Origin of the sequence: Blautia sp. MB18-30 (assembly GCF_023669475.1) — a bacterium.
GTDB lineage: Bacteria > Bacillota > Clostridia > Lachnospirales > Lachnospiraceae > Blautia_A > Blautia_A fusiformis.
The window spans coordinates 1-115,343 of record NZ_JAMOYY010000002.1 but is presented as its reverse complement, the minus strand read 5'-3'; the positions used below and the strand labels follow the sequence as shown (position 1 = coordinate 115,343).

Annotated in this window: 95 protein-coding genes, 1 other RNA gene, 6 pseudogenes and 1 riboswitch (1 of these 103 running past the window's edge); of the genes and pseudogenes, 24 read left to right on the top strand and 78 right to left on the bottom strand. The window is 42.9% G+C overall.

Annotated elements, in window-relative coordinates; translation table 11 throughout:
* The 10 genes from NCY57_RS01400 to NCY57_RS01355 all read right to left on the bottom strand — a co-directional run.
* Window positions 1–311, bottom strand: the 5' portion of a protein-coding gene (locus tag NCY57_RS01400; protein ID WP_330409222.1) for an ATP-dependent helicase. 1,552 nt of this gene lie to the left of the window's left edge; 311 of the gene's 1,863 nt are visible here — the first part of the coding sequence; its start codon is at window positions 309–311; its stop codon lies off the left edge, out of view.
* Window positions 298–1,752 (bottom strand): glutamate--tRNA ligase, encoded by a 1,455-nt coding sequence (gltX, locus tag NCY57_RS01395; RefSeq protein ID WP_015524432.1) that lies wholly within the window; start codon window positions 1,750–1,752, stop codon window positions 298–300. The genes NCY57_RS01400 and gltX overlap by 14 nt, the downstream gene beginning before the upstream one ends.
* A 174-nt stretch (window positions 1,753–1,926) precedes the next feature.
* Entirely contained in the window at window positions 1,927–2,160 is a 234-nt protein-coding gene (gene acpP, locus NCY57_RS01390) for an acyl carrier protein (protein WP_015524431.1), read from the bottom strand.
* Window positions 2,161–2,301: 141 nt separating this feature from the next.
* The gene (locus tag NCY57_RS01385; RefSeq protein WP_092070471.1) at window positions 2,302–3,462 is read right to left on the bottom strand and encodes an FtsW/RodA/SpoVE family cell cycle protein; all 1,161 of its coding nucleotides are present in this window, start codon (window positions 3,460–3,462) and stop codon (window positions 2,302–2,304) included.
* A 116-nt stretch (window positions 3,463–3,578) separates the two neighbouring features.
* Window positions 3,579–3,924, bottom strand: a transfer-messenger RNA (tmRNA) gene (gene ssrA, locus NCY57_RS01380).
* Between the two features lie 260 nt (window positions 3,925–4,184).
* Window positions 4,185–4,742: an elongation factor P gene (efp, locus tag NCY57_RS01375; RefSeq protein WP_015524430.1), complete on the bottom strand. Its 558-nt coding sequence runs from the start codon at window positions 4,740–4,742 to the stop codon at window positions 4,185–4,187.
* Between the two features lie 86 nt (window positions 4,743–4,828).
* Window positions 4,829–5,338 (bottom strand): shikimate kinase, encoded by a 510-nt coding sequence (locus NCY57_RS01370; RefSeq protein ID WP_015524429.1) that lies wholly within the window; start codon window positions 5,336–5,338, stop codon window positions 4,829–4,831.
* Window positions 5,335–5,841: a YqeG family HAD IIIA-type phosphatase gene (locus NCY57_RS01365; RefSeq protein WP_173739531.1), complete on the bottom strand. Its 507-nt coding sequence runs from the start codon at window positions 5,839–5,841 to the stop codon at window positions 5,335–5,337. The genes NCY57_RS01370 and NCY57_RS01365 overlap by 4 nt, the downstream gene beginning before the upstream one ends.
* A 21-nt stretch (window positions 5,842–5,862) precedes the next feature.
* Window positions 5,863–7,224 carry a citrate/2-methylcitrate synthase gene (locus NCY57_RS01360; protein ID WP_173739532.1) on the bottom strand — a complete coding sequence of 454 codons (1,362 nt, stop codon included), beginning with the start codon at window positions 7,222–7,224 and terminating at the stop codon, window positions 5,863–5,865.
* A 247-nt stretch (window positions 7,225–7,471) separates the two neighbouring features.
* The gene (locus tag NCY57_RS01355) at window positions 7,472–8,689 is read right to left on the bottom strand and encodes an aminotransferase class I/II-fold pyridoxal phosphate-dependent enzyme (RefSeq protein ID WP_173739533.1); all 1,218 of its coding nucleotides are present in this window, start codon (window positions 8,687–8,689) and stop codon (window positions 7,472–7,474) included.
* A gap of 220 nt (window positions 8,690–8,909) precedes the next feature.
* Here NCY57_RS01355 and gdhA point away from each other — a divergent pair, with 220 nt between their 5' ends.
* Entirely contained in the window at window positions 8,910–10,244 is a 1,335-nt protein-coding gene (gene gdhA, locus NCY57_RS01350; RefSeq protein ID WP_021650707.1) for an NADP-specific glutamate dehydrogenase, read from the top strand.
* A 191-nt stretch (window positions 10,245–10,435) separates the two neighbouring features.
* Here the strand turns inward: gdhA and nrdR are convergent, their stop codons facing one another.
* Window positions 10,436–10,885, bottom strand: coding sequence for a transcriptional regulator NrdR (gene nrdR, locus NCY57_RS01345; RefSeq protein ID WP_021976805.1), 450 nt, complete (start codon window positions 10,883–10,885; stop codon window positions 10,436–10,438).
* A gap of 138 nt (window positions 10,886–11,023) precedes the next feature.
* On the opposite strand from nrdR, the gene NCY57_RS01340 reads away from it, so the two are divergent.
* Together NCY57_RS01340 and sigG are read left to right on the top strand one after the other, a co-directional pair.
* On the top strand, window positions 11,024–11,278 hold the full coding sequence (locus NCY57_RS01340) for a YlmC/YmxH family sporulation protein (protein ID WP_015524424.1): 255 nt from the start codon (window positions 11,024–11,026) through the stop codon (window positions 11,276–11,278).
* Window positions 11,279–11,391: 113 nt separating this feature from the next.
* Window positions 11,392–12,171, top strand: coding sequence for an RNA polymerase sporulation sigma factor SigG (gene sigG / locus NCY57_RS01335; RefSeq protein ID WP_015524423.1), 780 nt, complete (start codon window positions 11,392–11,394; stop codon window positions 12,169–12,171).
* 64 nt (window positions 12,172–12,235) lie between these two features.
* On the opposite strand, the gene pap is transcribed toward sigG, so the two are convergent.
* Window positions 12,236–13,708: a polyphosphate:AMP phosphotransferase gene (gene pap, locus NCY57_RS01330; protein WP_092070474.1), complete on the bottom strand. Its 1,473-nt coding sequence runs from the start codon at window positions 13,706–13,708 to the stop codon at window positions 12,236–12,238.
* Between the two features lie 318 nt (window positions 13,709–14,026).
* Between pap and NCY57_RS01325 the strand changes: the two genes are divergently transcribed.
* Window positions 14,027–14,404: a hypothetical protein gene (locus NCY57_RS01325; protein ID WP_021650710.1), complete on the top strand. Its 378-nt coding sequence runs from the start codon at window positions 14,027–14,029 to the stop codon at window positions 14,402–14,404.
* A gap of 128 nt (window positions 14,405–14,532) precedes the next feature.
* Here the strand turns inward: NCY57_RS01325 and NCY57_RS01320 are convergent, their stop codons facing one another.
* From NCY57_RS01320 to NCY57_RS01310, 3 genes are all read right to left on the bottom strand, one after another.
* Window positions 14,533–15,714 carry an ATP-binding protein gene (locus NCY57_RS01320; protein WP_021650711.1) on the bottom strand — a complete coding sequence of 394 codons (1,182 nt, stop codon included), beginning with the start codon at window positions 15,712–15,714 and terminating at the stop codon, window positions 14,533–14,535.
* A 19-nt stretch (window positions 15,715–15,733) separates the two neighbouring features.
* A complete protein-coding gene (locus tag NCY57_RS01315) occupies window positions 15,734–16,477 on the bottom strand; it encodes an ATP-binding protein (RefSeq protein ID WP_173739535.1) in 744 nt (247 codons plus the stop codon).
* A 100-nt stretch (window positions 16,478–16,577) separates the two neighbouring features.
* Entirely contained in the window at window positions 16,578–17,267 is a 690-nt protein-coding gene (locus tag NCY57_RS01310; protein ID WP_147419612.1) for a Crp/Fnr family transcriptional regulator, read from the bottom strand.
* A gap of 153 nt (window positions 17,268–17,420) precedes the next feature.
* Between NCY57_RS01310 and NCY57_RS01305 the strand changes: the two genes are divergently transcribed.
* Together NCY57_RS01305 and eutJ are read left to right on the top strand one after the other, a co-directional pair.
* Window positions 17,421–19,553, top strand: a complete 2,133-nt coding sequence (locus NCY57_RS01305) for a glycogen debranching protein (RefSeq protein WP_173739536.1) — start codon at window positions 17,421–17,423, stop codon at window positions 19,551–19,553.
* A gap of 59 nt (window positions 19,554–19,612) precedes the next feature.
* Window positions 19,613–20,437, top strand: coding sequence for an ethanolamine utilization protein EutJ (gene eutJ / locus NCY57_RS01300; protein WP_015524418.1), 825 nt, complete (start codon window positions 19,613–19,615; stop codon window positions 20,435–20,437).
* Here eutJ and rlmD read toward each other — a convergent pair.
* The 19 genes from rlmD to eno all read right to left on the bottom strand — a co-directional run bounded on the left by rlmD (window position 20,434) and on the right by eno (window position 44,481).
* Window positions 20,434–21,606 carry a 23S rRNA (uracil(1939)-C(5))-methyltransferase RlmD gene (gene rlmD, locus NCY57_RS01295; RefSeq protein ID WP_059085471.1) on the bottom strand — a complete coding sequence of 391 codons (1,173 nt, stop codon included), beginning with the start codon at window positions 21,604–21,606 and terminating at the stop codon, window positions 20,434–20,436. The genes eutJ and rlmD overlap by 4 nt on opposite strands.
* A gap of 102 nt (window positions 21,607–21,708) precedes the next feature.
* Window positions 21,709–22,554 carry a class II fructose-bisphosphate aldolase gene (locus NCY57_RS01290; RefSeq protein ID WP_173739537.1) on the bottom strand — a complete coding sequence of 282 codons (846 nt, stop codon included), beginning with the start codon at window positions 22,552–22,554 and terminating at the stop codon, window positions 21,709–21,711.
* 160 nt (window positions 22,555–22,714) lie between these two features.
* Window positions 22,715–23,614, bottom strand: a complete 900-nt coding sequence (iolE, locus tag NCY57_RS01285) for a myo-inosose-2 dehydratase (RefSeq protein WP_015524415.1) — start codon at window positions 23,612–23,614, stop codon at window positions 22,715–22,717.
* 25 nt (window positions 23,615–23,639) lie between these two features.
* Entirely contained in the window at window positions 23,640–24,653 is a 1,014-nt protein-coding gene (gene iolG / locus NCY57_RS01280) for an inositol 2-dehydrogenase (RefSeq protein WP_015524414.1), read from the bottom strand.
* 674 nt (window positions 24,654–25,327) lie between these two features.
* Window positions 25,328–26,371: a LacI family DNA-binding transcriptional regulator gene (locus NCY57_RS01275; RefSeq protein WP_173739538.1), complete on the bottom strand. Its 1,044-nt coding sequence runs from the start codon at window positions 26,369–26,371 to the stop codon at window positions 25,328–25,330.
* 15 nt (window positions 26,372–26,386) lie between these two features.
* Window positions 26,387–27,973: a response regulator transcription factor gene (locus NCY57_RS01270; RefSeq protein WP_173739539.1), complete on the bottom strand. Its 1,587-nt coding sequence runs from the start codon at window positions 27,971–27,973 to the stop codon at window positions 26,387–26,389.
* The gene (locus NCY57_RS01265) at window positions 27,973–29,712 is read right to left on the bottom strand and encodes a cache domain-containing sensor histidine kinase (protein ID WP_250789390.1); all 1,740 of its coding nucleotides are present in this window, start codon (window positions 29,710–29,712) and stop codon (window positions 27,973–27,975) included. The genes NCY57_RS01270 and NCY57_RS01265 overlap by 1 nt, the downstream gene beginning before the upstream one ends.
* A gap of 134 nt (window positions 29,713–29,846) precedes the next feature.
* The gene (locus tag NCY57_RS01260) at window positions 29,847–31,214 is read right to left on the bottom strand and encodes an MFS transporter (protein WP_227752198.1); all 1,368 of its coding nucleotides are present in this window, start codon (window positions 31,212–31,214) and stop codon (window positions 29,847–29,849) included.
* 305 nt (window positions 31,215–31,519) lie between these two features.
* Window positions 31,520–32,467 (bottom strand): substrate-binding domain-containing protein, encoded by a 948-nt coding sequence (locus NCY57_RS01255; RefSeq protein ID WP_173739541.1) that lies wholly within the window; start codon window positions 32,465–32,467, stop codon window positions 31,520–31,522.
* Window positions 32,468–32,586: 119 nt separating this feature from the next.
* Window positions 32,587–33,738: an iron-containing alcohol dehydrogenase gene (locus tag NCY57_RS01250; RefSeq protein WP_015524408.1), complete on the bottom strand. Its 1,152-nt coding sequence runs from the start codon at window positions 33,736–33,738 to the stop codon at window positions 32,587–32,589.
* 138 nt (window positions 33,739–33,876) lie between these two features.
* A complete protein-coding gene (locus NCY57_RS01245; RefSeq protein WP_015524407.1) occupies window positions 33,877–34,662 on the bottom strand; it encodes a 5-deoxy-glucuronate isomerase in 786 nt (261 codons plus the stop codon).
* A gap of 16 nt (window positions 34,663–34,678) precedes the next feature.
* The gene (gene iolD / locus NCY57_RS01240) at window positions 34,679–36,610 is read right to left on the bottom strand and encodes a 3D-(3,5/4)-trihydroxycyclohexane-1,2-dione acylhydrolase (decyclizing) (protein WP_015524406.1); all 1,932 of its coding nucleotides are present in this window, start codon (window positions 36,608–36,610) and stop codon (window positions 34,679–34,681) included.
* A gap of 18 nt (window positions 36,611–36,628) precedes the next feature.
* Complete coding sequence (gene iolC, locus NCY57_RS01235) at window positions 36,629–37,663, bottom strand: 5-dehydro-2-deoxygluconokinase (protein WP_015524405.1); 1,035 nt, start codon at window positions 37,661–37,663, stop codon at window positions 36,629–36,631.
* Window positions 37,664–38,067: 404 nt separating this feature from the next.
* Window positions 38,068–39,096: a LacI family DNA-binding transcriptional regulator gene (locus NCY57_RS01230; RefSeq protein ID WP_022426319.1), complete on the bottom strand. Its 1,029-nt coding sequence runs from the start codon at window positions 39,094–39,096 to the stop codon at window positions 38,068–38,070.
* 138 nt (window positions 39,097–39,234) lie between these two features.
* On the bottom strand, window positions 39,235–40,626 hold the full coding sequence (gene larC, locus NCY57_RS01225; protein ID WP_250789388.1) for a nickel pincer cofactor biosynthesis protein LarC: 1,392 nt from the start codon (window positions 40,624–40,626) through the stop codon (window positions 39,235–39,237).
* The gene (gene larB / locus NCY57_RS01220) at window positions 40,627–41,370 is read right to left on the bottom strand and encodes a nickel pincer cofactor biosynthesis protein LarB (protein WP_144092740.1); all 744 of its coding nucleotides are present in this window, start codon (window positions 41,368–41,370) and stop codon (window positions 40,627–40,629) included.
* A gap of 149 nt (window positions 41,371–41,519) precedes the next feature.
* The gene (locus tag NCY57_RS01215; RefSeq protein ID WP_092072899.1) at window positions 41,520–42,257 is read right to left on the bottom strand and encodes an ABC transporter ATP-binding protein; all 738 of its coding nucleotides are present in this window, start codon (window positions 42,255–42,257) and stop codon (window positions 41,520–41,522) included.
* A 12-nt stretch (window positions 42,258–42,269) separates the two neighbouring features.
* A complete protein-coding gene (locus NCY57_RS01210; RefSeq protein WP_059086856.1) occupies window positions 42,270–43,046 on the bottom strand; it encodes an ABC transporter permease in 777 nt (258 codons plus the stop codon).
* 139 nt (window positions 43,047–43,185) lie between these two features.
* The gene (eno, locus tag NCY57_RS01205; RefSeq protein ID WP_044961624.1) at window positions 43,186–44,481 is read right to left on the bottom strand and encodes a phosphopyruvate hydratase; all 1,296 of its coding nucleotides are present in this window, start codon (window positions 44,479–44,481) and stop codon (window positions 43,186–43,188) included.
* A 488-nt stretch (window positions 44,482–44,969) separates the two neighbouring features.
* Here eno and NCY57_RS01200 point away from each other — a divergent pair, with 488 nt between their 5' ends.
* Window positions 44,970–45,461 (top strand): DUF2798 domain-containing protein, encoded by a 492-nt coding sequence (locus NCY57_RS01200; RefSeq protein WP_059085462.1) that lies wholly within the window; start codon window positions 44,970–44,972, stop codon window positions 45,459–45,461.
* 125 nt (window positions 45,462–45,586) lie between these two features.
* Here the strand turns inward: NCY57_RS01200 and NCY57_RS01195 are convergent, their stop codons facing one another.
* From NCY57_RS01195 to NCY57_RS01095, 21 genes and pseudogenes are all read right to left on the bottom strand, one after another.
* Window positions 45,587–46,918 carry an MATE family efflux transporter gene (locus NCY57_RS01195; protein WP_022426323.1) on the bottom strand — a complete coding sequence of 444 codons (1,332 nt, stop codon included), beginning with the start codon at window positions 46,916–46,918 and terminating at the stop codon, window positions 45,587–45,589.
* A gap of 11 nt (window positions 46,919–46,929) precedes the next feature.
* A complete protein-coding gene (locus tag NCY57_RS01190) occupies window positions 46,930–47,919 on the bottom strand; it encodes a guanosine polyphosphate pyrophosphohydrolase (protein ID WP_250789386.1) in 990 nt (329 codons plus the stop codon).
* Between the two features lie 83 nt (window positions 47,920–48,002).
* Window positions 48,003–48,863, bottom strand: a complete 861-nt coding sequence (locus NCY57_RS01185; protein WP_015524395.1) for an alpha/beta hydrolase — start codon at window positions 48,861–48,863, stop codon at window positions 48,003–48,005.
* 342 nt (window positions 48,864–49,205) lie between these two features.
* A complete protein-coding gene (gene gnpA / locus NCY57_RS01180) occupies window positions 49,206–51,368 on the bottom strand; it encodes a 1,3-beta-galactosyl-N-acetylhexosamine phosphorylase (RefSeq protein WP_250789384.1) in 2,163 nt (720 codons plus the stop codon).
* A gap of 33 nt (window positions 51,369–51,401) precedes the next feature.
* Window positions 51,402–52,517, bottom strand: coding sequence for a phosphotransferase enzyme family protein (locus NCY57_RS01175; protein ID WP_250789382.1), 1,116 nt, complete (start codon window positions 52,515–52,517; stop codon window positions 51,402–51,404).
* 88 nt (window positions 52,518–52,605) lie between these two features.
* A complete protein-coding gene (locus NCY57_RS01170) occupies window positions 52,606–54,630 on the bottom strand; it encodes a beta-galactosidase (RefSeq protein WP_195274754.1) in 2,025 nt (674 codons plus the stop codon).
* Window positions 54,631–54,811: 181 nt separating this feature from the next.
* Window positions 54,812–55,642, bottom strand: a complete 831-nt coding sequence (locus NCY57_RS01165) for a carbohydrate ABC transporter permease (protein ID WP_021651760.1) — start codon at window positions 55,640–55,642, stop codon at window positions 54,812–54,814.
* Window positions 55,635–56,534, bottom strand: coding sequence for a carbohydrate ABC transporter permease (locus NCY57_RS01160; protein ID WP_173739121.1), 900 nt, complete (start codon window positions 56,532–56,534; stop codon window positions 55,635–55,637). The genes NCY57_RS01165 and NCY57_RS01160 overlap by 8 nt, the downstream gene beginning before the upstream one ends.
* A 90-nt stretch (window positions 56,535–56,624) precedes the next feature.
* Window positions 56,625–57,914, bottom strand: a complete 1,290-nt coding sequence (locus NCY57_RS01155) for an ABC transporter substrate-binding protein (protein WP_015524390.1) — start codon at window positions 57,912–57,914, stop codon at window positions 56,625–56,627.
* 319 nt (window positions 57,915–58,233) lie between these two features.
* On the bottom strand, window positions 58,234–58,746 hold the full coding sequence (locus tag NCY57_RS01150; protein ID WP_021651763.1) for a hypothetical protein: 513 nt from the start codon (window positions 58,744–58,746) through the stop codon (window positions 58,234–58,236).
* Window positions 58,747–58,833: 87 nt separating this feature from the next.
* Window positions 58,834–59,769 (bottom strand): helix-turn-helix domain-containing protein, encoded by a 936-nt coding sequence (locus NCY57_RS01145; protein ID WP_250789380.1) that lies wholly within the window; start codon window positions 59,767–59,769, stop codon window positions 58,834–58,836.
* Window positions 59,770–59,926: 157 nt separating this feature from the next.
* Window positions 59,927–61,027, bottom strand: a complete 1,101-nt coding sequence (locus tag NCY57_RS01140; protein ID WP_044961632.1) for a glycerol dehydrogenase — start codon at window positions 61,025–61,027, stop codon at window positions 59,927–59,929.
* A 180-nt stretch (window positions 61,028–61,207) separates the two neighbouring features.
* The gene (locus tag NCY57_RS01135; protein ID WP_250789378.1) at window positions 61,208–64,414 is read right to left on the bottom strand and encodes a hybrid sensor histidine kinase/response regulator; all 3,207 of its coding nucleotides are present in this window, start codon (window positions 64,412–64,414) and stop codon (window positions 61,208–61,210) included.
* A gap of 232 nt (window positions 64,415–64,646) precedes the next feature.
* Window positions 64,647–64,737: riboswitch (cyclic di-GMP riboswitch) on the bottom strand.
* A gap of 289 nt (window positions 64,738–65,026) precedes the next feature.
* Window positions 65,027–65,518: an IS110 family transposase gene (locus NCY57_RS01130; protein ID WP_110925741.1), complete on the bottom strand. Its 492-nt coding sequence runs from the start codon at window positions 65,516–65,518 to the stop codon at window positions 65,027–65,029.
* 200 nt (window positions 65,519–65,718) lie between these two features.
* Window positions 65,719–66,075, bottom strand: a pseudogene (locus tag NCY57_RS01125) (23S rRNA (uracil-5-)-methyltransferase RumA); the annotation flags it as partial.
* A gap of 272 nt (window positions 66,076–66,347) precedes the next feature.
* Window positions 66,348–66,671 (bottom strand): hypothetical protein, encoded by a 324-nt coding sequence (locus NCY57_RS01120; protein WP_015524383.1) that lies wholly within the window; start codon window positions 66,669–66,671, stop codon window positions 66,348–66,350.
* 292 nt (window positions 66,672–66,963) lie between these two features.
* Window positions 66,964–67,323 (bottom strand): IS66 family insertion sequence element accessory protein TnpB, encoded by a 360-nt coding sequence (gene tnpB / locus NCY57_RS01115; RefSeq protein ID WP_015524382.1) that lies wholly within the window; start codon window positions 67,321–67,323, stop codon window positions 66,964–66,966.
* A complete protein-coding gene (tnpA, locus tag NCY57_RS01110; protein WP_015524381.1) occupies window positions 67,313–67,699 on the bottom strand; it encodes an IS66 family insertion sequence element accessory protein TnpA in 387 nt (128 codons plus the stop codon). The genes tnpB and tnpA overlap by 11 nt, the downstream gene beginning before the upstream one ends.
* 161 nt (window positions 67,700–67,860) lie before the next feature.
* Window positions 67,861–69,900 carry a hypothetical protein gene (locus NCY57_RS01105; protein WP_173740042.1) on the bottom strand — a complete coding sequence of 680 codons (2,040 nt, stop codon included), beginning with the start codon at window positions 69,898–69,900 and terminating at the stop codon, window positions 67,861–67,863.
* Window positions 69,897–73,403, bottom strand: coding sequence for a hypothetical protein (locus NCY57_RS01100; protein ID WP_173740043.1), 3,507 nt, complete (start codon window positions 73,401–73,403; stop codon window positions 69,897–69,899). Before NCY57_RS01100 ends, NCY57_RS01105 begins: the two co-directional genes overlap by 4 nt.
* A 315-nt stretch (window positions 73,404–73,718) precedes the next feature.
* Window positions 73,719–74,177 (bottom strand): annotated as a pseudogene (locus tag NCY57_RS01095) (CatB-related O-acetyltransferase); the annotation flags it as partial.
* Between the two features lie 312 nt (window positions 74,178–74,489).
* Between NCY57_RS01095 and NCY57_RS01090 the strand changes: the two are divergent.
* Complete coding sequence (locus NCY57_RS01090; RefSeq protein ID WP_237971461.1) at window positions 74,490–74,807, top strand: DUF6061 family protein; 318 nt, start codon at window positions 74,490–74,492, stop codon at window positions 74,805–74,807.
* Here NCY57_RS01090 and NCY57_RS01085 read toward each other — a convergent pair.
* The 16 genes and pseudogenes from NCY57_RS01085 to NCY57_RS01010 form a co-directional block, all read right to left on the bottom strand.
* Window positions 74,704–77,148, bottom strand: a complete 2,445-nt coding sequence (locus NCY57_RS01085; RefSeq protein WP_173740045.1) for an ABC transporter permease — start codon at window positions 77,146–77,148, stop codon at window positions 74,704–74,706. The two genes, NCY57_RS01090 and NCY57_RS01085, sit on opposite strands and share 104 nt — an antisense overlap.
* On the bottom strand, window positions 77,145–77,819 hold the full coding sequence (locus tag NCY57_RS01080) for an ABC transporter ATP-binding protein (RefSeq protein WP_006426335.1): 675 nt from the start codon (window positions 77,817–77,819) through the stop codon (window positions 77,145–77,147). Before NCY57_RS01080 ends, NCY57_RS01085 begins: the two co-directional genes overlap by 4 nt.
* A 177-nt stretch (window positions 77,820–77,996) precedes the next feature.
* A complete protein-coding gene (locus tag NCY57_RS01075; RefSeq protein WP_118752508.1) occupies window positions 77,997–79,262 on the bottom strand; it encodes a sensor histidine kinase in 1,266 nt (421 codons plus the stop codon).
* The gene (locus NCY57_RS01070) at window positions 79,238–79,927 is read right to left on the bottom strand and encodes a response regulator transcription factor (protein ID WP_118752507.1); all 690 of its coding nucleotides are present in this window, start codon (window positions 79,925–79,927) and stop codon (window positions 79,238–79,240) included. Before NCY57_RS01070 ends, NCY57_RS01075 begins: the two co-directional genes overlap by 25 nt.
* A gap of 19 nt (window positions 79,928–79,946) precedes the next feature.
* Window positions 79,947–80,117: pseudogene (locus NCY57_RS16995) on the bottom strand (tRNA (uracil-5-)-methyltransferase); the annotation flags it as partial.
* Between the two features lie 425 nt (window positions 80,118–80,542).
* Window positions 80,543–81,580 carry a virulence RhuM family protein gene (locus NCY57_RS01060; protein WP_110103429.1) on the bottom strand — a complete coding sequence of 346 codons (1,038 nt, stop codon included), beginning with the start codon at window positions 81,578–81,580 and terminating at the stop codon, window positions 80,543–80,545.
* Window positions 81,581–81,645: 65 nt separating this feature from the next.
* A complete protein-coding gene (gene mcrC / locus NCY57_RS01055) occupies window positions 81,646–82,716 on the bottom strand; it encodes a 5-methylcytosine-specific restriction endonuclease system specificity protein McrC (RefSeq protein WP_110103430.1) in 1,071 nt (356 codons plus the stop codon).
* The gene (locus NCY57_RS01050; protein ID WP_110103431.1) at window positions 82,713–85,109 is read right to left on the bottom strand and encodes an AAA family ATPase; all 2,397 of its coding nucleotides are present in this window, start codon (window positions 85,107–85,109) and stop codon (window positions 82,713–82,715) included. Before NCY57_RS01050 ends, mcrC begins: the two co-directional genes overlap by 4 nt.
* 15 nt (window positions 85,110–85,124) lie before the next feature.
* Entirely contained in the window at window positions 85,125–88,196 is a 3,072-nt protein-coding gene (locus NCY57_RS01045) for a type I restriction endonuclease subunit R (RefSeq protein ID WP_180215018.1), read from the bottom strand.
* Between the two features lie 13 nt (window positions 88,197–88,209).
* The gene (locus tag NCY57_RS01040; RefSeq protein WP_110103432.1) at window positions 88,210–88,968 is read right to left on the bottom strand and encodes a toll/interleukin-1 receptor domain-containing protein; all 759 of its coding nucleotides are present in this window, start codon (window positions 88,966–88,968) and stop codon (window positions 88,210–88,212) included.
* Entirely contained in the window at window positions 88,968–90,254 is a 1,287-nt protein-coding gene (locus NCY57_RS01035) for a restriction endonuclease subunit S (protein ID WP_250789377.1), read from the bottom strand. Before NCY57_RS01035 ends, NCY57_RS01040 begins: the two co-directional genes overlap by 1 nt.
* 12 nt (window positions 90,255–90,266) lie before the next feature.
* On the bottom strand, window positions 90,267–92,369 hold the full coding sequence (locus tag NCY57_RS01030) for a type I restriction-modification system subunit M (RefSeq protein ID WP_110103434.1): 2,103 nt from the start codon (window positions 92,367–92,369) through the stop codon (window positions 90,267–90,269).
* 83 nt (window positions 92,370–92,452) lie between these two features.
* On the bottom strand, window positions 92,453–94,729 hold the full coding sequence (locus tag NCY57_RS01025) for an AAA family ATPase (protein ID WP_110103435.1): 2,277 nt from the start codon (window positions 94,727–94,729) through the stop codon (window positions 92,453–92,455).
* Window positions 94,730–94,750: 21 nt separating this feature from the next.
* Window positions 94,751–94,951, bottom strand: a complete 201-nt coding sequence (locus NCY57_RS01020; protein ID WP_008976224.1) for a helix-turn-helix domain-containing protein — start codon at window positions 94,949–94,951, stop codon at window positions 94,751–94,753.
* A 41-nt stretch (window positions 94,952–94,992) separates the two neighbouring features.
* Entirely contained in the window at window positions 94,993–95,640 is a 648-nt protein-coding gene (locus NCY57_RS01015; RefSeq protein ID WP_110103436.1) for a hypothetical protein, read from the bottom strand.
* Window positions 95,630–96,532: a hypothetical protein gene (locus tag NCY57_RS01010; protein WP_110103437.1), complete on the bottom strand. Its 903-nt coding sequence runs from the start codon at window positions 96,530–96,532 to the stop codon at window positions 95,630–95,632. Before NCY57_RS01010 ends, NCY57_RS01015 begins: the two co-directional genes overlap by 11 nt.
* 311 nt (window positions 96,533–96,843) lie before the next feature.
* On the opposite strand from NCY57_RS01010, the gene NCY57_RS01005 reads away from it, so the two are divergent.
* From NCY57_RS01005 to NCY57_RS00960, 10 genes and pseudogenes are all read left to right on the top strand, one after another.
* A complete protein-coding gene (locus tag NCY57_RS01005; RefSeq protein WP_110103438.1) occupies window positions 96,844–97,362 on the top strand; it encodes a helix-turn-helix transcriptional regulator in 519 nt (172 codons plus the stop codon).
* 144 nt (window positions 97,363–97,506) lie between these two features.
* Entirely contained in the window at window positions 97,507–97,716 is a 210-nt protein-coding gene (locus NCY57_RS01000; RefSeq protein ID WP_146207156.1) for a hypothetical protein, read from the top strand.
* On the top strand, window positions 97,652–97,966 hold the full coding sequence (locus NCY57_RS00995) for a DNA ligase (protein ID WP_110103439.1): 315 nt from the start codon (window positions 97,652–97,654) through the stop codon (window positions 97,964–97,966). The genes NCY57_RS01000 and NCY57_RS00995 overlap by 65 nt, the downstream gene beginning before the upstream one ends.
* Window position 97,967: 1 nt before the next feature.
* Window positions 97,968–99,080 (top strand): annotated as a pseudogene (locus NCY57_RS00990) (DUF2800 domain-containing protein); the annotation flags it as partial.
* Window positions 99,081–99,098: 18 nt separating this feature from the next.
* Window positions 99,099–99,671: a DUF2815 family protein gene (locus NCY57_RS00985; protein ID WP_173740051.1), complete on the top strand. Its 573-nt coding sequence runs from the start codon at window positions 99,099–99,101 to the stop codon at window positions 99,669–99,671.
* 27 nt (window positions 99,672–99,698) lie between these two features.
* Window positions 99,699–99,875, top strand: coding sequence for a hypothetical protein (locus NCY57_RS00980; RefSeq protein ID WP_330383008.1), 177 nt, complete (start codon window positions 99,699–99,701; stop codon window positions 99,873–99,875).
* A 66-nt stretch (window positions 99,876–99,941) separates the two neighbouring features.
* Complete coding sequence (locus NCY57_RS00975) at window positions 99,942–100,127, top strand: hypothetical protein (RefSeq protein ID WP_110103440.1); 186 nt, start codon at window positions 99,942–99,944, stop codon at window positions 100,125–100,127.
* Between the two features lie 54 nt (window positions 100,128–100,181).
* A pseudogene (locus NCY57_RS00970) lies at window positions 100,182–100,535 on the top strand (hypothetical protein); the annotation flags it as partial.
* Window positions 100,531–100,884 (top strand): annotated as a pseudogene (locus NCY57_RS16990) (ATP-dependent helicase); the annotation flags it as partial. The pseudogenes NCY57_RS00970 and NCY57_RS16990, both read left to right, overlap by 5 nt.
* Window positions 100,797–101,834 (top strand): recombinase family protein, encoded by a 1,038-nt coding sequence (locus NCY57_RS00960; protein WP_227588950.1) that lies wholly within the window; start codon window positions 100,797–100,799, stop codon window positions 101,832–101,834. The pseudogene NCY57_RS16990 and the gene NCY57_RS00960, both read left to right, overlap by 88 nt.
* A gap of 64 nt (window positions 101,835–101,898) precedes the next feature.
* Here the strand turns inward: NCY57_RS00960 and NCY57_RS00955 are convergent, their stop codons facing one another.
* The 7 genes from NCY57_RS00955 to NCY57_RS00925 form a co-directional block, all read right to left on the bottom strand.
* Complete coding sequence (locus NCY57_RS00955) at window positions 101,899–103,524, bottom strand: hypothetical protein (protein WP_110103442.1); 1,626 nt, start codon at window positions 103,522–103,524, stop codon at window positions 101,899–101,901.
* Window positions 103,525–103,804: 280 nt separating this feature from the next.
* Window positions 103,805–105,475, bottom strand: coding sequence for a recombinase family protein (locus NCY57_RS00950; RefSeq protein ID WP_284709581.1), 1,671 nt, complete (start codon window positions 105,473–105,475; stop codon window positions 103,805–103,807).
* Window positions 105,456–105,686 carry a helix-turn-helix domain-containing protein gene (locus tag NCY57_RS00945; RefSeq protein ID WP_015540908.1) on the bottom strand — a complete coding sequence of 77 codons (231 nt, stop codon included), beginning with the start codon at window positions 105,684–105,686 and terminating at the stop codon, window positions 105,456–105,458. The genes NCY57_RS00950 and NCY57_RS00945 overlap by 20 nt, the downstream gene beginning before the upstream one ends.
* Window positions 105,687–105,775: 89 nt before the next feature.
* A complete protein-coding gene (locus tag NCY57_RS00940; protein ID WP_208893051.1) occupies window positions 105,776–105,961 on the bottom strand; it encodes a hypothetical protein in 186 nt (61 codons plus the stop codon).
* A 15-nt stretch (window positions 105,962–105,976) separates the two neighbouring features.
* Window positions 105,977–107,266 carry a plasmid recombination protein gene (locus NCY57_RS00935; protein WP_173793899.1) on the bottom strand — a complete coding sequence of 430 codons (1,290 nt, stop codon included), beginning with the start codon at window positions 107,264–107,266 and terminating at the stop codon, window positions 105,977–105,979.
* A 381-nt stretch (window positions 107,267–107,647) separates the two neighbouring features.
* Entirely contained in the window at window positions 107,648–109,039 is a 1,392-nt protein-coding gene (locus NCY57_RS00930; protein WP_250789375.1) for a DNA primase family protein, read from the bottom strand.
* Window positions 109,014–109,634 (bottom strand): CHC2 zinc finger domain-containing protein, encoded by a 621-nt coding sequence (locus NCY57_RS00925; protein ID WP_250789373.1) that lies wholly within the window; start codon window positions 109,632–109,634, stop codon window positions 109,014–109,016. The genes NCY57_RS00930 and NCY57_RS00925 overlap by 26 nt, the downstream gene beginning before the upstream one ends.
* Before the next feature lie 221 nt (window positions 109,635–109,855).
* Between NCY57_RS00925 and NCY57_RS00920 the strand changes: the two genes are divergently transcribed.
* From NCY57_RS00920 to NCY57_RS00895, 6 genes are all read left to right on the top strand, one after another.
* Complete coding sequence (locus NCY57_RS00920; RefSeq protein WP_250789371.1) at window positions 109,856–110,962, top strand: DUF6076 domain-containing protein; 1,107 nt, start codon at window positions 109,856–109,858, stop codon at window positions 110,960–110,962.
* Between the two features lie 10 nt (window positions 110,963–110,972).
* Window positions 110,973–111,680: a hypothetical protein gene (locus tag NCY57_RS00915; protein ID WP_055199524.1), complete on the top strand. Its 708-nt coding sequence runs from the start codon at window positions 110,973–110,975 to the stop codon at window positions 111,678–111,680.
* Between the two features lie 35 nt (window positions 111,681–111,715).
* Window positions 111,716–112,888, top strand: a complete 1,173-nt coding sequence (locus tag NCY57_RS00910; RefSeq protein WP_250789370.1) for a hypothetical protein — start codon at window positions 111,716–111,718, stop codon at window positions 112,886–112,888.
* 16 nt (window positions 112,889–112,904) lie between these two features.
* Window positions 112,905–113,582 (top strand): response regulator transcription factor, encoded by a 678-nt coding sequence (locus tag NCY57_RS00905; protein WP_250789368.1) that lies wholly within the window; start codon window positions 112,905–112,907, stop codon window positions 113,580–113,582.
* Window positions 113,575–114,474: a sensor histidine kinase gene (locus NCY57_RS00900; RefSeq protein WP_250789365.1), complete on the top strand. Its 900-nt coding sequence runs from the start codon at window positions 113,575–113,577 to the stop codon at window positions 114,472–114,474. The genes NCY57_RS00905 and NCY57_RS00900 overlap by 8 nt, the downstream gene beginning before the upstream one ends.
* Before the next feature lie 135 nt (window positions 114,475–114,609).
* Window positions 114,610–115,281, top strand: coding sequence for an ABC transporter ATP-binding protein (locus NCY57_RS00895; protein ID WP_006858253.1), 672 nt, complete (start codon window positions 114,610–114,612; stop codon window positions 115,279–115,281).
* Window positions 115,282–115,343: the final 62 nt, after the last annotated feature.

Below are 115,343 nucleotides of genomic sequence, written 5' to 3'. Positions count from 1 at the left end.
TTGAGGATCCCGTAAAACACTCCGTGAAAAGTCCCGAAAGTAACGCCGGTTCGCTGAACACCGGTAAATTTCAGAAACCGTTCTTTCATTTCCACTGCTGCTGCCCTGGAAAAAGTCACAACAAGAACAGAGGAAGCCGGTATCTTCCCTTCCTGGATCATATGTGCTGTTCTTTCTACTATGACGGAAGTTTTCCCCGAACCGGGGCCTGCCAGAACCATCATAGGTCCTGACAGGTGGGCGATCGCCCTTTTCTGAGATGGATTTCGTTTCATAACTGGATTATCGATCACACTCTTATTTATTTTCAAGCTTTTCGATTGCTGCATGTACACGTTTCAGTGTCTCTTCCTTGCCAATGATCTCCATGATCTCTGTTGCACCGGCCGGTGTCATCTGCTTGCCGGATACTGCTGTACGAAGCGGCCACATAACATAACCATTCTTATATCCGTGCTCCTTTACAAAAGCGCTTAAAGATGCATACAGCGGATCATTGGTATAATCCTCCTGCGCTTCCAGTACCGGAAGCACTTCCTTGAGAACTGCAAGAGAAGTCTCCTCTGTTGTTTTCATCTTTTTGTGACGGTACATCGCACTGTCATACTCCGGAACTGCCTCAAAGAAATCTACAAGCTCCGGAATATCCGGGAATACTTCAATTCTGGTCTGAACCATTCCTGCGATCTTCTTAAGATCAAAGTCTTTTTTCAGAACTTCTTTCAGATACGGAAGTGCTCTCTCATAGAATGCCTCCGGATCCATCTTCTTGATATACTCACCATTCATCCATTTCAGCTTGGCAATGTCAAAAACTGCCGGTGATTTGTTGATATGATGATAATCAAATGCCTCCACAAGCTCCGGAAGAGAAAAGATCTCACGGTTGTCTGCCGGGCTCCATCCAAGGAGTGCAACATAGTTAATCACTGCCTCTGTCACAAATCCCTGATCGATCAGATCTTCATAGGAAGAATGTCCACATCTCTTGGAAAGCTTCTGATGTGTCTCGTCTGTGATCAGCGGACAGTGAACATAGGTCGGGATTTCCCATCCGAATGCCTCATAAATACGATTATACTTCGGTGAAGAGGAAAGGTATTCGTTACCTCTTACAACATGTGTGATTCCCATAAGGTGATCATCAATTACATTTGCGAAGTTGTAGGTCGGATAACCGTCAGATTTGATCAGGATCAAATCCTCCATCTCCTCATTGTTAACGGTGATATCTCCGTAAATAACATCATGGAATGTAGTGGTTCCCTCTGTTGGCATATTAAAGCGGATAACATGCGGCTCACCTGCATCCAGACGGCGCTGAACCTCTTCCTTGGAAAGATGGAGACATCTCTTGTCATAAATAGAGATCTCCTTACCTGCAACAGTACGTTTCATGCTTTCCAGTTCTTCCTTGCCGCAGAAGCAGTAATATGCATCTCCCTGCTCAATAAGCTGTTTGGCATATTTCAGATACATGCCTGTTGCCTGACGCTCGCTCTGTACATACGGGCCAAATCCGCCATCCTTGTCCGGTCCCTCATCATGGAGAAGTCCTGTTTTCTCAAGAGTACGGTAGATGATATCTACAGCTCCCTCCACATAACGTTCCTGGTCTGTATCTTCAATACGGAGGATAAAATCTCCGCCTTCATGTTTTGTGATCAAATAAGCATAAAGAGCTGTTCTTAAATTACCCACATGCATTCTTCCTGTAGGGCTCGGTGCAAATCTTGTTCTGATCTTTGTCATTTCTTTTCTCCTCGTTTTTGTTGTTTCTCTTTATAGGTGCTATTATATACCCAAATCCTTCAAAATGTCCATAGGTTTTCCGGCGGAATACCCTGCCATCCCTCTCATGTATCTTCGCATATACAAAAAAAATCCTCTGAGACACTGTCGTCCCAGAGGATCCTAGATTTCTGCTTATGCTTCTACGCCTTTGTTCTTAAGATAATCGATCACATCTCCAACTGTGTTCAGATCTGTAAGCTCCTCTGCCGGGATCTCAACATTGTACTCATCCTCAAGAGCCATGACCAGTTCAAACAGGTCAAGAGAATCTGCACCAAGATCATCCTTGAAAGATGTCTCCGGTGTGATTGTAGATGCCTCACAATTTAACTGCTCTGCAAGCATTTCTTTCATTTTTTCTAACATGTCTTATTCTCTCCTTTAATCGTTACAGATCGAATCTGTTTCCTCTTTTTGAGCAAAGTATATAGTCTGCAAAAACAGTTGTCAAGAGGATTTTCCCAAAAAATGGCTCCAGAGCAAAAATATTTTGATTTTAAAACTATTTTACTCTTGAAATTTTATCTGACGGGCCACGCTGAGAGCTATTGCCATCTCCAGCATCAGGAACACAATGGACGTTCCTCCGTAACTGATAAAGGGCAAGGTGACACCTGTATTGGGCATCAGATTCAGTACAACGGCAATGTTAAGGATCACCTGCAGCGCAATATGTATAAAAATCCCGGTAACGATCAGTGAGCCAAACAGATCCGGTGCATTCTGCGCAATAAAAAACAACCTGTACAAAAGATATCCGAACAGGATCAGTACAAAAATCCCTCCGAAAATTCCAAGCTCCTCACAGATAATGGAAAAGATCATATCATTTTGTGCTTCCGGAACACTTCCAAGCTTCTGGATACTATTTCCAAGCCCGCGGCCAAAAAGCCCTCCGGAGCCAATGGCATACAATGCCTGCAGCGTCTGATAACCGCCTTCATCGGAATATTTCTCAGGCTGAAGCCATACAAGTACTCGCATAACACGGAAGCTGTCACTATTCTTGGTCGTCGCAACCAGAAAAAGTACTCCGATCACAATAAGGATCACTCCTGCCGCTGCCACAGCAATAAACGGACGCATATCCGGATGTGCCACAAACACCATTCCAACTGTTATTCCCAAAATGATCATGGCTGTACTCAGGTTATCTGTAAGTATATAAGCCGCAAGCGCAAGTCCTGCCCCCGGAAGTCCCAGGATCATACAGCTCTTTAAAGTTTTCACCTTTCGTCCCATTTTTCCGATCATGTAAGCCATCATGATAATAACCGCGATCTTTGCCAGCTCGGCAGGCTGAAAGTTGATCGGTCCGATATACAGCCATCTGGTAGCACCATGAGAGGAATGTCCCAGCGGAGTCCGCACAAGTCCCATAAGGATCAGCGAAGCCACATACAACGCAGTTGTAAAAGGAAGAAGGATATGATAATCCAGTATTTTTGAAATAAATAACGCTCCGATCAGACATGCTGCACTGATCAGTGCCTGTTTCTTAAAATAAAACATATCGTTGCCATAATTCACTTCTGCCATATATGAACTGGTGCTGTAAAGCATGACCAGTCCAAAGCACACCAGCAGTACAATAACAGCTACCAGATTATAATCATAATAATCAGATTTCTTATTCTGCTTTTTTCTGTTAAGCAGAGTTTTTTTCATTCTATCACCATCGCTTTCTATATCTGCGAAGAATTTCCTGATATCCACGAGTAATAAAGAAAGTAAAAAAAATTCCCGGAAAGCCGCATAAATGCTGTCTTTCCGGGACGTTCCATAAATGGACCTGAGGGGAATCGAACCCCTGTCCGAAAGCCTATCCCTTAAGGCATCTCCCATCACAGTCGCTGATTTAACATTCCCTCAGCAGTACGCCCACCGACAGGCTTACTGCTTCAGTAGCTTCATGATACATCTACCGGGGCAAAGCTTACCCGGCAAGGTTTCTCACATGGTCGACGCCAGATTCCCGATGTGTGAGTGCAACGGGGCTGACGAGCAGCTTAGGCTGCTAACGCTAACTTTTCGTCTGCGTTTATATTTAGTTCCCGGTTGGTACGCAGTCCAGGAGTCTGCGGATGGCTTCCCTAACTTCAAAGCCCCCGTCGAAACCAGTACAAGCCCTTAAAAGACTTCTGTGACAGGATCATTTCCGGTCATCTCTGGTGGACAGACGAACTTCTTAGTCAGTTTTTTGACTGGGTTTAATTATACCAGAATGATTTTTCGTGTCAAGGATATTTCAAAAAAAGTCCAGACTGTACAGTTTTTCTTACCTGTACAGTCTGGAATATGCATTCAAACTTTGGTATTTTAAATACTGTCAAAATGATCTTTTAATTTTATGGCACAAAAAAACCCGCTTACGCGGGTTTTTTGCTGCATTATACACGTGAGAGATACTCACCTGTTCTTGTATCGATCTTCAGTTTGTCGCCCTGGTTTACGAACAGAGGAACCTGAACCTGTGCACCTGTCTCAACAGTTGCCGGTTTGGTAGCACCCTGTGCTGTATTTCCTGCGAATCCTGGCTCTGTCTCAATAACCTCAAGCTCTACAAAAAGAGGTGGCTCGATTGCGAATACCTCTCCGTTATGAGAGCAAACCTTAACCATCTCATTATCCTTAACAAATTTCAGAGAATCGCCAACCTGCTCCTCTGTAAGACCAACCTGATCATATGTCTCTGTATTCATGAAGTAGTATAAACCACCATCCTGATACAGATACTGCATATCTACACGCTCAATACGTGCTGCCGGGAATTTCTCTGTAGGACGGAAGGATTTCTCTACTACAGAGCCTGTGATAATGTTCTTGTATTTTGTTCTTACAAAGGCTGCGCCTTTTCCTGGTTTTACATGCTGGAATTCAACGATCTGACATACGTTTCCATCAATTTCAAGTGTGATACCATTTTTGAAATCACCTGCTGAAATCATAAATATTTCCTCCTTAATATATGCGGTTCTTTTTCGCTATGGATTATTCTATAATACCTTTTGCCATTTTTCAACTGTTTTTTTGTTTAAGCCTTCAATTTTTCTTCAATTTCTGCGATCAGCTCATCAAAAGGCTTCACTCCTGTGACAACTTTAATGTCCGCAAACTTCTCATAAACTGGATCTCTCTGTTTCAGAAGTTTCTTGATCTTCTCTTCTTTATTCTCAGTTCCTTCCAATGTGGGATTGTTACTTCCTTCCAGACGTTTGATCAACGTTGCAGCAGATCCCTTCAGATAGATGATCGTTCCCATACTCTGGAGATATTTCTGGTTCTGCTCCTGAAGAGGCAATCCCGCACTTACAGAGATTACCTTCCGTTCGCTGTCTGTGGACAGTTCCTTGACTGCCATAGTCTCCAGCGCACGGTAAAATGCTTCTCCAAAGCGTTCAAATACCTCCTTTACTGACATGTTCATTTTTTTCACGATCAGTCTGTCCACGTCAATAAACGGAAGCCCCAGGTCCTTCGCCAGTCTCTTTCCAACTCGTGTCTTTCCTGAACCCATAAAGCCGATGATTACAATATGGTTCATGAATTCTTTCCCTCCTCTTTTTGGTAAAAATGTAATACTATTTTTTCCAGATAACGCTTCAGCACGATCTGGATCTCCTCTTTTGGATGAATCGGTTTCACAAGGATCGTCCGGATCCCCGCCCTCTTTGCTCCATAAATATCCGTAAACAACTGATCTCCTATAAAGATCGTCCTGTCAAGATCGATTCCGATCACCTGGCAGGCTTTTTTATAATTTTTCACAGCCGGTTTATGGGCATTTTCTATAAAATCCCCCTCTACTGCTTTAGCAAAGGGCTCCACACGAGGTTTCTGGTTATTGGATACAAAACAGTATCGAAACCCGAGAGCCCTCAGCTTTTCAAACAGTTTCTTTGCCCGGTCATCTGCCGGTGCCCCGTGGGGAACAATAGTATTATCGATATCGAAGAGCAACCCTCTGTATCCTTCTTTGTACAGCTTCTCATAATCGATCCCATACGCAGAATCCAGATATTCATCCGGAAAAAAACATCTGAACATCTATTCCACCTCAGTCCTTTCCTATCGCTCGCAAAGAGGAATATACTCTGCTTCCGGAAGGACATTCTTATATGCGGGACGGATGATCTTATCCACATTGATAAGCTCTTCCATACGATGTGCGCTCCAGCCTACGATACGTGCAATAGCAAACATCGGTGTGTAAAGCTCCAGCGGCAGATCCAGCATGCTGTAAACAAATCCGCTGTAAAAATCCACATTGGCACTGACACCCTTATAGATCTTACGCTCCTCTGCGATAACCTTTGGTGCAAGACGCTCTACTGCAGCATACAGCTGATAATCCTTCATTCTGCCCTTTTCTCTTGCAAGCTGTTCCACATAGCCTTTAAAGACTTCTGCACGTGGATCTGAAACAGAATAGATCGCATGTCCCATACCATAGATCAGTCCACGTTTATCAAAGGCCTCTTTATGAAGAAGCTTCTTAAGGTATGCACTGATCTCCTCTTCATCACTGTAGTCATGTACGTGTTCACGCATATCGTTAAACATTTTTACGACTTTGATGTTGGCACCGCCGTGTTTCGGGCCTTTCAGAGAACCTAGTGCTGCCGCGATCGCAGAATACGTATCTGTCCCGGAAGAGGAAACCACATGTGTAGTAAAAGTAGAGTTATTACCACCGCCATGCTCCATATGAAGGATCAGAGCAATATCAAGGATCTCTGCCTCCAGTGCCGTATACTTCTTATCCGGTCTTAACAGACGCAGGATATTCTCAGCTGTGGAAAGCTCCTTTTTAGGCTGATGGATATAAAGACTCTTGCCTTTCTCATAGTGGTTATAGGCCTGATATGCATAAACAGATAACAGCGGGAAAACGCTGATCAGGTTGATACACTGACGGAGCACATTCTCCAGTTCAATATTATCCGGGTCTTTGTCGTAGGAATAAAGTGTCAGCACGCTTCTTGACAGAGCGTTCATAATATCTCTGGATGGTGCCTTCATAATGACATCCCTTACAAAATTCCGCGGAAGCATACGCTGGTTCGCAAGAATCCCGGAAAATCCATTCAGTTCTTCCTGATCCGGAAGCTTTCCGAAAAGAAGCAGATAGGTTACTTCCTCAAAACCGAAGCGCCGGTCATTGATAAAACCATTTGTCAGATCCTTAATGTCATACCCGCGATAAGAAAGCTTACCTGCGCAGGGAACCTCTTTTCCGTCCACGATCTTCGTTGCCTGGACATTGGAGATCTGGGTCAGTCCTGCAAGGACACCCTTTCCATTCAGGTCACGCAAGCCTCGCTTGACATCGTATTTGCCATATAAAGACAGATCCAGTTTGTCATTCTCACGACAGATCTGGGTAAGTTTCTCAATCTCAGGTGTCACTTTCATGTTGAATTTGCTCATCAGTTATTTCCCCTTTCGATTTCTGTTTTATTGCTGTTCGATAACGGTCCCTCCTCATTCCCCTCTCAAGCAATTCTGGTCTTATTTGTATATCCCGGCGTAGCTGGCCGGGATATTTCAGATATATTATAACATTTTTTTCGGTTCCGGTCTATGCCGAAAATATAACCGAATACCTGCTTTACAGTTTATCGGTTATGAGCAGGCAGCGAATGCGGATCGCAAATCTCTTCTTGTCTATCTGCGATCAGCCCTGCTTATATGTAGCAAAGAACTCTTTCATCTTCTTCATTGCCTTGTCAAGCTGGCGGATATCCGGCAGATAAACAATACGGAAGTGATCCGGCTGGTTCCAGTTGAATCCCTTGCCCGGAACAACAAGCACCTGTTTCTCATGAAGAAAATCCAAAGCAAACTGTTCATCATTGAAAATATTGAATTTCTCAGTATCGATCTTCGGGAATATATAAAATGCCGCATGTGGTTTTACAACGGAAATTCCCGGAATATCATTCAGTGCCTTGTAAACAAAGTCTCTCTGCTCATAAACACGTCCGCCCGGCTGCGTATATTCATTGACACTCTGATATCCGCCAAGTGCAGTCTGTACAATGGACTGTGCCGGAACATTTGAACAGAGACGCATGGAAGAGAGCATATTGATTCCCTCTATATAACCCTTCGCCTTACTTTTTGCACCACTTAAAATCATCCATCCGATGCGGAAACCTGCGATCATATGAGACTTGGACAATCCTGAAAATGTTACACAGAACACATCGGGTGCAAGGGATGCAATCGATGTATGTTTATATCCATCCATAACAAGACGGTCATAGATCTCATCAGAAAAGATGATCAGCTCATTTTCTCTTGCAATGTCTGCAATCTGTTCCAGGATCTCCTTCGGATATACTGCACCTGTAGGGTTATTGGGATTGATGATAACGATCGCCTTGGTCCTTGGTGTGATCTTGCTCTTGATATCCTCAATATCCGGATACCAGTCAGACTGTTCGTCACAGATATAATGAACTACATTTCCGCCTGCCAGTGTTGCAGTAGCTGTCCACAGCGGATAATCCGGAGCCGGGATCAGGATCTCATCCCCGTTATCAAGCAGCGCCTGCATACAGAGGTTGATCAGTTCACTGACACCATTTCCCGTATAAATATCATTAATGGTAACTCCCGGGATCCCGCGAAGCTGTGCATACTGCATGATCGCTTTTCTTGCAGAAAAAATGCCCTTGGAATCGGAATATCCCTGGGAAGTACGAACATTACTCAGCATATCCAAGATCACTTCCTGAGGTGCTGAAAACCCAAATGGATACGGATTACCAATATTCAGCTTCAGAATCTCCATTCCATCTTCTTCCATTCTGGCAGCCTCATCCACAACCGGTCCGCGCACATCGTACAGCACGTTGTCAAGCTTTGATGATTTCCCGAATGTTCTCATAAAAACCACTCCTCTTCTAATTTTCACTATTATTTAACCATTTTAATTTCATAGTCAAAAAATATTTATTCTATATCATCTCACATTTAGGCTTTCAACGCAAGAAATAAAAATTTAAAAAAATCAAATTTAGCACTTCCCTTTTTTAGCATGTTAATGTATAATAGCACTCGAATTTAGTTTTCAACGCAATTTAATATGTGATGAGGAGGAAACAACAATGTCTTACACAGAAGAAGTTTATGAAAGAGTTGTAGCACAGAATCCTGGCGAGCCAGAATTCCATCAGGCAGTTAAGGAAGTTCTCGATTCCCTTAAAGTCGTAATTGACAAAAATGAGGAAGAGTATCGTAAACTTTCCATCCTTGAGCGTCTTGTAGAGCCAGAGAGGATCATCTCCTTCAAAGTACCGTGGATCGATGATAACGGAACTGTACAGGTTAACAAGGGATATCGTGTTCAGTTCAACAGCGCCATCGGACCATACAAAGGCGGCTTAAGATTCCATCCTTCTGTAAATCAGGGTATCCTGAAATTCCTTGGTTTTGAGCAGACCTTTAAAAACTCTCTTACAGGTCTTCCGATCGGCGGTGGAAAAGGTGGCTCCAACTTCGATCCTAAGGGTAAATCTGACAGAGAGGTTATGGCATTCTGCCAGAGCTTTATGACAGAGCTTTGCAAATATATCGGCGCAGATACAGATGTTCCGGCTGGTGACATCGGTGTCGGCGGACGTGAGATCGGTTATCTCTTCGGACAGTATAAGAGAATCCGTGGCCTTTATGAGGGTGTCCTTACAGGAAAGGGTCTTTCCTTCGGAGGTTCCCTGATCCGTACAGAGGCTACCGGTTACGGTGTTGTATACATGCTCAACGAGATCGCCAAAGCTCACAATGATTCCGTAGAAGGAAAAACAATCGTTGTAACAGGTTCCGGTAATGTAGCTATTTACGCTGTTGAGAAAGCTACTCAGCTTGGTGCCAAGGTTGTTGCAATGAACGACTCCAACGGATATGTCTACGATCCGAACGGAATCAACCTTGACGTCGTAAAGGATATCAAAGAAGTAAAACGTGGACGTATCAAAGAATATGCAGACCGTGTTGAGGGTGCTACCTACACTGAGGGACTTGGCATCTGGAATATCAAATGTGATATCTACCTTCCATGTGCTACTCAGAACGAGCTTGGTCTTGACGGAGCTAAAACACTGGTTGCAAATGGCTGCAAATACGTCGTTGAAGGTGCAAACATGCCTACTACTCTTGATGCAACAACATACCTTCAGGAGAACGGTGTTCTCTTCATGCCTGGTAAAGCCGCAAACGCTGGCGGTGTTGCCACATCTGCACTTGAGATGAGCCAGAACTCCATGAGACTTTCCTGGACAAGAGAAGAGGTTGATGAGAAACTCCACCACATCATGATCGATATCTTCCACAAAGCTGATGACGCTGCTAAACGTTACGGTATGGAAGACAACTATGTTGTAGGTGCAAACATCGCCGGCTTCGAAAAAGTTGTTGACGCTATGAAAGCTCAGGGTATTGTTTAATTAAGTTTCCTGAATCATTAATATATATTTATAGCAGGGACCGCAGAGGATTTTTCCCAGGCGGTTCCTGTTTTTTTGTATCCACTTTTACGATCTCTGAAAAATCGAACATTCATGTTTCAAAAAAGGCCGGTTGTCTTTTGACAATCGGCCTGAAATCTCCTGCATTTGCAGTCTATTCATTTAATCTCTTAATTGATCAGCTTCTTCAGCTCATCCATAAAGGTACTGACATCTTTAAACTCTCTGTATACAGACGCAAATCGTACATACGCCACCGCATCCAGATCCTTCAGATGCTCCATAACGATCTCTCCGATCTTGGTACTGCTGATCTCACGGTCTTCTGACCGGAAAATATCTCCTTCTATGGAATCGATCATCTCTTCCACTCTCTCAATGGGAATGGGGCGCTTATAGCAAGCACGAAGAACACCATCCTGGATCTTGGAACGTTTATAGCTTTCCCGGTTCTGATCCTTCTTGATCACAGTCAGCGGAATCGTTTCCACCTTCTCATAAGTTGTAAAACGCTTTCCGCAGGCATCACAGAGACGGCGGCGGCGGATGGAATTGGTATCCTCTACAGGTCTGGAATCTACAACTCTTGTATTATCCTGGTTACAGAACGGACATCTCACAGAACTCTCCCCCTTTCCGGATCAGTAAATCATTACTAAATTTGTTTTTATTATAAAATAAATGCACATAATGTGTCAATAATCGGACTTGCATAAATTTTACAGATTTTCCATAAAATCATACCAGGTGATGAATTTATGCGCATCTGTGAGCTGAAACAAAAAGAAGTGATCAATATCCATACCTGCCGCAGTCTTGGCTGCCCTCTTGATGTGGAATTCTGCTGTGAAACCGCACGTCTGAAAGCCCTGATCATGCCGGAACCGGGAAAATTTTGCTGGTGTTTTTCCAAAGAAAATGAATATTCCATTCCATGGGACTGCATCCGCCAGATCGGCGAAGATATCATCCTTGTTGATTTCCGTAATGAAAAACTGCTGTCCGGAGAATAAATACCTCCTTATTGTCAAGGCCCTTTATTTTTTATATTTTCCCTGAAAAAGTATATTTCAACCGCCCTCTGAGAATCATCTTAATGTACTGACAAGACAAGGAGGATTCTAAGATGGCACTGAATAAAGTTGAAATCTGCGGAGTAAATACCTCAACCCTTCCCGTTCTCGATCAGGAAGAAAAGGCGGAGCTCTTTAAAAGAATCAAAGCTGGCGATGAAGAAGCCAGGGAATTGTACATCAAAGGCAATCTGCGGCTTGTTTTAAGCGTGATCCGGCGTTTTCAGAACAGCAGTGAAAATCCGGATGACCTTTTTCAGATCGGCTGCATCGGCCTGATCAAAGCGATCGATAATTTCGACACCACTCTTCAGGTAAAATTTTCCACCTATGCAGTTCCCATGATCATCGGAGAGATCCGAAGATATCTCCGTGATAACAACAGCATACGGGTCAGCCGTTCTCTGCGGGATATCGCTTACAAAACCATCTATACCCGGGAAAACTATATGCGGCAGCATCTCAAAGAGCCTACCATTGCAGAAATCGCTGATGAGATCGGTATCGACAAGGAAATGATCGTCTATGCCATGGATGCGATCCAGAGCCCGGTAAGCCTTTTTGAGCCCGTGTATTCCGAAGGCGGAGATACCCTATATGTTATGGATCAGATCAGTGATAAAAAGAACCTGGAAGAAAACTGGGTGGAGGATATTTCTCTTCGAGATGCCATGAACCGGCTTGGAGAGCGTGAACGTCACATTATCGATCTCCGCTTCTACGAGGGAAAAACCCAAATGGAGGTAGCTGATGAGATTGGTATCTCCCAGGCTCAGGTCAGCCGACTGGAAAAACATGCTCTTCGCAGTATGCGAAACTATCTCCGGAATTGATTCATCTCTCTTCAGACAAAAAGCTGCAGCAGAATATCTGTTATCCTGCCGCAGCTTTTATCTCTTATTTCAGCGCTTTCTCAATTTCTTCGATCACGATCCGAAGCGCCTTCAGCCTTGCATATTTCTTATCTACGGATTCCAGAATGTGCCATGGTGCATAAGCAGTGCTGGTTTTCTGAAGCATCTCATCTACTGCTGTTTCATACTGATCCCATTTTTCACGGTTTCTCCAGTCCTCATCCGTGATCTTCCACTGTTTTTCCGGATTGCTCTGGCGGTCGTTGAACCTGGCAAGCTGGGTGTCCTTATCAATGTGGACCCAGAATTTCACGATCACAGCGCCCCAGTCAGAAAGCTCCTTCTCAAATTCATTGATCTCATTGTAGGCACGTCTCCAGTCATTCTCGCTGCAGAAGCCCTCCAGACGTTCTACCATCACTCTTCCGTACCACGTCCGGTCAAAGATGGCAATGTGACCATCCTTGGGAAGCCTTGTCCAGAAACGCCACAGATAATGACGGGCTTTTTCATGAGGCTCCGGACTTGCGATAGGATGTACCTCAAATCCACGGGGATCAAGAGCCTCCGTGATCCTCTTGATATTTCCTCCCTTTCCGGCAGCATCCCAGCCTTCATAGGTGATGATCACAGGCACTCTTTTTCGGTAAAGACGGTTATGCAGACTTCCAAGCTTTGCCTGCAGTTCCTTAAGCTCTGCCTTGTACTCTTCATCCCCCACTTCTTTTCCATCCAGAGGAATCTCGCTTAATCTGGGCATCTCCACCAGAGGAAAAACATTCTGCAGGATCGGCACTGCATGTTTGCTGTTTTCCATGGCAACCTCTATATTGCTGATCATGGTTTCCAGTACCTGCAGTTCTGCCCACTTCCGGTCACCGGCATCGACAATATACCATGGAGCCGCAGATGTATTGGTATCCTGCATATACTGGTCGAAAATCTTTCTGCACTTCTTATAATGATCATTCTGCCAGAGATCATATTCATTGACTCTCCATCTGGTATCCTTGCTTTCCAGAAGGATGCCCATACGTTTTTCCTGTTCTTTCCGGTCGATCTGCATAAAAAATTTCAGGAGTACATATCCATTATCCGTCAGCTGACGTTCAAATCTCCGGATACTGTCAATCCGTTTTGAATAATTGTCACCCTTCAGCTTTTTATCCATACGTTCACGACAGGTCTGATCCATCCATCCTGAATCCAGGAATGTAAACTTGCCCGCTTCCGGGATTTCCCTGAAATATCGGTAAAGAAATGGTTTCCGAAGGTCTTCCTCTGTAGGTGCTGACATAGTCGCAACTTTGAAGAAACGAGGATCGATATTCTTGATCACCTTACTTATGGTACTTCCTTTTCCGGAAGCTCCCCAGCCTTCAAACAGCACGATCACCGGAATCTTATGCTCTTTCAGAGCCATCTGCAATTCATATAATCTGGTTCTTGCAGCGCTTAAACGCACTTTGATATCCTCTTTTTCCGGAATCTGTTCCGGGCTCCAGTTTTTCAACATCTGCATCGTCCTTCCTCGAATTTTTTGAATATTCTTATTATACCACAGGAGTCCCTGTTTTACGACGAATTTTACATAGATTTAACGCATCATTCCGAAAAAATATCCATATTGCACAATTGTAACTCTTGTTAAACAGCTAAAAATATTTTTTAACCTATTGACATTTTGATCTTCTCTTCATACAATATAGGCGCTGTTCGTTATTTTTTTAACTCGTAGTCAAACGGATATTCGCAACCCCGCAGGGGACTTCCTTGATTCGGTTAAAACAGCACAAAAAAGCTGCCCCAAGCAGCAAATCTCAAGGAGCCGATCATGAAACTTACAGAAGAACTTCTGAAAGAAATGGAAAAGAAAAAAGAACTCTACGGTGACGGCATCATCATGCCGGATGGGGATTACCGCCTAATCCAGGACGGACATTTGAAGACCCTTATGGCCCTTTTACCATATACGGAAAACGAAATCTGGAAAATGATCCCGGAAGATGATTCCGCTCTTTTCTGGCTGGTAGAAAAAACAGGCTGCGTGCTGACAGATGTCAATTCCGCCATTGGAATGAAAATGACCCCCGCACAGCAGAAAACTTACGAAGCACTTTCCAGCCGTGGGATCGTCTCTGATGAATACTATGACCTTACCAGGCAGCGAGAAAAAGCCCGCGCCCAGCATGCTGCAAAGCAGAACATATAGATCACGTAAATGTTCACAATACACATTTACCCCATAATTTCATATACCCAAAAGCAAAAACTGCCATCGGAACCGCAAGCCTCAAACAGGCCCATAACTCCGGTGGCAGCTTTTATTATTTATATCTCTCAGTCGTCATACCCTTCCAGGAAGGAATGTTTCACACCATCTTTCTTATAGGCAATGACTGTATGAAGATTCACATTTTCCACACTTCGGAAAATATTGCTTTCAATATGAGGATTTACCTTCTTAAGCTCTGCAATAAGATTCTTGATCTCCATTCGTTTGGAAACACTGGTTCCATCTGTACGACAGGTAGTACAGGTATCGGTAAACTTGCAGGCACACTGGATAAAATGCAGGTCATTGTAATCTCTCCAGTGCTTGATATCTGCCTCCCGGATCAGATACATAGGGCGGATCAGCTGCATCCCTTCGAAGTTTGTGCTGTGGAGTTTCGGCATCATGGTCTGTACCTGTGCTCCATAAAGCATTCCCATCAGGATGGTCTCAATCACATCATCATAGTGATGTCCAAGGGCGATCTTGTTGCATCCAAGTTCTTTTGCCTTGCTGTAAAGATATCCTCTCCGCATACGGGCGCAGAGATAACACGGAGATTTTTCCACATTGTAAACTGCATCAAAAATCTCAGTCTCAAATACTGTGATCGGGATTCCGAGAAGCTTGGCGTTGTGTTCGATCACCGCACGGTTGGCCTCATTATATCCCGGATCCATCACAAGAAATACCAATTCAAAAGGAAACTTGTTATGACGTTTCAACTCCTGGAACAGTTTGGCCATCAGCATGGAATCCTTACCACCGGAAATACAGACCGCGATCTTGTCTCCCGGCTTCACCAGTTCATAGTCGTTGATTCCTCTGGCGAATCTGGAAAACAGCTGCTTGTGGAACTTCTTGCGGATACTCAGCTCGATATCTTTCCGGCGCTGTTCCATTGCTTCATTTTCCTCTTCTTCACTGTCCCCTTTATTGGACTCTTTCCGCATCTGCTGGAAAAGCCAGCCTGTATATCCACCCTTCAGGCTCAGTGCGGGAATTCCTTTTTCCCGGAGCATCCCTGCCCCTTCCTGGCTGAAAAGTCCTCTGGTACAGTAAAGAACCGGAATCTTATCCCCTTTCAGTTCTTCTGCCCGTTCTTCCAGTTCCTGCTCCGGAACAGAAATCGCTCCCGGGATCATTCCATATTCCACAGTTACTTTATCACGGGTATCTACCAGGAGATATTTTTCCCGTTCCTTCTCTATTTCATCAAAAGAAATCTCCAATGTTTCTTCACTCATGCTGTTTTTATTCCTTTCCTTACAGCTCCTCCCTGATCGTGCCGTCACAGGCAATGGTCACTACCTGCCATGGAATCATCTTTCCGCTGCGCTCCATAGCGCGGATCACTGCATTTTCGATACCTCCGCAGCAGGGAACTTCCATACGGACAATACGGATACTCCGGATGGAATTATTCCGTATGATCTCTGTAAGCTTATCCGCGTAATCTCCCTCATCCAGTTTGGGGCAACCGATCAGCGTCACATGATCTTTCATGAATTTCTCGTGAAAATCTGCATAAGCGTAGGCCGTGCAGTCCGCTGCGATCAGAAGCTGTGCATTTTCAAAATATGGTGCATTGACAGGAACCAGTTTGATCTGTACCGGCCACTGGGCAAGACGGCTTATCTGTTCTCCTATATTCCGGGGAACTTCTTTCTTCTCTGCCTGCACCGGCGGTTCCTGTTTCTTTTTCAGGCTTCTTGCCATACTTCCGGGACACACGTGTGGCATCCCTTCTGGCATCGAAACCTCTGTTTTCTTAAGCTTCATTCTTTTTTCCACTGCCTCCGCATCATAATCTGCGGCTTCCCGCTCTATAATACGGATCGCATCGACAGGGCAGGCCGGAAGACAGTCTCCCAGTCCGTCACAGTAATCATCCCGGATCAGTTTCGCCTTGCCATCTATCATGGCAATAGCCCCTTCGTGGCAGGCAGCTGCACAGGCACCGCAGCCGTTGCATTTCTCTTCCTCAATGTGTACGATCTTTCTTATCATGATATCATCTCTCCCTGATTTTTATATTTCTGCAAATGTTTTTTTGTTTTCACTGACATCATACAAAAATCCCGGAGATTCTTCGGTAACATATGTTACCTTACAGATATAACTCCATTTTTTCCTGATCTTTCACAAGGATCTGACGCCTGTCAAGTTCCAGGATTCCTTCTTCCTGCATCTTTCCCAGCTCTCTGGAAAGAGACGGCCTGGTGATGTTTAAATGATCCGCCATCTCTTCTCTGGACAGGTTCATATGGATCTTCCCTTCACTGTCCTGGCATTCCACAAGAAAACGGACGATCCTCTCACGGAGACTGCCACTTCCCAGGATCCGAAGCTTCTGGTTCATATTGTAAGCCTTCCCGGCAAAAACCTCAAGAAGATTTTCCCGCAGTTTCCGGCTTAAACTATTTTCTTCCCTGTCCGTAAAGATCCTGCTGCTCATGATCAGGACAGAAGTCTGCGTCAGCGTCTCCACATACATATCATAGGAAGATTTTCCCATAAAGGCATAAACCTCCCCAAACAGAGCACCCGGATCTTCCAGTTGAGCCAGAAGGATCCTTTTTCCGGAAAATGTTTCTTTGGCAATGATCACACTTCCGCTAAGAAGCATATAAACCGAATCCGGCCGGTCTGTTTCCTGAAAGATCCGCTTCCCTCTGGAATAAGTCCGTACCGTTCCTTCCCGCTCCATGAGGCTTAGTAGCTCTGTTTCTTCCAGATTTCTGCAGAGCCGGCTTTTTCTTAAAACTGCCATCCACTCTTCTCTTTTTTTTTCTTCCACTTTTTCACCTCATCTCTGTACAGGTTTTTACCATATTTCTGCAATCTCTGTCAACTCCTGCGAACTTCATAAGACCCCAGCCTGTACTTTTTTCTGAAAATCAGTTATAATATTTTTTGTTTGTAAAAAATTCTACCAAGGAGGATACCGGAAATGAAAACACAGAATCAGACTATGCTTTCTGAGAATACACTGACATCCCGACCCACAGATATTATCGCGGGATTTCCTGTACGTCCCGGTTTTTTTGAATTAAATGGCGCTACTCCTCTTTCCAACGGAGTCAACTTTACCGCACATACCCGTCACGGTACATCCTGCGAACTTCTTCTTTTCCACTCCGGAGAAGAGGAACCTTTCGCAGTTCTTCCTTTTCCCAATGCCTGTCGTATCGGTGATGTATATTCCATGGTCGTTATGGGACTGGACATCGAAGATCTGGAATACGGCTACCGCATCGACGGTCCTTATGAACCGGAAAAAGGCCATATCTTCGATAAGACAAAAGTTCTTCTTGATCCTTATGCCAAAGCCGTTGCCGGTCAGCGCGAATGGGGACAGCAGAAGATTGGAAGCTATCACGCCCGTGTGGTACGCGATTCTTTCGACTGGGAAGACATGCCTCAGTCCACCCGTAAGATCAGTGACCTGATCATCTACGAACTTCATGTCCGCGGATTTACACAGGACGCTTCTTCCGGTGTCACACACCCGGGAACTTTTGCCGGGCTTCGTGAAAAAATCCCTTACCTCAAAGAACTGGGGATCAACGCCGTAGAGCTGATGCCGATCTTCGAGTTCGACGAGAATATGAATGCCCGTACTGTAAATGGCAAACGGCTTCTGGAATACTGGGGATACAATTCTGTCAACTTCTTTTCTCCAAACACCAGCTATGCTTCCAAGCCGGAGCATAACTGTGAGGGAACTGAGCTGAAAGAGCTGATCCGTGAGCTCCACGAAAATGGCATCGAAGTAATTCTTGATGTTGTATTCAATCATACCGCCGAAGGAAACGAGCTGGGAAAAACCTTCTGCTTTAAGGGCTTTGACAATAAGGTTTATTATATGCTGACTCCAGAGGGAAATTACTACAATTTCAGCGGATGTGGAAATACTCTGAACTGTAACCATCCCATTGTACGTCAGATGATCCTTGAATGCTTACGTTACTGGACCATCAACTACCGTGTGGACGGCTTCCGCTTCGATCTTGCCAGCATTCTCGGACGCCATGAGGACGGTTCTCCACTTAACAATCCGCCCCTTCTGGAACTCCTTGCTTACGATCCGGTCCTTAGAAATGTCAAACTGATCGCAGAAGCCTGGGATGCCGGCGGGCTGTATCAGGTTGGTTCTTTCCCTGCCAGCCGCAGATGGGCTGAATGGAATGGCCGTTACCGTGACTGCCTCCGTTCCTTCCTGAAGGGAGATTTCTGGAATGCCTGGGACGCTGCATGGAGTATTTCCGGTTCCGGTGATCTGTACGGAGGCTTTTATTCTGATCATAATGACAATTATGCAGGATACAATTCCTGTGTCAATTTCCTTACCTGCCACGATGGCTTCACCATGTATGATCTTTATTCCTACAATGAAAAACACAACGAAGCAAACGGCTGGAATAACACCGACGGTTCCAACGATAACCGCAGCTGGAACTGTGGAGAAGAGGGCGATTCCACCAACCCCGAAGTGCTTTCCCTCCGCTTCCGCATGATACGAAATGCCTGTGCTCTACTGATGTCCAGCCGCGGAACCCCGATGTTCCTTGCAGGTGATGAATTCGGAAACACAAAACACGGAAATAACAATACCTACTGTCAGGATAACGAAACCTCATGGATCAACTGGAAGCTTCTGGAGAAAAATCACGATCTTTTTGAATTTTTCAAATTTATGATCCGGTTCCGTAAAGACCACCCTGTTATCTCCCGGAAGCTTCCCAACGCTGTATGCGGTATGGAAAATATCCACACCCATAACATTGACGCAAGGGATGTGACCATTCCAAGAGATGCCCACACCTTCGCTGTAAGCTTTGCAGGCTATGATAAGAGCAAAGGCACCGATGACCTGATCTACATTGTGATCAACGCATACTGGGAGGACGTAACGGTCACACTTCCGGAGCTTGCCCGTCCCGGTGCATGGTATCTCTGTGTCAACACGTTCGGTGACGGAAATGGCCGTTATTTCTACGAAAAAGGCCAGGAGCCACGCATTGAACACGATTTTTGCATGCGGCCCAGATCCGTTGCCATCTTTACCGGCCGCAATTATTAAAATTCATATCAGGGGCAAAATTCTTTTTGTCCCTGTCTGAAAGAAATGGAGTATTTTGAATGGAATTAAAAAACAGAACTTTATCCAATTTTGCAGAACTTGTAGAGACAGGTGAATGCAAAAAATTCCGCGGTCGTCTGAAGACAGGCATCGACCTTGGTACTGCCAATACCGTTCTTGCCGTTGTCGACCGGAATAACCGTCCCATAGCCGGAATTTCCGCACCATCCCATGCGATCCAGGATGGAGTGATCGTCAATTACTATGAATCTGTCCAGCTTGTGACAAAGCTTAAAAATGAGCTGGAGGAAAGGCTTGGCACAGAACTTACTTACGGTGCTGCTGCCATTCCTCCCGGAGTTTCCGAAGGCAGTGTCAAAAGCATCGGCTATGTTCTGGAGGGTGCCGGTTTCGAAGTTACAAATATCGTAGACGAGCCTACTGCCGCAGCTGCTGTCCTTAAGATCACAGACGGTGCTGTTGTGGATGTGGGTGGCGGCACAACCGGTATCAGCATCCTGAAAGACGGAAAAGTTATCTACACCGATGATGAGGCTACTGGCGGCAGCCATATGACCATGACAGTCGCCGGTCACTATAAGATTCCTTATGAGGAAGCCGAAGTATTGAAAACTACTCCGGAAAAAGAAGACGAAATTTTCCCTGTGATCAAGGCCACTGTAGAAAAAATGGCTGTGATCACCGAGAAATTTCTAAAGGGCTATCAGGTTCCGGCTGTTTATGTAGTTGGCGGTTCTTCCATGTTTAAGGAATTTACTACCGTTTTTGAAAAGAGGCTGAAGCTTCCGGTATACCGTCCGGTCCATCCGCTTCTTGTTACGCCCCTTGGCATCGCATATCACTGTGAGCTGCCAAAAATCTAAGCTCTTCCCGGTCTGGTCCTACGATTCTCCAGAAGGCAAACAACCTCCACTGAATCGGTGAGCGGGAACATATCAACCGGCTGCATCTTCTTTACCAGGTAATCTCTCTTAGTAAGGCAGGCAAGATCTCTTGCCAGGGTTTCCGGGTTGCAGGATACATAAACAATTTTTTCCGGTGAAAGAGTCAAAAGGGAGTGAAGGAATTTACGGTCACTTCCGGAACGTGGCGGATCCATGAGAACAACCTCCACCTTCTCTCCCTCTGCTGCCATTCCTTCCATAAACCATCCTGCATCTCCCGGAACAAAACGAACATTACGGATCTTGTTTTCCCTGGCATTCATTCTGGCATCACGGATAGCATCACGGTTCAGTTCTACACCAATGACATCCCTGGCATTCCCGGAAGCGATGATCCCGATAGTACCTGTGCCGCAGTAAGCATCGATCACCCTCTCTTTTCCTGTCATTGCCGCAAACTCCATAGCCTTTCCGTAAAGTACTTCTGTCTGCACAGGATTTACCTGATAAAAAGAAGATGGAGAAATACGGAAGGTCAGTCCCATAAGTCGATCTTTGATGAATCCCGGTCCGTAAAGTACGATATTGCGGTCTCCAAGTACCATGCTTGTCTGTCTGTCATTGACATTGAGAACCACCGTAGTGATCTCCGGATGCTCTTTACGGAGAGCTTTTACAAAGTTATTCTTAGATGGAAATATTGGAGAAACCGTAACTAATACCACCATGATCTCTCCTGTGGAAAAGCCTCTCCGCACAAGCACATGGCGGAGAAGTCCATATCCTGTATCCTCATCATAGGTCTTGATCTTAAAGGATTTCAGCATACCACGTATGGTACGGATGATCTCCTGACTTTTTTTATCTTCGATCATACAGTCATCTACGGAAACGATCCTATGACTCTTCTCCTCATAAATCCCGGAAATTACGTTTCCCTTCCGGTCACGGCCAAAAGCTGCATGAACTTTGTTTCTGTAATAATAGGGATCTTCCATTCCAATGATCGGCTCTACTTTTCCGAATTTTTTCAGAAGGCCTTCTGTAATTCTCTGTTTCCTGCGAAGCTGCTCCTGGTAGGATACACCCTGATAACGGCAACCGCCGCATTTCTTCGCAACTGAACAGACAGTCTCTTTCTGTTCCATTTTTATCTCTCCTCTTTTATGGGCACAAAAAAGATGTTCCCAGTTATTTTCACTGAGAACATCTTATCAGACCTTTTCTTTTTTTACAAGAAAATCCTTGGCCTACTCCTGATATGGCTCATTAAATACAAGAATATGTCTCTTCACATTCTCGTAAGTACCCTGGACCATAGCCTCATTGAGGTCAAAGAAATTATGCTTGTCTGTTGATTCCATATATTTCTCCACATGAGCTGTCAGGCTGTTAAAGCTTGCTGTGGCAATATTCACCTTACGGATGCCAAGAGAGATTGCCTTCTGGAAATCTTTATCAGTGATGCCACTGCCGCCATGAAGAACCAGCGGAATATCCACTCTCTCATGGATCTTCTCCAATACATCAAAAGCAAGCGTCGGCGCTACCGGATAATTACCATGGGCATTACCGATGGCAACTGCAAGCGCATCAATACCTGTCTCTCTTGCGTAAACGACCGCATCATCCGGATCTGTGCAGCGGATACCGTGGTCACAGCTTCCATCCTCACTTCCGCCCACAAGTCCCAGCTCAGCCTCAACTGTAGCGCCGTATTTACGTGCTTTCTCCACAACGGCCTTTACTCTGGCGATGTTTTCCTCAAAAGGAAGCGTAGAAGCATCCAGCATAACCGATGTAAAGCCAAGCTCCAGAGCCTTGTCAACCGTCTCAAAAGTAAGACCATGATCCAGATGGACAGCCACATCCACCTTAGCCTCCTTTGCAGCCTGTACCATCATCGGTCCCATCAGGTGAAGCGGAGAATTTTTCAAACGCACCTCCGCGATCTGAAGGATGATCGGAGTATCCAGTTCTTCTGCTGCACGGATCGCACCTCTTACCATTTCCATATTACCAACACTGAAAGCACCGCAGCCAATATTTTTCTCTTCGGCACGTCTCAGCAGATCTTTCATTTTCACAAGTGCCATGATTCGGCCCTCCTGTCCTGTTTATCGTACACTGTTTGCATCTTCTTACAGAAAAAAGCGGTGTCAAAGCACTACTGGCTGATACCGCTTTTTCTATGCAAAGCGGACATCTTTATTCCGCTTAACTGTACATCAGCATGCACCTATTTCCCTGTCGTAATTATAAGCCTGTCTTCTCAGCAATGAATTTTCTTGCACGGATCGCATACTCAAGCGGATTAGCCTTAGCCGGATCCTGCTCAGCCTCAACAACCATATATCCCTCGTAGCCTGCATCCTCGAGAACCTTGAAGATTGGATCATAGTTGATGCATCCATCTCCCGGAATCGTGAAGGCACCGGCTCTTACGCCTGCAAGGAAGCTCATGTTTTCTTTCTTAACCTGCTCAACAACTTCCGGACGGATATCCTTCAGATGAACATGTTTGATCCTGTGAACATATTTCTTTACAACCTCAAGAGGATCCTCTCCACAGTATGTAAAGTGACCGGTATCAAAAAGAAGACTTACATATTCAGGATCTGTATTCTCCATCATACGGTCAACCTCAGCAAGGCTCTGTACAACAGTACCCATATGATGATGGAAAGTAAGAGCAATACCATACTCCTCTTTTGCGATCTTACCAAGCTTGTTCATACCTGTGCAGAAGGTATCCCACTCTTCGTCATTCATCTCATATTTATGTCCGAAAATCGGAGTATCCATCTGGCCCTGAACACTGTGGCTCTGCTCAGATGCGCCGATCACTTTCGCACCCATAGCTTTCAGGAAAGCAAGCTGTGCACGGAACTCCTTCTCAACCTCCTCAAACGGTTTGGTGATCAGGAAGCTTGAGAACCACTGGTTACAGATCTCAACACCACGAAGCTCAAGAGCCTTCTTAAGAACCTCAGGATCCTTCGGATACTTGTTACCCACCTCGGAGCCTGTGAAACCGGCAAGAGCCATCTCACTGACGCACTGCTCAAAAGTATTCTCTTTGCCAAGATCCGGCATATCATCATTTGTCCATGCAATTGGTGCAATACCAAGCTTTACTTTATTCTTATCAAACATTGGTCAATTCTCCTTTTTATTTGAATTATTCCATAATCTCAGAAATCTTAACCGGTCTGTGCTCCTCGCTGGATTTCTTAGCTGCAAGACCCATTAACACCGGTTTCAGACCATCATAAACATTAAGAGGGGTCTCTTTGTCATTAACGATCGCATCAATAAATGCTGCAACCTCTTTACCATAAGCGTCCATGTATCTCTCAAGGAAGAAGAACATCGGCTTCTCGCCTGTAACACCCTCAGCATTGCTGATCACTGTGGAAGACTGGCTGTCATTGGAAATAGCAGCCATACCATCAGAACCGAAAACCTCAGCTCTCTGATCATAGCCATAAGAAGCTCTTCTGCAGTTATCGATAACAGCAATAGCACCATTCTCCATCTGAAGAGTGATAACAGCTGTATCAACATCCCCAGCCTCACCAATAGCCGGATCAACCAGATTTGCGCTCTGAACATAAACCTCTGTAGCATCGCAGCCTGCAAGATAACGAACCATATCGAAATCATGAATTGTCATATCCAGGAACATGCCACCGGAAACCTTAACATAATCAATGCTAGGCGGCTCAGGATCGCGGGAAGTGATCTTGATGATCTCCGGTTTACCAACCTTACCAGCTGCAACAGCCTGCTGAAGAGACTCAAAGTTATGGTCGAATCTTCTGTTAAAACCAACCTGATATTTCAGATTTGTGCCCTCAAGAGCATCGATAACCTCTTTGATCTTGGCAATGTCATGATCGATCGGTTTCTCACAGAAAACATGCTTGCCAGCCTTGATAGCCTCTACAGAAATCGGAGAATGAGTATCTGTAGAAGAACAGATCAGAACTGCGGAAATCTCAGGATCATTGATGATCTCCTTATAATCCTTAGTCGTGTGCTCAACACCCATACTCTTAGCCCATGCAGCAGTCTCATCATTTAAGAAAGGATCTGCAACCGTCTTGATCACCGCATCCGGCACCCTTGTTGTGATACTGGTAATATGAACTCTACCAATTCTACCTGCTCCGATAATACCAACTTTAATCATAGTTTTGATCTCCTTTTGATTTATTTTCCCAATGTAATCTCTTTGCGTGTCCGAACACGCTCTTTATGCTTAATATAATATCATCGCAACACACAAATCGCAACCCCTAATATTGTACAATATTACCATCTTTTTTCTATTAAAAATGACGAGAACTATTTTTAGCCACAATATGTAATATTTTTAGGTCAACTTCACCGAAAATATCTCCAACACATTCCCATACAATCACCCTAATCATCCCACACACCACCCCCTTCAAGCATCCTGCACAGCATCACAGCTTACATCCCTTCAAGCATCCAGCGCAGCGCCGATGCCCAAACTCTCCCTGCAAACAGGCGCAAACTCAGCCCTTGCAGTCGTCCAGCGCAGCGCTGACGACCCACAACCTATCGTCAAACGACATTTTTTCTCGCTGGAAGCACCAGCCGCGGAAGGGGATGCTGTCTGGTCTGCTTCTGCAGGAGGGGAGCTGATTCTTGGACGGCGGGAATCTGCGTTGTTTTTCAAAAGTCCGCTGTCTGAGCGGCAGCAGGCCGCGAGTTCGGACTTTTGAAAAACGCTTTTAGCAGATTTCCGGCGTCCTAGAAGCCAGCCCCCGACGAAGCCGCAGACCAGACAGCATCCCCTTCCGCGGCGTCCCTCCGCACAAAAAAAGGAGACACCCCACTTCAGTGTCTCCCCTCCGGAATCGTATACTCATTCCTTATATATATTTCCGTAAAAATCTTCGCCCTCTCCGGCGCTTCCCCATTAAACAGCAGCCGGAACAAAATCATCACCGGCTCATACCCCTGTATCCTGGCATCCTGCCCGATCAGGAAATGAATAAATCCTTCCCTCATCAGCTCATAATTCCGCCCCATAAAATCATTGGCAACCATCTTCACCTGACCAGCTTTCCCCGCTCCGGCGATTGCCTCACACACACCCTCCTCACCATGAGAAGTAAGATATATCCCGTCAAGATCCGGAACATCCTTAAATATCCCTTCCGTAATCTCCCTGGCCCTGCCATTCTCCTCAAAGCAATACTCCGGCCCAATGATCTCAATCCCAGGATACTTCCGCGCAATTTCCTCACGGAATCCAACCACCCTGCTGCTCAGAGAAGTATTGGTACTATAGCCGGAAATCACAGCAACCTTTCCTTTTCCACCGATCAGCTCCCCCATAAGCCCCGCAGCCGCACGGCCACACTGCACACCGTTCTGCCCTACAAAGCAAAGCCGTTTCGTATCCTCCACATCCGAAGTAAACGTCACCACCGGGATCCGAAATTCCTCCACAAACCGGTCAATTTCCCTTTTCACACGTTCCTCATCCAAAGGAACCATGGCAATACCACGAACCTCTTCCATCCGCATCTTCTCCATGGCGAGAATAACATCCTCCGCATTCTGATGCTCGATCTTATGGACCAGGACCGTACCACCAAGATTATCCACCTCAGCGCACGCCTCCTGGATTCCCTTCAGAACTTCTTTCATAAAAGGTGTTTCCGCACCCTGCAGGATCACGCCGATCTTAATATTATTTCTGCTCATGGATAGAGCACGGCCCAGTTGATTCGGCTTATACCCCATCTCATCAGCGATGGCACGGATCCTCTCAGCAACCTCCGGACGGATCCTGCCCCTGTTATTTAACGCTCTGTCAACAGTACCTCTGGAAACACCGGCAGCTTCCGCGATCTGCCTTATAGTAACTCCCATACTAAGCACCTCTTTCTATGATAATCCGGATTCTTTTCTGTATTCCGCAGGACTTAAGCCCGTAAACTTCTTAAATATCTTGGAAAAATAATGATAATCTCCAAAACCGGAACGCAACGCCACATCCTTAACTTTACAGTTCGTCTCTGAAAGAAGCTTCTTTGCATAGTCGATCCGAAGCTCCTGCACATAATTGGAAAAACCGATCTTCATCTCCTGTTTGAAAAGATAACTGAGATAAGCAGGATTCACCTCCGCCGCATCTGCTGCATCCTGAAGGCTGATCGGCGCTTCATAATGTTCCCGGATAAACTCCAGAGCTTTTTTCACAGCAGCAGAGATCCCCTCCGGAACAGCATCCTCTTCCCCCACAAAAAGCTGTGAAATACAGGCACTGCCCTTTTCCCTGAATTTCTCAAAGCTTTCGATATCTCCATACCAGATGGGCTCTTTCTCAATTCCGGCTGTCTGATTCAATTTCTTAAGCCACTGTACCAAAATTCTTCCGTCGGTATAGCGATCCTGACAGTCAGCGAGAACCTGTGTCCAAAGCTCCTCCGCTTTCTTTCGGTCTTTCCCTGCCTTCAGCCTGGAAATCTGCCCTTCCAGCTTCTCAGCACTTTCCGGTAAAACACTGTCCGCTTTCTTCCGTCCTTCAAAATAAAGGATCTCTTTTTTCTCATAAAAATGCAGCTTCATCATTTCTCTGGCCTGCTGATAAGCCTGGCGGATCCCATCCTCTCCCATGCAGACACTGCTGACACTGATACCAAAATCACAAAGATCCTCCTGACAGTGCCGGTAGCAGATTGCTGCTGCCTCAGTCAGTCTCTGCTGCATAGCCGATGTCCTGCAGTCTCCGGAAAGATCAAGAAAACAGCAAAAAATCCCTGCGCCAAGATAGACCACTTCCGTAAATTCACTTTCTGTCCCAAGAAGCTCCTCCGTACGTTCCAGCAGTCTGTGACGGAAATGATGGGAATACTGTTCCACTTCCAGCGGCGTCCATTGTCTTTCCCTCTCTGCCCAGTTCTCCATAAACATACAGATCACAGCACTGTTAAAATATTTCCCGGCGATTCCGGCTTCCACACGCTTTTCCTCACGTGCCTGATTTTTCAGCATCCCCGAGATCAGTCCGTTAAAAAAATAATACTTCAGAGCGTGACTTCCCAGATGGATCAGCTTTCTCGTCCGTGCCTGTTCCTGACTTTTTTCTCTGCGCTTCTCGATCAGCCGGGCTGATTTTTCCAGAGTATCATAAAGACTATCCTCGTCCAGACTGTTCTTTAATACATATTCATCCGCCCCAAGGCGCATGGCCTCTTTTACATATTCAAAATCATCATGACAGCTGAGCACGATAATATAGATATCCCTGTTTTCCTCACGGATCTTTCTGATCAGCTCAATTCCATCCATCACAGGCATGGTAAGATCCGTCACAAGAACATCGATTTTTTCTTTCTGAAGGAATCCATAAGCTTCCTCCCCGTCTTCTGCATCATCCACGATCTCATATCCTGCTTTTTCCCAGGAATCCAGGGTTTTGAGATAGCTCCTTACAAGAAAATCATCATCTGCCACCAGTGTTCTGTACATTAATTTTTTCTCCCTTCTTCAGGCATATCATAGATCGCAGGCAGAAATACCGTGACCTCCGTACCGTTTCCACTGCTTACGTATTCCATTCCTCCCTGTGTCCCGTAATAAAGCTCCAGGCGTTCTTTTACATTAGGAATCCCCACTGCGGAAAGTCCGTTTGTTTTTTTTGCATGACTGTTAAAAAGATCTCGGATCTGCTCTTTTGTCATTCCTCTGCCGTTATCCTTTACTATGAGGATCAGCTTTCCTTCACTTACGTTTCCGCTGATCCAGATTTTTCCTGTTTGCCGCTTGATGTCGATCCCGTGAAGAAGAGCATTCTCCACAAGCGGCTGAAGGATCAGTCTCGGAATATAGCACCGGTATGCTTCCTCAGAGATCTCATATTTCACCTGAAAGCTTCCCTGATAGCGAAAATCCTGCAGATGGATATAATTTTTCAGTATATGGATCTCATCGGCAACAGAAAGGAAGCTTCCCTTTTTGTTGATACTGGCCTGCAGAAGCTCCACGAAATCTCCAATAAGCCCCGCCAGCTCTTTTTCCCCTTTCAGAAATGCCGCAAATTTGATGGAGTTCAATGTATTATACATAAAATGCGGTGTGATCTGATACTGCAGTGCTTCCAGCTCTGCATCTTTTTTCTGCTGTTCCTCTTCGATCACCTGGGCGATCAGAGCTTCGATATAATCCAGCATGTGGTTGAATTCTTTTCCGAGGGTTCCGATTTCATCAGCAGTAGTCACTTCTGTACGGAGGCTCAAATCTCCCTCACCAACCTTCTCAACCGTGCCAGTCATGGATCTGAGCGGTCCGCAGACTACTCTGGAGAGCCACAGTGCCAGCAGCACAGCTGCCACAAAAACTGCACCAAATATTCCGATCAGAAAAAGCCGCATCCGGGAAAGTCCGCTTAAAACTTCTTTTTTCGGTACCTCCAGATATAAGCCGCAGTCTGAAAAGCTACCTCTGCTGAAAAAAGAGATCACACCGTTTTTTTCTGCATAGCCTTCCATTTCAGGAACATTCTGGTCTGTAATCTCCGGAAATGTTTTTCCAATGTCACTGTAGTCTCCGGATGTCACGATTTCATCATTTCTGTCTACCAGAACTATTCTGGTGATCTTTTCATCATTGACAGCTTCCAGATATTCGTAATAAATTGCCCGTTCCCTGATGTCTGCGACAACATACCCCAGAATCTCTCCGTTATCATCCTCTACCTTCTGGATCACAGAAAGAAAGCTGCCGCCTTCATGGATCGGAGATTCCACAAGAACCGGAAAGGAATCCAGTTCCTGTATTTTTTCCAATTCCTCGATATGTTCTCCTGAAATCCCCTGCTTGTTTACCGGAAATTCCTCAGAAGTCACAGCCATTTTTTTGTCTGGAAAGACAAAGTAAAGGGAGTTGATATCTTTATATTCCCGACTGTGTTCCCGGAGAAGCCCAGCCATATTTTCCAGGCTGTTTTCATTTCCTGTACAGCTGTAGTCCTTCGCATTATTCCGTATATCTGTATCCCAGGCAGTTCTCGTATTCACATAATAAATCTCTTTCAGGGATTCGTCCAGATCTTTTATAGTCTGCTGCATCCGTCCATACGGGATACCTGAATAATTTTCTTCGATCATCCCTGCTGCCCGAAAATAAAATACCCCCGTAAGAGAACAGGCAGTAAACATGGTTACTGTCAGGATCGCCAGTAATATCTTTGCCCGGATACTTTTTAACATAGAACTCCTCCCTTCCGTAAAGCGGATATACGCCTCTCTATGCTATATGCCCATAAACGCAGGAAACAGCAGGAGTATCCTACCCCTGCCTGATTTCCTGTTTGCGGTTGAATATATGTTTTACAATAAAATGTTTATAACTGTCCGTGTGCCTCGCGCTCGGTAAGCTCCTGCATGATCGCCGGATACATTTTGTCAAGCTTATATCCGAAAAGCGTTACAATGATCACTGCTGCAATGAGGATCGGTCCAAATTTATAAAGAGAAACGATCATCTCCAGTGCTGTTTCCGGCTGTGCAGTTATTCCTGCAGATGAGCTTACATATCCGGAACTGCTTAAAAGACCTGTGATCACTGCGGAGGCAAGACCTGCGCCAACTTTTGTTCCGATGGAGCCGCCTGCAAAGATCAGACTTTCCTGACGGATATGGTTTTTCCACTGTCCGAACTCTACTACATCACCAACCATACTGAATACAACTGCGTTCAGTGGAGCAAGTCCGATGGCACGTGTGACACAGCTCATAACCATGAAGCCGAAGCTGTATGGATTCAGGAAAAACAGAATCTGGCCGCCAAGTGCAACAAATCCGCCGACAAATGCGATATTTCTTTTTCCGAATTTCTTGATCAACGGTGAGCAGATGAAGATTCCCACTACCAGAACCAGGGTTTCTGTAAGGAACAGTGCGCTGTACATCCATGTATCATTGTTGAAAATATATTTGCAGTAGTACGGAAGAATGGTTCCTGTGATCGTAAAGGATACACTCTGTACTGTCCACAGAAGCATTACTGCCCAGAAATACTGATTTGCAAAAAGTGCCTTCAGCATTGTCGGAATCGGAAGCTTCTCATCTTTCTTTCTTGCTTCGATCTGAACCTTTTCCTCACATTTGAAGAAGCAGAGAAGCAGAAGTGCAAGTGCAAGCACTGCCCATACACTCATAACCTTGATCCATGCAGCCTGATCATTTCCAAGAAGCTTTACAAGCGGCAGTGTACAGGTTGCTGCAACGATCTTTCCGATAGGTGACAGTCCCATTCTCAATACACTGAGTTTATCTCTCTCTGATGATTCGCGGATCATCATTGAAGAAAGGCTTCCATATGGAAGATTGATCGCTGTATAGCATATGGTCGTACAGAAGTTATAGGTTACAAAGAGATACAGAAACTGAAGCATCCCTGTTGTACGCGGCACTGTGAAAAGCAGTACTGCTGACAGCGCAAATGGAATGCTCATCCACAGAAGCCAGGGTCTTGATTTTCCCCATTTGGAATTGGTCCTCTCTACAATGACACCCATGACCAGATCGGAAAATCCATCAAAGCATCTGGAAAGTAACATTACCAGTCCTACTGTTGCTGCGCTTATCCCTACATAATCTGTGTAAAACAGCGTCAGCAGTGTTCCGATCATTCCGAACACGATATTGCATCCTACATCTCCTCCAGCATAACACAGCCCTGTTGATACCGAAAGTTTTTTCTTCTCCATCTTATTATCCCGCCCTTTCATTTCTTTTCGTTTTTTTATTTTCGCTTTCCTTTTGATGATTCTATTTTATCGAAAATACGGGATTATCATAGTATGAGAAATTTTAGTTTTTTCGGTATTATTTTTACCTGACTGTTAAATCTGTACCAAAGTTTTTCTGGTTCTGATATCTCTACATCCTTCTTTTGTCCTATTTTTATGTTTTGTGTTTTATTTTTGGATACCAGCCTGACTTTTTACCGAATCAGTCAATGCCTCTGCCGGATTGTAAAAAATAATAAGCAGCGGATGGAAACCTGCTTGTATCAGGGATGAGAATGTCCGTCATCCTTCATATATGTATCAATATTTTCTTCGGTAAGCACCTGGGAATCCAGAATCTCATTTTCTCCTGTTCCCTCTCCCTCCAGATCCTTCACAATATACCGGATGGTTTCATAACCGATCTGATAACCGGACTGCGCGCCAAGCGCCACGATACGCCCATCCTGAACCGCTTTCAAGGCATCTTCCTGAGCATCTACGGAAACAATAGAAATCTCCCGTCCTTCAGTTGCCTCTGAAAGTCCCAGGGCCGTCACTGCACTTGTGGTCATGATTCCGTTAAGATCCGGATACTTCACTAGGATCTCATCCACATCCTTCTGGGAAACCCGCATATTGCTGTATCCGTTCCGAACCATTTCAATGATGATCCCAGGCTCTTTTTCCATATATTTTTCAAATCCGGCAACACGCATCCGGTGTCCAGCCTGCTTAAAATCACCGGCGATCACGCCAATCTTTCCTTTATGATCCAGAGCCTTTGCAAGCTGCTCGCCCAGCTCATAGCCTAGTTTTTCATTGTCAATTCCAATATAAGGGATTTCTGAATCCTCTATGGGAGTATCACAGGCATATACAGAAATCCCCTTTTCTCTTGCGAAATTTAAATAATCTTCGCATTCATAGGAATCTATAGGAGAAACTGCCATCGCCTGGATATCGGTTTTCAGAAGATCCCGGATCATATTTTTCTGAACCTCTTCTTCTGTTTCGGAATCCGGGGACAGAATCACCACATCTGCATGATATTTTTCTGCTGCATCTTTCATTCCGTCGCAGACAGACAACCAATATTCACTGCTTTTAGATTTTGTAACAACACCGATCGTTACCTGCTCTTCTTCTGTTTTCTTTGCAGAAGACCCGCATCCGGAAAGGCTGCAAACTCCTATGACTGCCACCAGAATACAGATATACTTTTTTCTCATGAGGGATATGCCTCCTTTTCTTTTGCAGCTATATTTGCCACGGGAAAAAAGACTCCGGAGCCTTTTTCTCCGGTCCGGAGTCTTTTCCTATCTGGCAATGCAGGGTTTACATTTACATTTTACCAGAGTTTTCTGTAGATTTCTTTTACTTCCTCTTCTGTTACATCACGCATGGTATTCTGAGGACTTCCACTGTCCATGGCATCATGTGCCATTTTGTCGATGACGTTGAAGAACTCTTCTTTATTGATACCGAACTGCTCCAGAGTCGGAGTATCCAGTTCATTTACAAGTGACTCTACTGCTTTCAGGAATTTCTCAGCCGCTTCCTGATCAGAATCAGTTGCATCCGCCACACCAATATCACGTCCCAACGCTCCGAATCTGTCGTATGCTCCGGGAAGCGCAAAGGTAAGGCACTCCTTCAGAAGCATGGCATTGGAAAGTCCGTGTGCTACATGGAACAGTGCTCCGATCGGACGGCTCATTCCATGGATAATGGTAACAGATGCATTGTTAAATGCGATTCCTGCCTCAAGAGCAGCGACAGACATCTGTACACGAGCTTCTTCATTCTTTCCGTCTTTATATGCAACCGGAAGATATTTAAAGATCCTCTTTACTGCAGATACTGCAAAAGTATCGGAAAGTGTCTGTGCTTTTCTGGATGTATAAGCTTCCACACAGTGGCAAAGTGCATCAAGACCTGTTGCTGCTGTGATCTTTGGAGGTGCAGTCATAGTAAACTGCGGGTCAATAATGGCAAGATCCGGCATGAGAACTTTGCCTTTAAGAAGCATCTTGATGTCTTTTTTGGTATCCGTGATGATCGTGAACTGTGTTGCCTCAGATCCCGTTCCTGCTGTGGTAGGGATCGCCGCCATTGGCGGCATCTTTACATCGATCACTTTTCCCATGTAGTCGGAAATGCTTCCACCGTTTACTACCAGTGAGCCGATGGCTTTCATGGAGTCAATGGGGCTTCCGCCTCCCAGAGCTACCAGGAAGTCACAGTTCTCATCTTTATAGATCTGTAAGCCTTTTTCGATCATGGTATCTGTTGGCTCACCACAGATGTCAGAATAAATGCTGTATTCAATGCCCTGATTTGTCAGCGCCTTCTCAACTTTTGCACAGTTTCCCAGGTCGATCATTACTTTATCGGTTACGATCAGAGCTTTTTTACCAAGGAGTTTCAGTGCTCCTTCTGCCATGTCCAGTGCTCCGGAACCGGAAATAATTTCTCCAGGTACAATAAATTCTCTTGCCATTGTCAAAATCTCCCTTCAGTCAGTACAATTTTTTTCATAATAGCAGCAGGTCTACTGCTGTCCGCTCCTCACGAACAACAGCATTCTCCTATTCCTGCTGCCTGTTATTTACGATCCAGTATCAGTATCTCCGAATCCTTAAAACTCGGCGTCATGAAGCCAGGTATATCTCTCATCCTCGCAGCGGTCTGTCTGCAGCCACGGATTTCCGTCAATGTGGCGAATCATCCAGCATGTATACATCTGATATCCAGGTGCAACTGCCTGCGGATGAAGCTCTCCTCCTGGAATTGCGGAAAAGCTCTCGTCTGTACTCTTAAATACCTGATCACCGACAAAGCTTGCTCCAAATCCTTCCGGATGATCAAATTTGAAAAAGTATGTCTCAGGCTGCGGATGTCTGTGCGGCAGGTATCCGGACCAATTTCCTCTGTCATTGAGAACCTCGCCAAGTACCATATTGGACTCCGGTGAAATGTCGTGATCGAAGATGGTGTTTACTCTTCTCTTCGCAACATTTCCGAACTTGCCTACGCAGGAATATCCCCACGGAGCATCTTCCGGTTTGTAGAGTTTTGCACCGAAATCTTTCTCGTTCTTTGTGCACTGAACAAGGATCTGTGACTCTGCATTTGCTACAACTGTAATCTCAGTTCCTGTGCATCCGTGAACACACCATGGTCCCTCTGTGAACACGTCTTTTCTGGTTGCTGCAGCTTCGTTTCCGTTCCATTTATAGGTAATGTTTCCGGAGAGGAGGAGAACTGCTGTCTCCTCACCCTCTCTTAAAAATGTTCTTGTCTCCCCTGCCTTCATACGGTAAACACGGATGTCCATCATCATGGCCTTGTACTCATTATCGTATGTTGTAAGAATCTTTTCGCCTTTTTCGTCATATTCCGGATAACCAAATACTTTACTCATTTTCTTACCTCCCAGATTAGTACAGTCTTGCCTCTTCACGGCCTTTCATAACTCCCTCGCAGGCCTTTCTTACGCTTTCTTTCTCAGATGTTGTTGCGATTCCTACATCCCACCAGGACTCATATCCGTCTGTCATAGTCTTCGGGATAACCTTCAGATCAAAGAGGCATGCGATCTCCTGCTTTTTGGCATCTTCCAGAGCATCTACCAGCTCCTGGATTGTGCGGCAGGTATAGGTCTTCAGACCATAGCCTTCGCCGATCTTTGCATAATCTACAGGGATCAGATCTCCGGTCGGTTTCTTGCCGTCTGTATAACGGAACTCTGTTGCAAGGCTTCCGATTCCGTGGTTCATCTCAAGGTTGTTGATGCAGCCAAATCCGCAGTTATCGAATACCATGATATTGACTTTCTGTCTCTCCTGCATGATAGTCATGATCTCACTGTGGAGCATCTGGAAGCTGGAATCTCCAACTACGCAGTATACTTCATTATCCGGCTCAGCAAATTTCACACCGAGGGTAGCGGCAACCTCATATCCCATACAGGAATATCCGTACTCTGCATGATATCCGCCACGTTTGTCTGTTCTCCACATACGCTGCATACAGCTTGGAAGGGAACCGCCTGCTGTGATGATGGTTGCATCTTTGTCGATAGTTCTGTTGATCGCTGCAAGTGCTGCTGTCTGTGTGATCTTTCCGTTTGTAAGCTTTACATATTCCGGAATCGTACGAGGATCTCTTGCCTTGATCAGCGGCTCAAAATCATCTCCTGTGTACTCAATGCTTCCAAGGCGCTCCATCTCTTTATCCCATGCAGCTTTTGCTTTCTCGATCTCATCTGTGTATGCAGATTTATATCCTCTTGCACGAAGCTTTTCTGCAAGTGCTTCTACGGTAGCTTTTGCATCACCCACTGCTTTTACTGCATCCATCTTGTATGCGTGGAATCTGCAGTTGTTGATACTTACAAACTGAACATCCTCATTCTGGAACAGATGCTTGGAGCTTGTTGTAAAGTCAGACATTCTGGAACCGATAGAAATTACCACGTCTGCGTCTTTACCGATGATGTTGGAAGCGTAGGTTCCTGTTACACCGATACCGCCAAGACAGTACGGATTGCCGGACTGGCAGGCACTCTTTCCGGCCTGTGTCTCGCCGAATGGGATCTTGAATTCCTCGCAGAATTTCTCAACAGCTTCTCCGGCTTCTGAGTAACGGACACCACCACCAACAACGATAAGCGGTTTCTTCGCTCCTGCGATGACCTCTGCCACATCCTCAAGCTCTTCCTCTACTGCAACCGGTCTTGTGATCCTGTGCACTCTCTTCTTGAAGAAGTACTCCGGGAAGTCAAAGGACTCACCCTCAACATCCTGGCAAAGTGCGATGCAGCATGCACCTGTTTCAGCCGGATCTGTAAGAACTCTCATTGCATTGATCAGAGCGGTCATGACCATCTCCGGTCTTGTGATCCTATCCCAGTATTTGCAGACTGGTTTGAATGCATCATTCGTACTGATGGCAAGGCTGCTGCTCTGCTCCAGCTGCTGGAGAACCGGGTCAGGCTGACGAGATGCAAAAGTATCTGCCGGGAATACAAGAAGCGGAATATTATTTACAGTTGCTGTTGCACATGCTGTTACCATGTTTGCAGCTCCAGGTCCGATGGAGGAAGCGCATGCAATGATTTTTTTGCGGTTGCTCTGTTTTGCAAAAGCGGTAGCAACGTGACACATACCCTGCTCATTTCTTCCCTGAAGAACCTTCAGCTGTCCCGGATTTGTATCCAGTGCCTCACCAAGTCCTACAGCAATACCGTGTCCGAAGATCGTGAAAAATCCTTCTACGAATTTTGTCTCCACTCCGTCCATGGAAACATACTGATTATCCAGAAATTTTACAATTGCCTGTGCAGTTGTCATTCTTACTGTCTTTGCCATTTTTCCCACTCCTTTTCTTTATACTCTTGCGATCATTTCGCCGAATTTTTCTTTTTCATCTTTAATGAATGCGTGAACTTCATCCGGTCCCGGAAGGGAATCGGAGCAGTTGTTGCTTTTAACCATCATGGATGCCTCAGCAGAACCAAACTCCAGGCAGTCAATGATCTCCCAGCCCTGATACAGTCCATACAGGAATCCGGAGCCGTATCCGTCGCCGCCGCCGAAGCCTTTTCTTGCCTCAACCGGGAATGGCTTGATGCTGAACTTCTGTCCATCAACTGTGTAGGCTGTGGAACCCTTCATACCGTGTTTGATGACAACGATCTTTGCATTTTTTGCCTGCCAGTAAGCTGCACTCTCCTCATCAGTCATGCCTTCTTTGATCAGTTTCTCTGTAAGGTCAAACTCTTCTCTGGAGCCCATGATGATGTCAGCTTCCTTAGCTACGATGGAATAGTAGATGGAAATCTCATCTGCATTCTTCCAGTTGTACTCTCTGTAATCAATATCAAAAATGATCTTTGTGTTTACTTTCTTAGCAAGCATAACCGCTTTGATCGCTGCTTCTCTGGAAGGGCTCTCTGCAAGAGCAGTTCCGGAAATGAGGATCGCTTTTGCATTTTTGATATAATCCTCGTGGATGTCGTCTACATGAAGCTGCAGATCTGCGATACGGTTACGATACATGAGGATACTGCTTTCCTTTGGAGAAAGCATCTCGGTAAAGGTAAGTCCCAGCTTCTCTCCGTTTGTACATTTTGTGATCTGTGAGGTATCGATTCCTCGCTCATCAAAATAATCTACAACATACTCACCGAACTGATCATCAGAAACCTTTCCGATAAATCCTGCTTTCAGGCCATGCTTGGTAACACCTACAGCGATGTTTGCAGGAGATCCTCCTACAAATTTCTCAAACATATGTACCTTCTTCAGGGGTTTGAACTCCTCCTTTACCTGATCGTTGTAAGCAGGATTAAAATCAATGGCAACTCTTCCAAGGAGCACCAGGTCCATTGGTCTGGATTCATCAAATTCGATATACTTCATGATCTTACCTCCGTTTGTTTGATGGTTTATTTTTTACTTCTTTTTTATGTGCTTTTTTGATTTGCGTGCTTTTTTTATTTAGCGTGCTTTCTTGCGTGTTTCTTATGATGTTAATATAGCACCGTTTTACAATTTGGGCAAGTACTTCTTTTCATTTTTCTTTTTTTCAGTTATTCTATACAATTTTTGTAGTTTTGTTTTGTTCAAAGTAGCTATTATCTACATGTGCATTTGCGTGTTGTTTTTTTAGCACGCTATTAGCACGCAATTAAATGTATCCAGACAGTCGTTTTCTTGGAATCTATATTTCATATCGTAGTATCTTACAGATTTCCTGTAATATAAAAAAGCCTGCAGTTTTCATTCTGCAGACTATTTTATATGATACTTTGCACAATACATGTTCAAAGGTTATATTTTGTTTTGATCTTGATATCTGTAAAGAGATATTCTCTCTCCGGCTCCTGTCCTTTTGTCAGGATATCCGCCAGGATCCTTGGCGGTTCATACCCCTGGACATATCCATTCTGGTCGATCAGAAAATCCACATGATCATTCTTCAGTGCCCGTTCATTCTTCGGAGTCTGATCGTAGATCACAACGTAGGGCCTGCGGTCAAGTCTCAGCTTTTCAAATGCCTTACCCACTCCTGCCTGGCCTCCGGATACCACCAGGATCCCGCTGATCCCTGAAGTACTCATCATGGCATTTTCTATAATGTGCTCCACCTCAGCTGCTTCATCAAAGCTTCCGTGAACACCGGCGATCTCCAGATGTGGAAAAGCCCGCTTGGCTTCCTCCACAAAGCCATCCACTCGCTGATTGTCAACATGATTGCTGAAATATCCGGTGATGATCAGGATCTTTCCATTTCCTCTTGTCAGCATTCCAAGAAGTCCGGCTGCGGTACGTCCACTTTTACGGTTATCCATTCCCACAAAACAGGTTCTTCTCGTTCCTACAATATCAGAGTTAAAGGTTACTACTGGGATATTCTTCTCTTCGATCAAAGCATTCAGTTTCTCCCGGACAGTCTCACTGTCTACCGGCATGATCGCAAGTCCCCGGATTCCTTCCTGTTCCAGTTCCTCAATGGCCTGCAGCTGTTCCTCTTCATCAACGGAAAGACCCTCTTTCAGGATCAGCTGGATCCCTTTTTCTTTCAGTTCCACGGCTGCCTTCTCAATACCACGGTTTACTTCCTGCATAAAAGAAGATCTGGCAAGCTGTGTCACCACTCCGATCTTCAGTCTTTCATCTTTAGCTGTTCTGGAATGTTTCCGTTCTTTCTGTACATATCCCATCTCGTCCGCCAGACGGCAGATTCTCTCTGCCACCTCCGGATTGATCCGTCCTCTGTGGTTCAATGCTCTGTCCACGGTTCCCCTGGAAACCCCTGCCTGTTCTGCAATCTGCTGTATTGTTACCGCCATAAATCCTTCTCCTGCCTCTGCCTTACTGTATCATTGCCAGCTGTTCTGTTCGGCAATAATCTTTCTATATACATTTATATAGTTTTTTCGAAAAGGTGTCAATATGTAAGTGCATTATACAAGGCAACCACCTCGATCTTATCCCCGAACAGCCATATGATATGCTTCTTTATAGGAAATTCCTGTTTTTTCACAGAGTTTTTTTACGCTTTCGTATTCCGGATAAAAATATTCCTGTCCGTCAAAAATGCAGACCTTCACTTCTACATTTCCCAGCGGGGTTGTAACCATTCTTTTCTCTCTTTTCAAAATGGTTCTCCCCATCTCCTGGCGACGGATCCCAATGGTTGTCGTTTCTCTGAAAATAATCTGCTCCATCGCTGAAACCTGTTCTTTTTTACATAGAACGGTAAGCAGCCATGCCGGACGGTTTTTCTTCATAAACACAGGCATGTAATTGGCCTCTCTGGCTCCTGCCTCATACAGAAGCTCCATAACATAGCCAAGCGTTTCTCCTGTACAGTCATCAATGTTGGATTCCAGCTTTATAATGGTGTCTATTTCCGTACAAGCATCATTGCCTGAAGCCTCCTCCCCGGATTCCCGGATCAGCATGGCACGGAGAATTCCCGGGCACTCATACTGGCGCTTGCCTGCTCCGATACCGATCTTCTCCACCGTAAAATCTTCAGGCAGTTTTTCTGATGTAAGGAATGCCGCCACAATGGCTGCTCCTGTAGGCGTTATCAGTTCACCCTGCACCGATGTGATATGCAGCTTCAGCTGATGAGCACTTACAATATTACTTACCGCCGGTACCGGCACCGGAAGGATTCCGTGCTGACAGCGAATCGTTCCGCTACCCTCACAAAGTCTTGGAACGATCACTTCCTCCACATCCAGATCATCCATACAGATTGCAACAGAAAGAATATCCACAATGGAATCCACTGCACCCACTTCATGGAAATGGACCTGATTCACCGGTACATTATGGGCTTTTGCTTCTGCCTCGGCAAGAATCTTAAAAATCCTTTTTCCATAGGATTTTGCACGATCTGTCATATCTGCATGGTCGATAATCTCCATGATCTCGTTAAGGCCACGGTGTTCATGGTGATGGTGTCCGTGGTGGGAATGCATCGTTTCTGTATATGTATGACTGTTTCCATGGGTTTCCTGTACATGATGTTCATGAGAATGGGGATGCTCATGGGCTTCCAGGGCTTCATGACTATGTTGATAATGATGTTCCCCATGATCCTGGCTGTAAGAATCTCCATCATGCCCATACAGATATTTCATATCATGATCATGATTCTCATGATCATGATCCAGTAGTACATCAAAATCACAGGCATCGATCCCTGATTTCATCACACGGCTGATCTTTATGTCGAAACCTTTTACCGGCAGACTTTTAAGAGTTCTCACCAGTTTTTTCTGATCTGCACCCAGATCCAGAAGAGCCGCAACTGTCATATCCCCGCTGATCCCGGAGGTACACTCCAGATATAATTTGTTTCTCATTTATTTTCCCTCCGCAAGCCGATTGATCTGGGTTGCCAGATATCCTGCCCCAAATCCGTTGTCAATATTTACTACTGCAATTCCGTTGGCACAGGAATTGATCATTGTCAGAAGCGCTGACAATCCATGAAAGCTGGCGCCATATCCCACAGAAGTAGGTACCGCGATCACCGGACGTTTCACAAGGCCACCCATAACACTTGCCAGCGCACCCTCCATTCCTGCTACCGCAACCACACAGTTAGCCTCCTGGATCGTATCCAGCCTGGAAAAGAGTCTGTGCATACCACTGACTCCCACATCATAGATCCTCTCCACATGTGTGCCGAAATACTCTGCTGTCTGGGCAGCTTCCTCCGCAACAGAAATATCTGCTGTTCCGGCTGTACACACTGCCACCTTTCCGATATGCTCCTTCTCTTTTTCAATCTTCAAAATTCCGGAAACAGGATCATAAACCACATCAGGAAGAACCTTTTTTACCAGTTCATACTGATGTTCTGACGCCCTTGTTCCAAAGACTTCTCCATCTTCCTCATAAAGCTTCTGATAGATATTCAAAAGATGTTCGTCTGCTTTTCTCGCACAGTAAACTACCTCCGCAAAACCGGTCCTCGCTTTTCGGGTAGTATCCAGCTTCGCATAATCCATTTCTTCATATCCCTCTTTTTTCAGAAGGTCCTCTGCATGCTCCACAGAGAGCTGGCCTTTTTTTACCTCTTCAAGGATCTGCTGTAAAGTCATCTTTTTGCCTCCCTGTTTTCTTCGTAATATAATAACACAATAGCCAGACATTTGCATCATTTCCGCAAATCGTCTGGCTATCTGCTATTCAAACCGTTCACTGTCCGGTTCTTTTTATTTATGCGACTGCCTGGGCCGCCTTCTGTTCTTTATCTGATCATCTCCGCATATTTGGCCGAGATCTCATCAATATCTCCATATGCGATCAGTTTTCCTTTTTCAAGTATCATTGCTTTATTGCACAGGCGCTGTACCTGTTCCAGAGAATGGGATACAAACAGTACCGTAACGCCCTTATCAAACATACTTAAGACTTTCTTTTCACTCTTTTTCCGGAATTTGGCATCTCCTACAGAAAGGACTTCATCAAGGATCAGGATATCCGGTGATACCAGTGTGGCAATGGAGAATCCAAGTCTTGCCTTCATACCTGAAGAATAATTCTTAATAGGGACATCGATAAATTCCTTCAGTTCAGAAAACTCAACGATCTCATCAAATTTCGATTCCAGAAACTTCTTGGAATATCCGAGCATCGCACCATACAGAAAAATATTCTCACGTCCTGTATACTGCGAGTCAAAACCGGCTCCCAGTTCCAGAAGAGGGACCAGACGGCCGTTTCGGACCACCTTGCCTTCGGTAGGCTTGAATACACCGGCAATTACTTTGAGCAGAGTACTTTTTCCCGCTCCATTAAGTCCCAGGATTCCTACACGGTCACCTTTTTTTACCTCAAAATCAACATTCTGAAGAGCCCAGAATTCATTATATTTAATTTCTTTTTTTAAGAATTTAATCACGTAATCCTTCAGGCTGTCTACCTTTTCTTTACTGAGATTAAACTTCATACTTACATTATCTACAACTACTGCAGGTTTTTCCATATTTTTCTCCTGTTAAATATAAAGGATAAACTCATCCTGTTTCTTCTTGAAACAGAACATTCCGATGGCAATCGTCACAAGGCTGAATACCAGTGCGTATGCCGCATAATGCAGGTTCATCGGCTCCCCGAACATTCCTGAACGAAAAACATCGATGGTACAGTACAGCGGATTATATTTCAGGATCCATGAAAAACCACTTTTCAGCAGTCTGGACGGATAATAAAAGATCGCACAGGTATACATGATCAGCATCAGCGCTACTGACCACAGATATTCCATATCTCTGAAAAAAACGCCAATCGTAGCAAGGATCATTCCACAACCATAAGACAACAGAAATACCAGGATCAGCGCGATCGGGATCTGGAACATATAAAGTGTCGGCTCCACACCAAGTACTGCTCCTACCGGAACCAGCACGATCAGTGAGATCAGGAAGATCACATAGTTAAAAAGTACACTTGACAGCGGATAGAGATATTTTGGCACATAAACTTTCTTGATCATTGCCGAATTCGCTCTTACTGATTTCAATGCCGCTTTTGTGGCACTGGAATAGAATGTGTACAAAAGACGTCCTGTCAGGATATATACAGGAAATGTCCGATCCTTGTTTCCAAACAGGGTACCGAATACGATCGTCAGTACGATCATGGTAAGCAACGGCTCAAGAAGAGACCAGATGATACCAAGATAGGAACGTCTGTACTTCAGTTTGATTCCTTTTTTTACAAGCTCTCCCAGAAGAAACCTGTAACGTATAAAAGTATTTACGTATTCTTTCATAGCATCTCCAATATTCAATTTTATTTTTTCACACGGCTGTAAATCATAATATACTATTTTGAGAAATCTGGCAACCTTATTTTCGCCAAAAAAAGGCACGCCAAAGCGTACCTTTTTGAGAAATGTGTTAGTTATGATCTTATCTCTTGATATTGAATGCCCGGAATCCCGGATATACTGCTGCATCTCCAAGCTCTTCCTCAATACGGAGAAGCTGATTATATTTTGCCACACGTTCGCTTCTGGAAGGAGCTCCTGTCTTGATCTGGCAGGTATTCAGTGCCACTGCAAGATCTGCAATGGTTGTATCCTCTGTCTCTCCGGAACGATGGGAAGAAATCGCTGTATAGCCAGCTTTATGTGCCATTTTGATGGCTTCCAGAGTCTCGGATACAGAACCGATCTGATTCAGTTTGATCAGAATAGAATTTCCGCAGCCAAGGCTGATACCTTTCTCAAGACGCTCTGTATTTGTAACAAACAGGTCATCACCTACAAGCTGTACTTTTCCTCCAAGTTCTTTTGTCATGATCTGCCAGCCTTCCCAGTCTTCCTCATCAAGGCCATCCTCAATAGAGTAGATCGGATATTTTTCGATCAGATTTTTCCAGTGATCAACAAGCTCCGCAGATGTAAATTTCTTTCCGCATTTCGGAAGAACATACTCCCCCTTTTTGTTTCCTTTCCACTCACTGGATGCAGCATCCATGGCAAGTACAAAATCCTTTCCAGGCTCATATCCCGCTTTTTTCACTGCTTCAAGGATGTACTCAATGGCTTCCTCATCGCTTCCAAGGTCTGGTGCAAAACCACCTTCATCTCCAACGCTTGTTGCAAGGCCTTTTTCTTTCAGAAGTGCAGCAAGAGCGTGGAATACCTCCGTACACCAGCGAAGTCCCTCTTTAAAGCTTGGTGCTCCTGCCGGCATGATCATAAATTCCTGAACATCAACGGTATTCGCAGCATGTGCACCACCGTTTAGGATATTCATCATCGGAACCGGAAGTCTGTTTCCGTTCACCCCACCAAGAAATCTGTAAAGGGGGATGTCAAGAGAAATCGCAGCCGCACGTGCGCACGCAATAGAAACCGCAAGAATGGCATTTGCGCCCAGTTTTGATTTGTCCTTTGTTCCATCTGCTTTGAGCATGGCAGCATCCACTGCATAAATATCAGATGCATCCATTCCTGCCAGCGCATCATTAATTACTGTATTGATATTTTCAATGGCCTTCGAAACACCTTTTCCTCCAAAACGGCTTTTATCCTGATCTCTCAGCTCAAGTGCTTCGAATTCTCCTGTGGACGCTCCGCTTGGTGCTGCTCCTCTTCCGACCGTTCCATCTGCCAGATAAACCTCTGCCTCTACGGTCGGATTTCCTCTTGAATCAATGATCTCTCTTCCAATGACCTTCTCAATCTCTAAATAATCCATTTGATATTTATCCTCCTGTCTGGTCTTTTCGCCCTGTCCGTAACTCCTGTTCAGGCCGCATTTTGTCAGGGGATACGGCCCGCCACAAATTTTACGCATTAGTTAGAATCTGCTAACTGTTTACAAGTTTACTATATCTAACTTTAACGGTCAAGAGGAGTTATTGCCATTTTTTTCTCAATTACTCTTCTGATATTTCCATGTTTTTTCAGAACATTCCGCAGGATGTTGCGAATTTTACTTATTGACAAGGCTTTGCTGCTTATGATATCATAATCGCCGGTATCAAGCGGATATTCGTAAACCGCTCTGCTGCCTGTTTACAGCCAAATAACTGCTTCGCAGTTTGATCTGGTCAAAAAACCGAATATGGTTTATGACAAAATCCTGTCATATATTGGAAACGCACATTCTCCTGAATGATTAACGAACAACACATGCTCTGAGGTTTTACATTATCACTTAATCATTTTAAAGGAGGATTTTTTATGCCAAAAAACAAATTCCAGGAAGTTATCTTTACCCTTATCATGGTATTTTTCATGGTTTACGCCATGATCTGCTACAACATTTCCCTGAACACAGGGAGTATGACAAACCGTGTGTTCCTTGACGCTTTTCATGAACTGGTGATCATGGGACCGATCGCATTTATCCTTGACTTCTTCCTTGTATCCAAGCTTGCTTTTGGTTGTGCAATGCGCATGGTAGATTTCAAAAACTGCCATCCGTTCAGCAGGATCCTTGCGATCTCCGTTCCTTCCGTTGCTTTCATGTGCCCGTTAATGAGCCTCGCGGCAACCATTCTCTTTAAGAATGCCGGAAATCAGTTTGTAGCTGTATGGCTTCAGACAACCGCATTCAACTTCCCGATGGCATTCTTCTGGCAGCTGATCTATGCAGGTCCGATCGTACGTTTTATTTTCAGACATATCTTCCCTGAAAAGGAAAACGTAAAAGAAGCGACAGCAACTATGTAAAATTAAAGAAAGCACATTGCTATGGTTGAACCACCCCAAAAGTCATACTTTCCGGTGGCGGCTCATTCCATACAATGTGCTTTTTATTTTTCACGCGAATCTTTCTCATCGGATCTTCGAATCTCTCAGACTGTTTTCTTTAATTCAGGCATCTTAAGTATCTTCACGATCAGCGGGATCACCATAATGACCCAGACTATCGGTTCTGCTACGATCACGCCGGTATATCCGAGAAGTGGCACCAGAGTCACCGCGATCACTACTTTTCCGATCATCTCCAGCGCACTGGAAACCAGAGGGATCACCGTTTCTCCAAGGCCCTGCATAGCATTTCTGAGGACACTGATCACAGCCGTTACGAAATAAAAGATCGTATCAAATTTAAGATAATTGGCGGCATTGCGGATCACCGTTTCATTATGGCTTCCTGTGACCAGATAGATCAGCTGTTTTCCAATGGTAAAACTGAAGATCACAGTCATCACGGACCAGATACAGGTATACAGAACTGCAAGACCGATTCCATGGCGTACCCGGTCCATCCTCCCTGCACCTGCGTTCTGGCCGCAGAAGATCGCCATGGTCTGGCCGAACACGCCAAACATGATCATAAACATCTCTGTGATCTTACGAGCTGCTGTATGTGCCACAATGATATCTCTTCCCAGCCGATTGATGGAGGTCTGAAGTGCCAGTGTACCAAGATTTACAAGAGAGCTTACAAGTCCCATAGAAAGTCCGGCACTCAGCATATTTTTCATCATATTTCTTTCGAGACCGAAAAAATCCTCTTTTTTCAGCCGTAGGATCTCATACCTGCGGATCATGTAAAACCAGCATATCAGAAATGCCAGCGTCTGTGAAAGTACCGTGGCAACGGCCGCTCCCTGAACTCCTGCTTTTACTACCAGAATAAAAAACAGATCTCCTGCGATATTTAAAGTTACAGACACCGCCAGGATCACAAGAGGCGTCACCGTATCCCCAAGTGCGCGCAGAGATGCCGCGCAGGTATCATAAAGAAACGTTGCCAGCATACCTGCGATAATAATAAAGATATACTGCCTGGCAGTTCCCGTCAAATGATCCGGAACATTCAGGAACCTCAGGATCGGATGCAGAAACAAAAGTCCCAAAACAGTCAGGATCAGAGAAATCACGCTGCCCATTACAAGAGACAGCGCAAAAGATTTTCGTACTTCTTCCCGGTTTCCGGCACCGAATTTCTGTGCGGTGACAATGGCAAATCCATTTGCAAGGCCCATCAGAAAACCGATGATCAGCCCGCTTAAAGGACTGGTGGCCCCTACTGCCGCCAGCGCATCTTCTTTAAGAAAGCTTCCCACGATCCGGGTATCTGCCAGGCTGTACGTCAGCTGCAGGAGATTTCCCAGAAATACAGGAAGCGCAAAGGACAGGATCAATGTGGAAGGCTTCCCTTTTGTCAAGTCTTTCATGTCATCCTCCCTCAGTCAACGATATCATTCTGAAAACGGGAAAGATGCTCATAAGGAAGGATCATCCTTCCGCGGAACAGTCCGCAGCCATCATTGATCAGGCTGTTGTTTACCGCACCAAACATATTAACGTCCAGCGCAGCAAAATCCAGTCCAAGAAGTCGCATACCCCGCTCATAAGCCTCATCAAAATAGATACATTCCCCCTGGGGAATCGCGTCCCTTCTCCTGCGTTCACTTTCCTGTTTTTTCTCATAGCTTAAATGGTTGGCGGAACCAATCTCCGCAACATCATCCATGTCTTTGGTCCGCAGCTGTACTTCCATATAGCTTCGGGAACTGTTATCATAAAACGTGATATGCAGGGACTGATAATCATCCTCACTGTTATTACAGATGTAATCCCTATAGTAAGGCTTTGCTTCCCTGCTGAGCAGTGGCGATGTACTTTCCTGCACTCCTCTGGCCGGCTCTGCGGTAAATCCTCTTTCTTCCAGAAATCCCGGAAGTATATTGGCGATCTCATAAAGATAACGAAGCTCTTCTTCTCTGACATTCTCACCATTTTTCAAATGACATCTGGGCATGGCGATAACGATCCTGTAGGCAATAAAATCGCGGAAACAGCTTAACCGTTCCTTGATCTGGGATACGGAAGGATATTCCCCATATTCTTTATAGTAGTCATAAATAAATTCTACTACATATCCGTTAAATTTTTCCTCCGCACGGATCAGGGATTTGATTCTTCCCTTGAAGGTAAACGCCAGAAACGGATATTCCCCTGCCATATATTTATAAAATTCCCGGATCTTCTGAGACTGGGCAGTGAGGAAATCATTATGCTCCAGAAGCTCCTGAATCTGGATCAAAAAATTACAGTGTACCAGATCGATCTCATTGTGTTTTTCCTTCGCCTCTGTCCTAAGATCCCGAATGTATTTCTTCAGTATCCGGAGAAGAGTATCTCCGGAATACAGATAATCGTTTAATGTTATCATTTGTGTTTCTCTTTTCTATTTTGGTCTTTTCAGGATCACATATTTACAACAACTGCTGGATAATCTGTGCTCCTGTCTTTTATTTATTTCAGTTTTTCATGGAAAAACTCTGCGATCCGGTTCCACACCTCATCCTGGAAAAACTGGATATCTGCATGGTCTGCACCATCCAGTGTCAGCAAAGTGACATCACAGTCTTTTTTCTCCAGAAGTCCGTATAAAGTTTCCGACTGAACATAAGGAACGACCTGATCGCAGTTGCCATGGATGATCAGAAATGGCGGTGCATCCTTCGTAACCTTGGAAACCGGACTGCTCTGGTATGCCTTTTCTTTATTTAACATGGAATTAAATCCAAGCAGAAGGGATTCTGCGGAAGAAGCACATTTTTCTGCAGATTCACATGGAAATGCGGAAAGATCCGTAGGCGGATACCATGGGCAGGCAGCCTGTACCTTACTGGATTCTTCCAGATACTCTCCCACATCCAGAGCCGGATCATTGTCCAGCGCAGCCATACAGGTAAGATATCCTCCGGCAGACTCTCCCATAACTCCTATTTGCTCTTTGTTGATGCGGAACCGGTCTGCATGGGCTTTCAGGTAACGGATAGCTGCCTTTACATCCTGCAGCGGCATGGGATACGGGCCCTGATTGGAAGTACGATACTCCACACTTGCCACTACAAAGCCACTGGATGCCAGTCTGCTCAGATAAAGATTATGTGCGGATTTATCCATCATCAGCCATGCGCCTCCACAGATCCAGAGGATGCAGGGATAGATTTTTCCATCTTTTGTTTCCGGGTAGATTATATCCAGTTTCAGATCCCGCCTGCAATGTCCGAACCAGGAATCCACCTGTGCGTAAGTAATATCATTTACTGTAATATACTGAGGCTTCTCTACCGAAAGCTTCAGTGTCTTTTTTTCTGCTTTTATCATAATCTATCTACCTCTTTTCTTCTGATCATTTTAGTTTGTCTTTGAAATATTTTTCTTCTATTTTATCACAATACTGCTTTTTCTGCTTTTATTTTTCGGAGAAAAAGCACTATTTTTCTGCAAAACAGGGTTTTGATCTTTTTGTTCATAAAGGCCTCCTCTTTGTAAGCAAAATTGTTTGTCAACAATAACAAAAAGCTGTTATAATAGATTTTCTCTATTACAACAGCTTTGTTTTCCTACTTTTGGAATGGATTTATTATATTATAAGTTTTTTTCTCTGTCAACGCCCTCAGACAATTTCACAGCTTTTCTTTATCAGTAAACCTGTATCCTGCTTTCTCAGATCTGATACCAGCGGATCTCATTAGCTTCCAGATGAAGGTCAAAGCTCTTTCCATCCCCTGTGTAAACCGTAGTGTCCTGTGGCTCATAGGTGTTGTTTACCACACAATACTTTTTATTTTTCACATAAGCATGTACTTCCACATTATAATTGGAAGAAAACCAACGGTGAAGCTCACCTTCCGCTGCCGCTGACCAGAGTACGGCTCTGTAAAGAATACGGCTGTTGCAAAAGCTGTACGGAAGTCCGCTGATATAAACGCCCCGGCCTTTTCCGAAGGTTTTTACCGCCATCTGGACTTCCTGATCTTTCTGGATAAGGATCTTCGTATCCGGAAGTGCGAAGATATTCTTTTTCCCCTCACCGAAATCTACGGTTCCGTCTGTATCCTTCAGGATAAAATGATCTTTATGCTCTTCCCAGTTGTATTTATCTGTATTAAGATTAAATCCTCTTTCTTCCTCTACACCAAGGATGTCATCCAGCTGGAAGAATTTTCCCTGCCACTGATGAGCTGCCGGTTCACCGACGCCAATAAATCCGCCGCCATTATAGACAAATTTCCGCACTGCTGTAAGGATTTCCGGATCTGCCCAGTTCTCACCACCGGACTGTGCAGTGTCCGCATCACCTACATTGATGATCACATCAAAATCATTCAGCAGCTCTTTATCCTCACGGATATCGTCAAAGCTGATAAAGGAAACATCAAAAGGCGCACCACTTAATGCCTCGATAATTCCGAAATAGGAATAATTCTGCTTGTAATAGATGGCATGATGTACCATATGGTTGCCCCAGGAGCGCATTTTTCCCCAGCAATTTAAAACTGCCACACGTTTTACGCAGTACGGTGTGGTTCCCTGGATATTGTCGTAGAGCACACGGAATTCCTGGCAGACTTCCTTGATATACTGTACAAAATCCGGAAATTCCAGAGCCAGTTTCAGATAACCGCCGTATCCAATTCTCTGGATCGGACTTCGAAGGATAGCTCTTCTTGCAGTCACCCAGTTTACTTTTGCCTCTTTTACAGGATCCCCGCCCTCATGGAAGGTGTCCGGGAAAAAGTACGGCAGAAATCTTCCCTCTGTATATTTTACATGTTTAATATCACTGAACAAACGTAGGGTCGCTCCGTTTCCGACGCTTCCCACTACCGCATCCAGCCCGATGGAAGCAAACTCATCCATAAAGGGCTCCATACCGATCCAGTGATCACCCATGAACATCATGGCCTCTTTTCCGTATTCATGGACAATGTCTACCATTTCCTTTGCAAGCTTCGCCACTTCCCGTCTCTGGAAAGCCTGGAAATCTTTAAATTCTTTTGATGGGATACGGTAGGTGTTGTTCATATATCCCTGATCAATGATAAACTCCGGACGGAACTTATATCCCACTTCCTGCTCAAACTGTTTCAGGATATAGGGGCTCACCGAAGCGGAATACCCGAACCAGTCTACATATTTTTCCCGTGCCATCTCATCAAAGATCAGTGTGAACTGGTGAAAAAATGTAGTAAATCGTACTACATTCACATAATCATGGGAATCCAGAAATCTGCGGAGGCGATCCATGGAATGTGCACGTGTTGCCGGCTGACGCACATCAAAAGTGATCTGAGGTTCTACATCTTTCCAGTCATTGACAACTGCATTGTACATATGTACCGGATCCCACATGATATATGCAAGAAAGCTTACCGTATACTCATGAAACTCTTTCGCCGGCCTGATCACAACATTTCCGTTTTCTTCATCGTATGACCATTCCTCTGTACTGACAGCTTCCCCTGTAGTCCGGTCAATGACTTCCCACCATCTTCTGATATCATCTCTTGTATTCACCGCCAGCATATCCGGATACAGATGATCCATCAGATGGATCTCCAGAGTATCCGACACTGCCGTGTGAAAAGATGTCATGATATACATCTGCTGGATTTCTTCCGGATGGGCCTTTGCCCAGGCATTATCCTTTCTGGTGGTATAATAGGTTGCATAAATCTTTGCGCCGGTTTTCTTCAGCTCTGCCGGAAATTCCGTTCCGTCACAGTCACGGATGGCATCTGCACCCCACTCATCCAGCATTTTCAGTGTCTCCGGGATCACATCCAGATCTGTCGGAATGGTCACTCTTCCTTTTGTTTCGCTCATCACTTTACCTCCATTGTAAAAATCCCTGTTTTTTTATTTCTGATATTTTTTCACGATCGTCTGCATAGTATCCCATTTCTGTTCCATATCAGCCACCAGCTTAAACTGTGTGCGGCAGCGGTCCAGATTGTGTTCTTCCCGGTCGATCTTAAAATAATGATCTCCTTCCAGATAATCGGTAAGAAAGCGAATGCCACATTCATAAGTCATCACCTTAGCTCCCATGGGAAGCATCTCGATCTCTTTTGCACTGAGCTTATCTCCACAGCTTTCCAGAAAGCCTTTTACATAGATTTCATAGAGCTCCATATCACAGGAAACTTTGCTTAAATCTTTCTCATCCTCCAATGCAGTGCTGGCCCCGAAACGAATGGAATCTCCAAAATCATTCATGGCAAGTCCCGGCATAACCGTGTCCAGGTCCACTACACAGATTCCCCTTCCTGTTTCCAAGTCGATCATAACGTTATTCAGCTTCGTATCGTTGTGCGTTACCCGAAGGGGCACCTCACCTTTTGCCAGCAGCTCACCGAATACATTTGCCAGATACTCATGCTGAAACGCAAATGCGATCTCTTCTTTTACGGATGCAGCACGATGGCGGCTGTCCTTCTCTATGGCATTTTTCAAAGTCTGAAAACGTTTCTTTGTATCATGGAAATCCTTTATCGTTTCATGCAGAGTCTCTGCCGGGTAATCTGCTAGCATTTCCTGGAATTTTCCAAATGCAACTGCACTTTCATAAAAATCCTCCGGTTTTTCTGCCAGATCATAGCTTACTGCATCGGTAATAAAAATATAAGCTCTCCAGCATTCTCCGTTTTCATCTGTCAGGAATGCCTTCCCGTCCTTTGTCGGAATCAGATTCAGAACCTCCCGTTCCGGATCTCCTCCCTTCTGAAGAACTTTCTTTTTCAGATGCCCGATGACTCCGGCAATGTTCTCCATCAGTTCTTCCGGTTTCTGAAAGATCTCCCGATTGATCTTCTGAAGGATCACCTTAATGGACCCCATCTCTCCGATCCGATATCTAAGCATATAGGTTTCGTTGATATGCCCGCTTCCGCAGGGGCCGCAGGAAACCAGTTCTCCGGTAAATGCAAACTGATCCGCTATTCTTTTTATCTCTTCTTTTGGTGTACCTGCCATTTTACCTTCTCTTTCCCAGACAGCAGTAAAAAGCATACCGTCCGAAAACAAATATGCTTTATACTTTTTGCTGTGTTTTTTACTGTGATTATTTTTTCCGCTTTAAAATCCTGGTGGCAAGCGGAGCAATATTTTCATCTGTTGATCCGTAGAGAACTTCGTAATCCCCCGAGACAGAAACTGTTTCTGTCTTTTCTCCGAAGTTCTGGATAAACAGATATTCCGTATCCTCATTTTCTCTGGTTGTCACAGAAATACCTTCCGGTATAAATGTAAGCGGCATCTTCACGCCTGCTTCCTCTGCTGCCCTTCCCAGAAAATCCTCATAAAAGGCTGCTTCCATATCTGCCGCTACATAGTAAACATGGCCTTTTCCATATTTCTTGTGAGTCAGCACCGGATACCCCTGATAGAAATCTTTTCCATAACGCAGCAGCACTTCCGCACCGGAAACCTCTGCAAGTTCACAGAGATTTTTGCAGGTATAGCTTTCTGTAATTCTGAGATGATTTCCTGTTTCCGGGATACCTACGTTTTCTTCCCAGTCATAAAGTGCATCGATCTCTTCCGCACGGATACCGGCTGCTTCCATCAGCCCGTGAGGGGTTCCCTCCAGATAGCATTTATCTGTTTCATCTACAAGTCCGGACCAGTAGGAAATTACCAGAGTACCACCGTTTTTTGCAAAAACGCGAAGCTTTTCGGCATATCCATGATAAAACATGTAGGCCATCGGTGCCGTTACCAAACGGTACCGGGACAGATCATGTTCCATATTGATGATATCTGTATTATAGCCTTTTCTTCGGAGAGCACGATACTGTTTCAGTACATTTTCCTGATAATGCATATCCTCGTTTCGAGGTCCCTGCGCATCCTTCAGCGCCCAGTCATTTTCCCGGTCATAGAGTACAGCCACCGGAGACTTCGTCACGCTTCCAGCAGTTTCCCGGATCTGCTCCAACGCTTCTCCTACCTCTGTCACTTCGCGGAAAATACGAGTATCATCCCCACCGTAGTGATCGATCACCGCACCATGGAATTTCTCAGAGGCTCCCTGGCTCTGACGAAGCTGGAAATACAGAACACTGTCTGAACCATGAGCAACTGCCTGCAGAGAGGCAGCCAGATGTATTCCTGGTTTTTTCAGCTTGTTGATAGGCTTCCAGTTGGTCGCAGAGGGACAGGATTCCATCAGAAGAAACGGTGCTTTCTTGATGCTTCGCATAAGATCATGCTGCATGGCTCCGTCCAACGCTGTGGTATAATTGTCTTTTTTATGCCAGCTTGGATAATTATCCCAGGATGCAATATCCATAACATCCTTAAATTTTTTATAGTCCAGTCCGTTGTAGTCATACATCAGATTGGCAGTTGCCGGAAGCTCGGAACCACCTGCACGGATCGCAGAAATCTCATGCTTCATAAAATCCACAGTCCTGTCTGTAACAAAACGTTTCCAGTCCAAGGTAAGTGCATGAAGAGCATTTTCCCCCTTTGGCGAAGGACTTTCGATCTGATCAAAGCTGTTATAGGTATGGCTCCAAAATGTTGTGCACCAGCTGGAATTTAAATTTTCGATGGTCCCGTATTTTTCTTTCAGCCATTCCCGGAATTTTTCCCGGCACAGAGGACAGTGGCATTCTCCACCATATTCATTGGAAATATGCCACAAAAGCACTGCGGGATGTTTTCCGAAACGTTCAGAAAGCTTCTTATTAATATTGTAGACTTTTTCCCTGTATACTGGAGAAGTATAACAGTGATTATGTCTTCCACCGAAAAATCTTCTTGTGCGATCCGGATCCATGCGAAGAACTTCTTCATATTTATCTGCCATCCATTTCGGTCTTGCTCCGGATGGTGTGGAAAGTATCGTATAAATTCCTTCTTTATACAGATTATCGATCACTTCTTCCAGCCAGTCAAGGTTATATCTTCCCTCTTCCGGCTCCAGCACTGCCCAGGAAAACATTCCCATGGAAACGGTATTGATATGGGCTTTTTTGAAATATTCGATATCTTTTTTCAGAATATCCGGTCTGTCCAGCCACTGCTCAGGGTTGTAATCGCCGCCGTGCAGATAATGGCCGTATCTGATCTGCTCTGCCATTTTTTTATCTCCTTATGATTTATTCGCATCAAGCGGACAAAGTCATCCGCTCCGCTACGAAGCTTTATACCAGGCAACTGATCCACAGTTGATCTGGTATAAAAAGAATGCTGCGTGATCCAGTTAAAGCATATTATACAATATACCTAAAGATTTCAGCAGCATCCTTTTTGTTTTAAAATTATTTTACAGCTCCAGTAATACCCTCTGCGAACTGTTTCTGTAATACGAAGAATACGATCATAGTCGGAATGGAACAGAATAATACGCCGCACATCAGCATGCCGTAATCCGTTACATATCCTGTGATCAGATTGGCGATCAACATCGGCATGGTCATCGCCTTATTATCTGTCATGATTACCTTCGGCCACAGATAGGAATTCCATGCATTCATAAATGTGATAACTGCTGCCGCCGCATAAGTAGATTTCATAGTCGGGATAAACATCTGGAAAAAGATCCTTACCTCACTTAATCCGTCAATCCGTGCTGCCTCAATGATATCGATAGGAAATGCTCTGGCATTCTGACGGAACATCATGATCATAAATGGTGTGGAAATGATCGGAAGGATAAAACCTACCGCTGTATTTAAGAGTCCGGCTTTTGAAAACATCTTAAATAAAGGAACCATCGTTGCAACCTGCGGAACCATCATTGCAAGAAGCAGGGTGGAAAACAGTCTGTCTTTCCATCTGTCATGATATACCTCAAAGCCATAACCTGCGATAGAACAGATCAGAAGGCAGATCACTGTAGTAAGAACTGCATAAAACAGAGAGTTTCCAAGAGCTCTCCACAGCGGCTGCTGTGCAGTCAGGTTTTTAAAGTTCTGCATAAAATATGTACCCGGAAGGATACGGCCTCTGGATACATCTGTGGATGTATTGGTTGCCGCAGAGATCATCCAGTACAGTGGAAATACAGAGATAAATGATACGATGATCAGAAAAATATATGTAGGGATCAATCTTCTCTGAATTGCGGATTTATTCTTTTTCTCAGTCACGTGTATCACCTACTTTCAAATTGATAAAGGCCAGGATCGCTACCATGATAAATATGATAAATGACATTGCTGCCGCATATCCGAAGTTTGGCACGTTGATGAAGCATGTATTATAAACATAATGGGACATTGTGATGGTTGAGTTAGCCGGGCCGCCTTTTGTCAGGTTGACAGACTCATCGAACAACTGCAGTGTACCATTAATAGACATGATGAATGTCATGATGATCGTCGGTTTCAGAAGCGGTACTGTAATTTTCCAGAAAGTCTTCCAGCCGTTGGCTCCATCAATCTTTGCTGCCTCATATACGGAATATTCGATATTCTGAAGTCCTGCAAGATAAAATACCATGTTATATCCAGTCCATCTCCAGATCAGCGCGATGATAATAACAATCTTTGCACTTGTGGAGTTTCCAAGGAAGTTATAACCGGTTGTTAAAATTCCAAGTTTGATCAGGATACTGTTGATCAGGCCATCTGTTGCAAACATGGAACGGAAGATCAGGGAATAAGATACAAGAGATGTCGCACATGGAAGGAATACGCATGTACGGAAAAATCCTTTGAATTTCAGATCTTTGTTATTCAGAAGCTGTGCGAGCAGGATCGCAAGGATCAGCATGATCGGCACCTGGATAATAAGATACAGAAATGTATTGACAATGGACTGCTGGAATACCTTATCCATCATAATACGTTTATAGTTACTGAAGATCGGATCCGCAAACCTCATGTTTGCTCCGGCACCTGTCTGTAAAGAAATGATAAATGCGCGGATCATCGGATAAAAACTCATGACAGCGATCATAATGGTTGCCGGTGCCAGAAAGATCCAGCCGGCCGCTCTTTGTTTCGCTACCAGAGACATGCCACTTTTTTTGGAATTCACAGGAACTCCTCCTTTCAAACATCTAAACCTTTACATAAGACAAGGGACTGCATGCAGTCCCCTGCCCTGTATTTCATTAATATTTCAGCTTTACTCTGTCATCTTGAATGCCAGTGTATCCTGTGCTTCCTGAAGTGCAGATTCTTTATCTGCGCCGTTTACAATATTAACAACAGCTGTGTTGATGCACTCTCTTGCCTCATAGTGGTACGGAGTTTTTGTAAATTCCGGAATGTGTGAAGAGTACTCTACAATTGTTGAGAAGATCGGCTGGTTATTGAAGAACTCGCTTGGCTCATTGTAAACCTCAGACTCACCAGCCGGCAGGTAGCAGGAAATTGCACCTGTTTCCGGAAGGATTGCATCATAGAAGTCTGTGCTGGAACCAAATGTGCTTGCAAGGAAGTCCTCAGCAAGCTCTACATTCTTGCAGTTGGATGTAATGTACCAGGAAGATCCGCCATTGTTTGCATAGTTTGTAGCTGTATCAACGCCGTCAACTTTCGGCATTGTTGTGATCTGCCACAGACCCTTCTGATCCTCTGTTCCCATCAGTGTAGCTGTGATCCAGTTACCGTTAACGATACCGGCAGCCTCTCCGCCTGTGATTGTGGAGATGTACTCATCCCAGTTATTTACTAATTTAACAACATTGTTCTTTACAAGATCCACATAAAGATCTACGCATTTCTCTGCTACATCGTTGCCAACGATATAAGCCTCTCCGTCATCATTTACGAAGTTTGCTCCACAGGACTGGATCATCATCATCAGAGTATCGCCACCTGTTGCTTCACTTGTAAGGAGATATTTACCTGTTTTTTCGTGAACGTCTTTTCCGATCTCCATGAATTTGCTCCATGTGATATCTGTAAGATCATCAATGGTATATCCTGCTTCTTCCAGGATATCTGTACGATAGCAGGCAATTGTTGCACCGTTATCAAACGGAACTCCGTAATGTGTGTCATCTACCATGGAGTAGGACTGTTTCAGTTTTCCGAAATCATCCCAGTTGATATCCATATCCTTCAGATCTGTAAAAGCATCCGGATAACTCTTCAGATATTTCTGATAGCTGTTGTCCTGCATCAGAACGATGTCCGGAAGTGTGCTGTAATCTCCGGCGTTTGCTGCTGTTGTAAGTTTGGTCTGGCAGTCATCAGAAGATGTCTCAACTACATCAACCTTGAATCCTTCGTGATCCTTTGCATACTGCTCACCTGCAATATTCATAGCCTTGATGTTGAAGTTCTGATCCCATGCCCATACAGTCAGGGTGTTATCGTCATCACCTTTTGCATATACTGCTGTAGTAGTTGCAGCAAAAGACATTGCCATGATACCTGTCATTAATACTGCGAGTAATTTTTTCTTCATTTACTTTTCCTCCTTTATTAAGCATTTCCCGTTTGCTTATGAATAGATTATAGCATCCGTATTTCCTCTATAGTTTGCAGAATTGTTCATATAATGTGCAATTTCAACCATTTTATTGATTGTGCACTATTATCCAGCTATATTTTTACAAAAAATATGCACTTTGAGGATTTTTTCTTTTTACATTCGTCAGGATGCCCAAAAAAACCTTCTTTTTTGACATTGTGCGAACATTTTTTGTCAAAAAAGAAGGTTTTTGTTTCTATTTCATAAAATTTTATGTTGTTTTTCATACATATTTCACAAACATTTCTGCATATTATGCAAAATAAACCCTTTCAGGAAACTGCGTTTTCATCGTATGCAGCATTTCCTCTGTCAGATCCAGAAGAAGTTTTATTTTACGTCCATCTTCCTGAATGATCATGGTATAGTAAGGCACATCATCTTCATAAGAGGTATAATCGTATTTTTTCAGTTTCTCCGTTCCGGTATTCTTTTTATATTTTGCCACTTTTTCATGATAGTGAGGTGCTGTCACTTCCATCTCCTCAAGCTTCAGCACGTGAGCTGTTTTACGATATTTTTTACCATAGATCACATCTATGGTCAGTTGTCCGTTTTCCATGGTATATTCATAGTCTCTCTGGCTGAATATGTCATAAGCAAAGTAAAGCAGCGCCAGAAGAAATCCCGGAAGCATGAATGCCTGAGAGATCGTGATACCCATCAGTACAAAAATTGCCGCAAAGATCACCATTACTTTTCTGAGAGCTCCTGACATATGTTTCTTTTTTCTGGAGACCTGCTCCACAATCCTGTAATCGTACATTTCTTACCTCTTTCTATCTGCCTGATCCGCATACAGTCTGATATTTCTATTCTGTCGTGACAGATCCACAGATCTGGTTTTGTTGTTTTACCAGCCTTCCTCTGAATGGATGTCAAACTTAAGAAGCTGCTGTTCATAGTTCTCCGGACGTTTTCTCCACTCCAGAGGTGTCATTCCCGTAACCTGACGAAAATTCCGGTTAAATGTGGAATTGGTGATAAAACCACACTTATGTGCTATATCTGCAATTGGCTGATCTGTTTTTTTCAGATAATCACAGGCCGCCTGGATACGGATCGTATTAATGTATTCCAGCGGGCTCATCTTCATATAAGTCGTAAATATCCGGCGCAAATGAGTTTCACTGATATGACAGTATTCTGCCAGTTCGTCAATACGAAGATCCTCCATGTAATGATCAGAAATATAATCCTGGAACCTGGAGATCATATCCATGACTTTTCCTCTGCCTTCGCTGCAACGTTCTTCGCTTGAATCCCGGTTTATCCTTGCGATTTCCACAAGAAGCGATGCCAAAACTCCCTTAGCTTCTTCCAGATAAAATTCCTCTCCATCCCGCATGATATCCAGGATCTTAAGGATCTTACCTGCCATGGATCGGTTTTCTTTTTCATTCAGAAAAAGTGATCTGGAGTTGATCCGCTGAACGATTTTTTCTTTTTTTACCGAATTATTAATAAATTTATCCAGGAATCCTTCTACATCAATAAAAAGATACTCCCAGCGGCTGATAGTTCCAATATCACTGTTTGTGGTATGTGGATAATTGGATGGGATCACCGTAAAATCCCGGTCATGAAACTGTACCTTATCCTCTCCAAGTATCATAAATCCCTGTCCTTCATAGCAGAATCCGATTTCCAGATAATTATGAAAATGGAGATAATCGATATCGTTCCCATAATTCTGAACCCACTTCTGTCCAAGCAATGCAAGGATGGGGCTCCCCTCCGGCATCTTATAATATCGAAGCTCCATTTTGGGTTTTCGTTTTTTTGCCACAAATATTCCTCCGTATGTTTTCTGTTCCAATATTTACTGATCTTTCTGTTATATTACAGCCATACATAAAAAAAAGCAACCTGCAGGATAACAATACTTGATAACTCTTGTTTCTGCAGATTGCAATTTTTATATCAGCTATTTACTTTTTATCTGTTTATTCCTCATCCAGGTAATATCTTCCATATGCATCTGCCGCTTTGATTGCTGCAAATACAGTTTCCGGTGTAACTTCAAATGGCATGTTGTGAAGTGTATCATTCTCCGCACATGCAGTTGTGGCAACTTCCATAAGCTGCTCATCCGTTACCTTCCCAGCTCCAAGCTCTGCCAGAGTAACAGGAAGTCCTACTTCAATGCACCATAAGATGATCTCTTCCAGATCTTCCTGGGGAATATTCTCCAGTACCAGCTGTGTGATGGTTCCGAATGCAACTTTTTCTCCATGATACATATGATGGCATTCTTCCAGTACAGTAAATCCGTTATGGATCGCATGTGCACCTGCAAGTCCTGCACTTTCAAAACCAATTCCAGAAAGAAGTGTATTAGCCTCAATCACTTTCTCAACTGCCGGTGTGCATACGCCTGCTTCCAGAGCTATCTTAGCTTTTACGCCCTCATCCATCAAGGTATTAAAGCAAAGTTCAGCCAGTGCCATGGCAGCCTCTGTTGTCTTACCTCCTGCACAGGAAGTTGCTCCGCTTCTCTTGCATGCCCTTGCCTCAAAATATGTTGCCAGTGCATCTCCCATACCAGCCACAGTAAGACGAACCGGCGATTTGGTGATGATATCTGTATCCATCAGAACAAGATTCGGATTCGCCGGAAGAAACAGATATTTTTCAAAAACTCCTTCTTCTGTATAAATAACAGACAAAGCACTGCAAGGGGCATCTGTAGATGCGATCGTCGGACAGATAAATACCGGTGTTCCCGCATAGTATGCAACTGCCTTCGCTGTATCAAAGATCTTTCCTCCACCAATACCAATGGTAAGATCACACTGCTCATCTTTTACGATCTTTACCAGACGATCAATCTCACTGTTACAGCATTCTCCGTTAAAATAATCAAAAACCACCTCACAGGTACTCTCAGCAAAGCTCTCTTCGATCGTTTTACCGATTCTTTTATATCCGCCTTTACTGATCAGAACCAACGCTTTTTTTCCGCTCTTTGCAGCATAAGTTCCAAGATTCTTCATTTCTCCCGCACCCTGTAAATATTTGGACGGACTGATTAAAATTTTCGCCATTTTATACTTCCTTTCTTTGTTTTCAGAAGTCAGCCTCCGCATCCGGCTTTTGTATTTATATTATAATTGCTGTATTTTTTTATTGCAAGGAGTATTTGAGGATTTATGCAGCATCACCTGAGTTACTGTTACTGTTCACTCTGTTCCTAGTAATATACTTTGTGATCACATGAAAATCAGTTACAGCCAGCTTTCCAGAACATCATTCAACTTATTCATATCCAGCGGTTTCGCGATATGTCCATTCATGCCTGTATTTTGGGCCAGCTGTACATCTTCTGCAAAAGCATTGGCAGTCATGGCAACAATAGGCAGTTTTCCCTTTTCACCCGGAAGGCTCCTGATTGCTGCAGTTGCCTCATAACCATTCATGACAGGCATTTGGATATCCATAAAAACAAGATCATACAATCCTTCCGGAGAAGCTTCCACTTTTTCAACTGCAATTTTCCCATTTTCTGCCGTTTCCACTTTTGCACCTGTCATCTGCAAAATTTCACCAGCAATTTCTCTGTTCAACTCATTATCCTCAACCAGCAGAATCCTTTTTCCCGTGTAGTCTGATTCTGACAGCTTCTCCAGATAATTTCTTGCTGTTTTTTCTTTTCTTCCTGAAGTAAACTGCCGCAGTGTTGCCGTCAGCCGGGAACGGAACAGCGGTTTTGCAATAAAAGCATCTACACCTGCAGCCTTTGCTTCTTCTTCAATTTCGCTGAATTCATAGGATGTCAGTACAATGATGGGGATCTCTTTTCCTATCCGTTTCCGGATCTGTCTGGCAGTTTCTATGCCATCCATCTCCGGCATCTTCCAGTCTAAAATAACAGCAAAGTAATCATCTTTCAACTCATGCCGTGCATAACAGCGCTCAACCGCTTCCCTGCCAGAGAGAACCCATTCACCCATAATACCGATTTCCTTTAATGTTGCAACTGTACTTTCACAGCATGTCCTATCATCATCCACAACCAGGACCGGCAGATTCATCAGATCTCTGTCCTGTTCTTTTTCTTTTTCCTGAAGCTCCAGATAAATTGTTACTGTGATTTTAGTTCCCTTGTGCAAGGTACTGTCCACTTTAATAGTGCCATTCATCAGGTTCACAATATTTCTGCTGATTGCCATTCCCAGACCAGTTCCCTGGACTCTGGTTGTCCGGTGGTCATCCGCGCGGCTGAACGGCTCAAACATGATTTTCTGGAATTCCGGTGACATACCGATTCCATTATCCTCAATCGTAAATTCATAGCATCCAAGTTCTGAAAATCCATTTGGCTTTTCCTCTATGGAAAAAATAATATTCCCGCCATCCGGTGTATGCTTGATCGCATTACTCATCAGATTCACAAATACCTGCTGAATTCTCAAGCTGTCACCACAGACAGCCTCATGTTCAATATGATTGATGTGTATATCAAAATTATGTTTATGTTCATCAAGCACCGGTTTCGTAAGTGTAATAAGATTATCTACCAGCTCTGACAGATTGAAATCTTCCTGTGCCAGTGTCATTTTTCCACTTTCAATACGTGCCATATCCAATACTTCATTGATCAGCCCCAGCAGATGGCGGCTTGATTCTGTGATCTTGCCGAGGCATTCAATGACTCTGTCCTGGCTCTCAACATTTGCTCCTGCGATTGCTGTCAGACCCACAATCGCATTCATTGGTGTCCGGATATCATGGGACATATTGGAAAGGAATTCTGTTTTCGCACGATTTGCATTTTCTGCGGACCGGTAAGCCTCCTTCAGTGCCTGACGGGATTCAATCTCTGCTTTCTTCTCCTGTGTCACATCCATGGATGCCAGCAATACCTTTTCCAGCTTTCCATTCTTCCATTCCAAGGGAATATAAGAAGCGATTTTATAAGTCTTTTCATCCAGGCTGCAATACTCAAACTTATAAATATCATTTTCACTTTTCAGTTTTTTCCGAATATTATCCGGGGCTATCAGGATATCTATAGCTTCCAATGGTTCCAGTGTCTTATATTTTTCAAGAACCTGCATCTGAAAATCATGATAAAATCCCAGAGGTTTATATATCATCTGTCCATTCAGATTGTAGAATTCATATCTGTCATTTTCCAGATCACAGACAACAAAGCGGTCAACCAGACGCACTATGCTCTGGATCAGCTGCTCCATGGAAGCATTATCCGCTGCCATCTGCAGATGCCGTGTGCTCTCTACCTTTGCCTCTGTGATATCACGCAGAAAGATCATGGCATATTCTGAATCCTCTATTTCGCCACGTATGACCACATTGCGGACCCATCGTTCTTCTCCATTCAGAGTGATACGGCACTCTAAAGCCAATTCGGTTTCCAGCCCCTTCAGCCTTTCTGCAATATAACCACGGTCGTAAAAAGAGGATACCGCCTTCTTATCTGTCTCCACAACATAGGAATCCACAAAATGCCGGATCAATTCATCCCACGTATGACTCTGTTCAAAGACGGTCATCAGGGACGGTTCAACCTTAAAGGTATCAAAAGTATTCGCTTCCAGATTCACATAATACTCGCACAAATCTGCTTTCGTAAAAGCCCGGTGGAAAGCAGCAGATTTTTGTGCCTGCATGATTTCTTTTTTCTCCCCATCAATGTTAATAAAAATCCCGGCAATCCTGCTGGCAGAACCATCCAGACGGCGTATTACTTCTGCCGATGCCCGAAACCACTGGTATTGATTATCCTTCATTCTCATACGATACTCTACCTGGTATTTTATCTGGTTCGTCTTATCCTTAATTGCCGCCTGAAGCTGCACCATTACTCTTTCTTTATCCTGTGGATGCAGAAGATCTGACCAGGATTCCAGTTTATTCGGAAAGTCCAGGGTGTCATGATAGCCAAGCATTTTTCGAAATTCATGACTCCAGTTTGCATTCACAATCTCACTGTTTTCGTCACAGTCAAAATACCAGAAGCCGGAACAGATAGCCTCATTGAGCAGTGCCAAATTTATATGATCCCAGTTGACCTGTACGGACATAACCCAGATCTGTCTGCCCGCCTCATCTGTCGCATCCTCTTTACAAAGCCGTACATTATTCACTGTACCGTCTGCTGCAAGGATCTGTGCTTCCCCTGTTCCGTGAAGCTGCAAAAAACGGTCTCGCTCCAGTATATCTTCCTCGTCATAAAAGAAGTTTCTCAATGAGCCTTTTGTCTGTTCCATGAAAGTATCGAATGTATATCCTGTACTATGCAACAGCAGATTATCCACAGACAAAATAGACAGGTTTTGGTCATAAGATCCTGTCATTATACCTACCCCGCCATTATTTTCCAGTGTTTTCTGTACGGCCTGTGACATGGCCTGTGTCTGCCCCGTTACAGTCTCACCTAAGGAATATATTTTGTCTTCATAATTTTTCATTTTATAAAAGTCCTCTCTCCGTCTTATGCCTTCTTCATCCTGCTTTTATCTGTATACAGAAAACCTGTCCCTGCTAGTTTTGTTACCCATTTTTGCATACAAAAAGGACATCTGCCAAAATCTGCCAGTGTCCCTACTATATTCTTTAAAATCACACATCTATATAGTATAAAAGGTATCGGAATCTCTCCTGTTCAAACATCTTTTCCATATATTATGATGATATGGAAACAGTGGCAACCGGCTGACATGGTCAAGCTTTCTGACTTTAGTCCCTTCTGGCTTTGCGACCCTGCCTTTCAACAGGTTTGCCTTTAAAATAATTTTCATTTTTTCCAAAAATAAAATACCATGTGGTTTTTCTTACGTCAATAATATTTTGGTGGAAAATTTACATATATTTTAACCGAATCAAGTAACTCCCCTGTGGAGGTTGCGAAAAGCAATAAGCAGTGGGTGAGGACCTCTCGTAACTAACCTCTCATGTCTACCAGGATCACCATCCTCTGACGAGTCCTAAATTGTCGGGTAGAAACACCTATTACTAGGTATATCCCCCACAGATCCGTACGTGCCCAATTCAGGCATACGGCTCTTCACGACACTTATGCCTCAGATTATCCATATAGGCTCACGGCTGTATACCAGGTCTCTTATTTCGGCATAAATGCCTTCTGGCATGTATGGGATTGAATATCTCCCATCCACAACTAGTTTTGCGATTGTTTTTGGATCTTTTGAATCTGTTTTCTTTGGACTGTTATCATCAAGTTCCTTGATCTTCTTAACCGAGAATGGATTGACCATTACTAATCTTTTCTGATGATCATTTACATACTTCGCAAACGCAAACCAGTAATGACCTGTTGGCTCGCAGCCGATCAGAACTGCAGTCTTTTTATTCTCAGTCTTAAGTGTCTCTGCCCAAAGGTTGAAAGAATTGAACCCTTCCAGATCGTTATGAAAAGAAAAAATACGTTTTGTAAGTTCGCGTCCTCTGTTATCAAAAGCTCTTGCATAATGTATCTGGCTTCCTATATCAACTCCGACAACCATTGTTGAATCTGTTACTTGCTCAATCTTTTCATTCTGTGTATAATTCATTTGGAACCTCCAGTGCTTGATTGTTTTGTTTACATCCGCCAAGATGCAACTCAATCATACCTTGAGGTTCTTTTTTATTCAATTGGCGCTTTTAATGAATTACAGGAATGCTCCTTTCAAGCATATTCAGCACTTATATATTGCTTCCCAAATATTTTAAAGAAAAGCGTACCACTATTTTAATGATACGCTCATCATTATTAAATCACTTCAAAATGCTTCAATGCATCCTTTATTGCTTCAACCTTCTCTGGAGTTGGATGCTTCCTCGGCTGTTTCAATTTCTCTACCGCATTAGGAGCATCGTACATCGGCAAGCCTAAATCTCTCTTTACCTCTGCAATATATGCGGTATGTACTTTGAAGCCGTATTTAGCTTCTATGTACTCCTTTATCATTTTGTAGGTCACTCGTTCTTTGGGCTTATAGCTTTCTGCTCTTTTAGCAATATTATCAAGTGGAACTTTTCCCTCACCCTCGCCAAACTCAACTTTTACGTTGATATGTCCGTCTGGCTTTTTGTGGGAAAGCAGTACTACCGTCTCCACATGCGGTGTCGTTTTTCACTGCTTTAACAGTACGCGAACCCGCATAGTTACTGAGTTTTTACACCCTTTGACAGGTTGCTAATATCTGCAATCATAAGGTTAAGACATGGCGTACAGACCGTTTGACTTTGTAAACGTGTGGCGGGTACGCCGATATTTTGTAACACTTTTATAATACAAAATTATTCTAAATACTGCTACCATATTTGGTAATATATCAGTACGCCGATTTGTTTTGGGCATTTTTGCGAATGGCATTAACACCCTTTCAATGTTCACTTTTATTGAAACCGATATTTTCCTTTTCCATGTCCTGTTACAGGTACGATTACCTCACTATCAACCAACAGTTTTATTAACTTGGAAGCTCTTGATGGCTTTAATCCAGTAATTTCTTCAACTATCGTTCTTCCGAAACAATTTTCTTTTCCACATTTTGAAAATATTTCTACTGTATGATTTATTGTTTTTTCTGAAATCGTATCTGAGAAAGAAAGTAATTTATTTCGAATGTCCACTTTTGTGCTTTCAATGTCCACTTCTCCACTCTTAATGTCCACTTTTACTCTTTCAATGTCCACTTCTTCTGTATATACTTTTGCCATGGATGCCGTTCTCCTTTATCTGATGTTCCTATTGTAACGCAAAGATAAAGAAAAAGCGAATCAGGCAGACAGGGTATTCGTCATTTTTACTAATAGATGAATACTCTGAAAAACTCAAAAAACTATTAGTTTTTCGGGCTTTTCAGAGTACTTATCCACAAGCCCTGTAAAGGGGCCTGAAAGTACTCCTGAATAAATGAAGGCAGCGGAATTATGAAAAGTGGATAACTCTTTTTCGGGACTTATGATGATTGGAAGATGTTTTTTTATTTTCTCTGTTTTGCACAGGATCTTATAAGATCTTATCCGGTCTGACTTCCTGGATCGGATGGCGTGCAACAATTTCCAGTCCCTGCATGAGATATTGGTACTGCTCTGGGGTGATCTCCAATGCTTCTTCTTTTGTGCGGGGCCAGTTGAATGCACCCAACTCCAGTCTTTTGTATAGAAGCAGGAAGCCGTCGCCTTCCCAGACCAGCCCTTTGATGCGGTCAGTACGTCTTCCGCAGAACAGGAACAGAATATCTTTTTGATACGGATCCAGCTGAAAATTGAACTTGATAATGGATGCAAGCCCCTCCATACCACGTCTCAGATCTGTGTAGCCGGTAGCGAGATAGATCCTGCGGAACCCGGAAGCATCATTCAGCATGAAAGATATCTCCGATACGTGACAGGAGTTCTGCTGAAACGGAATTGGATATCTCTACAGAGACCGGTCCTTTTCGGAGGATGATATCCGGATGGAGTCCATTTCTGACAGACTCCTGTTTTATTGGAATGCTGATCTCTGCGAACGAAATCTTTTGTGGGCTGGTTTCATCTGCCGGGTCTGTGATAACCGAAAGGTCCTTTGATGTCGAAGCAGCAAAAGCTTCTTTTCTGAGAATCCTTTGCCAGTAAAAGAATTGTTTGTCTGAGATCCCATTAGCCCGGCACCATTCAGTTTTATTCATACCGCTGTTCAAACATTCATTCATGATCTGGGTCCAATGTTCAATGCGGACCTGACGTGTGATCTTATCCATAAGATCCTCCTTTAAAAAACTTTTAGTTTTACAAAGGGATTATCTCATGGTTTTAGGTGAAAAGCACGGTACTAACTATTTACCGTATACAAAAATCCAGCGATTATACCAAGCGTAAAAACGAAGAAGGCCGCTAGTACTGCGCTAGTGACCTTCATTGTTTATACGCTCTTTTCTTCTTTCACAATATATTCCCTTAAATACTTAAACGGAAACGGAACAACCGTTAACATTCCATACCTTACAAACTCTACTCCCATAAGTGGCAACACTTTCTTAAAAATTAACTTACTGCCTTCTACCGCCTGTATCTCACGCACTACGCTGGCTCTCTCAATTGTGTATTTCATTCCATTACCAATTTCACCAACTGAATATTTTGCATGCGTATCATCATAATCAAAATAATTAATGTCTATATTTCCGGAAAGATACTCGCGTCTCTCTTCTTCTCCACGCAGGTAGGCATATAGCATAATACCGGTATTCTCAAAAACATAGCGCACAACTTCTTTCTTTGTTGTAATTCCTTTGAATAATCCCATTACATTGGCTTTCGTGTATTCTGCATTCACGTCGATATGCGGGATAACTATATCCAATTCTGCGTGTACTTTTATTTTATCTGTTGTATCCATTACTAGACGAAGCCAAGTTACTACGTCTTTTCCTGGAAATCTACCTTCACTAGCTACATTCTTAAGCACATCACCCATCGCAGTATAATCAGGCATAGAATACATATTAGTATCCTTTATAAGATTAATATTACCCTCTGCATCTTTTACTAAACCTATAACACCTCTATAATCATTTTTATTCTCTTCATTCAAACCGAAATAATCCATGTATTTATCATACTCTGTCATGGTAAAAAGATTTCGTTTCAATGCTTCAATTTTAAATGAACCGTCCGGATGAATGGTCATGAAGTAATATGTACCGTCTACAACTACACCAAATAACCAGTCTGCTTTATATCCGTATTGACTCCAATCCACCAATGTAATTTTACCAATAGCAATATCCTTTTTAATTACAAGCTCTTTCAGAATATTATAAACTGCCGCTGATGATTGGTGTTTAAAATTCTCTACTGTAATATGCTGAACAACATAATCCTCCATGCTTTCTTGATGCGGGTCCACTTCCGAATCTGAATAGAAAGATTTATCATGTATATATCGTACGTTAAGCTTCTTCTTTGATAATCTTTTACCAACGCTGCATTTTGCCTCTGGAATAATTTTATTAATACCATCCGCTACATCCTGCAAATAATCTTCAGAAGTTTCAGTGTGTACAGCATCCACTATATTAATTCCAGAATTCAAAACTTCCTTTTTAACAATATCCTTATATAACTCCAACGACGCACGCTTATATTCCAAAACTTCGTCAATACTATATTGTTTAAATTTAACGCGAATATACTTACCAAATTCATCATGTAAGGCATTCAAAATATCATATAAAACACCCATCTTGGTACATGAAAACGTTTCATAATCCGTAAAGTCAAAGAATGTAATGCTACCCCTTTCACCATCTACGGGTTTTATAATAAAGTTTTCTCTACGGTCTTTATTTTCATTAGATACTCGTTTTAAAGTATTATTGTTATAACTAAACTCATATTGCGGAAAATCCTGTAACTTTCTTTTTTCAAATTTCATTTGCTTTTTAAGTGCCAGTGATGTCAACCTATGTGCTACCAATTTTACACACATATCATCTCCGATTTTCATCTCAAGGCACTGCATACCCCAAATAAAATTCTCCTTATCCTTATTCAGCCATGCAGGTCGAAAACATAATAATTTCCCTGACAGATTATTAAAAGATATCATTTCATCAACCGGACTCGTTAGCGCATTCAAAAACAATTGTGTCAACAAATACTCCGGTATACTGCTACTTGTCATAGATTTTATAGACAAACTATCTCCATCCTCTTTTGCATTCAACAAACGTACAAACTCAGCTCTGGAAATAGCGTTTTTAGGAAGCATAACCCAAAAACTCTTTCCGCTTTCAAATTGCAGAGCTGATATCTTTATATCATCAATATCTAGAAAAGTAGCTCCACCTTTTATATATTTATCCGATGTTGTAACATAATAAAAATCATAATCTTTGTCAATGTTGGAATATTCAAACGAAGCCAGGAGTTCATTCGAATAAAGTTTCTTTATACTCATTGCAAATATCCCTCCCGATTTATTTTTGCTATGATTTCTGTTCCTATTTCTTTTCTATCCAACCGATATAAATATGGTATCTCAATAATTCTACCATTATCACTAGACGTAATCTGCATATTGTGATCAAGCATAATATTGATTATTACCGCTCTCTTTCCTCCACACTTATCTAGCTTTTCCAGGACGTTTTTCTTTTCTTCTTCCGCAGATATTAACATGGTTTCTTTCCATAACTTGAAATCAACATACACGCCATTACCTAGGGTATAATCAAACAATTCAAAAAACTCCGGTGGCATTTCCTGCAACGTTACTCCTGCATATTGTTCTAAAATATATTTACCAACAACTTCGCCTAAGGCACCTTTATAAATATTATTAAACATAGGTGGCGTCAATATAAACTCACTAGGAACAAAGCTCGTTGCATATCCATGCTTTTCAAACAATGCTTTCACTCCTGGGATTTGCATAATCTCTTTCAAATGCACCTCATCCTCTGACATCTTTTGTGGAAGACTACCGTCAAACTTGATAGTTATATTTTTATTGTAGTCACCTTCTTGCTCATAAGAATAAGCTGTAATTTCTCCCGGTGCGCACATATATACAAGCTGATATTGCGAATTATGCTCAACATTTTTTCTGCTTAACGTAGGCCTCATAAGACAAAGCTCACGTAATGCTTTCCAATAATCTATACTATCATCAGTCCAATTGCGCTTGAGCTCATTAATAATTTGCATTGCTTTTAGCGCTAATGTTCCGGCACGATTTTCCATTACAGCAATATCCAGATTTTCATTTGCCTGACCATTAAAATATGTTTTACCTACTTTAACTAATTCCGCAAACTCAGGATTCAACATTCGTTGTTCCACAATAGATAAATCATAGTCCGTTAGAATGGTATTATCCACATAAATATATATATCCGGATTCTTAAGACCGGTTCTACATATTCTTCCTACTGCCTGTATTAATGTTCGAATCGCAAAATTATTTACAGAATCTGTTTTATATGGTTCTCCCTTTTTTCCCGAAAAAGTATATCCACCACTGAAGCATATAAATGCATCTTTAATTACTGCAATCCCATCTTTACGAGAAACTTCTCCTCTTTCCATCAAGAATTCCATCTGATATACAAAACGAATTAAATCTTCAGCTTCAATTCCCTTTTTGCTATCCACATTCACCAGAAGATTTGTCGGCTTCTCAAGATATATGCAGTCAAAGTCTTTTTCCATATCTCCTCTATCGTAATCATTAACTGCTACAATAGTAGCATTCCCCGGTGCTTTATATTGCAAATTTTGTCCCGCACCAACTGTATTATAAGAAGATATAACAAAGAGTTTTTCTCCCTTTGACAATCTCTGTATAAACTCCGCACGCTTAGCATCATAATCTTCACTATTTATACTGTATAACAATTCTTTACCTTTTAATCCCTTGATACCATAAAGCTTAATAATAGCGTCTGCGAATTCCTCTAATAATTTAATATCAAAAAGCCCCTTATTCTCCTGCGGCAATTTATTATTAAGACATAAGAAGGATTTAACCGAATCATTTAAGATAAATGCCTTCATTACCTTTACAACACGAATAAAGTTATTCTTTGCATATTCAACGCGCTCAAATGATATTGATAATTTTTCCGCATACTTCTTTATAAGTGCTTCGTTTCCGTTAAATATCTCTGATAATTCAACTCTATCATCCGCATTATAAGAAACTGGCTCCACATGAATATTTACTTTATCATAGTTTGCAACAAAAGTTTGAAATGACTCCTGTAATCTACACCTATCTGCTTCTGGCATCACATAATATTTATCCTGCAACATCCTTTGAAGATATTCTAAGTCATAATTGCCAACAACCGTTTCAAGTGTTGCGGTAGCTGAAATACCTATAATTTGAGCCTTTTCAGACAAGTGAAGCAAAATACGTTCTGGCGAATCCTGAAAATCAAATAATTGAATCTCCGAACGCATACTGTGATTAGGATCATCTATAAAATCATAATAGCGAAATCCCCTATTATAGACAGAGCGGTCAAAATACTTTAACGACATTTTTCCATTGCTGTCTTTTTTATCTTTCTTCGACTTTACCTGGCCTCCCATTACGATAGGCTTCAAATACCTTATCTGTTCTCTTGATAAATGAAACTCTGTCAGCACTGACTCAATTGCATTTTCAAACGTATAATCATCGTCACCCGGCCTTTTATCCTCATCCTTATGATGCTTATAATTAAACGAAAGATTTCTAGCTCCGTTCTGAAAATAAGTCAAGCAGCCTTTAACACTGGCAAGCAAACTTAATACGCCACCATCTTTCTCTGTTGGTCTTCTTTTTGTAAAACGCAACCAGTTCTGTTTTGCCTTCATATCGGTATCTATATCAATAAAAGCATTTTCTCCCTCAAATACCGAATGAAACTGTAAGTCATTGAAAATAAAATTACGACTTCTATCGCCCTTACCATCTTCTTCTGTTTTGAAGCTATATTGCATCGCAAAACGGTTATATGTTTCATCAAACACACCACCAAATCCTTCTATAATTTCCATAGGATTTTTCGCGTTTTTTTGTTCATCAAGATATACTTGTTGTAACTTCGATGCAGTAGTAAGCTCTGCCGGAAAATCTCTCGTCTTCAAAGATGCATATACACGATGAAACAGACCTAAATAATCAATATGATTTTCTAAGCCTCTTGTTATGATCTGATTAAGTAACCTGTCTCTTGTTGCATCAAACTCATCTATAAAAATAATTGCATTTTTTGTAATATCATTATTATAAAAGCTATATGTAGGTTCAATAATAGTAGTGTTTCCCAAGAAAAACTTATCCATTGACATAAAAAATATTCGCTTCGCTCTCGTATATACCGCCGGATACAATTCTCCTATCCAATGATATTCCGGATTATTAGCGATATTCTTTAACTTTTCCTTTGGTGTTCTGAACTGCTTCAGCTCGCTTTCTATCACCTTACGAAAGGCACCTTCCTGCTGCTTGCGAATTGCATCCTCTGCGTTCTTGCATAAAACATTTATAATGTCCTTACTGGTTCCTTTTAATTCACGCTTTTTATCTCTGTATTCGTTTAATAGTTTTACTGAACCATGTAAATCCTTAAATTCTTGTTTCATAGTGATTGCTGCTGGAATTTTTCTGGCACGATATAACTCGTCCAATTTTTCTACAACCATATCTGCATTAGCTTCTATTCGCAAACAATATTTATCATAATCATCTGCTTTACCGCGCTTTGCAAAATGTTCACGCAACTCCTTATCCGGCAAATTTTTCTTAAGAGTTGTAACAAAAAAAATCTTCTTATCCTTGAATTCCGGCGAATCATAATAGTCGACCATAAACTCAAGTACACTATATGTTTTTCCGAAGCCAGTCGGCATATCCAACAAGAACAATCCCGTATCCATTGACTTGCAAAAATTTACAATCGCCTGTTTCATAGTATCCTCCAAGTTTTTATTGTGCGTTTCTCCTTTAAATTGTCTATCATCCAAACTCAAATCAATGAATTCGAAATTCATCTAATAGTACAGCAGCCTTCTCATTTCTTATTTCTGTCAATGCTAATAGTATGTCCTCGTACGCATTAATCAGCTTCTCATCCTTTTTTATTTCATCGCTATAGAATATAAAGGATTTTAAGATAATCATATCAACTATCACTTGTGAATCTTTTATCTCTTTTGCAAACTGTTCTTTATTATTTCTAATAGCTTTTGTAAAGCACAAACTAATAGAAATCAAAATTTCTGGTAATATGGTGGAACATCACTTCCCACAACGCTGTTTGCACCAATGATTGCACCATCTCCAATGTGAACGCCGGGAAGGATTACCGAATTTTGCCCGATCCAAACATCATTTTCGATAACGGTATCTCCTTTTAATGGCAGATCCGTCTTTGCAGGCGGCGACATTTCCCATCCCTCCAAGGTATAGAACGGGAATGTAGAGACGGCGTTCATCTGATGGTTTGCACCGTTCATCACAAACTCAACTCCGGCGGCGATTTGACAGAACTTTCCGATGATGAGTTTGTCATCATTCCACTCGTATAAGTGTGAAACATGACTTTCAAAATCCGAATCGGCAATATAAGTAAAGTCCCCGACAATAATATTCGGATTTGTAATCGTCGGTTTCACATATATTTCTTTATCATACCCTGCAATTGGATGGATTGTATTGGGGGTTGGGTGTTTTCCGTCTTTCATCTTAACTACCTCTTCAAATTCCGATTGAAATTTCACCTGTTTTAAGAGATTTAATAACTGTTATATTTTGTTATTAAATTCTCCGCAAACTCTTGAAAACACTGGATTTGTCGCAGGTGAGCTTTCCCTTATTTTTTCCCTTGTGTTATATCGTCCCATCAGTGTTTATGAACTCTGATAAGGGCAAATACAAGGGCAAAAAAATTATATAAAACAGTATAACATAAAATAAAAGTGACATGGTGGACTGATTGAAATGCTTCTTAATTTTTGCTACTAATGATTGATTAAATGATAAGGAGATGGGATACGATGAGAACAATATTTGCAGAATACAATCCACAACGAAACAGCATTGACATTTATACAAATGTTGGCTATATGCTTCGCATTGACTGCTGGGAAGCCGAAAAGGATTTAAAAACCACACCCGGATCAGACTGTGCATTGACTTCACTTGCAGTCGATGAACCACTTGAATATACGAGATTATATCTTGAGGGCAATTTACAGATGTGGGTAGATGCTATCCCTGATACCTTATTCTTTCTACCAGCGTTTCCTTTTTCAGATTACTGCTTAAAACGCAGGAAAGTACAATCTGCAACAGACCGACCAAAAAAATCATAATAAAAATTGGTACGATTGGAACATGATAGATATTCATTCCAAATATTCCATTATGTTTTGCATAGGAAAAAAGTGCATAGCCGAGCGGCAGACCAATGATCAAAGCTACGCATATGGTACCAACCGTAAAAATCAGTCCCTGTAACTGCAGGCATAAATTTAATTGTTTATTTGTCATACCCACAGCCTGTAATACACCATATTCCTGCTTTTTTGTCGTAATATTCATGATCATGGTGTTTGCCATATTCATAAAACCGATGAGTCCCACAACCGCCATAAACAGATAACAGCCGAGCTTCATCATGCGGGCTGCGAATTCTGCATATTGTAACTGTGCATGATAGGTATCCATTTTTATATGCGAAGTATTAGAAATCAAAGTATTCAGACTCTGTTCCACAGATGCCACATCTTTTTTATCACAGTCCACCCACAGATATCCATAGGCTGTTCCCCTCGGATTCATGGAACGGTATACACCTTCCGGAATGACAAGATAAGTGTCCGCGCTTACAAAGGATCCCGCAATCTTTCCCTGATAGGTATAGGTTCCACTTCCATTCTCAAAGTCAAATGCAATGGATTCACCCGGAGCATATCCATCTTGTTCCATCCACATCGACCAACCAAAGAAAATTTCACCATTCTTTACCGCCCGATCATAATCCATAGAGCCAATATCCCCGTCTTGGCGCATAAAATCAAAATCATTTTTACTCACAATATCAACCGGAAATCTTGTTCCGTTCAGATTTACAGAGACAATCTCTCTCGTCATGACATCTGTCACTCCTGGAATGCTTTTGATTTCTTCAATCATTGAATCATTCAATGGATTATCCGTCAGAATCGTATCCAGATTATTCTCCGGATATCTTTCATCGTACTCAGCAGAATAGTCAAGCTGCAGTTCAAATTGTCCATGATTAACGGAAAGACGTGCTTCATGCTCCGTATCAATATTTCCTACATAATTAGAGATAATCACAAACAATGCGCAGGAAAGCCCCAGTGTGAGGATGGTACCAATGGTTCTTTTTGGATTACCCGTTATATTTGCCATTGCCATAGAAAACACGGTGACATTTTTTCTGCCATTTCGTTTTCCTTTTTTGTGTGTTTCTGCATTTTCTAAATACCGTGTTGCTTCGATAGGTGAAATCCGTGAAACAATTTTCATTGGTTTACGCAGCGCCAAAGCAACGGTAAAAAATGACACGAAAATACATAGAAGCATAACAGGCAGGGAAAACAGTGGCATCTGCTGATTTTGGACTCCCATAGAGCCAGTTCCGGTTGATACAAGGTTTCCCTGTTCTACCAGCCAGTTAAAACCGCATTTTGCAATCAGAAAACCAAGAAGCAATCCAACTGGTATTGAAGAAATTGTCAAAAACATACCCTCTCTGAAGATCAGTTGTTTCATCTGCTTTTTTGTCGCTCCCAGAGCCTTGATTTTTCCATACTCCTGTATCTTGTTGGCAATACCGACCTGAAAAATATTATAAATGACCACAACAGAGAAAAGTACAATTGCAAGAATCAAAACCCCGCATACCGCAATCGTTTCATAACTCGGCTGCAAGACCCATTGCAAATAGAGATCATTGACTATAACGTTTTTTTCTTCGATCCCACAAGCTGCTGCAATCTGCTTTATAACCGACTCAATATTATTCATAGATACATTTGCAGAATCATTTAAAGTAAAATAAATATTATACTGTCTGTCATTCTCTGCGGCGTGCTCATCATAAAACTCCTGTGATCCGAAAGCAACATAAGATGCCTCGATGGTATACTCATCCCGATCATATAGGATTCCGCTGACAACAAATTCTTCCGGCTTATATTCTGACTGCATCCCTGCGCGGTAATCCAGTGTAACCGTATCTCCGATCTTTACATCACCATACCCCATTGCACGAAAAAATGCTCTTCCTGCGGCAATTTCCTGCATTTTTTCCGGATACTTTCCTTCCTTCAACTCATATTCTTTATTATAAGGAAGCATTTTTCTTGCAGTCTCATCCATGCAGACAAACCCGCCTTTTTCATTGCCTTTTATGATACCTTCGGTGCACATAGTGCCTGTAGCATCTATTTCCGCACGGCGGTTTACTTCTTTTAACTGCGATCCGTCTGCGGAAACAAACAGACCATAATTGCTTCCATATGATCCTGCCGCCTGACTTTTCTGTAAATGAATTACCCCATTTCCCACAGTACTGATGATAACAAGCAGCATCGTGGTCAGACAGATTGCCATCATGATCAGTATACTTCTTGTCCTGTTCCTTTTGTCATTGCTATATGCAATCCTGCTTATTGTCTTCATCTGAAATCCACCACCTGTCCGTCCTCAATCACCAGAATACGGTCAGCGACCTGTGCAATTTCGTCATCATGGGTAATCATTACAATTGTCTGTCCATATTTTTTTGCTGTCATCTTAAGCAGAGCGATTACCTCATCACTGGTCTTAGAATCAAGATTTCCTGTCGGCTCATCTGCAAATATAATTTCCGGACGATTCACCAGTGCTCTTGCAATTGCTACTCTCTGCTGCTGTCCTCCGGATAACTGATTTGGCAGATTATAAATCCGGTTTTCAATCCCCAGAGTTGCAATAATATCATTTACATACGCTTCATCCACTTTTCTTCCATCCAGCCCCAGTGGCAGTACAATATTTTCCCAGACATTAACAGATGAAACCAGATTAAATGCCTGAAAAACAAATCCGATTTTTCTTCTGCGGAAAACAGCAAGGGCATCTTCCTTCATCCTGTATAAATCTTTCCCTGCTAAAGTAACACTGCCTTTTGTCGGGGTATCAAGCCCTCCAAGCATATGAAGTAATGTACTTTTACCGGAACCTGACTTTCCAACAATTGCGACAAATTCTCCCTGCTCAATCTGAATGTCCACCTGATTGACCGCTTTGACCTGATTCTCACCTGCGCCATAAAACTTACAAAGCTGCTTGGTTTCTAATATCACACTCATGTGTTGCCTCCTTTTCAATTCTGTAAAGCGTACCTTTTCAGCACGCTTTCTTTGCCTGTTTATATATTTGGTCATTTTTCAACCTACATCCAAATTGTATCAGGACAATCTTTCATTTCACTTTCAAAAAACGAGCAGAAATCTTACAGAATTGTAAGATTTCTGCTCACTTAAAATTTAACCAACATATGGTAATTGAATCACAAACGTGCTTCCTTTTTTCTTTTTGCCGGAGGTTACCGTAATCGTACCTGCGTGTTTTTCGATAATTTCTCTCGATAGAAAAAGTCCGATTCCTGTACCACTCTTTTCCATGACCTCCTTGGAACTTCCTCTGTAAAATCGTTGAAAAATTTTGTGATACTCATTCTGCGGAATACCAATTCCCTGATCCTCAATTTCCATTCTTACAAGATCGTTTCTTTTTTGTAACCGGATAAATATTTTTGAACCACACGGACTGTACTTGACCGCATTATCCAGAACGTTGATCACAGCTTCACCAAGCCACCTTTTATCCTGCATAATCGTGCATGTTTCCAGCTCTTTTTCATAGTCAAAAACGAATTCAATTTCTTTCTCATCCGCTTTAGGATAAGTGCGGTTCACAGCAGATATGACAGTATCCATAAGCGGAAGTTTTTTCTTATTAATCTGAATCAGTCCAGTTTCCATCTTGGATATTTCAAGAAGCGACTGCAATAATGTCTCCAGTCCATCCAGAGCGCTCCGACAACGGATACGAAACTCCTCCTGTTCTGTGGCACTTAAGTCATTCTGCATCAGCACACTAAAACATGTATCCAAAGCTGCAACCGGTGTCTTTAACTGGTGAGAAATATCAGAAACCATTTCTTTCGTGTTCTCCTTTTCTGCCCTTGCTTCTTCCTTTATCAACTGAATATGATGTCCGATTGCTTCAAGCTGGTCATTCAATTTTTCCAGTTCTGCATGATTTTCCGTTTTCAGTAAATCATCAAATTTATTTTCACGGAATCTGATCAGAATTTCTTCCAACTGGTCTAAAATTTTCTGATGACACGCATCTTCTTTTTTCTTCCAATAAAGTAAAAAAGTCAAAAGAAGCACGCATATCACAGTGCTTACAGCACCGGTCACCATAACATGATGCCGGAATTGCGAATAAAATGCATTCCCTTTATTCCCCCAGTATCCATATTGCTCCAATAATCGCCTTCCCTGTTCGTTAGTTTCAATATCCTTATCCTTAAGCAATTCCGAAACAGCATCCAGCCCGGAAAATTCTTCCTTTGCAGCAATCTCTGTCATAAGATTCATTTTATATTTATAATCTTCATAAAACACATACGTGGTAAAGCAATTTAATATTGCAAACACTAATATGACCGGCAATACCAAAGACAAGGCTGATGTGAGTTTCCTGTGATATCTCTTTGTCACTGCCTTACCTCCTGATTCCATATATACCCAAGACCTCTGATATTCTTTATATAGACCGGTGCAGCCGGATTGTCTTCAATTTTCTCACGGAGTCTTCTGATATTGACAGCGATTGTATTTTCATCCACAAAATCCCCTTCCAGATCAAACACATTTTCCAATATTTGTGTTTTTGAAAGAATCTGTTTCGGATTCTGAAGAAAAAAAGTCAGCATTTTTAACTCCGTTTTTGTCAGACTGATTTCACGACTCTTTATCAGGACTTTCATTTCTCCTGCGATAAATACGATATCTCCCGAAATCATCTTTCCGGCTTCCGTTTTCTCCTGTCTGCGGCGGAAATGTGCTTCTATTTTCAAAAGAAGTACCGAAAGACTAAACGGCTTTGTAATATAATCATCTGCCCCTGCTTCATATCCCATGACCTGATCCATCTCCTGATCTAGTGCTGTAAGACAAATAATGTATGTATTATAATTGCATCTCATCCACCTTACAAATTCCAGTCCATTCCCATCCGGAAGATTCACATCACAAATGGTAACATCCACATTATTATCATTTGCAATTCTTTTCGCTTTTTTCACTGATTCTGCTGAAAAAACCTCATATCCGGATTTTTTCAGTGAAAATGTAATTCCACGATTTAAATTTTCATCATCTTCAACCACGAGTATACCTGGCATAGCATCTCACCTCTCTTTATTAACTATTCATCTTAAAATGCTTCAATGCCTCCACAATTGCACTCTCTTTATCTTCTGGACACTGCGGTTGCCTGCTATCTTCATTTTTAGGTAAATTATAATTCTTTCCAACCTCAATTCCGCATTTTCTCTTTACCTGTGAGATATACAGATTGGAAACCTTCATGCCGGCTTTTGTTTCAGTTGGGACAAAAGAACCACAGTCTCCACATGGCTCGATAGGTCCGGATTGATGTCGGTCATCGGGAACCTATCCAGACTAATATGGTATGTACCAAAATATCTCCGTTTGTTTGCGGAAACATATCTACAAATTCTGTAGCAGAAAATTCTTGATACATTCCGCTATCCATATCACAGCCTAAACCTCACCTGTTCACGGAAAAAGTTCAACTTTTTTATTCGTTTCTACTATTATAGTGATTCAAACATAAAAGTCAAATTTTGCAAGGAACCTCCATCGCCTCAACCTTGTCCGTTCTTCCTACAAAAACAGGTCAACAGCTATTTTTCGTCCTAACTGATAGCCAGGTTTCCATGCACTCGACCTTATCATACCTGAAAATCCAGCATTGAAAGAGAGGACCGATCCTATTACTTCTTCGCATTCTCTTCCAGTTCCAACATGTATTTATCAAAGTCAGACATGAACAATCTGTCCTGAATAACACGATACTTTTCAAATTCAGTCTCGGCTTTAGCCTTGGCAATCTCTGCCGTGATCTTTCCTGCATCCTGAAGGACCTCTCTGTCATCAGCCATCAGGAATAGATCCAGACGCTTTGCCCAGTCCTCCATTGTCATCGGAATGTAACGTTCTGCACGATCCTCGGCCAGATCCAGATAAGCAGAAACGATACGCTCTAATGAACGCATTTCCTGCTCTGAAAGATAATTCTTCGCAACACTCACATCACTTTTTACAATCTTTCCTTCCGGTGCTGCTGCCCACGTGGTCAGCCCCATATGTGGCTTATCAGCATCTGCTCGCTCATAAATCAACTCTGCTGCCGTATGTCCGTGAACTGCATAATGCATCTTGTTCTGCACCTTGGCAAAAAACTGCTTTGTTGTTTTGGATGTGCGGTCGTAATCAAGAGCTGTAGCATAGATGTCCGTTATCTTCTGATAGAATCTACGCTCAGATAAACGGATCTCACGAATCTGCTCAAGCAAACGATCAAAATATTCTGTTGTAAGCACTGATCCACCATTTTTTAGACGTTCGTCATCCATAACCCAGCCTTTGATGGTGTAGTCCTTGGCAATTTGATTGACCCATTTACGGAACTGAACCGCACGCTCTGAATTTACTTTAAAGCCTACTGCAATAATCATCTCCAAGGAATAGTGATTTGTGCTGTAGCTTTTTCCGTCAGCGGCAGTTATCCGAAATTTTCGGATAACTGAATCCTCTTGTAATTCGCTATCACTGAAGATTTTTTTTACATGATAATTTATGGTGCGAACATCCACATCGTACAACGTGGCCATCATCTTCTGTGTCAGCCATATATTCTCATCCTCATAGCGCATCTCAATGCTGTCCTGCTGATCACCGACAGAAGCAACATAAGTCAAATATTCTGCAGCGCTGGAACGGATGGTTATTTCATCTTTTTTCTTTTTCAAATAAGAGACCTCCTTCTGCTTTCTTCTCATTTCACCAATTGAAAATCACAACAAAATTGATGGCTTTAATATTTCTTTGCAAGTCCAGAAAAATGTGACTCCACAATTCTATCCATCTGATTAGCAATCTCCGCAAAAGGCTGGTTCAAGTCTAGAGTTTTAACACTTATCTGACTTCCATGCATTTGATACACATTGTCCGGTTGTATTTCTTCTTCTGTCTTTGCATAGAGAAGCATTCCAGAAACTGTATTTTTCTCCTCTCCAAATTGATAACTCCGATTTTTTACGTATGTAAAAATCTGATACAAATTATTAGAATGAATCGTATGTTTATCAAACTGGGACTGTGTTGTGTGACTATAGTATTTTGCGTCAATAATAAGTACAGTATTGCCACGTTGCAGATGAATATCACTTTGCATGACCGGAAGCATGGTTCCAATACCATCATCCAGTGACCACGGAATCTGTGATGCACTGACAGATAATTCAGGATAATGTCTGCTGTAATATTCCAGAATAAATTTCTCATACAACCTACACATACGTTGCTCATCTACGAAAGAGGCTAACCTATAGTCACCTGAATCTGTTGTAATAAGCATCCCCTCAATAATCAACTGGCAAATACTTACAAGCATTCTATATGTTTGATTGTTACGCTGAAAACGAATGGACGACCATTTAATTCCTGTTGGTTCTATTATCTCTACATTTGAAAAATACAACATTTTCTTTTTTAGATCATCTTTGTATTTTGCTTGCACTTTTCCATTGCGTAAAAGAAGCGTAACAGTTGTTTTCAGTATTTGATTCAGTAAATTGTTTTCTGACAACTCATCAAAGTCGCAAGTAAGTACCCTTTTATGTGCCAACCTATTTTTAATTGTACCCGGCATATTTATTTTGCCGCGCATAACTGAAAGTTCTTCCTGACGACTTATGTATTCTCTATATAGCCCTTGCTTTAACTGCAATCCAATTCCCTTAGACAGAATCGCTGCCAGCAGATTATACATCTCGTCAAAAGACTCTACTGCAACATCTTCATAGGTTTCTTGGTTCAGTGCCTGAAAAGTATAAGAAAGCATATGATAAATATTATTGATTAAAATGCTCTTATCCTTTGTCATTGAAATACACCGTGCAAAATATTCTCCCAACGTTGCAGTTTGTCTGTATCATCAAACCAGTATTCTGCTAACATAGGCAACACATCAAAATCAACCACATCTTGCATCCATTCTTCTGTACACTCATCTGTGTTACAGAAATAGCTATGCCCAATACAGAAACCTTTACCAAGTGATTTATCTTTAGCAATTTCTTGGTTCAATTCCTTAATACGGTCAATCAGAGTATTGAATGTGTCGTTTGCGAATCCTTCCTGATATTTAATAAAACCTTCTGAATCAAATCCCGGTTCCATATCAAAGAAGCTAAAACGACGACGAAGTGCGTAATCAATCATCGCCAGACTTCTATCAGCAGTATTCATCATACCAATGATATGTAGACGCTTTGGGACAGAGAAACTTAGGCCATTGTAGGCTAATGTTGCTTTCGTATCTCTATAATCTGCCTCAATTAACATGAGTAACTCACCAAAGATCTTACTCATATTTCCACGGTTGATCTCATCAATGATAAAGAAATAATCTTTATCAGGATGGTTTGCAGCCTTTTGACAAAATCTATAGAAAATACCATACTTCAATTCAAATCCATCTTCAACCGGCTTATACCCCATCATGAAATCTTCATAGGAATAATTTTGATGGAATTGCACAAACTCTATGCGATCATCATCCTTCTCACCCATAATCGAATATGCAAGTCTCTTTGCCGCAAATGTCTTTCCAACACCTGGAGCACCTTGAAGAATAATATTTTTCTTCTTTTTCAAAACTGCAACTAAGCGCTCATACTTTGCTTCAGTCATATATACATCATTTAAGAACTTTTCTTTGTCATATTTTTCAATACTATCTGCTGCAGGTGGTGCTGGATTTTCATCACGAATCATGTCATAAATGAAATCATATTCACCCTTTGTCAGTTTGAACAGACTACCCTGCGGATTACCAAAGTACTCCATCTTTTCAAGTTCTGGACAAGCTTTCAGAGTTGCATAATCAATTGGAGAAGACAGCCCTTCTACTTTTTCAAAATAAATTGATTTTCCATCTTGTTCCGCACTAATTTTGAGAATTGCAACTACCTGCTTTACCGGTGTGGACTCATAGCCGATTATCATATCTCCAGCCTTTGCATCTAAGAAATTCTGAAAAATACGCCGTTTATTGCCATTATCATTATATAATGTATAATCCTGTACTTCTCCAACTGGCATGCTAGCCATACTCCATATTTTGGGATTTGCATTCAAAAACCAGTATCTATGATCTTCTTCTCCTTCTTCATCTTGCGCATACAAAAGGACTTCTGATAAATCGACTTGATCTAGAGCTTCTGCTAATTCATCACGAAGTTTCCAAACATAAGATCCTTCTTCATCTTTTGCAGCATTCTTACCAACATATAATACAGGCCAAAATCGAGAGTTTTCTTCATCTCTTGCAATTACTGGACATCCAGTTTTTTGAACAATACGTCTTGCCAATGCAACAGATCCACTATTATAAAAGTTCTTGGTTTCTCCATATTTCACAGCAAGCTGAGTGCAAGTAGCCTTTCCACCATAATCCTTCATTCGTTTCATGATTTCGAGACTGCTCTCATTAAATACGTCTTTATCTGTCAGAAGCTCTAACCAATCCTCTACCGTTAATGCCGGAGTATAATCAGTCGGCCACCACTCATCCGCTTTAGGACCTGGTTCCTCCTTGTTCCAATAGCGAGAAATAAAGAAGCCCACATCTATTGTAAGAGTTCGTAATTCAGGATCAGCGTAACATGTAGATGTCAGCTGAGAATTAAGCAGATTTTTAAGTTCATCATCCTGCTGAAGTTCAGCACAAATCTCATCATAAAATGCCACAAAATTCCTGATGTTATCAGCATAAGCACCCTTTTTGAATCGATAATCACTTTCCAGCTCCGACGAGACAGCTTTTACTTCACTCAATTTGTAGATGTAATATTTATCCGGATATCGAAGCCATAAATATGTCATTATCGCATTTTCATACTGGTAATGCTGAGCCGCTCCATTGCCATACCTCTCTAATAACGTATTAGATTTATTTTTGAAGCTGGCTACTCTCTCGTATAAATCCTTGCTCTCATCATACAGTTCAATATACATTGAGCGTACTTCTTCTGGCGCAATCTCTGCAAACTTGGTAATCATTCTTGCTGGGAAGTTATTTACCGATGTCAACAAATTAGCCGTCTGAGCAAGTGACTTTGTTAGCATCTGTGCAAAATCATCTGAATTGACATCCCAATTTAACTGAAAGCATTGCACAGCCTCCCATTTATATTTTTCATTAGGCCACTGTTGTTGCACAAAGCGTTTTTTGTACTCTACCAGCACTTCTTTTAGTCGAAATTTATCGAACACTGTCTTTCACCGCCTTTATACTGATTCTCTAAGACTTTTATAAATCTCATCAGAAAAAATTCCCATCACCTGATGTTTCATTTCATCATTTGACAACAACATTGAAAAGAAATCTTGATTCTGTGACAATCCTTCAATAAGTGCATCATCAATATCATCAAAATAAGAGAACTCAAAGTCTTGCTGTGTATTATTCTTAGCACTTGTTTTAAGTTTATCTGATTTCATAAGGATATCTCTAATCTGCAGCATAGCCTTTACAACAACATCGTTATCATAGTTCTTGCCAGTCTTGCTGTTAATCTCATCGATTATTTCAGACAGTCTCTTTTCTTTATCCTCACTCAAACCAAAGTGTTCCGCCGTTGGCAATTTCATTACCGGCTTTGCAACCAGATCAGATGAAACATGTTCTTCACCCTTTTTCTGAACAAATTGAGAGGCTTTGATCTTTCCATCTAAATTAAAACCACCACCCGGATGCTTAATATTGATATAAGCTAACAGGTATGAAATAAAGTTATATTTCTTGTGCAAATCAGTATCTTCAAAACTAGAAACTTGAAGCAAAAACTCATAATAACGAACAAATCCACGCATATCTGCCACAGCTTGACGCTGTGTTTCATATTCATAATGTTCCAGTAGCTTCTTGCTTTTCTGCAGGAAGAATGTCAATCTTTGCTTCTGTTTTCCTGTTACTTTCTGTGAATACAATATATCATTTGCAGCTTCAATGTCAGCCGGATCAAATAATGCATAGGCATCAATAGTAGCTTCCAAGTCGTAAATTGCATTAGGCGTTACTGAATTTGCCAGTAATGTTGTGGTGTAGTATGGAGCAAATGCAGCTTTGATATCCTCGTATGTATTTACAAAATCCAACACAAATGTCTTTTTATCATATGGAGCACAAATACGATTCAGTCTCGAAAGTGTCTGGACAGCATTAACACCTCTTAGTTTTTTCAGAACATACATTGCGCACAGTTTTGGCTGATCAAAACCTGTCTGATATTTATTAGCAACCAAAAGCACTTGATAATTATCTGTATCAAATTCTTTGGTGAGTCTATCCTCCGGAAAACCATTGATAGATGCCTCTGTATATTCTTTATCATCATCCGGTAGTTTTACTTTTCCAGAAAATGCAACCAGAGCATGAATTCCGTCGTAACCTTTCTTGGTAATGTACTCCTCAAAAGCCTGTCTATATTTAACAGCACCTTGTCTGGACGCGGTAATAACCATTGCCTTAGCCTGGCCACCCAGTTCCTGCATTACCGTTGTTCGGAAATGCTCAACAATTACTTCTACACGCTGTGCAATATTAGTATCATGCAATTCTATAAAGCGTGCAATCTGCCTCTTTGCCGCATTCGTTTTACAACGAGGATCGTCTTCGATTTCCTTGTTAAGCTGGTAAAAAGTTGAATACTCTGTATAGTTCTGCAGAACATCAAGAATAAAGCCCTCTTCTATAGCCTGCTTCATCGAATAAACGTGAAATGCTTCTCTCTGGCCATGCGTATTCAAACGACCAAACAACTGAATTGTTGTCGGCTTAGGTGTAGCTGTAAATGCAAAAATTGATACATTTGCTTGCTTACCGTTTCTTTTGATTTCACTTGAAATCATATCTTCAACATCTGATTCAGTTTGATCACCAGAACCAAGCGACATTGTTACCGCAGCCATATCTTTACCTGCAGTAGAAGAATGTGCCTCATCAATAATTACTGCAAAACTTTTATTCTTAAGGTCCTTTACACTATCAACAATATACGGGAACTTTTGAATTGTGGTTGCAATAATCTTTGTATTACCATTCAATGCAATCGCAAGGTCAGCTGAATTGCACTTATCGTCCATAACACGAATCAATCCGGCCTTATGCTCCATTCCCATGATTGCTTTTTGAAGCTGACGGTCAACAACAACTCGGTCAGTGACAATAATGATGTTGTCAAAAATTATCTTGTTTTCTTCGTCATGAAGAGATGTTAAACGATGTGCCAACCATGCTATAGAATTTGTTTTTCCAGATCCAGCGCTATGCTGAATCAAGTAATTCTGTGCAGTGCGATTTTCTCTAACATCGGCAAGCACTTTTCGAATAACATCCAGCTGGTGATAACGAGGGAATATCAAATTCTCAGAACGTTTGATTTTCCCGGTCTTATCATCTACTTTTTCTTTTGTCTCGACAAAAATAAACTTACTTATTAAGTCCAAAATCGTATCCTTTGTAAGGATATCTTCCCACATATAAGATACGCTATACTTATCTTCAAACGCAGGATTTCCAGCACCAGCAGTTACACCTTCTCCGTTTCCCATATTAAAAGGAAGGAAGAATGTAGCGTCACCTGCGAGTTTTGTTGTCATATACACTTCTTCTAAGTCCATAGCAAAGTTTACCAACGTACCTGCTTTGAACATAAAAAGACGTGTTTTGGGGCTACGGTCGGTTCGGAACTGATAAATTGCATCCTGATAAGACTGCCCAGCTGCATTGCACTTAAGTTCAAATGCAATAATAGCTAGTCCATTCAAAAAGATAACAACATCAATTCGTTCTTTATCGCTGGCCCACACTTCCTCCATTGCAGAGAAAATATTCTGTCCATACTTTCTAGTCAAATCTGGATTGAATGTAGTTGCCGGTTTTGTGTACATGAGTTCCAGCTTCTGATTAGAAATTTCGATTCCATGCTTCAGCACATCAAGAAGGCTGCCACGAGTTTTTGTCGTTTCAGCATTGATAAAACTAACAATCGTCTCTTCCAAATCAGACTTATATATTTTTCTCAGATATTCCATCGTTTCGTGCTGAGTATCTTCTAGAAACTTAAAGAGCATCTCACGGTCAACTGCAAAATAACGATCAAAGTCACTTGCCTTACGAATAACGTAACCATTATCCTTTTCCAGTCTTTCAAGAAGAAATTTCTGATATTCTTTTTCGGAAAGAATTGATGCGTGATGAAGAAGCTTCTCGCTGTATGAAGCAACTCGTTTTGCAGCATTTTCTGCATGTTTTTCCGCATCCAAGTTCGTAATATCAATTATCGTTTTATCATCCATTGATTATCCCTCCTTACTCACTTTTCAGCCGTTTGATTAGTTGACGTGCAAAAAGCAAAGCAATCTGGTCGCAACTATACTTGGATGAGTCAATCGCTTGTATATCCGCTATAGATGGATACTTTTCTTGTAACTGTGAAACCGTAATGTTGTGCAAAATCGGAAGAATCAGCTTCTGTCCATTTCTATTCTGTCGATTTAAAAACTCATTCAATTCACGCTCGGTCCACTCTCGATCAAAGAAGTTTTCCGAAATAACGATAATTGCAAACTCTGCTTTTTTCGTGCCGTTCAGAATACGATCCTTCCAATTATCTCCCCACTCCAAAGACTCTTTATCATAAAAAATCTTAATCCCCAGTTTGTTTAATGACTGATATAATTCTTCAATCAAATCTTCTTTGTCCTTGTTAGCATGGGAAATAAACACATCAAATTCAGGCAAGGTTTTTGCCTGATACTTTGGTACACTAACCATTGAAATTCCGTTCATTTTATTTATAAAATCTTGGTCCTTACTGATGCTCTCCAAACATCCAACGAGATTTTTGTAAGCATCCAGATTTCTATGAAACAGAATTGTTTTCATGCGGTCGCCTAATGGATGTTCTTTAAGATAATTATTGTAAAAAATCTCTACATCATTGATCCATACTTCACTCGGACGATTATATTCGTTTATATCCGTACCGATTGCCGCTGCATTAATTGGGCTTTTAATAGAATGAGTCCTTTCTAGCAGATTATTAAGTTGTTCTTCAAAAGTAGCCATTAGACAACCTCCTTCTTCCCAGTTACATACTCAAAGATGAGTGATTTCTTATATTCGTCAAGTGTTGCAAGCTGCTCTTTCTTATCAGAGATAACATCATCCGCCTTTGCAAGCACTGCATCGACATGTTCAACAATCGCTTTTTGTTCATCCAGCGGTGGAACAGGATATGAAAGATCCGCTAACTTGTTCCAACGCAAATCACAAGAACGAACTCGAATTCCGGTTGCCAGTGCAAGGAATACATCACTGTACGCCATGCTACGAAGATAGTACATAATGTATCGCTTGTTTTGGTTGGTATCTAAAACATTAAGCACAGGTGACGCCTTGCCTCTTGAATCAGAAATGCCAATAGCGCCTGCAAAGCCGTCCATACCATGTACAATCAGATCACCGATATCAATGCCTTGATAACCGATTTCTTTATCAGACATCGTAAAACCATCTTCACGTCGATTGCTTCTCAGGGTTACCTCACCATCGCGGAAACAGGTTATTACACCATCATCATCACGCACCGGCTTCTGCATATATCGTAGAATGTACTTGCCACGAATAACCTCCCAATGTGAAGGCATATTGCCAATCCATTGAATCCCGCTGTCCTTCATCTCGGCATCGGGATTCAGTCCTTTGGTGACAGTTTCGGTGATAACAGACCGCTTGTACTGCTCCAGCGTGTCGATCTGAGTTTGAATGTCGGTGGTCAGCACATCAATTTCAGCGCATTTAGCATCGAGAAAATCGGCAATGCGGTGCTGCTCACCTGTTGGAGCAACCGGTATAAAAAGGCCGCCAAACTTATCCATCGGAATGCGCATTCGAATTGTATTCAATTTTCCATTTCCAGATTCTTTAATAAGAATGCCATTTCCAAGTCCAAACAAACTGCGTTGAAACATCGTTGTCTGAAAGATATAGTTATAGTAGCGTACATCTTCCTTTGCATTCCAAGGGCGAAGCATATAATAAACAGGACTAACACAACCAAAATATTGCGACAGCCCCACAGAGCCAGACAATATATTCATGCTATTCATTACGATATCCCCAGGATAAGCCAGTCTGTATGCACTCACATCCTCTTTAGGTTTGTTTCCTCCACCTTCTTTTTGATCGTATGGAATGACGCCTTGTTTAGCAGTCAACGAAAGAATTTCTGTTGTCCTAACAGGATTATTTTTCTCAACTCGTTCTTGCAAACAGTATTTTATTTTTCTTAGTTCCCAATTGGAGGGAAGCTCTCCCAACCAAGAGATTCCACTCGCTTTCATTTCTCTCATATCAGCACCACCTTACTCAAACAGCTTTGCCACACGCTTTGAAACCGAAAATTCCAGTTCCATAAACTTTGTTTCCAGCTCTTCACTTGGCGTTGATGCCTGATATTTGTAGAAATACCGCGTGAATGGGATTTCAGCACCGGTCTTGATGACAGGTTTTTTCTTTCCAAGATCTTCCTCAAAGAAAGCGGCGGCATCCGGGATATGAGGCAAAACCTCACGTGCCATATAATCTTCGATGCTTTCCTCCCATTTCACCAGTTCGGTGTCCTTGGTTTCTTTGTCGTAAATAATCCTTCCCTTGCGGTCACGTTGAATTTCTGCATTCTTATCCATAATAGAGAGGCCATTAGCAATCTTGTCGAGCAATTTTTTATCAGATGTTGCCGAAGCAAGTGCCTTAGTCAGTACAGGCATAAACTCAGTCGGTGAATTATATACTTGTTCTGAAGTGACAGCTTTCAATGTAGTAATAATCTCATCGTATAAGGCCTGATTGTTTTGGAATGATTCCAATTTTTTCTGTTCTTTGCCAGTTAGTTCTTCAGCATTCTCCAATTCATTAACCTTAGCCTGATCATAGAGAGAAGAAAGCGCACCCTTAGACAGCATAGCTTCGATACGCTCCTCTGTAATGGCATAGCTACGCTGAAGAGGCTGCATAACCGTGTACTCACGGTAAATGAACTCCTCGTTGTCGTAAATCTTGCAGTACTCGTTTTCTGCAAATTCTGCATAGAGCTTCGTTACGGTGCTGCGGTCTTCCGGAGATATTTCATTTTTCTTATCACCCAGAGCCTTGCGCAGTTTGTGGAAGAAGGACGAAGCATCTATCAACTGAATCTTGCCCTTGCGCTCAGCACGTTTATTTTTTGAAAGCACCCAGATATATGTAGCTATGCCCGTGTTGTAAAACAGATCTGTTGGCAATGCAATAATTGCTTCGATTAAATCGTTTTCTAACATCCAACGACGAATTTGGCTTTCGCCAGAAGCTGTACCACCTGAAAATAATGGACTACCATTTTCAATAATAGCAGCACGACCAAAGTTATCATCCATTTTGTCAATAGCAGATTGCAAAAACAGCATCTGCATATCGCCGGAACCAGGGAGCCCAGCACCCCAACGGCCTTCAAATCCCTTTGCATATTCATCATTAACTGCTTTTTCTACACCTTCAGCTGCATCTTTACCTCCCCACGGAGTACCAAATGGCGGATTTTCAATAACAAAGCGCATCTTGGTTTCAGCAAATCGATCTTTCTTCATAGTGTCCTGATAGCAGATATTCTCTGCATTCTGACCTTTGATGAGCATTTCTGCAAGACAGATAGCATAAGATTCCGGATTGATTTCCTGCCCAAAAAGACGAACATCTGCAGTAGGATTATATCTCTTAATGAAGTTATAGCTTGTGGAGAGCATACCACCTGTACCACATGCTTGATCCAAAACTGTAATTACTTTTCCGTCGTCAAAGATATCGTCACAGCCTTCAGCTAACAAAATATTTACCATCAATTTAATGATATCTCGTCCAGTGTAATGATCACCAGCCTCAGCGTTTTCAGAGAATCTACGAATTAAATCCTCGAAAATGTATCCCATCTTTACGTTATCAATCGTGCGAGGATTCAAATCCAATTCTGAAAATGCTTTGACGACACTTAACAGGCGATCGTTTTTATCCATCTTGTCAATTTGCTTATAAAAGTCCAAACCTTTCTCAGCAGACACAATAATCTCCTGCACATTAGGAGAAAAACTCTGAAGATACGCTTTAAAGTTGGCTGCTAAATTGTCGGCATCATTAATCAATTCTGCAAGTGTAAATTCACTAGTATTGTAGAACTGAAACCCCGAAATACGATACATAGCTTTTGCCGGGTAATTTGGGTTTGCTTTAAACTGTGCAACCACCTTGTCTTTGGTAGGTTCCAGCGCACACTCAAAACGTCTGATGATAACCATCGGAATGATTACATCTTTATATTTATCACTCTGGTATGTACCACGCAGCTTATTTGCAATAGACCAGATAAAATTCACCTCTGTTGATACATCGATAGGGCTATCGTCCCACATTGCATCGATAGTCTGCTTTTGTGCCATTATATTTTCCTCCAATCAGACTAAGAGCTTCCTAACCCTAGTCATTGTTAATTTTATATGTTTAAGTGTCCAAAAATCGGGACTTAGTCCTCGATTCCCATCATCATCTTATAGTGCTGTTCCTGATGCATGGCAGTGAAAATCAACTCAAACACTTTTTTGCACTGTTCCACATCACTGCCATCATCAATATAGTTGAAGCCATCACTTATAACAGCTGGGCCGTCGTTCATATATGTGAGCATGCTTGAAGCAAGGTTGTATCGGTCATAATTAGGCTTCTGTCCTTCCACTTCATCCACAAACAACAGCTTATTCTGTTCCAGAACAATCTTGTGAAGGTCGTTTCCTTCGTAGCCACATATCTGAATAAAGTAGTATTCAAGAATATGTCGGATTACATTCTTCACCGTATTTGCTGTTTTCAGTTCCTTATATTCATCCCACAGAGCAGCATACGAGTTTTGAATTGGATTATAGTTCTCTTGCTCGGTAGGTACTCTCTGACTCTGACGCACACAAAGTTTAACTGAAGAAATGTTTTCTATCTTACGAATCATATAGAACGAAACGCTGTGATATCTCTTTGCTTGGTGATGCGTAATTTCCTTATGGAAATAAACATTGTGAGTCAGAATGAAAATCTGCTTAATATAGTCGCCGTCGACTTTATGGCTTCGATAGTCCGTATTGTTGTAACAAACCTCAATCATCTCTCTGACCAGAGCACTGACGATGAACAATGCTCCACTATCCATACTGGATACCGGGTCATCAATAACAACAATTTTATCTTTTACAGCTTCACTATTAAGGCTTCCTTTCACAAGGTGATAGTAATACAAGAATGCAATAAAGTTTCTTTCACCTTCGCTCAGTTTTTCTGCAACAGTTCCATCCGGCCGAATAACCTCATATGTATTTGCTACTCCGTCCTTTGCACGAAGATGGAAACCTTCAAAACCAGAATTATCAAGCAGAACATTGATGCTATCGATAGTGGCCTCAGTATTCACAATCTGTTTGTTTAGTTCATTGGCCTCTTTCTTCTTGGCAGTAGCATCCTTTTTTAACTGTTCCATTTTATCTTTCAATGCTTTTATTTCAGTGTCCAAATCAGACAGTGCTTTGTTGTACGCAGCTACATCAGCTTTCAAAAGCTCTGCAAGATACTCCCACACCTGCTTTTTGCATAGAACCTTCTTTGTTTTGAGGTCTCTGACTATCTCGTTATTTTCTTTGATTTTCTTATTAAAGCCATCAATCAGAGTGCCAATCTCAATGAGCAAACTATCAGTATCTTCTAAGGAAGCAATGGATGTCGGCTCTTTAATCTTTGCTGCAATTCTCTGTTTATTAATGGTTATCGCATCCACAAGAAGCTGAACTTTTACTTCATATTCTGACAAGTCTAATTCCGGCATAGCAGCAGATACATTGCCCTCCAGCGTTGCTACAACGGAATCCATCTCTGATTCATATGTTCTTTGAAAAGCATTAATCGCAGAGATGTCATCTTGATACTGTGCATCAAAGCATGCAGCTATTTCTTTATCAAAGTTAGACGGGAGTTTTTGCTGGCAATATGGGCATTTTCCGTCTGTCTGGCCAGCAAAATGAGTATGACCACTTCGCACCCAATCAGTAGCTTTTAGGGCTTTAATAAATTTTGCAAAGTCCGTATCACTGCTGCTGGAGATTGGTTTTCCCATCAATTCATATCCCGGCAGGGATGCATAGGTAACTTTACCTGCCTTAGACAGCATGTTGTACTGCTGTGCATCGCCAGAAAAAACGGTCCCATATAGAGTTTTTAAATCTTCAACATCATGAGCAACCGGCGTAATTGCTAAAATTTCTTGAGCGAATAATGCAGCTTTTTTCTTACCCTTAATAGCTTCATCGAATAGTGTTCTGGCTTCCGCACTCTTGCTCCAGCAGTCTGATTGAAATGTCGATAAAGCGGTATTCTTATCCGCTGTTTTCTGGTCTATAGCGGCCTTATGTCCGTTATATTCCTCACCCATTTTCTTGCGTTCTGCATTGAGTGTATCAACCTGCTCTTGAATAGCAATATTAGTTTCATTTACGGTGAATACACCAGCAAGATTTCCATAGTTACGCAAGTTAGCATTTATAAAATCTGTATCATACACAAGAACATCATAGTCAGTTGATGCCTTCCCAGCTTGCCACTGTAAACGCTCATCGTTTGCCTTAAACGTTCGTGCAATGGTAGATTTGCCTGCACCATTCTTCCCATAGAAGAAATTTACATACGTCGGTTCTATAACCTCATTGGAAAATGTGGCATCGTTTAACGTTATTTTTTCTATTGCTGATTTCATTTTAGGGTTCATATGCAAATCTACCTCCTGCTTCTATTCTTTAATTTTTCCTTCTCTGACCCATTCGTCAACTTCAGAGATTTTGAATTTATATCGTTTTCCAGCTTTATATACAGGTAATTTTCCTTCTTTTATCCAAGTACGGACTGTATCCTGACTCAAACTTAGGTGTTCTGCTACATCTTCAAGGTTTACCCATTTTTCAACTTGCATGTTTTCATATTCTGCACTCATATTATTCCTCCATGTTCGATTCCAGATGAGTGGTTGCGTATTTATAAAGAAAAGACTTGTATCCCAGCTTCCCTTAATACCTCTACTGCATTTATCTTTTTTATTGCCCAGTGCATACGATTCAATTCATTCGTTCCGCTGCAGCCTTCGATTCCGAGTTCAAACCGAAGTTCATTTATTTTCTGCTGTGGTATCCAGTTAAGTATTTGATAATATACTTTAATGCCATTGTCCTGAATCTTTACATCAACAATCAACCCATACGCAGCATAGTGGTCTTCATCTGTTTTCCCATAAGTGTGGTTCTCAGTCGCAATAATTGCCGGATAGGTTTTCAGCACCGATATTGCATCTTCTGACAAAGCCGCATAAGCTGCTTTCAGTTCTTTTGAGGTACTTTCCGTTATTGCTCTGTCCTTTCGAACAAGGCAATGACAGTACTGAGGATTTAATTCATCATCTCCAACAACCAGAAGGTGATAGAAATCTGTATTTAATGTAATGGTGTGCACTGCGTTAGGGCTTCCCGGCATGGGTGGTGCCCCACCCACCATCATTACGCTATAGGTATTGTTCACAGCGTCTGTATGAGCTACCAATGTATTATTGTTACCGGGCAAATTAAATGTCGTATTCGGTGTTTGCGCTTGCAAAGCTCCCGGTTGTGATGGCTGTAATTTATTCTCCATCTTTTTTCTGCCCTCCATAATAATTGTTCGTAATGCTATCGACATGCTGAATGAAGCTATTGTTATTTCCAGTTACGTTGAAATTAAAAACCATTTGCTGTTTAGATTTTTCTTTGTTCTGATGAGGATCTTCACAGTCCGCTTCAACTATGACATCTTCTGGTGAGCCATTAGCATCATTCTCAGCTATGTCACAATCTTCAAGCTGAATGTATCTGAGTTTGATATCTACTGGCCAATCGGCACCAATATCTCCTTTGTAAGTCCTTTTTGCTCCACCGGCAGACGGACACCAGAAATCGAATGTTTCAGCTCCAACTACATTATCAACACTACATACCGAATAATGAAATATACCTAATAGAAATGACTGCAAAGGAATTTCTTTCATATTTATGAGTTCTTTTTTCTGCGCTGTTGTTCCATCTTCTTTGATATAGAAAGATTGGCTATCATCAATGCAATTATCCAACGATATTAATTCGACGAGTGCTTTCACGAGTAGCTCGTCTTTTTTTATATCTCCTCCAGCATCAATGAAGTCATCCACAAAGCGGCACATTTTTCTCAATGTATCCACATACTCGTTCTTCACTCTTTCGTCAAAAACTCTCAATGCCGTTTTATCACCGAACGGGAAGTAGCCTCCGCCTGCATTCTTACATTTCTTATATTCTGAAGCGTTACCCTGAATTGTTTTAATTTCAGTCGGCATTGGTGTCGCTAAATCAGAACGTATCACTCTGGCCAAACCAATCAAAGTTTCATATTCAGTTAATCCATCTTTTTTTCCTGCGTAGTGTTCATTTGCACCCAGCAGTTGCTTTCTAGCCTCTAAAAGCAAGGTGAAAAACGTACCGCCACACAGTCTTAAATTTTCATTTTTTGTCATTGATTGTCCCTCTAACCAAATTTACCTACTCAACTTACTCAACTGTGAATGGCAGGCCTACTCAACTTACTATTTTCTAGCCCTGTGAAAAGCCACAGGGATTTTTTGATGTTTGTCGGCCGTCGAATCTGATGAATATAAACCAGAGCAACCCCCAACAAACCCTACTAAATCATCATAACACTTTTCGACATTATTTTCAATGTAGCGAGTATGAACGAACAATAAACTCTACAGCGAAATATGCCTGAAATCTCTGTTTCCACCTGTGACTGGTCACAAATCTATGCCAATCACAGGAGGTAAATGTTATGGCAAACAAAGACAATCAGAGCAAACAGTATCGTATCTACATCAAGGAATCCAAAAGCTGGGTAGACGTAAACAAGGAGTTCTACACGAACTACTACCGTGACATCAACGCCTACCGTAAACGCCAGCAGGAACATGGCCGTTGTGTCTGCCCTGCAAGCAAACGCTATTTATGCGACATGGACTGTATGACCTGTCCGTATGTCAAGGCTGGCGATCAGCTTTCTCTCGATAACACCGTAAGCGACGGTGAAGGAAATGAAAAGAGCTGGCTTGATGACATGCCGGATGAATCCGCAGCTATCGCTGAATTAATGGAGGACGCAGAACTTCTTCGTGCCCTCTACGCAAAGCTGAACGAGCTGGACCCGGAAGGCCGTCTTATCTGCCAGCTTATTATGGAAGGAAAATCGGAACGTGACTGCGGCAAGGAAATGGGCCTCTCTCGTAATACATTCGTGTATCGCAGGGACAAGCTGTTCCAGAAGCTCCGCTCCGAGCTTAAGGACTACATCTAATATGAATGGTCGTCCTCTGATTTTTTAGGGGACGATTTTTCTTTTCAAAAACTTTTTTATATTTTTTCGGCCAAACGGCAATCTCACCTCCATTGAGTAGTGTAAGGCGAAACAAAGCGACCTACAGAAAGCGAGGTGAACATCGTGAAACAGACTTTTCACAACCGAAGCGGCACTGACGCAGAAGTGATTGCTACTCTCACTGCAATCAGTCAGGTATCCGCAAGAATGGCGAAGAATCTCAGAATCATCGCCGCACACAGACAATCCGAGGAAGGAGGAACAGAAAATGTCAAAAATGAGCGATATGGCTATGACCATCGAAGAGCTGAGAAATGCCGCCGCTGCTATTAACGATGTAGCAAACTGGCTCGCACAGCAGTTTGGAGGAGCATCCGAAGCTACTGAAAAAGCAGAAGCCCCTGCTGCTCCTGCGAAAACTGCATTGACCCTTGAGGAAGTTCGAGCTGTTCTGGCTGATAAATCTCGTGCCGGGCATACAGCTGAAATTCGAGAGCTTCTTAAAAAGTACGGTGCAAGCAAGTTGTCACTCGTAGACCCGAAACATTATGAAGCCCTGCTTAGGGAAGTGGAGGTGCTCTAATATGCCACCTAAAGGACATTCAATCCTCTCCGCATCATCTTCTGACCGCTGGCTCCACTGCCCACCGTCAGCAAGACTCTGCGAAACCTATGAGGATAAAGGTAGTGATTATGCTGCAGAAGGTACCGACGCACACGCTCTTTGTGAATACAAGCTCCTTAAAGCTCTCGGCATGGAAGCTACTGATCCAACCAAAAGTCTCGACTGGTACAACGCCGAAATGGAAGATTGTGCCACCGGGTACGCCAGCTTTATTATGGAGCTTTTGGAAGATGCCAAGCAGACCTGCTCCGATCCAGTTGTTCTGATTGAACAACGAGTGGACTTTTCCCGTTGGGTGGAACAAGGCTTCGGAACCTCAGATGCTATTCTCATCAGCGATGGAACTATGCATGTGATTGACTACAAACACGGTCTTGGAATACTTGTTTGCGCTGAAGACAATCCACAGATGAAATGCTACGCTCTTGGCGCTCTGGAGCTTTTCGATGATATTTATGACATCGATACGGTCAGCATGACCATCTACCAGCCCAGACGTCAGAACGTTTCTACCTATGAAGTCAGTAAGGATGACCTGTATCAGTGGGCCGATGAAGTTCTGAAGCCTACCGCAGACCTCGCCTTTGCCAGTGATGGAAACTTCCTGTGCGGTGAATGGTGCGGATTCTGTAAGGCAAAGCATGAATGCCGGGCCAGAGCAGAAGCCAATCTTCTACTCGCACAGCACGATTTCAAACTGCCACCACTGCTTACGGATTCAGAAATTGAAGTCATTCTTTCCCGTGTCGACGAGCTGGTCTCCTGGGCCAACGACATCAAGGAGTATGCACTCCAGCAGGCAATCAGCGGTAAAGAATGGACCGGTTGGAAGCTGGTCGAAGGTCGCTCTAATCGCAGATATACCAACGAAGCCGCTGTATCAAAGGCTGTCGAATCTGCTGGTTTTGACCCTTATGAAAAGAAGCTACTTGGTATCACTGCTATGCAAAAGCTACTCGGCAAATCTCGCTTCGAGGAACTCCTTGCAGCCTATATTGAAAAGCCACAAGGCAAACCTACTCTTGTGCCGGAAAGCGATAAACGCCCGGCAATGAACACAGCAAAAAATGATTTATGGAGGAATATGACAATGAGTAAAAATGTAAAAATGACAAATCCCATGAAGGTTATCACTGGTCCTAACACACGTTGGAGCTATGCCAACGTCTGGGAACCTAAATCCATCAACGGTGGCACTCCGAAATATAGTGTCAGCCTGATTATCCCAAAATCCGACACAAAGACTGTTGCAAAGATTGAAGCTGCTATCGAGGCTGCATACCGTGAAGGTGAAGCAAAGCTCAAGGGCAATGGTAAATCCGTACCTGCTCTTTCTGTACTTAAGACGCCTCTTCGTGACGGAGATCTTGAAAGACCGGACGATCCTGCATACGCTGGCAGCTTCTTTGTGAATGCAAATGCAACCTCTGCACCTGGTATCGTAGATGCAGACCGCAATCCTATCCTCACTCGTTCTGAGGTTTACTCTGGAATCTACGGTCGTGCCAGCATCAGTTTTTACGCTTTCAACAGCTCTGGCAATAAAGGCATCGCCTGTGGCCTTAACAATTTGCAGAAGATTCATGATGGCGAGCCTCTTGGCGGTAAGGCATCTGCTGAATCTGACTTTGCAACTGATAACGACGATGATTTTCTTGACTAATGGAGGTAGCAAACTATGGAGACAATCGTGATTAGCACAATTCTTGTAAACATCTGTATCGGCTGCTTCGCTTGCGTCGGTCTCACTACTGCAATCTCTATGATTCAGAGTATCATCAACGACCATAAACGTGAAAAGCGTGAGCAGGAAAAAGACAAGCGCGACCTCGAATACCACGAAAAGCGCATGAAAGACTTTAAGTAATCTATCAACCTGCTGGCGGTGGAACTCACTGCCGCCAGCACATTTTCTGACAAAAGGAGACAACCTATGAATGAATTTGCAGAAATCTTAAATCTATTTATTGCTAATGTCATCTCCTATACCTTTTTTGCGGCGGTATATGGCTTCATCATCTACAACGTAGGAAAAATCATTTTTTACCTTGTTAGTTATGCGGTATACCACATTCGTCGTGACATCAATAAATATAAATCCAATAAAGATAAACAGTAACAAGGCAGGCGGCAGGGATTTCTCTGCTGCCTGTTTTGTAGAAAGGACAATCTCATGAAAACACTTAGTATCGATATTGAAACCTACAGCGATGTGCCACTTCAGAAAACCGGAGTATATCGCTATGTAGAGTCACCTGATTTTGAAATCTTACTCTTTGCCTACAGTGTAGATAACCAGCCCGTTCAGGTCATTGATCTTGCCTGCGGAGAACAGATTCCAAAAGAAATCCTTCTTGCTCTAGAGGATGAATGTGTCATCAAGTGGGCCTTCAACGCTACCTTTGAACGCATCTGTCTTTCTCGTTTCTTAGGTTATCCGACCGGAGAATATCTGAAACCGGAAAGCTGGCGTTGCTCTATGATATGGTCCGCCACGATGGGGCTTCCACTCTCCTTGGAAGGTGTCACGAATCAAAAAGCGCTTTGATGTGAGAGAAATAAAGTCCAGCAAGGACATCACCGACTGGAATGCTGGAAAGATACCAGTCGCAGTCATTCATCCTGCATCTGCTGGTCATGGACTCAATCTACAGGCTGGCGGTTCCACCCTTATCTGGTTTGGTCTGACATGGTCACTGGAATTATATCAGCAGACCAACGCCCGACTTTGGAGACAGGGCCAAGCCGCCGGAACCGTGGTGATAGAGCATATCATCACAAAAGGAAAATACAAATCAACCACAATCGTTTTCTTGGATACACGAAAGACGCGGACGGCAACCTCATCATCGATCCAGAACAGGCAGAAATCGTAAAGCGCATTTATCGAGAATATTTAGAAGGTCTCAGTATGGACAAGATTGCTGCAGGCCTGGAGCGTGACGGTATCCTTACCGGTGCCGGAGGGGAAAAGTGGCACACAAGCACCATCAACAAAATTCTCCGAAACGAGAAATACATCGGTGATGCCCTGCTTCAAAAGACCTACACTACAGACTTTCTAAACAAGACCAGAGTTAAAAATAACGGTCTTGTTCCACAATACTATGTAGAAGGCGATCACGAAGCCATTATTCCGAAGAACATTTACCAGCAGATACAGGAAGAACTTGTCCGCAGACGAGTGGTAAAAACCAGTGACAATGGCAAAAAACGAAGCTACAGTTGCAATCACTGCTTCTCCCAAATCGTCATTTTCGGCGAATGCGGTGAAATGTTCCGAAGACTCCACTGGAACAATCGAGGCGTCAAATCAATTGTCTGGCGCTGCATCAGCAGGCTGGAATCCACCGGACTTGAATGCCACGCTCGAACCATCAATGAGCTGGTTCTTCAGGATGCCGTTGTCAATGCCATCAATCAATTACTCGGCGACAAAAATAACTATCAGGCACAGCTCCAGCTTAACATTGCCGCAGTCATCCGAGCTTCACAGGTAACAGCCATAGACAGCATTGACAAGAAGCTAATGGCCCTGCAACAGGAGCTGATTCAAAAAGCCAACAGTAAAGAGGACTACGACGAAATAGCGGATGAGATCTTCAGATTCCGAGAACTTCGTCAGAAAACCACTGTCGATACCGCCGCAAGGGATGAACAGATAAAGAGAATTAACGACTTGCAGGATTACATCTCACAGCAGACCGCCCTCCTTACTGAATTCGATGAATCACTGGTGCGACGCTGGATTAAGCAGATCACCATCTGGGATGACCGCATAATAGTTGAATTGAAATCTGGCGTCAGCATTGATGTGGATGCATAACTCTATAGATATACAATGGCTCCCCACCACTGGATAATTCCCGGTGATGGGGAGCCTTTTCATTTTATTTCAAATTTTCAATATTTAATTCCATGAACGTTAAAAAGTTAGTAGCATCTTTTAACAAACAGGAAAAGGTTTCTGCATAGTTTTCTTTTTTCACATCAAGCTTTTTCGTAATTTTTTGATATCCCTTTCCTTTACGATGTCCCGTTCCACTTGAACGTAACTCCTGTAGATTTCTCAAGAACTTAATATGCTCATTATAGTTTTCGATATTACTTTCACATAGCCAAGCTTCTATTTTTGAAATGCTACCTACAAGTTTTTCGTAATTACCAGTTAACCGTTTTGAAATGCTCTTTTCATTTAAAGAATCAATCAGTATTTTGACTAAAGAAAGAACCAGCATATCCATCTCAGTAATTGAATTATTTACTGGAACTCGTAATATTTCAAAATTATAAGCATCCTGCTCTGTTAATGATAAAAATAAAGGCCATCCATACTTTTCAGTGAAAACTCTATTTAATCGTGTATAAGCTTTCTTAAAAACAAAATCTGGAGACTCTGAGTCTGATGCAATACACATAAAATCTCTCTTTATTTTTGTTTTGCTCAATTTTCCTCCAATCGACTTGTTAAATCCCCTCCAATAATGCTGCTCGGCTTCACTTGGTAAATCTCTTCCTAAATCACCTAAATAAGCTGATACATAATCTGAATTACTATTATCAATATACAATGACCACAATACACCACATCGAATAATTCCATCTTCGACTTTATAAATTTCAGGTTTCGAATAATACTTATTCAGTACTGCACTGTCAAAATATACAGGTGTTAAATAGTGCGGCGCTGTTGGATTTGCCCCGAAGTAGTTGTTTAATTCTTTCGGATTACAAGTATGGCGTATTTCTTTTCCGTTCTCATCTATACCAATAATAAAATCAACATAAGTCTTTTCTTCATTATACGGCCAAATATTACTATCACATAAACTGCAACCTGAGACAACATTTTTTGCATAAATGATGGAATAATTTTTCCTTTTTAGTCCAGTTGATGTATTTCCGATATTAAGTGCATAAAAAATTGTGTTTTCGCTATTTCTATAAACCAATCCATCTTCCTTGATTTTTTCCGAATTATCGATAGAAACGCACCTGCTATCAATATGTATCATCAATACTTTTTCTTTTACTGCTAGATACGTTTTTAAGTATCTTTTATGTATAGTTACATACCCATTATCATTCATTTTCACTACGGTAATTCCTTCACCGTTAGAAACATCAATATATTCATTTTTTTGTGAATTGAAATACAGATTGAATAATAATCGAAACTCTTCAACAATTTCTATTGAATCTGTAGCTACGCCATTATATTCTCTTTTTATAACAAGTGGTTCATAACCATTGTCATTTCCCCAACGATGATAAACCTTTTCATCATCCTCCCAAGAACCGTAAACTGTAATTCCAGGCATCAATGTATGTGCATTATATGTATCATTTTCCATATCATTTTCAACTTCATTCAAAGGAAGAAGAAAACTCTGAAGGTATATATCATACTTTTTATCAATTTTATTTCCTGATACAGGAACCATTATGTCAGCATCTAATCCTCTCTCTATCCATTCTCGAATATCAATCTGATACAAATAATCTTTATCCATCATCTTTCAAATCCTCCTGTTATCTATTCCACTGCCAAGTCTGCCCCTTAGTATCGAGTGGCTTAAACTGCGGTCGGCTCTGACAACAATCCTAGTGACACAACCTCTGACATCTAATCCACAGCCTAAACCCTACCGCTATTCTCCGGTACTCAATTTCTCTCCAATCAGACCGAAAAGTAGATATGTTTCCATATAATAAAACCGAGCTTTCCGCAAGGCTTCTCTGATGATACCAACCTTACAAAAAGCCCGGAAATACGCCGCTTTTCAGCACTTGATTTTATTTTCTTGACAGCAAACACACAGTCTCGACAGTTGTTTCAGTTTCCAAGGGAAGTTCTTTCACTTCCTCACCATCAACAGGCACAGGAAAATTGAATACGATCTTCTTTATCCAGCTTCCGTCTTTCCTTTTCTCCGGGAACATCTCAATTCGCTCGATAAAGGCCTTCATAAACTCCTTCTGCTCCGCTTCCGTTGCGGAATGGTAGACTTCATCAAATGCCAGCAACAAGCGATAGATATTGTCTCCGGAAATCTTCTCCTGCTGGATGCTGCGGATCTGACTTTGCAATTCGCCAATCTGAACTTCGATTTCCTCTATGGTATCATACTGCTCATCATAGCGGCGCTGCAAGTCCAAAATCTTTCTGTCATAGTGGGCATCATTGATGTCCAAGGTATCCATCTGACGCTCCAAGCGGCTTTTCGTTCCAAAGGCTTGCTTTAGCCGCCCTTGTAGGACAGCAATCTGCCGTTCCATATCTTCTGTATCAACTGCTGTTCCGATTTTCGCCTGAATCGCTTCTACAAACCGTGGATTATTGACCATAGCGGAGATAACCTTCGCCACAAATTTGTTGATTTCCGTCTGCTCGATATTCAGACGGAAACTGCACTCATGCCCTGTCGGTGTAACCGTATTTTTGCAGTAGTAATAATACCGTGTTTTCTTGTCCTTGCTGTGCGCCTTGGCGATATTGCCGTACATACTCTTTCCGCAGCATGGGCATTTCAAGATACCGGACAGGATGTGTGCGTGGTCTGGATTGTTAACCTTTTCCCGCTTAAAGGAATTGATCTTGCGCTTTTCCTGTGCCAGATACCAATCCTCTTCGGAAATGATAGCTTCGTGTTGTCCTTCATAAACCGGGAACTCCGACTGCTCAACCACGTGCATCTCGTTTCTTGTACCCTGTTTCTTTTCTGTTCTTCGTCTGCCGTAAGCAATCTTTCCCATATAAACAGGATTGTACAATACATTTTTCACAAAATCTCTTGAAAATCCCGGAATGGTATTATTCTGTCTTAGTTTCTTAGTATAACCATTGCGGTTCAGATATTTTGCAACTCCTGCAACACCCTCATTAGTGTGAATGTAGCGGTCATAAATGACACGAATTACTTCCACTTCATCCTCTGCAATGACAAGGTTTCCATTTTCCAGTTTGTATCCATATGGAGCGAAACCGCCGTTCCATTTGCCCTCACGAGCCTTTTGCTCACGTCCTGCCATTGTCTGTGTGCGGATATTTTCTCGCTCAATCTCTGCCACCGCAGACAGCACAGAGATCATCAGCTTTCCTGCATCCTTGGAGCTGTCAATGCCATCCTCCACGCAGATCAGATTGACACCGAAATCCTGCATGAGTTGCAAAGAGTTCAGAACGTCCGCTGCATTTCTGCCAAATCGGGACAGCTTAAAGACCAACACATAAGAAACATCATCTTTGCCGTCCTGGATGTCATTCAGCATCCGTTGAAACTCCTGCCGCCCTTGAATGTTCTTTCCGGAAAAGCCCTCGTCAGAATACTCCCCGGCAACAATCATATCCTCGTATGCCGCATACTTCCGCAGCTTGTCACGCTGGGCATCCAAGCTGTATCCGTCAACCTGCATCGAGGTGGACACTCTTGTATAAAGATAGCATTTAAGTTGTTTCTTTTTCAGAATCTCCACCTCCCTCATTCCTTCCTTTTACCATAAGTCCCTCGTTGCGGATATAATACTCCAAAAGCCACAGCACATAATCCGGTGCATGGCGGTTGTCCAATTCCCATTCAGTCATAGTCCGGTAAGGAATATGGACGAGCTTGCAAAAATCTTTCCGATTCAGTCCTGTGCTTTCACGCAACTTTATAATTCTGTTTTTACAATCCATCCGTCTTTTCTCCACAAAAGCAAAAAATACACGTTGCGTAATCATTATAGCATAGCCATAGCGAATACGCAACGTGTAAATTGCAAATTTTACGCAGCCTTATCCGTCAGAAGCTGCGCTTGCTTATCATCCTTGGAACACTCCACCGTTTGTGGAGTATCCTGCTCTAATTTATCCAAAACCTGATGCCCGTACTTCTGGAGCATCTGGCTCATAACATCCACACAGCGGTCAAATGCCGCATTATATTTCGCTTCCTCATAATATTTCTTCAATAGGCAATTCCTCCATCAAAGTTCCATATCCTGTCCACGCTTCTGGGCAGGGTGTTTGTGTTCCTGCGTTTCCTTTCCTCTGATGAGGATAGAATTGATAAAAGCCCGAACCCTTTCGGATGCAATTTCCAGTGCATCCAGAAAAGGCTGGGCTTTCTGTTTCAGTTCCATATATTTTTCGCTTACTGCTTCATACCGCTGTTTCCAGATGGAAACCGTCTTTTCAGCGGAAGCCAGTTTCTCCTTCAAGCGCTTGTTGTCAGCATTGGCGATAATGCCGTTAACCGCATAGCGTTTGAGCGTGTCGCATTCATCCGGTGTCAGCGTGATATTATTTCCGAATGTGGCTTTCTTTCCCATCGTTTCAATCTCCTGCACCGTCAGAGCAACGGTCTTTGCTGTTTTGGTTTCCTTTTGCAGAGCTTCCAGTTTCTTTTTCTGTTTCTCCGTGGCAGCTTTGGCATTCTCCAACCCCCGCTTCGCCTGTGCCACCTGCCCGGTCACAGCTTCCAAGCGCTGCTGTTCTGCCTGCACCTTGAACTGGGTCACAGTCAGATGTTCCTCTGTACTGCCACGCTCTCCACGCTCCACATCGGTATATCCGGCATTTCGCATGAAATGAAAAAAGTCATCCTGCAACACACTGTAGGACGACTTCAAAATCTTTTTTCCTTTTGCGTTCAACATTGGATTACCATCCTTGTCAAGCACCGGCTTGGACTCCCATTTTTTACTGCGGCTGACCTGCGTGATCGTTTCCTTTACCGTTCCCCGGAGGGATTCATCCTTACATCGCTTCGACCACAGAATTTGCTTCTCTACCACCGGGATATAAACCACATGAAGGTGGTAGTGGTACACATCTTCGCCCAGAGCTTCGGACATTGCCCGGTTGCGCTCGTCGGCGTGCATCACAGCGGATAGGATATACTGCTCACCGCCTACGATCTCCACGGCGGCTTTATAGGCATCGGCATAAAACTGTTTTGCAAATTCATAGCCGCCGTGATTGTAGAAGTAAGCAGAGTTCACATCAAAGATCAACTCACCGTATTTGACGGCATCCGGTTTCAGACCTCTGGTGGAGATCACGCCATCCTGTTCCATCTGCTCGAACATTTTTACATAATCGTCAGTGGGAGACTTGAAGTGAACATTCAGCGCAGTACGTTCCGGCACGATGTCCTGATTGCTGTAGCTGTCCTTTTCACGCTCATTGTGTTCCTGTACCTTCGCCACATCAGCCGGTGTTTCCAAGTCCTGATTTCTGGCTACGGTACGGTCTATTCCATCATTTCTTGCCATTGAATTTTTGCCCTTTCTTTGGGATTTGCAGACAGCGGGGAGCTACGGAGAGGCACTTTTTCAAAGTGTAATAACCCACTATGACACTTTCATCCATACTGGCTGCAAAGTGCCGTGGGCTCTCCGAGGGCTCTCCCGAGGGGGAATGCGGTCACTGCGGTGACCTCTGCTGACCAAGGTGAAAATGTCTGCGCCTTTTCCTATGGTCAGCCCCGTCTGCATGAAGCTGTTCTGTGTCAACTTCCTCTTGCAGCCGGTGTCCACAGACACTTTTTCAAAAGCCTGTGAACATAGAAACAGCCCGAACGAGAGGATGTGTGCTGTTTCTATAACGAGCGTTTCACGCTCTTTTGCTGCGTACATACGTACCAGCAATGGGATTTACTCGACCTGCCGCCATTCCTCCGGAATGTCCTCCGGTACGTACGTACACGGCGAATCTCCGTAAAACCCATTTATATGAGGTCTTGCCACAGCTTCCACACCCATAAATCCCCACACCCGCCGTCCGGCAGAGTTGGTGATGTTGTTGCAATGCTCCAGATTGAATTTCTTGGCATTGGCAATCATGGCGTCGCTGAAGCTGCGGGCTTTCAGCGGAGCAAGAGAATTTTCCTCGCACCACATCCGATAGATTTCATAGAAATCCTTGGAGCTGATGGACGCATCCGCTTTACGCCGGATGTATCCCTCGGAATCCATGAAATCAAAGATATTGTTGTTGTCACGTTTGACCGCTTCCCGGTTTTCCCGGATACGGTCACTCTCCGTAAACTTAAAGTTGTTGGCAACAAGCCGCTGCAAGCCTTCAAATGCCCACAGGAAGATACCCTCGGCTTCAGCTTTCATCTTCTCTGCAAGATCAGGATCGTCAGCTCTGTCCACCGGCTTTTCCTTGGTGGTCAGCACAAGCTGTCTGCGATAAAATCCGTCACTGCGGTCATACAGGGCTTGCAGATCACCGTTACTGAATGCCAGCAGCCGGGCGAACATCCAGCCCTGATAACTCTGCTTGCCTTTACGTTCCAAATCCATCTTGCCTTGTGCTGTCACGATGGATTTTACATAGTTGGTCTGGCGCAGAGCTTCCATCCGCATATCATCATCTACGCACAGCAGGATGTGCTCCAGATCGGCACGGGCAAAGCGGTTTTCAGAAATCTTGCCGATGCTGCCGTCCTTCATGTTTGTGCCAAAGATAGCCGAAAGCACCGCACCGATTTGGGATTTACCCTCGCCACCGTTGCCCTTAATCACCATCATGCGCTGTCCTTTGTTGGAGGGGATCAGGCAATAACCGATAAACTCCTGCAAGGTGGGAATGTCTTCCGCATGGAGCAGTCCATTCAAAAAGTTCAGCCAGATCACGGGCGCAGGAGCATCGGGATTGTAGACAACAGGCAGACGGCTTCGCACGATAGCCGGTCTGCCCTCGGTAAATGTGCCGTTCAACAGCAGCGTACCGTTGAACACATGGATGCGATCCTGCTCCGGTGGGAAGTCAGGCACTTGCGCTTCCAGTTTCAGCACTTCCAGAATGTTGGTGATCTTCCGGGGGATGTTGTTCACGGCACAGAATTTCAGCTTGTCGTAAATCTCCCCACGCAGTGGGAGATCGTCCGTCACTCGACCATCGGGCGTAAAAAAAGCTCCGTTTGCGAAGATGATTCTGCGCTCATGCAGAAATTCTTCACAAAACAGAGCTTCGTTGATGTTCTGCCCATCAAACCAGACAGGCAAATTCATATCAGGCGTTTTCCGGTTCTTCGCCATGGTGCGCCACCTCCTTTTTCTTTCGTGTGATGTACTCTTGCAGAAAAGTAATTTTTCCCTCCTTCATCAGCTCGTCCACCAATGCCACCCGCTCTTCCAGATCACCCACGGTCAGCACATCTGCCATATATTCGATAGGACAGTGCATCTGGCAGGCTTCCACAAAACGATCATCCAGAGCCTCCTCCGGTGTTTTGGGTGCATACCGCACTTTCCAATCTTCCAGCAGATGCAGATAATCCGTCAGCACCCGGAAACACAGCATTTCATCCTCCCGGAACTGACGGATATAAGGACGCTTTGGCTTGGCCATAGCTGCGACAGTGGGCGGTTTCGGGTCAAGTCCGAAGTCCGAAGCCAGCTTTTGCGCTGCTTCATAGCTGCTCATATTGAACAGCCTTGCCACAAGGTCGATCACATCTCCCTTTGCTCCACAGCCGAAGCAGAAGAAATAGTCCTCATTCAGCTTCAAGCTCGGATGCCTGTCATTGTGGAACGGGCAGCAAGCCATACCGTTTCGGTTGACTTTCAGCCCGTAGTGTTCGGCGGCTTGCTTGACACTGATTGCCGCTTTGATGGTTCCATAGATTGTCATAAAAACCCTCCGTTCATAATATTCTGGAAAGCACGAAGCACCCGCCGTGATTGGCAGGTGCTTCGCTCCTTCTATTATGGTTATGACGGATTTTTCAAAAAACAGGCTAATGACAGGACAATCCTGTTTCAAAAAACAGGACAACTTATCTGAGGACGTAGATTTCTTCACATTTACATGATATAATTAGAAAAATGAAAAAACAGGACAGGAGGGCAAGCATGAATCAAGAATTGATGACATTGGATTTCTGGCAGGATACGGTCATATATGAGGGCAAAACATTCCCTGTCGGCACGCTTGCCTGTGATGCGCTGAATGTTCCTGCGGATACTATTACAAAAATGAACGAGCAATGCGAGAAAATCAATCTGCTGCTCGGGATGCTGAATGCCGGACAGGATACTTCTGCACTCTTTCCTATGGCAAAGGAAGCTGCATTGACAATGTTAGAGATTCTCAGCAAAACGCCGCCGTTCTCCTATATGGATATACCAAAGCACCGGGAACGAATAGAAAGGGTCTTTACTGCGGACAATGCTCTGAAATATGTGGAGTTCGCCATAAAAGCCGTAACCAATTCTTTACCGTTCGAAGAAGTTCCGAAATATGCTGATGCGGTGATGCTCCAGCGCTATACCGCTGTATGCGGGCATCTGGCTTACTCCCTTGAGGAATACCAAAAGGCGATGCTTGATTTTGCAGAACAATCGGACGGAAACGAAGCAGACCGCACCGCAGAGGGCTTTGCGAAAATGTTCGGCACCTATTTCCCACCGGAGTTTTCTATCACAGAGGGCAATGCCTGGATGTCTACCCTGAACAATTCCGTTCAGTATGTATCCATCATCCGTCCCGGCGAAAAAGTTGCGAAGCTGGTCAAGCGGATGCACTATGTATCCTTTGTGGGGATGTTCCGGTCTGATCTCTTTGAGGGCCTGTGTGTTGGTCATGCACCGAAGAAATGCAAAATCTGCGGCAAGTGGTTTCTGACCACCAACGCACGGCACACCAAATACTGTGGCGGCTATGCACCGGGGGACAAGCTGCACCGCACCTGTCGGCAGATCGGCAACCTGAAAGGCAGAGAACAACGGGAGCTTGCGGACGATCATCCGGTGAAACAGATTTATGAGAAACGGCTGAACACCATAAACCGCTATGTGAAGCGTGGTACTCTGGACGCTGATCTTGCAGAGGTTATGAAAAAGCTGGCAAAGGATAAAATGCTTCGAGCGCTGAGCAATGTCGCCTATGCCAAAGGTGATTACGAAAAAGAGATGGGACAGGCTGCTTTGAAGAAAGAAGCAAAATTACGGACGAAATGAGGAATATGTAATGGCACAGAAATATGATTTAACTGATATTGGGAATGCGCTTAGCCGGGTTATGGACAATCCTATGACCAAAATAATCCGTTCTGGCTCTATTGGTGTGTTGGGCGTAGTAAACCCAGTTGCGGGAATTGTAGGCGGAATAGGAAATGATCTTCTATCTGAATACAATACCTTCAAACTCGGCCATCTACTGAACGGTCTTGCATCTGGCTTTAATCTCGAAAGAAGATTGAACGAGCTTTACAACTATGTAAACTCCAGCCCGGAAAAGGCTATTATCGTAGCCAATCTGTTCAAACAAACCGTAAATGCAGAATGCCCAAAGGTTTGCGTTATTTATGGTCTAATTCTTGCAAACCATTTAGAAACACTTACAGAATTCACGCACGAAGAATTGATTGTCTGTAAAGCTTTGGAAAACGCTACGGATTATGATCTGAAGAATTTCAAAGAAATAATGGAGAACTATCTTAAGCCAACATCAAATGGAAGAAGAATTGTATTTCCAAAAGACTTTGCAGATATTGCTGCTTTCACCACCACATGCGATTGGTGTGTATATAATAGAATCTTTGTTTCCCGCACGGCAGAGTGGGGTGAAATGGAAGAAGGCGTTTTGGATATGAGCACGTACTATTACGAGGCAAATCCTGCATCTGTTCTTCTGGATAATATAAATGCTGCAAGACAAACTTGGAATTATGGTTAATTATTCCCGCTGATTACTTAGAAGGGAGGTGCGCTATGCTGAATGATTTTACATGGAATATGACCGGATACATACCAAAACACCAAGTCAATCCGCACGGTGATGGTATCATTCCCTATGTGGCAGAGCGCATCTTCCAACTGGAACCTGAGCCGCCAAAGGTAGGCAGTCTGAACGAATATATCCTGTCTGCCTTGCAGGAAAAGAATTTGATACATTTCTCATTCTTCCTACACCACTACGAGCCGCAGCTTAACAAGCGCATCAAAGACTTTCTCGGTGTGGATGGCGGCGATTTGTACGACACAGACCGATTTATAGATATAAAGCTCTCCTGCCGGGAACAAATGCTCCAAAAACTGATGGACTATGACCTTACCAAGGGCGCAGAGTATGCTACATACATCTATCCGTTCATCCGGGATGCTATGCTCCGTTTTCGCATGGGCGAAGAAAAATGGTCGGTATCCTCTCTGACTAATTACAAAATGGTGCGGTCAATGGCTTGGCTGTACCACAATACCAAGGATGCGGTCAACGAGTTTTCCAAGAAATACAACTGTGATCTTGCTCTTGCCGAAAACTATCTGAAAGTTGTGCGAGGTATCCGCAATCAGCAGCCTTTCTATGTCACAGACGAGGACGGTGAAGAAACAGGCGAGGATGTAGCCCTTGACGATAGCTGGAACTATACCGATATCCTCTGGAACGGCATACAGGCAGAAAAGGTGCAGCGGGCATTTGAGAAACTGAATTACCGGGAACAGACCTTGCTCGAAAAACGATTAGCAATTTGCATGACCTGTGGGCGTGTCAGCTCATGGAAAGACCGCCCCACCTTTGAAGAACTGGCGGTTATGTTTGAGGGCAGTACAGCCAGCGGTGCAGAACGAGCCTACCGAAAAGCAGTGGACAAGTTGACGGAATTTTTGGTTGCCGAGGGCGCAATCCATGCAGTCCGGCTAAAACAGAAATCCAAGACCAAGCGAAAAAAGAAAATCGCCGCCGCAATCTACGAATATCAGGCAGACTGCGACGGCGAATGGGGCGAAATATCATTAGATTTTGAGAACGGCAAGGCAGAGGTCATTTTGCTTGCCGATTGGGATACAGTGAAAACGAACAAATTTGCAAGCAGAGCAATCGCCTATCTTCTGAACTGTGAGAACGAAAAATTACCCAAGGAAATAATGGTGGCCTTTGAATAACGAGGGAGTGAGATACATGGAACAATTATTGATTATTGAAGATGATATAGGGTTGAATCAGGGTTTAAGTAAAGCACTGAAAGCAGATGACCGTCAGATTATATCCTGCCAAGACCTAAAAACGGCGAAGGAACAGCTTCTTTGCGGCGGTGTATCCCTGATCCTGCTGGATATCAATCTGCCGGATGGCAGCGGGCTTGAGCTGCTCCGGGAGGTCAAGGAAAACACACCCTATATTCCTGTTATTCTGCTGACTGCCAATGACACCGATCTGGACATCGTAGACGGACTGGAGAGAGGCGCTGATGATTATATTACCAAGCCCTTTTCTCTTTCGGTTTTGCGGGCAAGGGTGAATACCCAACTGCGAAAGCAAGCGTCAAACCATAAAAATGCGCCGTTCCATATGGATCTATTTCACTTTGACTTTGAGGCTATGACCTTTTATGTGGGAGATTCAAAAGCGGAATTGAGCAAAACCGAACAAAAATTACTGCGTCTGCTTGTTGAAAATCGTGGTCGAACCATGACCCGTGGAGACCTTGTCGACCGGATCTGGACAGATGGCGCAGAATATGTGGATGAAAATGCTTTGTCTGTTACGATCAAGCGGCTGAGGGATAAGCTTGGTGCACAGAAATACATTAAAACCGTCTATGGAATCGGTTATAGCTGGGTGACAAAAGATGAATAAAACCGGTATTGTGATCATACTGCTATGTTTTCTGGCGGCGGCAGCTGTTGTGTTATGGGAGCGGAGAAAGGCCAGAAAAACGATGGAAGAAATCGAAAGGATGCTGGACGCTGCCATGACCGGCTCCTTTTCTGAAACCAATTTTGATGAAAGCCGGCTGTCTGCTTTGGAAACAAAGTTTGCACACTATCTTTCTGCCGCAGAAGCATCTTCTCGAAATGTAGCGCAGGAAAAAGACAAAATCAAAACCTTGATTGCGGACATCTCGCACCAGACAAAAACGCCGATTGCAAACCTGCTGTTATACAGCGAGCTTCTGAAGGAGGAAACTCTGCCTGCATCGGCGAAGGCAAATGTGGAGGCGCTGTACAAACAATCGGAAAAGCTGCGATTTCTGATCGATTCTCTCGTAAAGCTTTCCAGACTGGAAAACGGGATCATTTCACTCTCCCCTCAGCAAGCAGCGCTGCAGCCGCTGCTTGAAAGCGTAGTAGAACAATATGCCGCCAAGGCTTCTGAAAAAAGATTGTCTTTGCGACTGCAAGATACCGATGCTTTTGCTGTATTCGACTCCAAATGGACAGCGGAAGCGCTGGCTAATATCGTAGACAACGCCATCAAATATACAGAGCATGGCACCATTACTATTTCTGCCGTAAGCTATGAAATGTTTGCAAGGATCGATATATCGGATACCGGTTCAGGCATCCCGGAAAGTGAGCAAGCGAAGATATTTGCTCGCTTTTACCGCTCAAATAGTGTGCAGAAACAAGAAGGGGTCGGCATCGGCTTATACCTTGCCCGACAGATCATATCCGGCGAGGGCGGTTATATCAAGGTTGCTTCCGTTCCGGGAAAAGGAAGTACGTTTTCCATATTTCTGCCGAAATAACAACAATTCTATCAAAACTGTTAGATTTCATTTTCCGCCGGAAAGAATGTGGAAAGATTCCTATGCGATAATCTGTATGTATCAAAGGATCATTTCCTTTCATACATACAGATTTTTTCATGGAGGTACTCATTTATGGAAGTTTTACAGGCAAAAAACCTGAAAAAGATTTATGGCTCCGGCAATAACGCAGTTCATGCGTTGGATGGAGTTGATTTAAGTGTAAAGAAGGGCGAATTTGTTGCAATTGTCGGCACATCCGGCTCCGGCAAATCCACGCTGCTGCACATGCTGGGCGGGCTGGATCGCCCTACAAGCGGCACGGTCATGGTGGACGGACAGGATATTTTCTCCCTGAAGGAGGAAGCGCTGACCATCTTCCGCCGCAGGAAAATCGGCTTTGTGTTCCAAGCATATAATCTTGTTCCGGTGCTGAATGTGTATGAAAACATTGTTCTACCCATTGAGCTGGACGGTGGCAAGGTCAATAAGGATTTCGTACAGCAGATTGTACAGACACTTGGGCTGGATGATCGTCTGGATGCGCTGCCCAATCAGCTCTCAGGCGGTCAACAGCAGCGGGTAGCCATTGCCCGTGCGCTGGCGGCAGCACCCGCTATCATTCTGGCAGATGAACCCACCGGCAATCTGGATTCCAAAACCAGCCAGGATGTATTGAGCCTTTTGAAAGTCACCAGTCAAAAGTTCGCCCAGACAATCGTAATGATCACTCACAACGAAGAAATTGCGCAGATGGCAGACCGCATTATCCGTATCGAAGATGGTCGGATCGTCTCCCAGAACTAACGGGAGGTGGCTACGATGAATGTCAAAAACAGAAAATGTATTCGAAAGCTCAGCTTAAAATC

What these genes read in the sequence shown, in the direction of transcription:
- NCY57_RS01190 (WP_250789386.1), bottom strand. Translation starts at nt 47,919, where the DNA reads ATGATAACATTAAACGATTATCTGTATTCCGGAGATACTCTTCTCCGG.
- eutJ (WP_015524418.1), top strand. Translation starts at nt 19,613, where the DNA reads ATGGAATTAAAAAACAGAACTTTATCCAATTTTGCAGAACTTGTAGAG.
- NCY57_RS01360 (WP_173739532.1), bottom strand. Translation starts at nt 7,224, where the DNA reads ATGAGCAAATTCAACATGAAAGTGACACCTGAGATTGAGAAACTTACC.
- gltX (WP_015524432.1), bottom strand. Translation starts at nt 1,752, where the DNA reads ATGACAAAGATCAGAACAAGATTTGCACCGAGCCCTACAGGAAGAATG.
- NCY57_RS00910 (WP_250789370.1), top strand. Translation starts at nt 111,716, where the DNA reads ATGCTGAATGATTTTACATGGAATATGACCGGATACATACCAAAACAC.
- NCY57_RS00935 (WP_173793899.1), bottom strand. Translation starts at nt 107,266, where the DNA reads ATGGCAAGAAATGATGGAATAGACCGTACCGTAGCCAGAAATCAGGAC.
- tnpB (WP_015524382.1), bottom strand. Translation starts at nt 67,323, where the DNA reads ATGCTGAATGATGCTTCCGGGTTCCGCAGGATCTATCTCGCTACCGGC.
- NCY57_RS00900 (WP_250789365.1), top strand. Translation starts at nt 113,575, where the DNA reads ATGAATAAAACCGGTATTGTGATCATACTGCTATGTTTTCTGGCGGCG.
- NCY57_RS01020 (WP_008976224.1), bottom strand. Translation starts at nt 94,951, where the DNA reads ATGAGTGCAGAATATGAAAACATGCAAGTTGAAAAATGGGTAAACCTT.
- NCY57_RS01230 (WP_022426319.1), bottom strand. Translation starts at nt 39,096, where the DNA reads ATGGCGGTAACAATACAGCAGATTGCAGAACAGGCAGGGGTTTCCAGG.
- larB (WP_144092740.1), bottom strand. Translation starts at nt 41,370, where the DNA reads ATGACTTTACAGCAGATCCTTGAAGAGGTAAAAAAAGGCCAGCTCTCT.
- NCY57_RS00985 (WP_173740051.1), top strand. Translation starts at nt 99,099, where the DNA reads ATGAGTAAAAATGTAAAAATGACAAATCCCATGAAGGTTATCACTGGT.
- NCY57_RS01150 (WP_021651763.1), bottom strand. Translation starts at nt 58,746, where the DNA reads ATGTACGATTACAGGATTGTGGAGCAGGTCTCCAGAAAAAAGAAACAT.
- NCY57_RS01315 (WP_173739535.1), bottom strand. Translation starts at nt 16,477, where the DNA reads ATGATAAGAAAGATCGTACACATTGAGGAAGAGAAATGCAACGGCTGC.
- NCY57_RS01200 (WP_059085462.1), top strand. Translation starts at nt 44,970, where the DNA reads ATGCCAAAAAACAAATTCCAGGAAGTTATCTTTACCCTTATCATGGTA.
- iolG (WP_015524414.1), bottom strand. Translation starts at nt 24,653, where the DNA reads ATGATTAAAGTTGGTATTATCGGAGCAGGTAGAATTGGTAGAGTTCAT.
- NCY57_RS01175 (WP_250789382.1), bottom strand. Translation starts at nt 52,517, where the DNA reads ATGGCAGGTACACCAAAAGAAGAGATAAAAAGAATAGCGGATCAGTTT.
- NCY57_RS00955 (WP_110103442.1), bottom strand. Translation starts at nt 103,524, where the DNA reads ATGATGGATAAAGATTATTTGTATCAGATTGATATTCGAGAATGGATA.
- NCY57_RS01340 (WP_015524424.1), top strand. Translation starts at nt 11,024, where the DNA reads ATGCGCATCTGTGAGCTGAAACAAAAAGAAGTGATCAATATCCATACC.
- mcrC (WP_110103430.1), bottom strand. Translation starts at nt 82,716, where the DNA reads ATGACAAAGGATAAGAGCATTTTAATCAATAATATTTATCATATGCTT.
- NCY57_RS01085 (WP_173740045.1), bottom strand. Translation starts at nt 77,148, where the DNA reads ATGAAGACAATAAGCAGGATTGCATATAGCAATGACAAAAGGAACAGG.
- NCY57_RS01045 (WP_180215018.1), bottom strand. Translation starts at nt 88,196, where the DNA reads ATGGATGATAAAACGATAATTGATATTACGAACTTGGATGCGGAAAAA.
- efp (WP_015524430.1), bottom strand. Translation starts at nt 4,742, where the DNA reads ATGATTTCAGCAGGTGATTTCAAAAATGGTATCACACTTGAAATTGAT.
- NCY57_RS01090 (WP_237971461.1), top strand. Translation starts at nt 74,490, where the DNA reads ATGAGAACAATATTTGCAGAATACAATCCACAACGAAACAGCATTGAC.
- sigG (WP_015524423.1), top strand. Translation starts at nt 11,392, where the DNA reads ATGGCACTGAATAAAGTTGAAATCTGCGGAGTAAATACCTCAACCCTT.
- NCY57_RS01155 (WP_015524390.1), bottom strand. Translation starts at nt 57,914, where the DNA reads ATGAAGAAAAAATTACTCGCAGTATTAATGACAGGTATCATGGCAATG.
- NCY57_RS00945 (WP_015540908.1), bottom strand. Translation starts at nt 105,686, where the DNA reads ATGGATTGTAAAAACAGAATTATAAAGTTGCGTGAAAGCACAGGACTG.
- NCY57_RS01105 (WP_173740042.1), bottom strand. Translation starts at nt 69,900, where the DNA reads ATGAGTATAAAGAAACTTTATTCGAATGAACTCCTGGCTTCGTTTGAA.
- NCY57_RS01290 (WP_173739537.1), bottom strand. Translation starts at nt 22,554, where the DNA reads ATGGCACTTGTGAAAATGAAAGATCTGCTGAGACGTGCCGAAGAGAAA.
- NCY57_RS01005 (WP_110103438.1), top strand. Translation starts at nt 96,844, where the DNA reads ATGGCAAACAAAGACAATCAGAGCAAACAGTATCGTATCTACATCAAG.
- NCY57_RS01370 (WP_015524429.1), bottom strand. Translation starts at nt 5,338, where the DNA reads ATGAACCATATTGTAATCATCGGCTTTATGGGTTCAGGAAAGACACGA.
- NCY57_RS01385 (WP_092070471.1), bottom strand. Translation starts at nt 3,462, where the DNA reads ATGAAAAAAACTCTGCTTAACAGAAAAAAGCAGAATAAGAAATCTGAT.
- NCY57_RS01215 (WP_092072899.1), bottom strand. Translation starts at nt 42,257, where the DNA reads ATGGAAAAACCTGCAGTAGTTGTAGATAATGTAAGTATGAAGTTTAAT.
- NCY57_RS01320 (WP_021650711.1), bottom strand. Translation starts at nt 15,714, where the DNA reads ATGAGTGAAGAAACATTGGAGATTTCTTTTGATGAAATAGAGAAGGAA.
- NCY57_RS01265 (WP_250789390.1), bottom strand. Translation starts at nt 29,712, where the DNA reads ATGTTAAAAAGTATCCGGGCAAAGATATTACTGGCGATCCTGACAGTA.
- NCY57_RS01035 (WP_250789377.1), bottom strand. Translation starts at nt 90,254, where the DNA reads ATGAGAGAAATGAAAGCGAGTGGAATCTCTTGGTTGGGAGAGCTTCCC.
- iolC (WP_015524405.1), bottom strand. Translation starts at nt 37,663, where the DNA reads ATGAAGTATATCGAATTTGATGAATCCAGACCAATGGACCTGGTGCTC.
- rlmD (WP_059085471.1), bottom strand. Translation starts at nt 21,606, where the DNA reads ATGGAACAGAAAGAGACTGTCTGTTCAGTTGCGAAGAAATGCGGCGGT.
- NCY57_RS01015 (WP_110103436.1), bottom strand. Translation starts at nt 95,640, where the DNA reads ATGGAGAATAAATTACAGCCATCACAACCGGGAGCTTTGCAAGCGCAA.
- NCY57_RS01010 (WP_110103437.1), bottom strand. Translation starts at nt 96,532, where the DNA reads ATGACAAAAAATGAAAATTTAAGACTGTGTGGCGGTACGTTTTTCACC.
- gdhA (WP_021650707.1), top strand. Translation starts at nt 8,910, where the DNA reads ATGTCTTACACAGAAGAAGTTTATGAAAGAGTTGTAGCACAGAATCCT.
- NCY57_RS01030 (WP_110103434.1), bottom strand. Translation starts at nt 92,369, where the DNA reads ATGGCACAAAAGCAGACTATCGATGCAATGTGGGACGATAGCCCTATC.
- NCY57_RS01195 (WP_022426323.1), bottom strand. Translation starts at nt 46,918, where the DNA reads ATGAAAGACTTGACAAAAGGGAAGCCTTCCACATTGATCCTGTCCTTT.
- NCY57_RS01250 (WP_015524408.1), bottom strand. Translation starts at nt 33,738, where the DNA reads ATGGCAAGAGAATTTATTGTACCTGGAGAAATTATTTCCGGTTCCGGA.
- NCY57_RS01275 (WP_173739538.1), bottom strand. Translation starts at nt 26,371, where the DNA reads ATGGGAGTTACTATAAGGCAGATCGCGGAAGCTGCCGGTGTTTCCAGA.
- iolD (WP_015524406.1), bottom strand. Translation starts at nt 36,610, where the DNA reads ATGGCAAAGACAGTAAGAATGACAACTGCACAGGCAATTGTAAAATTT.
- pap (WP_092070474.1), bottom strand. Translation starts at nt 13,708, where the DNA reads ATGTTGAAAAACTGGAGCCCGGAACAGATTCCGGAAAAAGAGGATATC.
- NCY57_RS00995 (WP_110103439.1), top strand. Translation starts at nt 97,652, where the DNA reads ATGTCAAAAATGAGCGATATGGCTATGACCATCGAAGAGCTGAGAAAT.
- NCY57_RS00920 (WP_250789371.1), top strand. Translation starts at nt 109,856, where the DNA reads ATGAATCAAGAATTGATGACATTGGATTTCTGGCAGGATACGGTCATA.
- NCY57_RS01305 (WP_173739536.1), top strand. Translation starts at nt 17,421, where the DNA reads ATGAAAACACAGAATCAGACTATGCTTTCTGAGAATACACTGACATCC.
- NCY57_RS00895 (WP_006858253.1), top strand. Translation starts at nt 114,610, where the DNA reads ATGGAAGTTTTACAGGCAAAAAACCTGAAAAAGATTTATGGCTCCGGC.
- NCY57_RS01100 (WP_173740043.1), bottom strand. Translation starts at nt 73,403, where the DNA reads ATGAAACAGGCGATTGTAAATTTTTGCAAGTCAATGGATACGGGATTG.
- NCY57_RS01025 (WP_110103435.1), bottom strand. Translation starts at nt 94,729, where the DNA reads ATGAACCCTAAAATGAAATCAGCAATAGAAAAAATAACGTTAAACGAT.
- NCY57_RS01185 (WP_015524395.1), bottom strand. Translation starts at nt 48,863, where the DNA reads ATGATAAAAGCAGAAAAAAAGACACTGAAGCTTTCGGTAGAGAAGCCT.
- NCY57_RS01355 (WP_173739533.1), bottom strand. Translation starts at nt 8,689, where the DNA reads ATGAGAACATTCGGGAAATCATCAAAGCTTGACAACGTGCTGTACGAT.
- larC (WP_250789388.1), bottom strand. Translation starts at nt 40,626, where the DNA reads ATGAGAAACAAATTATATCTGGAGTGTACCTCCGGGATCAGCGGGGAT.
- NCY57_RS01120 (WP_015524383.1), bottom strand. Translation starts at nt 66,671, where the DNA reads ATGGCAAAAGTATATACAGAAGAAGTGGACATTGAAAGAGTAAAAGTG.
- acpP (WP_015524431.1), bottom strand. Translation starts at nt 2,160, where the DNA reads ATGTTAGAAAAAATGAAAGAAATGCTTGCAGAGCAGTTAAATTGTGAG.
- NCY57_RS01075 (WP_118752508.1), bottom strand. Translation starts at nt 79,262, where the DNA reads ATGGAATCAGGAGGTAAGGCAGTGACAAAGAGATATCACAGGAAACTC.
- gnpA (WP_250789384.1), bottom strand. Translation starts at nt 51,368, where the DNA reads ATGAGCGAAACAAAAGGAAGAGTGACCATTCCGACAGATCTGGATGTG.
- NCY57_RS01325 (WP_021650710.1), top strand. Translation starts at nt 14,027, where the DNA reads ATGAAACTTACAGAAGAACTTCTGAAAGAAATGGAAAAGAAAAAAGAA.
- NCY57_RS01170 (WP_195274754.1), bottom strand. Translation starts at nt 54,630, where the DNA reads ATGGCAGAGCAGATCAGATACGGCCATTATCTGCACGGCGGCGATTAC.
- NCY57_RS01070 (WP_118752507.1), bottom strand. Translation starts at nt 79,927, where the DNA reads ATGCCAGGTATACTCGTGGTTGAAGATGATGAAAATTTAAATCGTGGA.
- NCY57_RS01140 (WP_044961632.1), bottom strand. Translation starts at nt 61,027, where the DNA reads ATGGCGAAAATTTTAATCAGTCCGTCCAAATATTTACAGGGTGCGGGA.
- iolE (WP_015524415.1), bottom strand. Translation starts at nt 23,614, where the DNA reads ATGTTTGATAAGAATAAAGTAAAGCTTGGTATTGCACCAATTGCATGG.
- NCY57_RS01365 (WP_173739531.1), bottom strand. Translation starts at nt 5,841, where the DNA reads ATGTTCAGATGTTTTTTTCCGGATGAATATCTGGATTCTGCGTATGGG.
- NCY57_RS00915 (WP_055199524.1), top strand. Translation starts at nt 110,973, where the DNA reads ATGGCACAGAAATATGATTTAACTGATATTGGGAATGCGCTTAGCCGG.
- NCY57_RS01130 (WP_110925741.1), bottom strand. Translation starts at nt 65,518, where the DNA reads ATGAATTATACACAGAATGAAAAGATTGAGCAAGTAACAGATTCAACA.
- NCY57_RS01245 (WP_015524407.1), bottom strand. Translation starts at nt 34,662, where the DNA reads ATGAGTAAAGTATTTGGTTATCCGGAATATGACGAAAAAGGCGAAAAG.
- NCY57_RS01255 (WP_173739541.1), bottom strand. Translation starts at nt 32,467, where the DNA reads ATGAGAAAAAAGTATATCTGTATTCTGGTGGCAGTCATAGGAGTTTGC.
- NCY57_RS00975 (WP_110103440.1), top strand. Translation starts at nt 99,942, where the DNA reads ATGAATGAATTTGCAGAAATCTTAAATCTATTTATTGCTAATGTCATC.
- NCY57_RS01210 (WP_059086856.1), bottom strand. Translation starts at nt 43,046, where the DNA reads ATGAAAGAATACGTAAATACTTTTATACGTTACAGGTTTCTTCTGGGA.
- NCY57_RS00930 (WP_250789375.1), bottom strand. Translation starts at nt 109,039, where the DNA reads ATGGCGAAGAACCGGAAAACGCCTGATATGAATTTGCCTGTCTGGTTT.
- tnpA (WP_015524381.1), bottom strand. Translation starts at nt 67,699, where the DNA reads ATGGATAAGATCACACGTCAGGTCCGCATTGAACATTGGACCCAGATC.
- NCY57_RS01080 (WP_006426335.1), bottom strand. Translation starts at nt 77,819, where the DNA reads ATGAGTGTGATATTAGAAACCAAGCAGCTTTGTAAGTTTTATGGCGCA.
- NCY57_RS01260 (WP_227752198.1), bottom strand. Translation starts at nt 31,214, where the DNA reads ATGGAGAAGAAAAAACTTTCGGTATCAACAGGGCTGTGTTATGCTGGA.
- eno (WP_044961624.1), bottom strand. Translation starts at nt 44,481, where the DNA reads ATGGATTATTTAGAGATTGAGAAGGTCATTGGAAGAGAGATCATTGAT.
- NCY57_RS01270 (WP_173739539.1), bottom strand. Translation starts at nt 27,973, where the DNA reads ATGTACAGAACACTGGTGGCAGATGATGATTTTCTTGTAAGGAGCTAT.
- NCY57_RS01040 (WP_110103432.1), bottom strand. Translation starts at nt 88,968, where the DNA reads ATGGCTACTTTTGAAGAACAACTTAATAATCTGCTAGAAAGGACTCAT.
- NCY57_RS00925 (WP_250789373.1), bottom strand. Translation starts at nt 109,634, where the DNA reads ATGACAATCTATGGAACCATCAAAGCGGCAATCAGTGTCAAGCAAGCC.
- NCY57_RS01135 (WP_250789378.1), bottom strand. Translation starts at nt 64,414, where the DNA reads ATGAAAAATTATGAAGACAAAATATATTCCTTAGGTGAGACTGTAACG.
- NCY57_RS00905 (WP_250789368.1), top strand. Translation starts at nt 112,905, where the DNA reads ATGGAACAATTATTGATTATTGAAGATGATATAGGGTTGAATCAGGGT.